Consider the following 112,157-nt stretch of genomic DNA (forward strand, 5'->3'; position numbering starts at 1 on the left):
TTCGAGAGGCTTTACCCCTTTTCCCCAGGCCCTACTACGACTGTTTTAGTTCTTGTTTTTTAAATCCATAAGAACCAAACAGCCGAACAGAGAATCCCGTTGTGCTGGCCATTGCGCTTCCCCTCAGCCTGTGAAACCGTGGGACACCTCAGCGCGCTCAGGTCGTCAGGACGATGAAGGTGGTCTGTTCACAGTCCGAACTGAATGGCGCCCTTCAGTTGGTGAGCCGTGCGGTCGCCACACGCCCCACCCATCCGGTGTTGGCCAATGTGTTGCTCACCGCCGATGCAGGGAGCAATCGCCTCAGCCTCACGGGGTTCGATCTGAGCCTCGGGATTCAGACCTCTCTCGCTGCGAGCGTGGAAACCAGCGGCGCCATCACGCTTCCGGCTCGGTTGCTCGGTGAGATTGTGTCCCGTTTGTCGAGCGATTCTCCAGTCACGCTTGCCGTTGAGGATTCCGGTGAGCAGGTTCAGCTCACCAGCCTGAGCGGCAGTTATCAGATGCGCGGTATGAGCGCTGATGACTACCCCGACCTCCCCATGGTGGAGAGCGGCATGACGCTCAAGCTGCAGCCTGAACGGTTGGTGCAGGCGCTCAAGGGCACCCTGTTCGCTAGCAGTGGTGATGAGGCGAAGCAACTGCTCACCGGTGTGCATCTGAAGTTCAACGAGCGGGCTCTGGAAGCTGCTGCCACCGATGGGCATCGCCTTGCTGTGCTGCACGTTGACGACGCTCTGCAGGACGCGGCCGTGGTCGACGCCGCAGTGGATGAGCAAGGTTTCGCGGTGACGCTCCCGGCACGTTCTCTGCGGGAGGTTGAGCGGCTGATGGCGTCGTGGCGATCTGATGAGCCTGTCAGTTTGTTCTGTGATCGCGGTCAGGTGGTGTTTCTCGCCGCAGACCAGATGGTGACAAGCCGCACGCTGGAGGGCACCTATCCCAATTACGGGCAACTGATTCCAGATGGTTTTACGCGAACGTTCGGGATGGATCGTCGTGCCCTAATCGCCGCCTTGGAACGCATTGCTGTTCTCGCTGATCAACACAACAACGTTGTGAAGTTCAGCAGTCAGCCTGAAGACGGTGTTGTGCAGATCAGCGCTGATGCGCAGGATGTGGGCAGTGGCTCCGAGTCGCTTCCCGCCAACCTTGAGGGTGACGCCATGCAGATTGCCTTCAACGTTCGATACCTGCTGGACGGCCTGAAGGCCATGGGGACGGATCGGATTGTTCTGCATTGCAATGCCCCCACTACACCGGCTGTGCTTCGTTCCGATGAAGCGCCTGAAGCCTTCACCTATCTGGTGATGCCTGTTCAGATTCGTTCCTGATGTGTCGCTTCCGGATCAGCTTCTCCTCAGCGATCTTCTGAGTCATACCGTCCGTTGTGATCTGGGCTTGGATCACGGGCCTGGGGTGATGGCCTGGATGCATCCCCCTGTGCATCGGCTGTTGGGTTGGGTCAGCCGACCGTCCGCGCTGCGCATGTCGCGTGATGTCTGGCGTTTGAACCAGTGTTGTGGTTTCACGGATCAGCAAGTGTTTGTGCGTGGCGAACCTGCGGTCACTGATCAGGCAACGCTGGAGCGCTTGCCAACGTTGCTGGATGCAGCATTGCTGGATCGCAACGCTGAACGGATCGGCAGCGTTGTGGATCTCGATTTCCGCCCAGCGGATGGAGTGATTCTTCACTACCTGATCGCGCGCAGCGACCCGCGACTGCCAGGGAGTTCCCGATGGCGTTTGGCTCCAGATCGCATCCTTGACCAGCAACCTGGCCAGATTCAAACGGGCCTGATGGGGTTGGATGATCTGCCCATGGCCCGCGCCAGCGTCCGCCAGGATTTGCTCCAACGCACCCAACGCTGGCGGGACCAGTTGCGCACCATGGGCGACCGTGCCGGCGATCGACTCGAGGGTTGGTTGGAGGACTCGCCCATGGATGACTTGCGCCCAGAGACCATTCGCTCCTCACCCGGGAACGCCGAACCAGAGGCTGCCTCTCAGGCTGAGGCTGAGGTCTGGGATGACGACAGCTGGGAGGAAACCCGGTCTCCCCGTCGCCGTCAGGACGAGGACCCCTGGGTCTGACGGTCGGTCGGCAACACTGGGGGCAGGTGCTCCGCGATTCGTGGTTTCCTCCCCTGCGTACGACATAGCTGCAGCCCTGAAGCAGGAAGGGCTCAAGCCCAGTGACTGGGATGAGATCTGTCGGCGGCTCGGTCGTGAGCCGAACCGAGCTGAGTTGGGCATGTTCGGTGTGATGTGGTCTGAACACTGCTGCTATCGCAATTCCAGGCCGTTGCTAAGTGGTTTCCCAACTGAGGGACCTCGCATTTTGGTGGGACCCGGAGAAAATGCCGGAGTGGTCGACCTCGGAGGGGGGCATCGGTTGGCCTTCAAGATCGAAAGCCATAACCATCCCTCTGCTGTCGAACCCTTTCAGGGAGCGGCAACAGGGGTGGGCGGGATCCTGCGTGACATCTTCACGATGGGTGCGCGTCCGATCGCGTTGCTGAATGCCCTGCGCTTTGGTCCTCTCGAGGACCCCGCCAACGTCGGCTTGATGGAGGGAGTGGTGGCTGGCATTGCCCACTACGGCAATTGCGTTGGTGTGCCGACGGTGGGTGGTGAGGTCGCCTTTGACCCGTCCTATTCCGGCAATCCGCTGGTGAATGCCATGGCCCTCGGTCTGATGGAGACCGAGGAGATCGTTAAATCCGGAGCGATCGGTGTTGGGAATCCCGTGGTGTATGTGGGCAGCACCACAGGCCGGGACGGCATGGGGGGAGCCAGCTTCGCCAGCGCTGAGCTCAGCGCTGACTCACTCGATGACCGACCCGCTGTTCAAGTGGGTGACCCTTTTCTTGAGAAAGGGCTGATCGAAGCCTGTCTTGAGGCATTCGCCAGTGGTGATGTGGTGGCAGCGCAGGACATGGGCGCCGCTGGTCTCACCTGCAGCTGTTCGGAAATGGCCGCCAAAGGGGGCCTGGGGGTGGAACTGGATCTGGATCGGGTTCCAGCTCGTGAAACCGGGATGACGGCCTACGAGTTCCTGTTGTCGGAATCCCAGGAACGCATGTTGTTTGTGGTGAAGGCCGGGCGGGAGGAGGCGTTGATGCAGCGGTTCCGTCGCTGGGGACTGCAGGCGGCGGTCGTGGGGAAGGTGTTGCAGGAACCGATTGTTCGGGTCTTGCATCACGGTTCCGTCGCCGCTGAGGTGCCGGCCACGGCTCTTGCCGATGACACCCCGATCGAAAAACATGCCCTGTTGCAGGAGCCTCCAGCGGACCTTCAGGTGCTCTGGACCTGGACCGAGCAGGAGCTTCCGGAGCTGAGCGATGCCGCTGCGGCACTGCTGCAGCTGCTGGATGATCCCACCATCGCGAGCAAGCATTGGGTTCACCGTCAGTACGACCAGCAAGTGCTGGCCAACACGGTGGCGTCGTCCGGTGCTGCCGATGCAGCTGTGGTGCGGCTGAGACCTCAGCAGGGGCAAGGATCCATGGCTGCATCCAACCGTGGTGTCGCCGCCACCGTGGACTGCCCCAACCGTTGGGTTGCGCTTGACCCCGAACGTGGTGCCCAGGCGGCCGTCGCCGAAGCGGCACGCAACTTGAGTTGTGTGGGGGCTGAACCCCTGGCGGTGACCGACAACCTCAATTTCCCGTCACCGGAAACGCCGAAGGGGTTCTGGCAGTTGGCCATGGCCTGTCGGGGGATTTCCGACGCCTGTCGTGCCCTGAACACCCCTGTCACTGGCGGCAACGTCTCGCTGTACAACGAGACCAAACAGGATGACGGCACGATGCAACCAATCCATCCCACGCCGGTGATCGGCATGGTTGGTTGTGTCGACGACATCAGTCGTGTGACCGGCTTGGCCTGGCGGCAGCCCGGTGACTTGATCTTTCTCATTGGCGTTCCGCCGGATGATGTTGCGGATCCCAGCCTTGGTTTGGCGGGCAGTGCCTATCAGCAGCAGAGCCTCGGGTCTTTGGCAGGACGCCCTCCCCAGACTGATCTCGCCGCCGAAGCCGCTGTGGGGCGTGTGGTTCGTGAGGCCATCGCTCAGGGTTTGCTGGCCTCTGCCCACGACTGCAGTGATGGCGGTCTCGCTGTGGCGTTGGCTGAATCCTGCATCGCTTCTGATCTCGGCATCAACGTGACCCTGTCGACAGGTTCGGCGCGTCTGGACCGGGCGTTGTTCGCGGAAGGCGGCAGTCGGGTCATTGTTTCTGTGAATGCAGCGGGCCTCCCTGCTTGGGAGCAGTTGATCGAGGCCAATTCAGTCTTGTCCGTCACCCCGCTTGGCAGTGTCACAGCGGAGCCTCGTGTGATCATCCAATCTCAATCTGCTGTTCAGCTTGATCTTGAGGTTGAACGTTGTGCAGCTGTCTTCCGTGATGCGTTGCCCCGACGGATTCATTCGGAGTGATTGAGTCAGGCGTTGCCTGACGGCCGATTCTCTTCCTTTTCTTTCTGGCTACGGATTCATCATGTGCGGCATTATCGGCATGTTCTGTGTTGACTCTGTCAACCAACAGATCTACGACAATCTGCTTCTTCTTCAGCACCGTGGGCAGGATTCGGCTGGGATTGTCACGATGGACAATCACACGTTCCATGTGCACAAACAAAAGGGACGTGTGCGTGAAGCATTTCGCACCCGAGACATGCGAAAGCTTTTGGGCAATGCTGGTATTGGTCATGTTCGTTATGCGACTCGTGGTGCCGCGGCATCAGAAGAGGAAGTTCAGCCCTTTTATGTGAATGCTCCCTATGGCATCACTTTTGTTCATAACGGCAATCTCACTAACACTCATCAGCTTGAGCAGGATCTGTTCAGGATTGATCGTCGTCACACCAATTCGACGAGCGATACGGAGATGTTGCTCAATGTATTGGCTACCGAGGTTCAATCTCAACTGACTGGACGAGATCTGACGCCGGATCAATTGTTTAATGCGGTGTCATCTCTGCATCATCGCGTTCAGGGGTCTTATGCGGCCATTGCTTTGATTGCGGGCCATGGAATGCTGGCCTTCCGTGATCCCTATGGAATTCGTCCCCTGATTCTCGGTAGGCGTTTGTCCGAGCAGGGTTGTGAGGAGTGGATTGTTGCCAGTGAGTCGCTGGTGATTGAAAACAGTGGCTACGAGATCGTTCGCGATGTGGATCCTGGTGAGGCTGTTTTTATCGACCTCGATGCCAATTTGTATCAGCGCCAGTGCGCCGATTCTCCTCGTTTGATTCCCTGTGCTTTTGAGTATGTCTATCTGGCACGTCCGGATTCTGTAATGAACGGTATTTCGGTTTATGAGTCGCGTTTAAGGATGGGCGATCGTCTCGCTCAAACCATTTCCGAAGCATTGCCGGCTGGTGATATTGATGTTGTGATGCCGATTCCTGATTCAGCCAGGCCGTCCGCAATGCAGGTCGCCAAGCAATTGGGTCTTGACTATCGCGAAGGTTTTTACAAGAACCGCTATGTCGGTCGAACCTTCATCATGCCGGGTCAGGCTGAACGAAAAAAATCAGTGCGGCAGAAACTCAATGCTCTTGGCACCGAATTTGCAGGGAAGAATGTTTTGATTGTCGATGATTCAATTGTTCGTGGTACCACCTCTCGCGAAATTGTTCAGATGGCCCGCAGCGCCGGTGCTAACAAGGTGACCTTTACATCGGCGGCTCCACCTGTCCGCTATCCCAATGTTTATGGGATCAACATGCCGACGCGGGCGGAACTTCTTGCCCATGGCCGAACTGTTGATGATATTTCAGATGTTCTTGGGGCTGATCATGTTGTCTATCAGACCGTTGAAAACTTGCTTGAAAGCATTGTGCAAAATACTGAAATCAAAGATCTTGAGATGTCTTGTTTTGATGGTCACTATGTGACCGGTGGTATTGATGAAGAGTATTTCAAATGGTTGGAGCAGAATTGCAGCTCTTGATCAGGGGGACGTTTGAATGGTGTTGATCACATCAACGATTGTTTCTCCATCTTGAAGAGGAGTTTGTTCAATCAGTTTTTCTCCAGGTTGTGAGATGTTCAGTTCTTCTGGATCCAGGCGCCCGTGACGGTCCTTGCTGGTGCGCAGTCCTGCAAGCCCGGTCCCATCGCTCATTCCCACAAGACGATCAGATTTGGCATCAACCTGAACGGCCATGCTGCCGAGATCACCCCGTTGGTTGTATCTCAGGCCTGAGCAATCGATTCGTCCGATCAACCCCCGTTGGCTGACGAGCATCACTGGTGTCTGTTCTGTGCAGGCGGCTCCAATGATTTGTTCCCCGGGGAGCAATCGCATCGTCATCGGTCCCTGTGCCAATCGACCCATCAACGGCAGCGAATCCTCGGTAATTCGCAGTCGCAGCAGGCGTCCGATATCGCTGATCAGCACGAGTGTTCCCTGGTCGCGGCAGATCACCGCACCGTTGAGCTCGACGCTTTCCTTCAGTTTGAGAACGCTGGTGGCTCGACCGGAGAGATCCACCACCTCGCTGAGGGGAAGTCGTTTGAAGCGACCATCGCTGCTCAGCAAGCCGAGACTGAGTTCATCGGTGGCCTGGCTGGGCAGTGACAGCAGGGAGACGATGCGGTCTCCGTCGAGGCCGGTGGGAAGGAAACGCTCGATTGGTCCGGGCTGTTGTCCGGCGAATTCCCAGCGAACTTGAGCAATGCGGCCGCCGGCACTCACCGCCAGCAATCGCGGTGGTGGTTCGATCGGCAGGATCACCTGAGCCGGGGAGGGTGCATCGCCAATGGGGCAAGGATCATTCAGATGCAGGCGACCGAGCACCTGAGGCGTGACGATTTTCACTTGTCCATCGGCCTGGATCAGCACGCGACCATCTCCAGGTAGTGCGGCCAGGGCCTGTTGACGCAGGAGTTCCGTGTTGGGGCGTTGGCTGGCTGCCCGTTCGGCCATCAGGGCGTCGCCTCCTTCCACCAGACGGGTTCGACGGGGGGTGTTGAAGCGTTTCTTCAATCCCTTGAGTTCCGTGACCATCGCGTCCAGCAGTTGATCCCGGTTGTCCAGGAGCAACTTCAGGCGTTGCCGTTCTGTCCGCAGTTCGTCCAGTTCCTGTCGCAGACTTTCCTGCTCGAGTCCGGTGAGGCGTCTCAGGGGCATCGCCAACACCGCATCGGCCTGCCGTTCGCTGAGGTCGAGTCGCACCATCAAGCTGGCGCGGGCGGAGGCGGCGTCATTGGCCTCCTGAATCATGGCGATCACAGCTTGAAGATTGTTCAGGGCTGTGATCAGTCCTTGCACCACCTCAAGCCGGTCTTCGGTCTTGCGCAGGGCATGACTGGTGCGTCGGATCAGGGTCAGTTCCCTGAAATCGAGAAAGGTCTGCAGCAGTTGGCGCAAAGACAGCTGCAGGGGTTGTCCATCCACCAGCGCCAGCAGGATGGCTCCGAAGTTGCTCTGCAGCGCCGTTCGACGTTGCAAATCCTTCAGCACCTTCTCCGGATCGGCGTCGCGGCGCAGCTCCACCACAACACGCATGCCTTCGCGGTCGCTTTCGTCTCGGATGTCGGCGATTCCGCCAATTTTTCCGTCGTTGACGGATTCCGCCAGCTTTTCAATCCAGCCGGCCTTGCTGAGCTGGTACGGCAGTTCCGTGACAACAACGGCATTGCGCTTGTGGCGTCCTTTGCCGGGTTGCACCTCTTCGGTGTGGGCGACGCCGCGCATGGGGATGCTGCCGCGGCCATGCAGGTAGGTGTCTCGCAGGCCTGAGCTGATCAGCACCTCGCCGCCGGTGGGGAAGTCGGGCCCCGGAATCAGTTCCAGCAGTTTCTCGTCACTCAGTTCCGGCTTCCGGATCAGAGCGATGAGACCATCCACCACTTCTCCCAGGTTGTGTGGAGGGATGCTGGTGGCCATGCCGACGGCGATGCCGGAGCAGCCGTTCAGCAGCAGGAAGGGAAGCTGGGCAGGAAGAACGGTGGGTTCCTGTTGGGATCCATCGAAGTTCGGCGCAAAATCAACGGTGTCTTCACCGATCTCCTCAAGCATCGCCTGATGGGAGATGGGGGCCAGGCGGGTTTCGGTGTACCGCATCGCCGCCGGCGGGTCGTCGTCTACCGAGCCGAAATTGCCGTGGCCGTCCAGCAGTGGGTGTCGGCTGGAGAAGGTCTGAACAAGGCGCACGAGGGCGTCATAGACCGCCTGATCACCGTGGGGGTGGTACTTGCCAAGCACATCACCAACGACCCTCGCGCATTTGCGATAAGGACGATCTGGGGTCAGCCCCAGTTCCTGCATCGCGTAAAGGATGCGTCGCTGCACGGGTTTGAGACCATCGCGTGCATCGGGCAACGCCCGACCCACGATCACGCTCATGGCGTATTCGAGGTAGGAGCGCTGCATCTCTTGATGCAGGGCGATCGGTTGAACGCGCTCCTCAGCCATTCGGTCCGTCGATCTCCGACCGCAAGGCGCTCAGCCTACAGATGATCACTGGCTTTTCTTCCACGTCGCGTTGGCTTGTGCCCGTTCCACACTGTTGGTTAGTTCCGGCTCACTGAGCAATTGTGCCGTCGCTTCACGGATGCGACGACCCCACAGCTGTTCTGCTTGGTGCAACGGCAAGACGTAGTTGGGATTCTTGGCCAGTGCTGTGGAAGCCAGCTGAATCGCTTCTGTGTGCTCGCCCAGTTGATGTAGGGCTGCAGCCAGGGCCAGCATGGGTTCTGGATTGGCCTCCAACTTCAACACCCGGCGCCAGCGACGCACCGCCTCTTGACGCTGGCCCAGCTCATAAAGAACGAGAGCTTGGTTGTTTAAAGCTTCCCAGAACTCCGGCTTCAGTGCGGTGGCTTTTTCGAACGATTCAAGGGCTCGGGGCAGTTCGTCCTGCATGATCCTGGCGTTGCCGAGGTCGAAATAGGCCGCAGCGTTGTTCGGATCCAACTGGAGTCCGCGGGCAATCAACGGAACGGCATCATCCGGTCGCTCTGCCCGCAGGGCAATCGCTGCTTCGGCAAACCAAAGGCCGGCTTTTTCGGGATTGAGCTGCTTGGCGCGGGCCAGAGACCGGCTTGCATCCTTGAGGTCGTTGTTGCGGAGTTGTGCCTCCGCCAGGATCGACCAGAACCGTTCGTCATTCGGGTTGAGCCGGACCGCTAGAGCTGCGAGTCGAGCGGCATCCTTGGCTTGCCCCAGCTGAAGTAATTGCGCAGCGGTTCGCCCAATGCCGATCGATGAACCTTTGAGTTCCTCCTCTGTGGGCAGATAGACGTAGGGGATTAGGGCGTTGGCTGCTGGTGCGCCGAACCAACCGCCCAGGATGAGCAGTGCAACCGCCAGTGTTCGACTGAAGCGAATTCGACGCAGCACTCGACCAACGTTGAAGTGGCTAAAGCGTAGGTGTGGGATCCGGTTGTGCCGCAGCGGCGTTGCGTCGCCACATCCAAGGTTTGATCCGTCGCAGTGCTGATCCCCGCAGGTTCTGATCCCAGACCTCGTCATCCCACTCCTGGACGTTCTCTTGGCTCAGATTCAGAAGCCAAGGGCGTGGCTGCACCTCCGGATCGTTGCTGTGGGGCAAGGTTCGATGGTTCCAAGGGCAGACGTCTTGGCAGATGTCACATCCCGCCACCCAAGGCCCAAGAGCCGCTTGAATGTTCTCTGGTAATTCGTCTGCACGGTTTTCGATCGTGTGAAAGGCCAGGCAGCGCCTTGCATCCACCACAAAAGGTTCACGGATCGCATCCGTCGGGCAGGCATCGATGCAGGCTGTGCAGCGTCCACAGAGGCTTCGCGCTGGCGGGTCGGCGTCCAAGGGCTCTGTGATCAGGAGATGGCCGATCACCATCCATGAGCCCCGTTGGGGGTGAATCAGGTTGCTGTGCTTACCGATCCAGCCCAGCCCGGCTTCCTCGGCCCAGGCTTTGTCCAGCAGCGGTGCAGCGTCCACACAGGCCCGCCACCCACAGTCGGGCCGCTGTTCCGAAAGCCAACGACCGATCCGTCGGAGCCGTTGATCCACAACTCGGTGATAGTCCCGACCCCAGCCATAGCGGGCCACCTTGAGGGACTCTGGGGATGGCTTGGTGTTGACGTAGTAGTTGAGGCCGACGGCGAGCACGCTGTTGACCCCCTCCAACAGAAGCGTGGGATCTCGACGTCGGGGGGCCGCCATCCAGGCCATGTCGGCTTGATGCCCATGGTCCAACCAGCGCTGCAGGGCTTCGGTGCGCAGCTGCAGCCGTGGACTTCCAGGGATCCTGGCAATCCCAACCGGATTGAAGCCTTCTTCGGCGGCGCGGCGCTTCAGAGCCTTACTCAACCTCGTTTGTTGTTCGGTGACATGCCCCTTCATCGACCTTATGGTTGGGCGCTGTTCAGCATCTTCTCCGTGACCGGAACCGAGACAGGACGACTCGCACCTTTGCTGCGGTGGCTTGGCTTGACCCTTGTGGTGATTCTGGTGCTGCAGATGGTGGCTGTGTTGGTTGGCGTTGACTGGAGTGCGGATGCTTCCCGCCCGCAGGTCGCCGGCCCTCTGGTGGCACTGGCTCCTCTGGGCTTGGCCGGCTTGTTGATCTGTCTGATTGGGTCACGGTTGGATCATCCTCAGCAGCAGCGCAGTCCTCTGCGCCTGCTCATCGCTGTTCTTTCAGCACTGTTGGCTCTCGGCATGGTGGTTGCTGTCCCCATGTCTCTCGATGGCGGTGCAGGTGACGTGGCTCGCCTGCGCAATCTTGAGCAGGGTCGTGAAGCTCTTAAGGATGCTCGGGCCTTCCGGGCTGATGAAGCACAGGTGACGTCCCTGGGCGAGCAGCTGGCTCAGGCCGGTCAACTTGCTGCGGATGCCACCGATGAGGACAAGCTGAGGGCGGCGGAAAAAATGGTGGACGATCAGATCGCCCAGATGGAAACACAACTCAAGACCGTTGAGGCCGGCCAGGCTCGCGAATCCAGGCAGCGGTTCATTGGTGGAACCATCACTGCTGTGGTCCTCGCCGTTGCATTTGTGCTTCTCGCTTTCACGGCAGTGCTCTGACCGCTGGTTAGGTTGGTCAAACCTCATTCAAAGCTGGGCGCAGAAGCTCCTTGGTCGAGTCCAATCCCAGACCTGATCTGCCGCTGTCCGCAAGACTTCGGCAGGATCTGAAAAACGACCTGATCGCAGGGTTGCTCGTGGTGATCCCACTGGCGACCACCATCTGGCTGTCAACAATCGTCAGTCGCTTTGTTCTGGCGTTTCTGACGTCGATTCCGAAGCAGTTCAACCCCTTCATCACCCTGAATCCACTGCTTCAGGATCTGATCAATCTGGCTCTCGGTCTCACGGTGCCTCTGATGGGCATCCTTCTGATTGGGTTGATGGCCCGAAACATTGTGGGCCGCTGGTTGCTGGAGTTCGGTGAAGGCACCCTGAGCCGTATTCCCCTGGCTGGATCGGTCTACAAAACCTTGAAGCAGTTGCTGGAGACCTTTCTTCGCGACAATTCCACCCGCTTCCGACGAGTTGTTCTCGTGGAATACCCCAGAGAGGGCTTGTTCAGCGTTGGTTTTGTGACCGGTGAGGTGGGTCCCTCACTTCAGTCCGATCTGAAGGAGCCCCTGTTGAGTGTGTTTATTCCCACTGCTCCAAATCCAACCACCGGGTGGTACACCCTTGTTCCTGCGGGGTCCGTCCGTGAGCTTGAGATCAGTGTTGAAGAGGCCTTCCGAACGATTATTTCGGCTGGCATCGTCAACCCCGATGACCGGGAAGCACCCGTGAATCGCAGTTTCTCCAGCCTCATGGCCCAGTTGCGGGCTTCTGCATCTCCTTCCAGCTGAGTCATGGCGACACGATCCCTTTCACGCGAGCTGGCTCTGCTGGTGCTCGGTCAGGTGCCAGAACAGAAGCCAGCCGCAGTGTCTGATCTGGCCCTTGATTCGATTCTGGATCAGGCCCTCGACACCCTCACCCAGCACTGGCGCGAATCACTTGATGCCAGTGCTGCGGAGCTGGAACAGGCGCAGCAGTTTCTGCTGGATAGTGAGTTGCAGCAGGGCGAAACCGGCACCCATGACGCCGTCCGCACCCATCTGCGCTCGTCATTGAGTTCTGCTGAACAAGTGTTGAATGGCTTGTCTGCAAGCCTCGAGCTGCCTCGGCTGTTGTTGCTTGGGGATCAGGAGCAGATTCGCCGCGGTGCCATGGAGCGGGTTCAGAAGGTGCTCACCCAGCGCGAGGGCATCGATACACGGCTGGATCAGGTGATGGAGGGCTGGAGATTGACGCGACTTCCGCGGATCGACCGCGACATTCTCCGGTTGGCTGTTGTTGATCTGGAAAGTTTGCGGACCCCAGCTCCGGTGGCGTTCAACGAGGCTGTTGAACTGGCGAACCGTTACAGCGATGAGCAGGGTCGCCGGATGATCAACGGCGTGTTGCGCCGCTTTCATAACGCTCAATCCAAAGCATCGGCCTGATGGTGTTCAACTGGTTCGAGCGACAGGCTGAGGAGTCTCCGAAACCGGAGCCGACGCCTACTCCCGCGCCGACACCGGAGCCCACTGCGGTTCCGGCTGAAGCGGCTGTCTCACCACCGGAGCCGACGCCGGTTCCTGCAGCAAACGAGGAGGAAGATGAGGCCTTGGTTTGGGCCCGTGAGGCCTACGCCCGCTTGAAGGCACAGCAGCAGACCGCGACGCCTTCTGTTGCCCCTGCCCCAACTCCTGAGCAGAGTCCAGAACCAACCCCCGCACCAACGCCAACGCCGTCACCAATCCCGGCATCGGCACCCCTACCGACTCCCTCCCCGCTACCAACTCAGCCACCAACCCCAACGCTGTCACCAGCACCAGCACCTGGGCTGTCGTTGCTCGAGCAAGCCGCTGCTCAACGCCAGCAGCGTCAGCAGGATCTGGACGACAGAGCCTTCGAGGCTCCCCCTGCACCCACTCCGGCTCCAGCGCCCGAGCCCACCGTCGATTCGGAAGAGCCACGGCTGGGTGACTTTGATCAGGATTTCACCTGGTCGGCTGAGGTGCTTGCGGCCCAGGGTCGACGTGTTGATCAGGTTTCCCTCGAAGAAATCGATTGGTTGGGCCGGTTACGCCGCGGCCTGGAAAAGACCCGTCAGGGTTTTGTGACCGGTCTTCTCGAGAACCTTGGTGACGACCCGCTGACGCCGGAGGTTCTCGATGATCTCGAAACCTTGTTGCTGAGGGCTGATGCTGGCGTTCAGGCCACCGACCAGGTGCTGGATGCACTGCGGCAACGGATGAATCAGGAGGTGGTTGACCCTCAAGAAGGGATTCGCTTCCTCAAGGAACAGCTGCGTGGCCTGTTGGATGCGCCCATTCAGGCCAGCGGTGTTCCCCTTCTGGCTCCGGAACGGGATCGGCTCAACATCTGGTTGATGGTGGGGGTGAATGGCGTAGGCAAGACAACGACCCTTGGGAAATTGGCCAACCTGGCTGTTCGCAGTGGTTATTCGGCTCTGATCGCGGCTGCGGATACCTTCCGGGCTGCCGCCGTCCAGCAGGTTGAGGTTTGGGGCGAGCGAAGTGATGTTCCTGTGGTGTCCAACCCCAGTAGCAATGCTGATCCAGCTGCCGTTGTTTTCGATGCCATCGGCGCAGCCCGCTCACGCGAGGCGGATTTGCTGTTGGTGGACACCGCCGGACGGTTGCAGACCAAACACAACCTGATGGAAGAACTCCAGAAAGTCAGGAAGATCATCGACCGTTTGGCGCCGGAGGCGAAAGTCGAATCCCTGCTGGTTCTTGATGCAAGTCAGGGTCAGAACGGGCTTCGTCAAGCGATGGCCTTCGCCAAGGCGGCTGGTCTGACCGGCGTTGTGATCACGAAATTGGACGGCACAGCCCGTGGCGGCGTCGCCCTAGCGGTGTCGTCCGAGGCTGGATTGCCGATTCGTTTCATCGGTGCTGGTGAAGGAATCCGCGATCTGCGCCCCTTTAACAGTTTTGAATTCGTTGAGGCTCTGCTGGCTGGACGCTGAAGCGTTGCTACCTTGCGGATCCTGGGGGTGCGAGGTTGAGCAGCAAGCCACCCGGACGCCATTCCAGCCCTCAGCAGAGTTTTGGGAATCCCTCGCCTCAGGCGATGGCATCGCTGCGTCAGCTGTTTGACAGCCTCAGCAGCGAACAGCGCCGCAACCAGGACCTGTTGGTTTCCTTGGGGTTTGCCCTCCGCAGCTTCACCAACCTTCAACGCTTTCTCGAGCTTGTGCCCGTCGTGGCTTCGCGTCTGGTGGGGGTTGAAGGCGCTCTGCTCGTTCCATTTCAGACGGATGGTCGCCTCTGGCGTGATCAGCTGCAGGGGAGACCGGTCGAGTCGTCTCAGGATCTGTTGCGGCGTTTGGCCGCTTTTGAACCCGGATCTGCAGCGGGTTTTGGCAGCGACGACCAGCAGCTGCTGGAGCTCGATCGTCTCGTTCAACGCTGCCTTCCCAAAGCGGGATTGTTCGCCACGTCTGTGACGGCCCGTGGTCGGTCGCGGGGCCGCCTTTACGTCTATGCCCGCAACGGTGCGTTGGTCTGGACCGAGGTGCATCGTCGGCATGTCCAGTTGGTGGCGGATCTCGCTGGTGTTGCGATCGAAAACGATCAAATGCTGCAGGACGCTCGCCGTCACGAGCGGGTCGACCGACAACTCAGCATCGGAGCGGAGATTCAGGCCCAGTTGTTACCGGATCGCTGCCCCGTGATCGAGGGCGTCGACCTGGCTGCGCGTTGCCGGCCCGCCTTTCAGGTGGGTGGTGATTACTACGACTTCATTCCCACCCGTCCGGAACTGATCGGCCGTCGTCGAGAGCGGGGTCGCTGGGCGCTGGTGATGGGAGATGTCATGGGCAAAGGCGTTCCTGCCGGGCTGCTGATGACGATGTTGCGGGGGATGCTGCGTGCTGAGGTTCTCAGCGGGTTGCCACCGGATCGGATCCTTCATGACCTCAACCAGCTGGCTCAGGAGGACCTCGCGCAATCCCACCGGTTTGTGACGCTGTTTTATTCCGATCTGGATCCGCGCACGTTGCGGTTGCGCTACGCCAACGCGGCCCATAACCCTCCCCTGCTCTGGCGTGCCGAACGACGGGTGATCATGCGGCTCGATGCCGCAGGGCTGCTGATCGGTCTTCAGCCTGAGGCTGAGTTTGCCCTTGGGGAGGTTCGCCTTGAACCGGGAGATGTGTTGCTCTATTACACCGATGGTGTGACGGAAGCACCGGGGATCACCGGAGATCGTTTCGATGAGGCGCGGCTGATTCGTGCCCTTGAAACGGCATGCCGCAGTGGTCAGGGGGCGCAGGGAATTCTCGAAAGCCTGTTTGAACGTTTGGATCGCTTTGTTGGTCCGGATCGTCAGCTGGAGGATGACGCGTCCCTTGTGGTGCTGAAAGTTCCGGAAGCGGTCACGTTGCCGAGTGTGCAGGGACGGTCAATCGCCTGACAAGCTGAGGAAATCGACGGATGAACTGATGTCTGGTGGGGTGACCGGTGGTGCTGCAGGCACCTGGAGTGATCGGTTTGAGCAGGGTCTGCATCCCTTCATTGAAGCGTTCAATGCCTCCATCGGTTTTGATCTCACCTTGCTTCAGGAGGATCTGGATGGGTCGATTGCCCATGCCCGGATGTTGGCAGGCGCAGGAGTGATCACGGAGGCGGACGCTGAGCAGCTGGTGGAGGGCTTAGAGACGGTTCGCACGGAGGCGGCGTCCGGCAGTTTTCAGCCCGGTTTGGCCGATGAGGATGTTCACTTCGCCGTGGAACGTCGGTTGATCGCTCTGCTGGGTCCAGTGGGCAAAAAACTGCACACCGGACGGAGTCGCAATGATCAGGTTGGTACCGATCTCCGTCTCTGGTTGCGGCGGCGGTTGGATGGTCTGGATCAGGATCTGCAGCGGTTGCAGATCTCGTTGCTGACCCAGGCGGATCGTCATCGCCGCACGATGATTCCCGGTTATACGCATCTTCAGCGGGCGCAACCGCTCTGTCTTGCTCATCACCTCCTCGCTTACGTCGAGATGCTGGAGCGTGACCGTGAGCGGCTCCAGGATGTGCGGAAACGCGTGAACATCTGCCCGCTTGGGGCGGCTGCCCTGGCGGGAACACCGGTGCCGATTGATCGCCAGCGCACGGCGAAGGAGTTGGGTTTTTCAGCGGTTTACGCCAATAGCCTCGATGCCGTTAGCGACCGTGATTTCTGCGTTGAGTTCTCCGCTGCTGCATCCCTGGTGATGGTGCATCTGAGCCGTCTGGCGGAGGAAGTGATCGCCTGGGCGTCGGAGGAATTCGGCTTTGTTCGTCTGAGTGATCGTTGCGCCACCGGCAGCAGCTTGATGCCTCAGAAAAAAAATCCAGATGTTCCCGAATTGGTGCGGGGAAAAACTGGTCGTGTCTTCGGGCACTTGCAGGGCTTGTTAACGATGATTAAAGGTCTTCCGCTGGCTTACAACAAGGACTTTCAAGAAGACAAGGAAGCTCTGTTTGATGCCTTCCGCACAACGCGTGATTGTGTTGAAGCGATGGCGATTTTGTTTGAGGAAGGGCTTGATTTCAGAGTCGAGCGCCTCAATGAAGCGGTGGAGCAGGACTTCTCCAATGCAACGGATGTGGCTGACTATCTGGTGGCTCGTGGTGTTCCATTTCGCGAGGCTTATCAACTGGTCGGTGCTGTCGTCCGGCGCTGTCTTGAGCAGGGTTGTTTGTTACGGGACCTTGATCTGAGTGCCTGGAAGGAACTCCATCCGGCCTTTGAGGCGGATCTTCATGACGCCCTGGCTCCCCGGGCCGTTGTGGCGGCCCGTCGCAGCGAAGGGGGAACGGGATTTGAGCGTGTTGATGAACAGCTTCAGCGTTGGTTACAGCGTTTCAACGGAAGTCAAGCTGTGGGATGACTCTCCCCCATAAACGGGTCTACGCTTGATTCGCCAGAGGTATGTCACTTCGTTCCGGAGTCATGGCCCGATGGCAATGTTCCAGGCCTCTTCGGTCCACTGTTTCGTACCCGGTCCACGCAAAACGTGAGCATTTTTGTCGGCAACCTTCCCTTCCGCGCTGAGCAGGAAGATGTGATTGAACTGTTTGCCCAGTTCGGTGAAGTGACCAACTGTGCGCTGCCCCTTGAGCGGGATACGGGCCGTAAGCGCGGTTTTGCTTTCATCGAGATGGCGGATGAGTCCACCGAGGACGCAGCGATTGAAGGCCTTCAGGGTGCAGAACTGATGGGCCGTCCTCTTCGGATCAACAAAGCTGAACCTCGCGGAAGCGCTCCCCGTCGCGGCGGTGGTGGCGGCTACGGCGGCGGTGGTGGTGGCGGCTACGGCGGCGGTGGTGGTGGCGGCTACGGCGGCGGCGGTGGTGGCGGCTACGGCGGCGGCGGTGGTGGCGGCTACGGCGGCGGCGGTGGCGGTGGTGGCGGTGACCGCCCATCCGGCGCACGCGGCTGGGAAGACCGCAGCTACGGAGCTCGCGACAACAGTGGAGAGGGCAATGCCTACGACGAAGGCCGCAGCCGTCGTCGTCGCGGATCCTCCAGTGGTGGTGGTGATGACTACTCCGGTTACGGCGGAGCCCAGGGCTGACGCCAGCCCTTGATCAAAGTCCTGCGTCTTTGAGCTGCTGCCCGGCATGGACCAGGACATTCAGGTCGGCTCCGGGTCGTTGGGCTTTTTCCCCCAGCTCCCGGCGCCAGTGGCGAGCACCACGCACGCCCTCCACAAGCTGCACCAGGTGACGGCATAGGTCCCACAGACGTCCCCCCCGCTCCAGATGAACGGCCGCATGGGGGAGCAACCCCTGCACGACGTCTGACGCCAGGATCTGGCGCGACTCCTCTCCGAAGATCAATTCATCGACGCTGGTCCAGCGCAACGGATGGCTGTAGGCCGCTCGTCCCACCATGGCGCCATCGCACCCTTCCAGCGCCAGAAGGCAGTCTTCAGGTGATTCCAGCCCTCCGTTGAGTTCAATCACCAGATCGGGCCGGCGTTGTTTGAGAGCCACCACCCGTTCATGCTGCAGGGGAGGAATCGTTCGGTTTTGCTTGGGATCCAGGCCCTCCAGCCAGGCCTTACGGGCATGAACTGCGAAGCGACTCGCCCCCGCCAGCGCCACCCGATCCACGAAGTTCGTCAGTAAGTCGTCACTGTCGAGATCGTCAATGCCGATCCGATGCTTCACGGTCACGGGGAGTCCCCCTGCGTCCACCATGGCTTCCACGCAGCGGGCGACCAGATCCGGTTCTGCCATCAGACAGGCGCCGAAGTTGCCGGCCTGCACCTTTTGACTGGGGCACCCCACATTGAGGTTGATCTCGTCGTAGCCCCAGTCCTGAGCCAGCCGTGCGGCTTCGGCCAGCAGGGCTGGATCGTCGCCGCCAATCTGCAGTGCGATCGGATGTTCAACAGGATCGAAATCCAGCAGCTTGTTGCGTCGCTTGCTGTGGTGCAGTGCCTGGGCTACCACCATTTCGCTGTAGAGCAGGGCCCTGCGGCTGATCTGCCGCATCAGCACCCGGAAGTGGCGGTCGGTGCAATCCAGCATCGGCGCCACACTGAAGCGGTAGGCAGCGGTGGATCCGGCGGCAGTCATCAATCCATTAGAACCGCCCATGATTCCTGCGTCAGCGTCGATGAGCTTGAGTGCCGCCGTTCTGTCCCGTCGTTCGCTGCTCTTGGCTGCAATGGCAGGGGTTTTTGGCAGTCTCTGGAGACCTCAGGCCGTGCTGGCAGCGTCCAAAGCGGGTGACTCCGCATGGGATCTCGATGCCGACCAGTGGCGTGAGCGTTTGTCTCCCCAGGCCTATGACGTGTTGCGCAACGAGGGGACTGAACGCCCGTTCACGAGTCCGCTCAATGGGGAGAAGCGTTCCGGCACCTATCACTGTGCAGGCTGTGATGCGGCGCTGTTTTCCTCGGAAGCCAAATTCGACAGCGGCACCGGTTGGCCCAGCTTCTGGCAGCCCCTGGATGGGGCCATCGCCACGAAAGTAGATTTCAAATTGATCCTTCCGCGCACGGAATACCACTGCAGCCGCTGCGGTGGGCACCAGGGCCACGTGTTCAATGATGGACCTCGACCCACTGGCAAGCGCTATTGCAACAACGGTGTCGCCCTCCGCTTCCAGCCCGCTTGATCTGATCGTCGTCGGCGGTGGTCCTGCCGGATACCTGGCAGCAATCACTGCAGCCGAGCAGGGGGTTCGGCATGTGCTGGTGCTGGAAGGCACCCCCGAGCCGCTCCAGAAGGTACGTATCAGCGGTGGGGGTCGTTGCAATGTGACCCATGCCTGCTGGGACCCCCGTGAACTGGCCACCCATTACCCCCGTGGCAGTCGCCCCTTGCGTGGCCCCTTCAGTCGCTTTGCCTGCGGGGATACGGTCGCCTGGTTTGACGAGCATGGGCTCACGCTGGTGGAGGAGCCCGATGGACGGATGTTCCCGCAGCAGAACCGCTCCGAGGCGGTGATCCATTGCCTGCAGAAGGCGGCCCGGGCCTCGGGTGTTCAGCTGCGTACCAAGGCCATGGTCCAGCAGGTGCGCGTTCACCCTGAGGGGGGGTTTGTGCTTGAGGGCCGCGGCCTTGAGCTGCCATTGCGTTCACGCTGCCTGATGCTCGCCACTGGCGGTCATCCCAGTGGTCGAAAACTGGCGGAGGCCCTGGGCCACCAGGTGGTGCCGCCGGTGCCATCGCTGTTCAGCCTCTCGCTGCAGTCGCCTGCCCTGGCCCCCTGCAGTGGCATCGCCATCGACGATGTGGGTCTGGATCTGAAGCTGGGTCAGCAGCGTTTCCAGCAGACCGGGCGGGTGCTGATCACCCACCGTGGTCTGAGCGGGCCGGCCACGCTCCGCCTCTCAGCCTTTGCGGCCAGGGCCCTGCACGCGAGCCATTACGCAGGTGAGCTCAAAGTGGATTGGAGTGCAGGTCTGGGCCGTCAAGGGGTGGAGCAGCGACTGCAGCAGTGGCGCCAAGAGCAGGCCAAGCGCACCCTTGCGGCCGCCAAGCCCTTCGAGCATCTGCCACGGCGGCTCTGGCAGGCTTTCCTGACCATGGCTGGGGTAAAGCCTGATCGGCGTTGGGCCGATTTGCCGATCAAGGCGGAGCGTCATTTGGTGGAACTGCTTTGCGCGCAGCGTTTGTCGATCAAGGGACGTGGGCCGTTTGGGGAGGAGTTCGTCACCGCCGGCGGTGTCGCCTTAGGGGACGTCAACCTGGCCACGATGGAGAGCCGGCGCTGTTCCGGTCTTTACCTGGCTGGTGAACTGTTGGATGTGGACGGGGTGACTGGCGGTTTCAACTTCCAGGCCTGTTGGAGCGGTGGCTGGCTGGCGGGTCAGGCGATTGCCGCCATCCTCACTTGATCTGATCAAACACGGTGAACATCGGCAGGTACATCGCCAGCAGGATGGATCCCACGATGCCGCCGACCACCACGATCATTGCGGGCTCGAGCATCGAGGTCAGCGCTTTAACCATCGCCCCGACTTCGTCTTCGTAGAAGTCCGCCACCTTGCTGAGCATCTTGTCCATCTCGCCGGTTTCTTCGCCAATGGCCAGCATGTTCAGGGCCATGTCTGGGAGCACCTTCTGACGGATCAGTGCATTGCTCAGCAGCACACCCTCCTGAACCATGCCCCGCGAGGCGAGGATCGCATCGGAAATGATCGAGTTGCCGGCGGTTTCGCTCGAGATCTCCATCGACATCAGGATCGGCACCCCCGCCCGGGTGAGTGAACTGAAGATTCGACAGAACTGAGCCGTTGCTGTCATCAGGATGAGTTCGCCGAACAGCGGCAGTTTCAACACCAGCCGGTCGATCGTCCGACGGCCGTTGTGGGTGGCGTAAAACCGGCCCAATAGCCACATCGCCAGCAGGATTACCCCCAGGGCATAGAGCGCGACGGAGGAGCGCAGCAGTGCGCTCAGATCAACGAGCAGTTGAGTGAAGGCTGGTAGTTCGGCCCCCAGGTCTTCGAAGATCCCCGCGAAGGTCGGGATCAGAAAGATGGTCATGCCGAGGAACACCAGGATGGCGATCACCAGCACTGCCACGGGATAGCCGAGTGCTCCCTTGATCTGGTTCTGAAGTTTGGCGTTGTCCTCGAGCAATTTGGCCAGTCGTTTGAGGGCTTCATCAAGCACACCGCCTGCTTCCCCGGCTTCCACCATGGCGATGCTGAGCTGGTCAAACACCTTCGGCCACTGGCGCAGAGATGTTGCCAGCGCGATGCCCTCATTGACGTCGAGGCTCACTTTCGTGAGCGCGCGTTTGAACATCGGCAGTTTCTGCTGCGTGGCCATCAGATCCAGGCTGCGAACGATCGGGACCCCGGCATCGACCAAAGCCGCCAGCTTGCTGGCGAAGACGGCCTTTTCTTTCACGCCCGGTGCTTTTTCAAACAAGCGGTTGAGGTCGAATGAACCGAGACCTCCTTCTGCGGCCGCATCTGCCTTGCCGTCCTGGGTGTTTCCAGGGGTGACCGGTCGCAGTTCATCGGCACGGATGCCTCGCCGGCGCAGCAGTTTTTTGGCTTCTCCCACGTCGGCTGCCTTGATGGTCACCGTCCGCGGTTGTCCTGTGGGACCGGAGTAAGAGGCAATGAAGGCGGCCATCGGTGCTTACCTCCTGGGTTCAGATGTCACCGATCAACCGCTGCAATTCGCCAGGTTTGCTGGCTTTGGCCATGGCTTCGGCACGGGACACATCCCCGTTGAGCACCAGATTGGCCAAGGCTTTTTCCAGTGTCTGCATGCCCTGTTCTCCGCCCGTCTGAATCTGCGAGTAGAGCTGCGCCGTTTTGCCCTCACGGATCAGGTTGGCGGTGGCGGGTGTGTTGATCAGGATTTCCTGCGCCATCACGCGGCCGAACTGTCCCTCTGCTGGGTTCTGACGGCGGCAGAGCGTCTGGGAAAACACAGCCACCAAGCTGCCCGAGAGCTGAACACGGATCTGCGTCTGTTGTTCCGGTGGGAAGACGTCAACCATGCGATCCACAGTCTGGGCCGCTGAACTGGTGTGCAGGGTGCCGAAGACGAGATGTCCTGTTTCGGCAGCACTCACCGCCAATTGAATGGTCTCTAGATCCCTCATTTCACCCACCAGGATCACGTCCGGGTCTTCCCGCAGTGCGGCCCGCAAGGCGTTGGCGAAGCTGCGGGTGTCTTCGTTGAGTTGGCGTTGGTGCACCAGGCTTTTGTCGCTCTGATACACGAATTCGATTGGGTCTTCGATCGTGAGGATGTGTTCGCTGCGGGTGTGGTTGATGTGATCGAGCAGTGCCGCAAGGGTGGTGGTCTTTCCTGATCCTGTGGGACCGGTCACCAGGACGAGCCCTCGGGGCCGCGCGCTCGTCTCCAGCACCACCGGCGGCAGGTCCAGTAGTTCAACGCTGGGAATCTTGTTGCCGAGGGCCCGCAGGCAGGCCGCATAGCTTCCTTTCTGGCGGTAGACGTTCACGCGGAAGCGGGCAACACCCTTCAAGCCGTAGGCGCAGTCCAGTTCCCATGTCTGTTCCAGCGTCTTGCGCTGGCTGTTGTTCAGCATCGAGAAGATCAGCTTGTTGCAGTCCTCCTCGGCAAGTGGCCGTTCCGTCATCGGACGCAGCTCACCGCTGAAGCGGCCATAGGGCGGCTGACCGGTGGCGAGGTGCAGGTCACTGCCACCGCCCTGCACCAGTTGTTCCATCAGGTCTTCGATCATCAGATCCATGACCGGCTCCTCAGTGGCGTGGTGTCAGGCAATAGGGACACTCGAGCCAGCCTTCCTGCAGACCGGCACCGCATCCATCACACGTCATTGTGCTGAGTGCGCGGGCTCTGCGCTCAGATTCCAGTCCGGAATCCGTCAGCACCATCCGACCCACCTCTTCCAGCGTGGTTTCGCCCTGTCGAACCAGTTCGAGGCTGTAGCCCAGCAGGGTCACCATTCCCGATTCCAGGGCCAGCTGTCGGATCACATCGGTGCTGGCGCCTCTGGAGATGGCTGTGGCCATATCGTCCTGGATCCGCAGCACCTCATAGATGCCGACACGGCCCTTGTAGCCACTGCCCTGGCAATGGGGACAGACCGGTTCGTTGGGATTGTGATGGTGGGCCCGGTAAAAGGTGACATCCGCCTCCCTGCTCGCCATGAGCCCGAAGCGGCCCAGTTCCCGTTCCTCTGGCCGGTAGGGCTCGCGGCAGTGGGAGCAGACCCTTCGCAGCAGCCGCTGGGAAATGATTCCGATCAGGGACGCTGACACCATGAAGGGCTCCACTCCCATTTCGTCCAGTCGGGCGATGGTGCTGGGGGCATCGTTGGCGTGAAGGGTGCTGAGCACCAGATGACCGGTGAGTGCGGCTTCGATCGCTGTTTTGGCCGTTTCGAGATCACGGGTTTCTCCCACCAGCAGAACGTCCGGGTCCTGGCGCATGAAGGCACGGAGTGCCGTGGCGAAGTCGAAGCCCTTTTCACGGTTCACCTGGCATTGGGTGATGCCTGGCAGGGTGTATTCGATCGGGTCCTCCACCGTGGAGATGTTGATGCCCGGATCGTTGCGCTCGGCCAGCAGCGAATAGAGCGTGGTGGACTTGCCGGAGCCGGTTGGTCCGGTGACCAGGATCATTCCGAAGGGTTTTGAGCCCAGGTCCCTGACCAGTGCCAACGCGTCGGGATCGCTGATCAGTTTGTCCAGTCCCAACTGGGTCGCTCCGCTGTCCAGCAGGCGCAGACAGACCTTTTCGCCGAAGCGACTGGGCAGGGTGTTAACGCGGAAATCAATCACCCGGTCGCGGTATTTGCGGCGAATGCGGCCGTCCTGGGCCTGGCGCCGTTCGGCGATGTCCAGATCCGCCAGGATCTTGAAACGGGATGTCACCGCGGGGACCAGGCGACTGGGGAGCGGCTCGATGTACTGCTGGAGAACACCGTCCTGGCGGAATCGCAGCCGCAGACCTTTCTGCTGCGGTTCCACATGGATGTCGCTGGCATTGACCGACATGGCCTGCAGCAGGATCCGGTCCACCAGCGTCACCACGGGCGAGGCTTCTGCATCCTTGAGGCTGGTCTCCAGGTCAATGGCGTCCTGGGCTACTTGGGTGTCCTCGTCGCTGTCCAACACCCCATCGGGGCTGAAGTCCTCCAGAAAGGACTCAGGATCCACATCGAGTCTGTTGTCGGGTTCGGCTGGAGCAGGCCTGCTGGCCTCTGCTGCTGCTGGCGGGATCGGATTCGTCTGTGGTTCGTCTGTTACCGAGCGCAGGGCACATTGCAGATCCGCTTCGATGGCTGGGTGCAGGCGAATCGTTCGGTGTTGTTCCGGCAGCTGATTGATCAGGTGTTGCCATTCCTGGTCTCGCCACTGGCTGGGAATCGCAATGTCGAGCTGGTCAGCATTGATTGCGATCGGCATGGCCTGGAGCGCGCGCCATTGATCCGCCTGCACATCCGGCAAGGCGTTATCCAGCAGGTTGCGGCTTTCCATCAGCCGCTCCGGTCCAGGAACAGGCTGTTGCAGCAGCAGTTCAAGGGCAAAACGCTGCCGCGCCGTGTCGCCGGCATCTGGGGTGGGCAGCGTCAGAGTCATGGGCTGATCCAGAGGTGCGGGCTTCCGCAGCTTGTGGGAGGTGAGCGTTGCCCTTCAACATGTCTAGGCAGCAATCCCTGAGTGGTCAGCATGAGCGGCGACGCCTCCACCCCAGAGCAGGATCAGACCGTTGCATCCGGTGCTGTTCCAGCCACGCCGGAGTCAGCTCCGGATGCGCCAGAGGCGACCTCTGATCAGGCTCCCGCAGCGGTGGACCCGGCGGAACGGATGCAGCAACTGGAGCAGGAGCTGAGCACCCTGAAGCAGGAGCACGAGACGCTCAACAGCCAATACATGCGCATTGCGGCGGATTTCGACAATTTCCGCAAGCGACAGAGTCGTGATCAAGACGACATGCGTCAGCAGCTGGTCTGTTCGACGCTTACCGAAATTCTTCCGGTCGTCGACAACTTTGAACGGGCCCGTCAGCAGCTGAATCCTGAAGGTGAGGAGGCCCAGGCGCTGCATCGCAGTTATCAGGGTCTCTACAAACAACTGGTGGATGTGCTGAAGCAGCAAGGGGTGGCACGGATGGAGGTGGTCGGCCAGGAGTTCGATCCGAACTTGCATGAGGCCGTGTTGCGGGAGGAAAGCACTGAGTTCGTCGAGGATGTGGTGTGTGAGGAGCTCCAGCGCGGTTATCACCGCGATGGCCGTGTGTTGCGCCACGCGATGGTGAAAGTGTCGATGGGTCCTGGACCGTCCGATGCAGCGCCTGTTGAGGCCGCATCGGATCAGACGACGGAGGAGGCCTGATGGCCGACTTCTATGACCTGCTCGGCGTCAGTCGGGATGTGGATCCCGACAGCCTTAAGCAGGCTTATCGACGCATGGCGCGTCAGTACCACCCCGACATCAACAAAGACCCCGGTGCTGAGGACCGTTTCAAGGAAATTGGTCGTGCTTATGAGGTGCTGAGTGATCCGCAGACCCGGGCCCGTTATGACCAGTTTGGTGAAGCCGGTCTCGGTGGTGCCGCCGGCGCCCCGGACATGGGTGACATGGGCGGGTTTGCTGATCTGTTTGAGACGTTTTTTCAGGGTTTCGGCGGACCCGGTGGTGGTGGTCGGCCGCGGCGTCAGGGACCCCAGCAAGGGGATGACCTGCGTTACGACCTGACGATCGATTTCGAGCAGGCGGTTTTTGGTCAGGAGCAGGAGATCAAGATTCCGCATCTGGAGACTTGCGACACCTGCGGAGGCAGTGGTGCCAAGGCGGGCAGTGGACCCACCACCTGCGGGACCTGTGGTGGTGCGGGGCAGGTACGCCGTGCCACCCGGACCCCCTTCGGCAGCTTCACTCAGGTCGCTGAATGTCCCACCTGTGGTGGGACGGGTCAGGTGATTGCGGATCCCTGTGGGTCTTGTGGTGGCCAGGGCGTCAAACAGGTGCGCAAGAAACTGCGGATCAACATTCCTGCCGGCGTGGATACCGGAACACGGCTTCGGGTCTCCGGTGAAGGCAATGCTGGACCGCGGGGAGGCCCGTCCGGGGACCTGTATGTCTTTCTCACTGTTCGCAATCACCCACGCCTCCAGCGGGACGGTCTGAACATCTTTGCGGAGGTCAAGGTGAGCTATCTCCAGGCGATTCTCGGCGACACCATCGAGGTGGAGACCGTGGATGGCAGCAAGGAGCTGGACATCCCCGCCGGCACCCAGCCCGGCACGGTGCTCACCCTGCCGAACCTGGGCATTCCCAAGCTCGGGAATCCTGTGGCGCGGGGTGATCAGCGCGTGACGGTGACCGTGGACCTTCCGAAGCGGCTCAGCGATACGGAGCGGGACCTTCTGGAACAGCTGGCGGGTCACCATTCCGCTCGCGGCAAGCAGCACCACCATCACAACAGTGGGTTATTCGCTCGCTTGTTTGGTCAGAAGGGATGAGCCGGCGTTCCCTGGATCTGCGGGGAACGCCCTGTCCTGTGAATTTCATTCGTTGCAAGCTCACCCTCGAGCAGATGAGTGCCGGTGACTGCCTGGAGGTCTGCCTCGACCGGGGTGAGCCGGAGGCCATGGTTCTCCCAGGCTTGAGGGATGCCGGTCACCGTGTTCAGTGTGTTGATCAAACGCCGGATGCGGTCACCATCGAGGTGATCTGTGGTGGCTGACATCAGCAGCTCTGAGGCTTCAGGAATCGTGGTGGCGCTTCAGGCCAACTACCTGGAGGTCGAGCTGGATGCCGCACCTGCCGGATGCCCAGGGCGACTGCTCTGTACGCGCCGCACCCGCCTGACCCATCGGGGAGCAGCGGTTCATGTGGGTGACCGGGTTCGCGTCGAGGCGATTGATCCAGGCCAGGCTCGAGCTGTCGTGGCAGACGTGGAGCCACGTCACAGCTTTCTGTCACGGCCACCGGTGGCCAATGTCTCCTTGGTCGCTGTGGTGTTGGCTGTAGAGCAGCCCACGTTTGACCCTGATCAGGCCAGTCGCTTCCTGTTGACGGCGGAACGGACGGGACTGGATGTGATCCTTTTGCTGACGAAGACAGACCTGATCTCTCCCGCAGCTCTCGAGCGGCTCATGACCCGGTTGAAGGGCTGGGGGTATGACCCGCTGGCGCTCTGCAGTCCCTCTGGATTGGGGATGGATGCCTTACGGCAACGCTTGGCTGCTGCGGAGCTGTCGGTGCTCTGCGGGCCCTCCGGAGTGGGCAAAAGCAGCCTGTTGAACCATCTGCGTCCCGATCTTCAACTTCGTACGGCTGCGGTGTCCGGACGCTTGCAGCGCGGTCGCCATACCACCCGCCACGTGGAGCTGTTTCCTCTGGGGCCCAGCGCGCGAGTGGCCGATACCCCCGGTTTCAATCGTCCTGATCTCCCAGACGATCCCCAGGAACTGGCGATCTTGTTTCCGGAGCTCAGGAAGCAACTCGATCCCTGGCCTTGCCGTTTCCGCGATTGCCTGCATCGCGGCGAGCCCGGCTGCGGCGTGTCCAGCGACTGGGAGCGCTATCCGCTCTACATGGCTGCGTTGACTGAACAGAGCAGCCTCAGCCGCCCATCCCGGGGAGGTTGAGGTTCAGGCCACCGGTGAGTTCTTCCATGCGGCCCTTCATCGTGGCGGTGGATTGCTCATAGGCCGCCTGCAGGGCTTCCAGGGTGGCTGCTTCGCTCGCCTGTTGACCCTCCTGCAGCAGGGCTGGGTCCAACCGAACCCGCAGCGGTTGCTGGTTGCCAGACAGCCACACGCTGGCGCGGCCATCGTTGCTCTGGCCTTCGATCTCCATCCCATCCAGTTCGTCCTGCAGAGCCTGAGCGTTCTGCTGAATCTCCTGGGCCTTCTTGAAGGCTTCGGTGAGCTGACCGAAATTGGGGAGTCCGAAGCCTGCCATGGCGATTCTGTAGGAGTCGGAAGGTTAAGTCGTGGAAGCGAATCCCAGGCGTTTCACTTCGGTGTGAAGACGGATTCCGTGCTCGGCTTCCACGCGGTCCTGCACCAGTTGAATCAGCCGGACGATGTCGTCCGCTTGGGCGTCACCGGTGTTGACGATGAAATTGGCATGCATGGTTGAGATTTCTGCCCCGCCGATGCGTGTTCCTTTCAGCCCCTGCTCTTCGATCAGCCGTCCGGCTTTGAGGGGTTCGGGATTGCGAAAGACGCTGCCGCAGCTGGGTTGCTGGTAGGGCTGCGTGGTGGTGCGATGGCTGAGATTTGCGCTGGTGACCCGCTTGAGTTCAGTCGGATCGTGACCGGGCTCAAGTCGGAACCGCGCTGACAACACCACAAGGTCGTTGTCCTGGAGACGGCTGTGGCGGTAAGCGAAGTCCAGTTGATCGCGTTGAAGTTCAAAGCACTCGCCCCCATCCAGGGGCATGACCCGCACCGATTCCAACCATTCCGCTGTGCAGCCTCCCTGGGCTCCTGCATTCATGACAGCGGCACCGCCTGCGGTCCCTGGGATGCCAACCGACCATTCGAGGCCGTGCAGTCCAGCGCGAGCAGCCCGTCGCGCCAGCGATGGGATCGGTTCACCGGCGAGGACTTCAACGGTCCCATCGGTTGGATCGAACTCCAGCCCCTGAAGTTTGCGGAGACAGAGCGAGAGTCCTGGCAAGCCGTCATCGTGAATCAGCAGATTCGACCCAGCACCGATGACGCGGCATGGCATCCCCTGTTGCGTGGCCCATTGGATCCAGGCCTGGGTCTCGTCGAGGCTGACGGGTTCCGCAAGCCATTCGGCGGCGCCTCCTACCCGCCACGTGGTGAACTCCGCAAGGCTTGCTCCGGCCTGGGGGAGGCGGGCATCGCATCGGGTCATGACGTCAGCCTGGACCACAGTCCATTCACATCGCCAGCACCCATCGCCAGAACGAGATCCTCTTTTCGGCTGTGCTTCATCACCAGGTCGGTGAGGTCGTCGAGGTTGTCAGCGACGGCGATCTGGAGATCAGGCTTCAGGCTGAGGACCCGTTCCGCCAGGGCCTTGCTGCAGATGCCGTTCAGGGGTTGCTCCCCTGCGGAATAGACGGGCGCCAGCAGCAGCAGATCACAGTTCTGCAATGCCTCAGCAAAGGCGTCGAGAAACTGCTGGGTGCGGCTGTAGCGATGGGGCTGGAACACTGCCAGCACCCGTTGTGGTGCTGTGGGTAGCGGACTGCGGCCACTGCTCACCATCAGGCGAGCCATCTCCAGAGTCGCTTTCACCTCACTGGGATGGTGGGCGTAATCGTCAACGATGTGACGGCCCTTCCAGGTACCCCGAAGATCAAATCGGCGTCCTGGTGCTTTCAGGCCAGCGAGTCCCTTCACCAATTGATCAAAGGGGAGTCCTTCCATCCGGCAGGCCGCCAGGGCACCGGTTGCATTGCTCAGGTTGTGCAGCCCGGCCATCGGCAGGGTGAAGTCGCCGATGGGACGGCCCAATTCGTAGAAACGCGCCACACAGCGATCGCCTTCAAGGCTCAAGGGCAGGGCGGCGAAGTCAACGGATTCAGCGCTCTGATTGGACCACCAGGCGGTCGGCTGGAAGTGTTCCTGCAGGATCGGACAATCGTGATTGGCCAGCACACGTTCACAACCGTTCGCGAAGCGCTGAAGGGTTGAGATCAGATCGTCGAGACTGGTGTAGTGATCGGTGTGATCCAGCTCCAAGTTGGTGATCACGCCCAGGCTGGGGCTGAACTTCACCAGGGATCCGTCGGATTCATCCGCCTCCGCCACAAGCAGTTTCCCCTGGCCGGCGTGGCCATTGCTGCCGAGGCGAGGAACGATGCCGCCAATGACAGCGGTCGGGTCTTGATCGGCCTCCAGCAGCAAGGTGGTGATCAAGGTGCTGGTGGTGGTTTTGCCGTGGCTGCCGGCCACAGCGATCGAGGGTTGCTGCTCGATCAGTGCCGCCAGAAGATCGGAACGATGCCAGATCTCTAGGCCTTGCTGCCGGGCACGTTGGAGCTCCCGATTGCTCTCGGGGATCGCAGTGCTGATCACCACCACGGGCGAAACAGCGTTTGACGATCCCGTGACGGCGTCAATACAGGTCTCGTCTTGCTGTCGGAAGACCTTCACCCCGAGGGTCTTCAGTTGTTGTGTTGTTGCGTTATCGCGCGGGTCCGAGCCGCTGACTGGATGACCGCGGTCGATCAGAATCCGAGCCAAGGCCGACATGCCAATTCCGCCGACACCGATGAAGTGGACTGGTGTCTGACGGTCGAGCAGGCGCGGCAACTGAGGGCTTCAATCTGGGGAAAGATAGGCCAGTTGCCGCCGCTTGTCTGCCGATCTGAGGGACGGATCGAGCCGATTCAATCGACGCAAAACAAGGTATTTCTGCCGATTTCTGTATGATCTGCGGCCAAAACCCCTGCGCGGCTTTGCCGCTTCTTCCATGACCCTGCGCGTTGCGATCAATGGATTCGGCCGGATCGGTCGCAATGTTCTGCGCGGTTGGATCAGCCGGGGCGCTGACACCGGCCTGGAGATCGTTGGGATGAACTCCACTTCCGACCCTGCCACCAGCGCTCACCTGCTGACCTACGACTCCATCCTTGGGCGTCTGGATCCTTCCGTGGACATCAAGACCACGGACAGCTCGATGTTCGTCAACGGCAAGGAGAACAAGTTCTTCGCTGACCGCAATCCCCTCAACTGCCCTTGGAAAGAGTGGGGCGTTGACCTGGTGATCGAGTCCACCGGTGTGTTCAACACCGATGAGAAGGCCAGCATGCACATCCAGGCTGGTGCCAAGAAGGTGATCCTCACCGCCCCTGGCAAGGGTGACGGCGTCGGCACCTTCGTGGTGGGCGTCAACGACGATCAGTACCGCCACGAAGACTGGGACATCCTCAGCAACGCCAGCTGCACCACCAACTGCCTGGCTCCGATCGTCAAAGTTCTCGATCAGAACTTCGGCATGGAGTGGGGTCTGATGACCACCATTCACAGCTACACCGGCGACCAGCGGATCCTGGACAACAGCCACCGTGACCTGCGCCGTGCTCGTGCCGCGGCTCTGAACATGGTTCCCACCACCACCGGTGCTGCCAAGGCTGTGGCCCTGGTTTATCCCGAAGTGAAGGGCAGGCTCACCGGCTTCGCCATGCGCGTCCCCACCCCGAACGTGTCGGCTGTTGACCTCACCTTTGGAACATCGAAGGGAGCTTCCGTTGAGCAGGTGAAAGCCGTGATGAAAGAGGCTTCTGAGAACGGGATGAAGGGGATCATCAAGTACAGCGACCTGCCCCTGGTCTCCACCGACTACGCAGGCACCAACGAATCCACCATTTTCGATGCGGACCTCACCTATGCCATGGGTGACAAGGCTGTGAAGATCCTGGCCTGGTACGACAACGAGTGGGGCTACAGCCAGCGTGTTGTTGATCTCGCCGAGGTGGTGGCCAAGAACTGGAAGTGATCGGCATCTGATCGCTTTTCAATCCCTCCCGCCATGGGGGGGATTTTTTTTGGTTCTGGATTGTTCGTTCAGGGCTGGCTGAAGTGATCAAATCCGCCTGCTTCCACGCGCTCATGGTTGTGGGCCCAGCGGATGATGTCCGCTTCATCATTGATTTGGCCGAAGCGTCGGCTGTTGGGGACGCATTGCTGCCAGACGTCGGCCCAGGCCTCGGGAAGGCTCAGCACCAGTTCAAAATCCTCCCCTCCGGAGAGGCACCAATCCGTCCATTGCGGCCCTTCAGGCCAGCCTTCGGCCATGGGCAGCCGATCGTTCCATAGGAGTGCCCCACAGCCGCTGCTGCTGCAGAGTCCTGCGACGGCTGACAGAAGTCCATCGCTGCTGTCGGTGCCCCCGGCCCGCCAGGGCAGATGCTCCGGTTTGCAGTCCAGTAGCTGGTGGACGTCGTCCAGCCGAGGTGTCGGTCGCCGGTGTCTTGCGATCGCAGTGTCCTTCAAGGTCGCGGTCAGAGCGCTGTCACGGACGCTGGGGTCGTTTTGCAGCAGGGCGAGGCCCAGCCGGCTGAGCCCATGGGGACCACTGCTGACGAGCACATCACCGGGGCGGGCGGCGTTGCGATGGAGACGTAGTGGTCCGAGCCGGCCGAGGGCTGTGATGGAGAGCAGCCTCTGCTCCCCCCTGGAGCAGTCACCGCCCAGAAGGATTCCGCCGTACTGCCCCAATGCGGCACTGATGCCCTCATACACCCCGTCCACCCAGTCCCAGCGGGTGCAACCTGGGGCGACCAGAGCCACGGTGATTCCCTCGATTTCGACGGCACCACTTGCTGCCAGGTCAGAAAGATTGGCGGCAACAGCACGCCAACCAACGTCCATTGCACTCGTGGTCGCATCGCTGAAATGGATGCCGTCCACGAGGACGTCGGTGTTGATCAGCAGAGGCCGGGCATCGGCGGCCAGGGCCGCCGTGTCGTCGCTGAGCTGATCGGGCGGAGCGAAGCGGGCCAGCCGCCTGAGCAGCTCAGCTTCAGTCAGCTCCGCCAGGGTTGGGCTCATGCGTGGGCTTTGAGCTGCTCCGCTCCCTCGATCACCTTCACGGAAGTGATCGTGTCATCGGTGCCCAATTCCTCGAGAACATCGAATCCATCCACCACATAGCCGAAGGCTGCATTGCGCCCATCCACGAGGTTCAGACCAGCAGGGGTGAGCTCCGCCTCGTAGAGAAACATGAAGAACTGCGAGGATCCGTCATCGAGGGCCTGGTCCGAATGGGCCCAGCCGAGGGTGCCAAGGGTCGCAAACGGGAGGGTCGGTGTCGCCTTGAACAGGCCCACGTCCTCAAAGGTTTCGTTGTAGATCGTGTCGTCTTCCCCGGGCACGCGGATCTCCAGGGGAACATGGCGCTCCTGCTTTGTCTTCGGATCGACGTAGCCGATCTCCGGACCTTCCGGATCACCGCTCTGCAGCACGTAAAAGTCCTCGGCCCGGATGAAGGGCAGCCCGTCGTAAAAGCCCTTGAGGGCGAGATCGACGAAGGCACCTGCGGTGAGGGGGGCGTTGTAGCCATCCACCACGGTGGTCAGCTCCCCTTGGGTGGTGCTCACGCTGAGGGTTGCCCTCCCCTGCAGCCTGGGTAGGGCATCGAATTCTGCGGGGATCTCCCGTTCAAAGTCGTCGGGCACCAGCAGGGCCTCCACATCACCAATGATGCGCAGTGTTCGGCGTCGATCAGCGATGAAGCCCGGCTTGTCAGTGGCTTTGACCTTGTCCTTCAGGTCTTCAAGACCCTGATTCACGCTTTGCAGCAGTGTTTCAGCCTGACTGCGCTTCGCGTCTGGGATCGCGCTCACGATGGTGTCGCGTCGGGTGTTGAGCAGCGCTTCACTGCGGGACACCGTCTTGCCAAGAGCCGTCCAGCGTTTGGCCCGTAGATCGTTGCTGGTGAGTTCCAGCCGATGCTGCAGTTCGCGGATGTCGTCCTGAACAAACGGCAGCGCGTCCCGGAGAATTGCGGCAGGGTCTTTCACAGCATTGCCTTGGGGCAAGTCGGCCCAGGCAGGGGCAGCCATTGTGACCAGAGCAAAGCTGATCAGGGCAGCAAGGATGGCGTTCAAACGCTGATGGGCCAAGGGGGAACCCCAGTGCTGACGGGACTTTGGCACAGCCGTATAGTCCGATGAACCGTTCGGTGGGAATGATCTCCAGTAACGACTTCCGCACCGGCACCACGATTGAGATCGATGGGGCCGTCTGGCGTGTGGTCGAGTTCTTGCACGTCAAGCCCGGCAAGGGATCTGCCTTCGTGCGCACCAAGCTGAAGGCGGTGAAGTCCGGCAACGTGGTGGAGAAAACCTTCCGCGCCGGGGAAATGCTGCCCCAGGCGATGTTGGAGAAATCGTCCCTCCAGCACACCTACATGGAAGGTGAGGACTATGTCTTCATGGACATGGCCACCTATGAGGAGACCCGCCTCAGTGCCAATCAGATTGGAGAGAGTCGCAAATACCTCAAAGAGGGCATGGAGGTGAACGTGGTGTCCTGGAACGACACCCCCCTTGAGGTTGAACTGCCCAACTCCGTTGTTCTTGAAATCAAAGAAACGGACCCTGGCGTTAAAGGCGACACCGCCACGGGCGGCACCAAGCCCGCCATTCTTGAGACCGGAGCGCAAGTGATGGTTCCGCTCTTTCTTTCTGTCGGAGAAAAGATCAAAGTGGACACCCGCAACGACAGTTACCTCGGCCGCGAAAACGGATGACCATGCAGCTGGATCACGAACAACTGCACCGCTTGCTGGAGGCGCTCGGAGAGAGCGACATTCAGGAATTCCGGTTGGAGGGGGATGACTTCCGTCTGGAAATCAGACGCAACCTGCCGGCCCAGGCCGTCATGGCGCCGGTGATGCCCGCTCCTGTCGCGGCAGCTGCGCCCGTTGCTGCCTCAGCAGAGCCTGCGTCCGCGCCCCCTGCGTCCACCGCAACTCGGAGTGACCTGCTCGAGGTGACGGCCCCCATGGTGGGCACCTTCTACCGCGCGCCTGCACCCGGAGAGCCTCCCTTCGTGGAGGTGGGAACTCGGATCAATGTGGGTCAGGCCGTTTGCATCCTTGAAGCCATGAAGCTGATGAACGAGCTGGAGTCGGAGGTCGGCGGTGAAGTGGTCGAGATCCTTGTGGATAACGGCACGCCTGTTGAATTCGGGCAGGTGCTGATGCGGGTCAAGCCGGTCTGAGTTCAGCTCAGATCCCAGGCGGCCTTGATCGCTGCAGTCGTGCTGTCGGGGCTCGCGATTCCTTGGGATGCAATGTCGAAGGCTGTGCCGTGGTCTGGAGAGGTGCGTAGGAAGGGCAGTTCCAAGGTGGTGTTCACCGCTGCATCGAAAGCCAGCAACTTCACAGGAATGAGCCCCTGGTCGTGATACAGGGCAAGGATCCCGTCAGGCCCCTGCTGATCCGGGGCCTGCCAGGCACGAGCGGCGCTGATCCAGCAGGTGTCAGGAGGAACGGGACCCTCCAGGTGCACCTGAGGATGTTCCTCCCGCCATTGATCCAGCAGCGGAAGAAGCCAAGTGGCTTCCTCGTCGCCCAGCTGCCCTGCTTCGCCGGCATGGGGATTGAGCCCGGCGACGCGCAGATGTGGTGTGGTCGTGAAGCGTCGACAGAAGTCATGCAGCACATTCAGTTTGTGGCGTATCAGCTCTGGTGTCAGCGCCTGAGGAATCTGGCTGAGGGGGATGTGGGTGGTGGCCAGCAAGGTGTTCAGGCGCCAGCCGCTGCTTGGAGAAACTGCGGTGAACAGCATTGAGGAACGTTGGCAGCCAGCCAGCTCCGCCAAGCGTTCGGTCTGTCCGGGATAGCGATGGCCGGCCGCGTGCCAAAGGTGCTTGGCGATGGGGGCGGTGACCAGGGCGCGTGACCCCCGCGCCTGAAGCAGTTCAACGGCACGGGTGAGCCAGTGAAAACCGGCGTCGGCTCCGCTGGTGGTGGGTTGTCCTGGATGAACGATGCCCTGCAGCGGTTGGTCGTCGACCCTGAGCGCTGCGAGGTCGGGGAGTGGGAGGTTTGATTGCTGGCGTAGTCGTGTGTGGGTTCGGATCAGACTGCGTTTGCAACCCACCAACAGGGGTTGGAGCCCGTGGGGAACCTCGGGCGAGGCCAGGGCTTTGAGCACCACCTCCATGCCAATTCCAGCGGGATCGCCGAGAGCGATCACCAGCTCATGCCTAGGGTTTGTGGAATCGTGGGGGCCCATCGCTGTGCTGCGTTTGCTGCTGCTCGGGTGTCTGTTGGTGGGATTGGCCTCGGGTCTGCGCAATGGCTGGATCCAACTGAATTGGTCCCGCTTCCTTGAGGATGTTGGGCTCCCCGTGCCTGAGGAGGGCAAGGGCTTCGATCTCAACCGTTGGTTGATCGAGGGGGGGAACGCAGGTCAGTCGGATTGAGTTTGTCCTGGTCCAGACAATCCTGCAGCCCGACGCGGTAGTTCGGATGCAATAACCCATAGCCGAGTTCTTGGCAGAGCCTGTGATTGCTGACCCTTCGGTTTTCGCTCCAGAACGTCTGGGCCATCGGGCTCATGCTCTCCACGATTTGGTCGAACTGCTCCAGCGGCGGTAGGGCACAGCCCAACAATGCGGCGGCATGGCGCAATAAATCGGTCGTGGGGGCTGGGAGGTCATCCACCACATTGACCACAGTCCAGTTGTCCATGGACGGGTCAGGTGCTTGCTCGGCGCGATGCATGAGATGCCAGCAGGCCCCAGCGATGTCTTCGACATGGATGCGGCAGAACACCTGGTCGGGTTTTTCGATCAAGCGGGCGCGTCCTTGCTGCAATCCATTGAGAACCGACCGTCCCGGGCCGTAGATGCCTGGTAAACGCAGAATCTGGATCGGCAAACCGGAGTGCAGCCAGGCTTGTTCGCAATTCAGGCGGCGGATGCTCCGGTCCAGCTTCGGCGCTGGGTCGTCCTGTTCCGACACCCAGCCGCCTTGACGATCGCCATAGATCCCGGTGGTGGAGAGATAGCCCGCCCAACGCAGGGGCAGGCTCCTCAGCGTGCCAAGCAGCTTGGACAACACCGGATCGTTTCCCTCACGATCGGGTGGGATGGTGCAGACCAGATGGGTGACGCCTCGTAAGGCATCAGGGTCGAGATGGTCCTCACCGGCGCTGTCGAAAAGCAGATCAGCCTCGTCGGAATCGAGGGAGCGGCGTGTGCAGAGCACCGGCGTCCCCATGGAGCGGGCCAGGCTGGCCAGACAACGTCCGCTGTATCCACCGCCCAGCACGAGCAGCTTGGCGTCAGATGCCAGCGGCTGAGACCGCTTGACAAGATCAGCAAGCATCAGTACACCTGTATTAGATCAAATGTACTGTTGTGACGTCGTCTTCTCTCCATCGCTCGCGCTCCGGGGCCATTGTCCTTCGAGCCATCTTGACGGCTGCCTTGCTCGCCGGTGCGGTGGTGCTGGCCCCCGAAGATCCTGGTGTTCAGGCCTCCATCTGCCAGAGGCACCACTCTTCTGATGTTTGCCGTGTCTGGTAGGCCTCAGGCTGCTTGGGCAGCGATCGGGAGGTCGTCTGGTTCGCTGATGGGGTGATCCGGTTGCGCCCATTGGAGTAGGCGCAGGGCCAGCCTGAGGTCGCCATCCATCCAGGCGCGGATCGCCATGGCGCGACGTGGGTCATAGAAGCGCTGTCGCCGATACCAGTCGAAGACATCGGCGTCAGATTTGCGGCCATTGCAGGACAAGCAGGCCGGTACACAGTTTTCGGTCACACTTAATCCACCCTTGGCTCGGGGATGAATGTGATCAATTGATTCCGAAGGTTTGCCGCAATAAATGCAACTTTTTCCTGTAAAAGTGTGAAGTGACTGTCGCCATCTTCGGACACGTAATTTGGGACAGAGTTCGTCGAGAAAAACCGCGTCCCTGTTATGCATCTGAATGCATCGGTTGTGGTAATTCTGCCGTGAACGAAAAGCCAGTCAATGTGTCGAGCGCTGCACTTTCGAAGGTTTCTCCGCCTCTGATGTGAATCTTGATCTCGAGGCTTGCATGCCGATCTGAGTTCACTAAAGTGATTGTTTGTGGGGGCCTGTTGGTGCCGCCAAAACCCACACCGACGTGTTATCTGGACCTCTCTCCAGCCGGATTGATCCGTGTGATCAGTCCGTTTGACGCAGTCACTCAGTCCCAGTTGCGTCGAATCAAGCCCCGGGGCCGATGGAACGGCCCAGGCCATGGCTGGGATTTCCCTTTGGCGGCAGCAGGCTCCCTTCAGCAGGCCCTTGGGCGACGTTTCCCCATCAGCTCCGCCCTGCAGGAGTGGCTGGACTGGTGCCAGCACCCCTTGCCACCTTTGCCACCCCATCGGACGCTTGTGGCCGCGGCGGATCTTGATCAAGCCCTGCAGGATGGCCGTCGCCCCTTGCGTCATCAACGGTCTGGGGCTCGTTGGCTCCTGGCCCGTCGCGGCGCCGTTCTGGCCGATGAAATGGGTCTGGGAAAAACCCTCACGGCCCTCTTGGCGGCCCGTGCCTTGATGCGCTGCGCCGAGGTGCGGTTGCTTGTGGTGGCTCCCGTCGGGCTGCATCCTCACTGGCGTCGTGAATCAGAAGCCCTCGGGATTGGTCTTGAGTTGGTGAGTTGGGCTCGTCTGCCCGACAAGCTGCCGCCGGCGGGAACGCTCCTGGTGGTGGATGAAGCGCATTACGCCCAGTCCCTTCAGGCGCAGCGCACGGCTGCGTTGTTGCGTCTGGCACGTCATCCCCGCCTGCGGGCGATCTGGATGCTCACGGGAACTCCCATGAAGAACGGCCGACCCTCCCAGTTGTATCCCTTGCTTGCTGCCATGGATCATCCGATTGCACGGGATCAGCGTCAGTTCGAGGAGCGTTATTGCCAGGGCCACTGGCGGGAGAGTCGATCCGGCAAGCGCTGGCAGGCGACTGGTTCCAGTCAACTGGAGGAGCTGCGGCGCCTGAGCCGCCCCTTGATCCTGCACCGCCGCAAACAGCAGGTGGTTGACCTTCCTCCCAAGCAGCGACGTTTGCAAGCTGTGGCTCTGTCGGAGGCTGAATGCACCGGCTTTGACCATCGCGTTGGGCTGGTGCTGGATGACTACCGGCGTCGGGCCCGTCTCGGAGAGGTTCGACGGGATGCTGAGCCCTTGGCTCTGCTGACGTCCATGCGCCAGATCGCGGCTGAATTCAAGTTGCCGGCGGCCCAGCAACTGGTGGAGTCACTGCGTCGGCAAGGGGAGGCAGTGGTGTTGTTCAGTGGTTTTGTGGCCCCGTTGCAGCTGTTGCAGCAAACCCTCGGGGGTGAGTTGTTGACCGGTCGCCAACGGCCTGCCGAACGTCAGAAGAGTGTGGATCGGTTTCAGCAGGGTCAGAACGATTGTCTGCTGGCCACCTATGGCACCGGAGCTCTCGGCTTCACCCTGCATCGTGCCCGTCATGTGGTGTTGCTGGAACGCCCTTGGACGCCAGGGGACCTCGAACAAGCAGAAGACCGATGTCATCGTCTGGGGATGGGGGCTGGCCTCACCTGCCATTGGCTGCAGCTTGGTGTGGCGGATCAGTTGGTGGATGGTTTGCTGGCCAGCAAGGCGGAACGGATCGAGGTTTTGCTTGGGCCCCGGCGGTTGACGTTGCAACGTCAATCACTGCCAGCCATGGTCCGGGATTGTTTGCAGGTGGTCTGACGCACCTCGAGTTCGTGCCGCAGCATCGGATCGACCGTCTGACTGGATTGCTCTAGCAGGGCCAGCGCCACCTTGACGTCATCGCAGGCTTTGGCTTGATCGCCAAGCAGGGTCAAGACAAGGGATCGGTCTCGATGCAGGTCGGCCTGATCCGGCGTCTGGTCGATGGCCTCATCACAGCGTTCGACCATCTGCTGGAGCTCATCCATTTGGAAGTTCCCGAGGCAACTGGTCACCAGTGGTGTTGCGGCTGCTCCAGGCTTAGAAGTTTGTTTCGCTTGGCAGCCACAAACCAGCACAGCAGCCAGGAGAGCCAGAGCCAGCACCCCTGAAGGATCAGTAGCTGTAGCGCGTGGTGTCTTCTGCGCTGTTGCTGACAGATGAGGAGTTTCCAAGGGTGGCGGCGGTGGCTGGTTGTGTCTTCCCGCCGAACAGATCACCAAGGAACTGGCCACAGTCGGGGAAATTGCCGGGGTCCTTGACGACGGCTTCCGTAATCATCACCGAGGCATGCTCCGGGGATGTCTTGAACATGCCGCTGCCCTGGCGTTTGATCACGGCGTAGGCAGCATTCCAGCTGACGGTGTGATCGTTGCCGCTGGAACGCATGAAGCAATAGATCTTGGCACCCTTTTCCTGGGTGGATTCGGCCGCTCGCACGGCGGGGCTGACACTCCACACAGCACCAATCAGGGCCGCGGCGGACAGAACCAGCGATGACCTGATGGGACCCATGACAACGGTTGTGAGTGGCCCCAAGGTATCGATCAGCTTCCTGCTGTCGAGGGGATGATCAGTCGCACCATCAATGGCAGCACCAGCAGCACTGTGATCAGCCGAACAGCATGAAGTGCGGCCACGGCCGCACCGACACCGAATTCCGCACCAACAAGGCTCATCCCACTGATGCCACCCGGCGCTGCTCCGAGCAAGGCCACGACAGGATCAATGCCGAGCAAGCGGCTGGTCCAGAGTCCCACCACCAGTCCTGTCAGCACCAACGCCAGGGTGATTAAAACTGCCGGTTTCCACAGGAGTTGCAATTGATCCAGGGATGTGCGCGTCAGGCCAGTACCGATCACTGTTCCGATGCCGATCTCAAGGGCCGTGCGCGTCCCCGCCGGCCATGTCGCTGTTTCCAGCTGGCCGCTCATGCTGACGATGCCAGCACCCAGTAGGGCCCCCGCCAGAGGTGCAGCGGGAATGCCGCTCAGTAGAGCTAGCAATCCGATGGCGGTTCCAGCCAGCAAATACAGCGCCAGCGTTGCCAATGGAGGCATCGGTCTCGATCGCGTCATGTCAGCTTGATCTTGAGGCAACGGCGCTCCTGTGTTGTCATCAGGACAACCACCAGGTTTTCGGTGATGACGTCCTCCGTGTCCTTTCGGATCACCCGCACAGCGGAAGATCTCGCTCAAACCATCACTGCCTTGTCGCAGCGTTTGGTGAAACTGGAACAGCGTCAGGAAGCGCTTGAGCTTCAACTGCGCCAGCAGCAGAAGGACCTGAATGCTGTCCCTGACGACGAGATCGCCACCTTGGAGGGTGTTGAAGCTCTGTTGCAGGAAACGCGTGAGTTGTTAGACAGCACGGCTCCCATGGCGGAGGGCCCCATGCCGGACGAGGTGCCGCAGAACGACGCCTGGGGTCACGAGGAGTCTTCAGAGATGACCCGCGACGTCGCATAGGGGTGGCACGCGGTGCCAAAATGAAAAGAAAGGCAACTATGGCGATCACCATCCCTGCCTCCAATGCTTGCGCTTCTCGCACATTGCACGGCATGACCATCTGGACCCGATCAGGTTTTGTTGAAGGTGGCCATCAGCTCGAAAAGCTGGAATTCGCCTTGGCCCTTGCTGAAGCCCGGGGCGATCAACACCGTTGCTGTCAGCTCCGTGATCGGATTGCCGATCTAGGGGGAAATGCGGAAGAACCTGGAACCTGATCGAGAGATCAGCAAAGGTCCAAATGCATGTCGGCAGCATCGCTGTTTAACGATGGGATGGCTTAAATATCAATCAGGGCTAATATTTTGTAGATAAGGGATATCGAACGTTGACCCTGACGCTCACGAAGACAAAACAATCAGAGACGGCTGCTCAACAACGTCAGGACCACGAATCCGCAGCGAGAGCTTTGTTGCATAGAGCTCGCGACTGCGCTGAGGCTGGTCGCATGAACGAGGCGGGTTCTTTGATCTTGCAGGCCTTGGGACACGAACGCCGAGCTGGATGCGCTGGCCCTCAAGTCCTTCAGCTCATCAAGCCGCGTTCTTAATTTTTCCTGAAATCTGTTCAAGCGGATGACCGGATTCGAACCGGCGACGTTCAGCTTGGGAAGCTGACATTCTACCACTGAATTACATCCGCAATGGGGCGAGATCTCTCTCGCCATCTGTGTTCTAGCCAAGCGCAGCTGATGCTGCAGCGACTCCGGCACCCATGCTGCCTTTGTGCAGGCCCAGGGATTGAAGGGTGGCTTCAATCGCTGCGACGGCAGTCAGAACATCCCGGTCGCAGACAAAACCGAGATGGCCGATTCGGAACACCTTGCCCTTCAGGTGGTCTTGCCCCCCAGCGAGAAGAATGTCGAATTTCTCCTTCACGGCTTTTCGCAACTGTTCGGCGTCAATGCCTTCGGGTGCCACCGCGGTGATCGCCGGGCTGCCGCAACCCTCGGCGGCAAAAAGGGGCAGGCCCATCGCTTTCATGCCTGCCTGGGCGGCGGCGCGATGGCGGGCGTGGCGCGCAAAGATCGCTTCCAGCCCCTCCTTCTGCATCATTTCCAGAGCTGCTTCCAGGCCGAAGTAGAGATTCACCGCGGGGGTGAAGGGGTTGCTGTCCTTCGCCGCTGTTTTTCGGTAAGGGCCCAGATTCAGATAGAACTTGGGCAGATCGGAGCGCTCGTAGGCCTCCCAGGCTCGTGCGCTCATGGCCACAAAGCTCAAGCCTGGTGGAAGCATGTAGCCCTTCTGTGCGCCTGAGGCCACCACATCCAGCCCCCAGTCGTCCATGGGGACGTTGGTGGCACCCAGGCTGGTGACACAGTCCGCCAGGGTCAGGGCAGTGCCATGGGCTTTCACATGACGGGCAATGCTCTCCAGATCGTTGATCACCCCCGTTGAGGTTTCCGAGTGGGTGAGGATCACCGCCTTGATCGTCTTGGCGCTGTCGGCTTCCAACGCTGAGCGGAAGGCCTCTGGATCGAGCGGCTGGCCCCATTCCGCTTGGATCACCTCCACGTCCAGTCCGTAGGCGCGGGCCACCTTGACCCAGCGTTCGCCGAACTTGCCGTTGTCGCCGCAGAGCACCTTGTCACCACGGCTGAGGGTGTTGATGATTCCCGCTTCCATGGCCGCCGTCCCGCTGCCGGTGATTACCATCACATCGCTGGTGGTCTGATGCAGCCACTTCAGCTGCTCGGTGGTGCGCCGCACGATGGCCTGGAATTCCCCGCTGCGGTGGCCAATGGGGTGACGCCCCATGGCCTTCAGCACCGTTTCCGGCACCGGCGTGGGGCCCGGAATCATCAGCGTGAGCTTGTCCTGCATGGCGCGGGGGATGCCAATCGGCGACTCTAGAAAACAGCTTGTCCTCTCCCATCGCCACCTCCAGCCCAGGATTGACCCTGCCGGTGTGGGTGGCAGCGGCAGCCAAGGCTGCTCTGCAGGTGTTGCTTGGCAAGCCGTTTAACGCTGAGCAGCAGTTGAACCAGGGGCCGGATCAACCGTCTCTGCAGGTGCCCGTCTGTTCAGCGGCTCCGTTGGCCGATGGCCAGGCCCTGGGGATCAGCCGCTGTGATCCTGGGCCAGGCCTCGATTTGACGCGGGACCTCGAGATCTGGGTGCGGGTGGCCTGGATCACCGCATCCAAGCCCGTGCTCGATCTGCAGGCCGGAGAAGGGGTGGGCCGCCTCGGCCCGGCAGGAGAGGCTTGCCTGTCTGGTTTCGCCCGTGAGCTGTTGGAGCGGAATCTTCTGCCCCTGCTGCCGCCTGGTCGGGGCCTGATGGTGCAACCGATCCTTCCGCTGGGCCGTGCCCTGGCCCAACGCACCAGCAATGCCGCGTTCGGTGTGGTGGATGGTCTGGCGTTGATCGGCACACAGGCAGAGGTGCAGCGCAGCGCTGCACCGGATCAGCTGCAGCAGGTGCTTGCTGATCTGGCGACGCTCGCTGCGGATCCGGCGTTTCAGGGTCGCCTCGTGCTGGTGATTGGTGAGAACGGCTTGGACCTGGCCCGTCAGCGGGGCCTTGGGCCTTTGCTCAAGGTGGGGAACTGGCTGGGGCCGGTGCTGGTGGCCGCGGCGGAGGCCGGTGTTCGCGATCTGCTGCTGCTCGGTTACCACGGCAAGTTGATCAAGCTGGCCGGCGGCATCTTTCACACCCATCACCACCTGGCCGACGGTCGTTTGGAGGTGTTGGTGGCGCTGGGGTTGGATGCCGGCCTGTCTGCAGACCAGTTGCGGCAATTGCGTGGTGCTGCCTCCGTGGAGGAGGCCTTCCAGAGGCTGGACGCGAATCAAGCCAGTGCGCTCGGGCGTCATCTTTCGGAGATGGTGGAGCGGCGCAGCCAGTCCTATGTCGCTCGCTACGGCGACTGGTCGATGCGAATCAGTGCTGCACTGTTCGACCGCAGCCGGACCTTGCGCTGGTGGGGACCGGAGGGGGAGAAGCGCTTCTTTACGCTGATGGATTGACGCTCATCTGAGAGCGATACCTCCCAGGATCGATGTCCCAGCCCTCGTCCGACGGTCAGCGTCAGCCGGCCATCGTCATCCTTGACTTTGGTTCCCAGTACTCAGAGCTGATTGCCCGGCGCGTGCGCGAGACCGAGGTGTTCTCGGTGGTGCTGGGCTACAGCACCTCGGCAGAGGAACTGCGACGGATGGCTCCGAAGGGAATCATCCTCAGCGGTGGCCCCAGTTCCGTCTATGCGGAGCATGCGCCGCTGTGTGATCCCGGCATCTGGGATCTGGGCATTCCCGTGATGGGGGTTTGCTATGGGATGCAGCTGATGGTGCAGCAGCTCGGTGGCGTTGTGGAGGCGGCTACGGGCAAGGCCGAATACGGCAAGGCGCCCCTTGAAGTGGATGACCCCACGGATCTGCTCACCAATGTCGACAACGGTTCGACGATGTGGATGAGCCATGGCGACTCCGTGAAAGCTCTACCGGAGGGTTTTGTGCGCTTGGCGCACACCGCCAACACGCCGGAGGCGGCGGTGGCGCATCTGCAGCGCAAGCTCTACGGCGTTCAGTTCCACCCCGAGGTGGTGCATTCCACCTGCGGAATGGCCCTGATCCGCAATTTTGTTTATCACGTTTGCGGCTGTGATCCGGACTGGACCACGGCGGCGTTCATTGATGAAGCCGTCAGCCTGGTGCGGGAGCAGGTGGGCGACAAACGCGTCCTGCTGGCCCTCTCTGGTGGGGTTGATTCCTCAACCCTCGCCTTTCTGCTCAAGAAGGCGATCGGTGATCAGCTCACCTGCATGTTCATCGATCAGGGGTTCATGCGCAAAGGCGAGCCTGAATTTCTGATGGACTTTTTCGACCGGAAGTTCAATATCCATGTGGAATACATCAAGGCCCGGCAGCGATTCATCGGCAAGCTGAACGGGATCACCGATCCGGAGGAGAAGCGCAAGATCATCGGCACCGAGTTCATCCGGGTGTTCGAAGAGGAGAGCAAGCGGCTCGGACCCTTTGATTACCTGGCCCAGGGCACGCTTTACCCCGATGTGATCGAAAGCGCTGGCACCAACGTCGATCCCAAGACCGGTGAGCGGGTGGCCGTGAAGATCAAGAGCCACCACAACGTGGGCGGTCTTCCCAAGGATCTTCAGTTCAAGTTGGTGGAGCCCCTGCGCAAACTCTTCAAGGACGAAGTGCGCAAGGTGGGGCGCAGCCTCGGCTTGCCCGAAGAGATCGTGCGACGCCATCCCTTCCCGGGGCCTGGGCTGGCCATCCGCATCCTTGGTGAAGTCACCGACGAGAAGCTCAACTGTTTGCGCGATGCGGATCTGATCGTGCGCGAGGAGATCAAGGAAGCTGGGCTCTATCACGACATCTGGCAGGCCTTCGCGGTGCTGCTGCCGGTGCGTTCCGTCGGGGTGATGGGCGACAAACGCACCTATGCCTGGCCGATTGTGCTGCGCTGTGTGTCGAGCGAAGACGGCATGACCGCCGATTGGTCTCGCCTTCCCTACGACCTGATGGAGACCATCTCCAACCGGATCGTGAATGAGGTGAAGGGGGTGAACCGGGTGGTGCTCGACATCACCAGCAAGCCCCCCGGCACGATCGAGTGGGAGTGATGGCGTGGGATTGGTTGCGGCCCAAACCGGGCCGCATCTTTTTGATCGGTCACAACAAGTGCGGCACGCGTTCGTTCCACAAGCTGTTGCGGAAGAACGGCTACAGCTCGATCCACTACGACAAGGGGCGCCTGGCCCGTCGGATTCAGGCCAACTTCACCTTTTCCAAGCCTTTGCTGGATGGTGTGGATGGCTATTGCGGCTACACGGACATGGAACTCTGTGGTGAGTTCTACGCCTACCGACTGTTCCCCCTGTTGGATCTGCAGTACCCAGGCTCCTGCTTCATCTACAACACGCGCGACGTGAGCCGCTGGGTGGACTCACGCATGAACCACCGCAAGGGCAAGTACGCCCGCGCTTACCTGGAACGGATGCGTGTGGCCTTTGACGATCCGTCCCTGACCCTGGAGGACCTGCGTCAGCACTGGGAGGAGGCCTGGCAACGCCATGATCTCGACCTGAAGCGTTACTTCGCTGGACGCAGCAACTTCTTTGCCTTCAACATCAGCATGCCGTCGGAGCAGGCAGCCCTTTGCCGTTTTCTGCGGCGCCGTGGTTATCGGATCCGCGGCAAGGTGTTGCCTCACGCTGGGGCGCGATCCTCTCCGGACGCACGCTGATCCACGGCTGGCGACGGCCCTGCATCGCCGATACCTTGGGCCACCGGCCTATGGGACATGACGGCGACACAACAGCAGGATGTTCAGTTGCAGCGTCGGTTGCAGCAGGACAGCATTCAGCTGAGTGGCCGCACGATTTATCTGAACCCCTTCCTTTACTGGCGGCGTTTCGACAGCAACACCGATCGTTGGCTGCGGGAGCCCGGTCAGCTGACGGAGGACCAGATCACGGCCAATCGCAGCCGTTTTTATCCCGAACTCGACTGGAGCCAGCTGGATGATCACGCCACTGCCGTCCACGAAGGCGCCGTGGAGATGTTCCTCAAGAGTCTGGAGCTGATCAGCACCTTCCATCCAGAGCTGGGCTCCGGGCAGATGCTCGAGGTGGAACGCAAGATGACAATCACCAAGAAGCGGTCCTTCGAGCGCTGGGTGGACAAGGCGATCCGGCGGCGTCAGCGGGATCAAACCCGTGAGCATCGACGCTTTGAGCGCAGCCGCTTCTGGCGTGCCTGGCGCGAGTGGATCCTGCTGGACACCACCCAGAAAGCACTGGTGCCTGTTGTGATGCTGATGGTGCTGAGTGGGGTGTTGGGCTGGTCTTTGGCGGCGAACCGTTCCGCTTGTCCGACATTGGCCCTTCCTTCGGGACAGACTGGGGTCCGTTGATCTGGCCCCATGGCCGCTGATTCCACCTCCGACAATCCGCTCGACCAGTTGCGTCTATCACTAATGCAGGACGTGCTTCCCGTGGGGTTGGCCGTGCTGGAACGGGCTCGGCAGGGGGGTCCCGGCAAGGTGGTTGAGGTGTTCACCGCGGGGTCGGAAGACCCCATCGCCGAGCTGCGCCAGGAGGGTGAACCCGTGGCGCGTGATGTTCGAGAACAGCTGGATGCTGTCAGCCCCGGGCTGGGGAACCCGGTGATGCCTGTCTCGGTTTCCGTGGATGAGCCGGAGATGGTGGATGAACGTCAGGATGATCCGGATGACTTGATGCCGACCCTGCGGCGGATTGAGCAGCGCCTGGAGGAGTTGCGCCGTCGCTTGCCAGCGCAGCAGGGATGAGTCGTTCCGCACAGCAGCGGCAAACCGGTCTGCGTCAGCAACCTCTTGTGTTGTTGCTGCTTGTGCTGCTGTTCTGCAGCGCCATGGTCAGTCGCTTGGTGTGGATGCAGCTGCTGGAGGGCTCACGCTTTCGTGAACTGGCGGATGAAAACCGCATCCGTCTTGTGCCGCGGTCGCCGATTCGCGGTCGTTTGCTTGATCGCAAAGGGCGGGTGCTGGCCACCAGCAAGCTCACCTATTCCCTATATCTCGAGCCGCGTCTGGTCAGCGATGCCGATTGGCCCGATCTGCGTGATCGCTTAGCGCGGCTGCTGAATCTGAAGCCTGATTTGTTGGATCAGCGCCTTCAGAAGGGTCTGGATCGGGATGGCTACCGCACCACCCTGGCCCTGGATCTCAAGCCGGAACAGGTGCTGCGGTTCCGGGAACAGGCCCTGGGATTGCGGGGCGCCCAGGTGGATGTCGACATCCTGCGCTCCTATCCCAATGGGACCCTGGCGGCCCATGCCCTCGGTTACACCCAGCCGATCACCGAAAACGAATATGAGATTCTTGTGGAAAAGGGCTACAAGATCCGCGACCGGATCGGTCGTACGGGTGTTGAAGCGGCCTACGAGAGCCATCTGCGTGGCAAGTGGGGCGGCCAGATGCTGGAGGTGAATGCCATGGGCGAGGTGCAGCGCAACCTCGGCGATCGGCCCTCCGAAGCAGGACAAGACCTGGTGCTAACCCTCGACCTGGATCTGCAGCGGGTGGCGGAGCAGGCTCTGGCGGACAAGCCCGGAGGAGCTGTGGTGGCGCTGGAGGCCTCCACGGGTGCTGTGCTGGCCCTGGCCAGTCGCCCCAGTTTTGATCCCAACTTTTTCTCCAAGCTGATCACGACCCAGAAGGAGTACGACGCCCTCTTCTCCAATCCGAAGAAACCGTTGCTGTCCAGGGCGATGAATCCCTATGACCCCGGCAGCACCTGGAAGCCGGTGACGGCGATGGCCGGCATGGAGTCCGGCAAGTTTCCGCCCGACATCAAGCTGCACACCACGGCCTGCATCACCTACGGCGGCCACTGCTTCCCGGATCACAATGGGGCTGGCTTTGGCCACATCGGGTATGCCGATGCCCTGCGCTTCTCCAGCAACACCTTCTTTTACCAAGTGGGGGTCGGTGTCGGCTCCCGGGCGCTGAAAAAAGCTGCTGATCAGCTCGGCTTTCAGCAGAAGACCGGCATTGAGATCGGCTGGGAAGAGAGTGTTGGTCTCGTGGGCGATGAAGACTGGGCCGCCCGCGGCCGCGGCTGGACGGATCCCGGCACCAGCCCCTGGATCCCTGAGGACATGGCCAGCGCCTCCATCGGTCAGTCGGTGGTGCAGATCACCCCTTTGCAGCTGGCCCGCGCCTACGCCGTGTTCGCCAATGGCGGCTGGCTGGTGACGCCGCATCTCGCCGCCGCCGACATCGACTGGATGAGCCCTGAGCACCGCACCAAGGTGACGATGCAGCCGTCCACGTTGCAGACCATCCGGGAGGGTTTGCGCAAAGTGGTGGAGTCGGGGACCGGTGCCGGCCTCAATGGTCCTGGCATTCCTCCAGCGGCAGGCAAAACCGGAACGGCTGAAGACAGCACTGGAGGTCCTGATCACGCCTGGTTCGGCTGCTATGCCCCTTATCCGGACGGCAAGATTGTGGTGGTGGCCTTCGCCCAGAACACTCCTGGAGGTGGATCCGTTCACGCTTTGCCGATGGCCAAGAAGGTGCTGGCGGAGTGGGAAAGGACCCGTCAGCGTTCGTCAGCGCTCTCTGGAATCGATTGAGGAGGGTGCAGATGGAAAGTAGTCAGGTCGCCCCCTTAAGGGTTATCGATCTGAGGGTGATGAATGTTTTGGCCGACTCTCCCAATATTTTTCATGTTTTTGCGTTAGAGGTAAACCGAGTTTTTCAGTTGATCGTTGAGGATATTGAAAGTGATTGGGCGGTTCTGATTCACTCGAGCCATCGTTTGATTTGGCGTGGCTTTGTTCTGTCCGGTCTTGTGCCTGTTTTTTGCAACGCATCTGAGATTGATCGTGATTATGTTTTTGTGCAACTGCCGCCGTTGGACTCTGGGTCTTGGCTGGTCGATCCCCATCAATTTCTTTGTTATCGGTCTTCCTCTATCTATAGGGCCATGGTTCGGCGGATTCTTATTCGCCATGGATGTTTATCGGCGCCCGATCAATTGATCGATGTGGTTTTTGTCAAGCGTTTGTTCAGTAGAATTTTGTTGGATTCAGCCTCAATGAAGCCTATTGAAGCTCTGCTAGATAAAGCTTGCAGAGATTTAGGCCTTTCCTTTCGTGTAGCGTCCTTTGAGGACATGGCCCCATTGGAGCAAGTTGCTTTAATGCGTCAGACGCGCTTGCTAGTTGGCGTTCATGGTGCTGGCTTGACCAATCTTGTTTTCTTGCAGGACTCTGCGACAGTGTTTGAGGTTGATTTCCGTAAATATTGGTCTTGTGATCCAGTTTGTAAGGATCATTTTTCTGGACGCATTTCGTTCCGCGAGAAGTGCAGTGATGCAAAGCCCTATCACAAGGCTGATTTCCATAACTTAGCAGGTTTGTTTGGTAAAAACTATGATTCCCTGAGTATTGATGGCGTGATGGGTCGTACAGATGTCAACCCCATCAGCGTTGCCCATGTATTGCTCAATGGAGATCTATTAATCAACAAATGCTTTCAACTTCTTGAGCTTGGATGAGTCTTTTGTTTTAAGCGCTGAGCGCAACGGGCTGATTCAGCACCGTCCGGTAGTAGGTCCGCAGTTGCTCGGTGGCACCAGCCCAGCCCCAGCGCTCCGCCTCCGCGCGGGCTGCACTGCGCAGGGCCTGGCGTTCCAGGTCATTGCCCAGCAGCCGGCGGGTGGCTTCGATCAGGCTTGCGGCCCCGCCATCCGCACCATCGGGTTCGTACAGGCAGCCGTTGACGCCGTCGCTGATGATGTCGGGGATTCCGCCGCGGTTGGCACCGACCACGGGACAACCAGCCGCCATCGCCTCGAGCAGCACCAGGCCCAGCGTTTCCGTGCTGGAGGGGAACAGGAACGCATCGCCGCTGGCGTAGGCCCCTGCCAGTTCTTCCCCGGCGAGGTAACCGACGAAGGTGGTGGCGGTTCCTTCGAAATGTTTTTCCAATTGCTGGCGGTGAGGACCATCCCCCACCAGGGCCAGGCGTGCATCGGGAAGGGCTTCCAACACCGGGCGGATCCGTTCGATCTGCTTCTCGGCTGACAGGCGGCCCACATAGAGCAGCAGGGCACCGCGGTCGTCATGGCCACCCAGAAGCCGCTGGCGCAACTCCGAACTGCGCAGCTCGGGACGGAACAGCTCCGTGTCCACGCCCCGTTGCCAGAGATCGGTGTGCTGAATGCCCTTGTCGCTGAGCTCTTTCACCATGGCGGTGGAGGTGCACAGATTCAGCAGGGCTTGGTTGTGGGCTGCCTTGAGCATTTCCCACAGGAGCGGCTCCAGCATCCCCAAGCCGTAATGCTCGAGGTATTTGGGCAGGTGAGTGTGGTAGCTAGCGACCAGGGGAATGTTCTTGTTCTTGGCCAGCCAGATGCCACCGAGTCCCAGCACTGCAGGATTCACCACGTGAATCAGGTCAGGCTGAAAGTCGTCAATGGCTTCCGACACGGCCGGCCGCGGCAGGGCCAGCTTGAGTTCGGGATACAGCGGGAGCGGCATCGCCGGAACGCCGATCAGCCGCGCTCCCATGTACTCATCCGGACAACCTTCCGGGCAGAAGACCACCACCTCATCGCCGGCTTCCACCAGATGCTTCACCGTCTTGGTGAGACGGGTGACGATGCCATCGACCTTCGGCAGGAAGGTTTCGGTGAAGAAGGCGACTTTCAAGGATGAAGCTCGATCAGGATGTGGTGCCGATGGCCTGGGCCTGAGTTTTGGTCCAGGCGGAGGTGCAGAGGATGCGGTTGCGGTCGCAACGGTCGGCATAGCGGGTGGCGATCTCCACCACCTCTTTCAGCAAGCCGTCATCGAGGGTGGTGGGGTTCAGGCCCAGCTCAATGAAGCAGCGGTTGTCCACGATCAGATCATTTTCAACTGCCTCGTTGCGCGGGTTGGGCAGGTTGTTCACCTGAGCACCGGTGAGAGCGGCCACCTTCTTGGCCAGTTCGCCCACCTGATGGCTCTCGGTCATCTGGTTGAAGATCTTTACCCGTTCCCCTTGTTCGGGGGGATTCTCCAGTGCCAGCTGCACGCATCGCACGGAATCGCGAATGTGGATGAAGGCACGGGTCTGGCCACCAGTGCCATGCACGGTGAGTGGGTAGCCGATCGCGGCCTGCATCAGGAAGCGGTTCAGCACCGTCCCGTAATCACCGTCGTAGTCAAAGCGGTTGGTGAGCCGTGGATCTCGATCGGTGGCGTCGGTGTTGGTTCCCCAGACGATGCCCTGGTGCAGGTCCGTAATCCGAACCTTGTCGTTCTTGTTGTAGTAGAGGAAGAGCAATTGATCCAGCGTTTTGGTCATGTGATAAACGCTGCCTGGGCTGGCGGGGTGGAGGATCTCCTCCTCAAAGCGACTGCCATCGGGCTGGGGCACTTCAACCTTCAGGTAGCCCTCAGGGATGGTGGCGCCGCGGTGGGAGCCATAGCCGTAGACCCCCATCGTGCCGAGGTGCACCACATGGATGTCCAGACCGCTTTCAACGATGGCGGCCAGCAGGTTGTGGGTGCCGTTGACGTTGTTATCGACGGTGTAGCGCTTGGTGGCGCTGCTCTTCATCGAGTAAGGAGCGGCCCGCTGTTCAGCGAAGTGGACCACGGAATCGGGGCGTTCCTCCAGCAGCAGATCCAGCAGCCGCTGGTACTCATGGGCGATGTCCATGTGGACAAACTGCATCGGCTTGCCACCGATCTGCTCCCAGACTTTGAGGCGCTCGCCGATGCTCTCGATCGGCGTCAGCGACTCCACTTCAAGATCGATATCGATCTTCCGACGGCTGAGGTTGTCCACGATCAGGACATCGTGCCCCTGATCCGCCAGGTTCACCGCACAGGGCCAGCCACAGAAGCCGTCACCGCCGAGAACGAGAACTTTCACCCCAAACTCCTTCTGGAACGAGCGTGATGCTCACTCCAGGCAAGCTACTACAGGGATTTTCAGCGCGGAACGTCTCAGCTGATGGCGACGGTCACCGCCACCATGACGGCCACAACCAATCCGCCAGTCACCAGCATCATCATTGAGCTGCGGTTGCGGCTCTGGCTGGTGGCAATGTCCATCACCTCCATGCGTGGCTCCTTGGCGAAGGCGTTGAGACGACCGCCGTCTTCCGTGGTGACCGACATGGGTCCAATGCGAGTGGTCGGACCTTATGAGTTCAATTGCTTACTGCCTGTCTTTGTGAAGCAGGCTTCATCTCACTTCACCTCTCTTCATCTCATAGAGATTGCACCAGGCCCGTGGTCGGTGAGCTGGCGGAGGCCTGGTCGCGCCTAGGCAAGCGCCCGGAGCGGTAGGCGGTCCGCCCAGCGATCACTGCCTGGCCCATAGCCTCTGCCATGGCTGGGGGGTCGCCGGCCATCGCGATGGCGCTGTTGACCAGGACGGCGTCGGCGCCCATTTCCAGGGCCTGGGCTGCCTCACTGGGCACACCAATGCCAGCGTCCACCACCACTGGAACACTGGCGTTTTCGATGATCAAACCGATGTTGGCGGCATTGTTGAGGCCCTGGCCTGAGCCGATCGGCGAGCCAAGGGGCATCACCGTTGCGCACCCGACCTCTTCCAGCCGTTTGGCCAGCAGGGGATCTGCATTGATGTAGGGCAGCACCGTGAAGCCCTCCTTCACCAGGCGTTCGGCGGCTTGCAAGGTGCCGATCGGATCGGGCAGAAGATGTCGGGTGTCAGGAATCACTTCCAGCTTGACGAAGCTGTTCTCCTCTTGCCCTGCCAGCTTTGCCAGCTCCCGTCCAAGCCTGGCGACACGCACCGCTTCCTCCGCATCGGTGCAGCCTGCGGTGTTGGGCAGCATCCAGATTCGGTTCCAGTCGATGGCTTCCATCAGGCCCTCATGGCCTGCTGCAACGGTCTGCACCCGTCGCACAGCCACCGTCACCATGTCGCAGCCGGATCTCTCGATGCTCTGCTGCATCAAGGCCATCGATGGATATTTGCCGGTGCCCGTGAACAGACGGCTGTTGAACTGACGCCCGCTAATGGTTAGGGGGTCGGATGTGAGGGAGGGCAAATCCATGACGCGCGTGAGCAAAAGGGCCTACCGTGCCTTCATCATCCATCGTCTTCCATGCCGTTCCTGCTTGCCATGAATCTCCCGGTTGGCAGTCAGGTGCCGTTTGAGTCCAATCCTCAGTTGCCTCTGGATCCGATTCAGTTGGCGGTTCCCCTGGAGATCGATGAAGGGGAAGTGGAGAGTTTCGATCCGGTTGCGCGTGCTGCAGAGCTGGCTGTTTCCCTGCCCCGTCAGTGGTGCGGCACCTTTGAGCCTTTTGATGGCAATCCCACTGTTGATGTCACCTTGGATCTCACCCAGCTGACGGCGATGGGCCAGATGGTGGACATTCGGGGAACGATGACTTTTGGCTCCGTCACAACACCGGTCCAGGGCAACTTTCATGCCAAGTCAGATCAGCTTGACCTCATCCCCCTGGCCGATCCCCTGATCGCTGGCCTGGAGCCCGGAGGTGTTTTCCTTGGCCTTCAAGGTTTCAGTCCAACCGGCTGGCAGGCCCCTCGCCTCGTGAATGTGGCCAATCCCAGCACCGGGGTGGGCGGACGTCTGGCAATGACCAGCAGCTGCCAAGAGGAAATCCCCGTTCAGCCGCTTTGGTGAAGACACCGCGGTGATTGCATCACCATTCAGCTCATCCGGCGCTGGAGTTTCTTCAGCCCCTTTTTCGCAGTTGCATTGTTCGGTTCAAGGCTCAATGTCTGCTCATAGAGCGAGATCGCTTCTGCGTCTTTCAATAGCTTTTCTTGGGCAAAGGCCAGGTTGTTGAGCGCGATGGGATAGTCCGCTTTGGCCTTCAGCGCCAACTTGTAGTGCTTGGTGGCACCGGAATAATCTTTTTGCGCAGCCAACGCAAAGCCCAGCGCATTTTCAATCAGTGCACGAGCCTCATCGGGTTCACCACTGAGCCGTTTCAATGCTTGCTTCAGTGTGGCGGCCGCTTGTGGGTAAAGCCGTTTGCGCAGTTGAACCGATCCGAGCTCATATAGATCGGAGGCCTGTCGCGACAAGGCCGTATCGGATTTTTCGAGTTCGATCAGCCGTGCTTCGTCACGTCGCACACGAAAAAATTGTCGGCCCACCACCACCGCAACGATGGCAAGCAGGCCGACCAGGCCCAGCAGATAGGTCTGGGGCAGCAGGTTCACGGTTGAAGGTCAGCTCTTGGCTGCGGCCACGACGTTGGTAAAGCTACCGGGATCGACAACAGCGAGTTGAGCCAGCATTTTGCGATTCAGGCGCACATCCGCCTTCTTGAGTCCGCCCATCAGACGGCTGTAGCTCACTCCGTTCAGGCGAGCAGCAGCATTGATGCGAGCAATCCAGAGGCGACGGAAATCGCGCTTGCGACGACGGCGATCGCGGTAGGCATTGCAGAGGGCTTTCATTACCCGCTGGTTTGCTGTGCGGAACAGAGTTCCGTTGCCACCACGGAAGCCACGGGCCAGCCGCAGAATCTTGTTGCGGCGTTTACGGGCGACGTTGCCTCTCTTAACGCGGGCCATGAGGTTGAAAGGGTTGGATCAGGTCTTGTCGAACGGTCTCGTCTGAGCAGCTGTGCTCAGGCGTAGGGCATCATCAGGGTCACACGCTCCTCATCGGTGCGATCCACCACAGCCTTGGTGGCCAGATGACGCTTCTGCTTGGGGGTTTTGTGGTCCAGCAGGTGGTTCCGGAAAGCGCGACGACGCAGAAATTTGCCAGTGCCGGTTGCTTTGAACCGCTTTGCGGCAGCTTTGCGGGTCTTCAGCTTGGGCATTGGTCTGCTCGTTCGTGCACAAACGACAACAATACGTCCCGACGTGCCCTCCGTTGAATGATTCGGTTGCTGACGCTCACATTGCTGCTTTGCATGGGTTTGGGCTGCAAGGCCCGTGAAGAGGTTGAAGCTCAGTCACCTGACGCGGTCGAGCCTGCTGCCGTTGAACTGATTCAGCGGGCCACCCACCGTTCCATCGCTGATCCTCCGCCGGTTGAGGGCCCTGAACCGGTGCTGTGGGTTGCTTTGGAAGACCACCTCGGCGCGGTTGCAACCGCCGCTCCGTTGAACCTGCGTGCCTTTGCTGGATCGCTCACCCTTCGTGATGCATCGGGGGAGCAACGCAGCGGGTCGGATTTTGTAATCAGCTGGCGAAGTGTGCCCTTGCCCACTCCGGTGCCGTTGGCCCGGCGGATTGCAGGGCCCTACGCCAGTTTTGAGTCGGCGGATCGTGTTGCTTCCCGTTGGCGTGCGTTGGGTGTTGCGGTCGAGGTGGCCCACCCCGAGGAATGGGAGGTGTGGGCGCCGGAAGGGGCGCCCGTGCCGGAGGGGCTCATCGTGCGTGACTGGCAAGGAACCCTGACCAGCACGGTCGAACCGGTGTTGCAGATGCCGGAGGGGGGACGCACTCTGCAGGCTCCTGTTCTGATTGAGGCGTCCGATGGGCTGCTCTGGGGTGGCGGACGCTTTGAGGGCCCTTTCCGCTTGCAACGGGATGCCTACGGCAGTTGGACGTTGGTGGAGCAAGTGCTGGTTGAGCGGTACCTGGAGGGGGTGGTTCCCCATGAAATCGGTGCCGGTTCGCCGATGCCTGCGTTGCAGGCCCAGACCGTTCTGGCGCGCACCTGGGCCTTGGCCAACAGCCATCGCTTCAGCATCGATGGTTATCACCTCTGCAGTGACACCCAGTGCCAGGTCTACAGCGACCCTCGCCATGCGGGAGGCGCGGTGCGAGAAGCGATTGCGGCCACGCGCGGCAACTTGCTCAGCATCAACAACGAACCGATCAGCGCGGTGTATCACGCCACCAACGGTGGGGTGATGGCGGCTGGCCCGGAAGCCTGGGCCATGCAACCCACCACTTATTTGCGTCCGAAACCGGATGGTGATGGGGGCTGGAGTCGCCGACACCCCTTGCCATTGCAGCAGCGCCAGGCGGTGCAGGCCTTGCTGGCGGATCGTTCCGGGGCCTATGGCCAGCAGCACCCCCGGTTCCGCTGGACACGCACCCTGACCGGTCCAGGCCTGCGTCAGGCCATTGGAGCGGCAGCAGGGCCCCTTGCTTCCCCCTTGCAACTGAAGGTTCTGGAGCGAGGTGCCAGCGGCCGTGTGCTGGCGCTGCAGATTTCTGGCAGCGGCGATGCTGCACCGGTCACCTTGAAGTTGGATGCCATCCGTCGCACCCTCCGGACACTTCCAAGCACCCTGTTTGTGTTGGAGCCTCAGGGAGCTGAGCGCTGGCTGGTGCTAGGCGGTGGCTTCGGCCATGGGGCCGGTTTGTCGCAGGCGGGAGCGATTGATCTGGCCTGGAGGGGCTGGTCCGTAGAGCGGATCCTTCGCCATTACTACCCAGGGACTGTCTACGGCCCGCTCTCAACAGCTGTGCAGTCCCCTTAAAGTCCTTGCCACCCGGGAAGCTGGATGAGCACGAACGCCACATCTGGTGATCACCGACGGGTGAAATCGGCAGCGTTCCTGTTCGCCTGTGGATGTGCTGGTGCCGCTCCCCATTGGCTGGACCCAGCCCGTTCGCTCTGGCCGGCCATCAGCCTTGCATTGATGCTTGGTGGGTATGGCCTGCGTTCTGTGATGCGTGGGCAGCTGACGCGAGGCGGTGCGAATCCCGCCCCTGCCATGGATTCTGAGCAGCTTCCAACCCTTGATGTGGTTGTGGCTGCCAGAGATGAAGAGGCTGTGGTGCCGCGTTTGGTGGAACGGTTGACGTCGCTGCGCTACCCATCCGGACAGCTCACCACTTGGGTGATTGACGACGGCAGTGAGGACCGCACGCCTGAGCTGCTGGACAGCCTCGCTGCGCAGCACTCCGAACTGAACGTCATCCATCGTCTTCGCAATGCTGGTGGTGGCAAGTCGGGGGCTCTCAACACCGCTCTCGCGCGCATGAGTGGTGAGTGGCTGCTGGTGCTTGATGCGGATGCCCAGTTGCAGGACGATCTGCTCGAGCGTCTTGTGCCCTACGCGTTGGATGGTGGTTGGTCGGCGGTGCAGCTGCGCAAGGCCGTGATTGATGCTGAGCGCAATTGGTTGACCCGATCCCAGGCGATGGAGATGGCCCTGGATGCTGTGATCCAGTCGGGGCGACTTGTTAATGGAGGTGTGGCGGAGCTGCGGGGCAACGGTCAGCTGATCAAACGCTCGGTGCTTGAGGCCAGCGGCGGTTTCAACGAAGACACCGTGACCGATGACCTTGATCTCAGTTTCCGCCTGCTGACCCACGGTGCTCTGGTGGGGCTGTTGTGGGATCCCCCGGTTCAGGAAGAGGCGGTCCCCGGTCTCCAGGGGTTGTGGAAACAACGGCAGCGTTGGGCGGAAGGTGGATTGCAGCGGTTCTTCGATTACTGGCCAGTGCTCACCTCGGCCCAGCTGAGTCTTCGCCAGCGCTGGGATCTAACGGCCTTTTTCCTCTTGCAGTACGCCCTACCTGTCGTGTCGTTCGCTGATCTCAGCACGAGTCTGGTCACCCGAAGCGTGCCGGTCTATTGGCCCTTGTCGGTGGTGGCCTTCAGCGTTTCGGGTCTGGCGTTCTGGCGTGGCTGTCGCAGTGGGAGCGAGGGGCCGGCAATTCCATCCGCGAGCCTGGTGAATCTCCTGGTGGCCATTGCCTACCTGGGGCACTGGTTTGTGGTGATTCCCTGGGTGACCTTGCGGATGTCACTGCTGCCCAAACGTCTGGTCTGGGCCAAAACCAGCCACGGTCAGGACCATCCGGTTCAGGCCTGATCGCGACCCTTTTCGTTTTTGGATTCCGTCGGAGGCTTGATGAGCCGCTCAGACGTCAGTTGATCTCATCAACGTCGAGCACTTGACCATTGAAGAAGTCAGCCAGGTTGCGGGCCTGTCGATCCAGGCCTGAGGGAGGGCTGGGTTGAGGTCTGGATTCCGAGGGGGCAGGTGCTTGTTTTGGTTCCACCGGCTCGGGTTGCGTGCGTGGCAGTTCCGGTGCCACTGCCGGGGCTGGCTCAGGAGTGGCTGTTGGCGGTGCTGCCGCTGCCGGGATTGGTGCTGATGTTGGTGCCGGAGTGGACGCTGGTGTGGCTGGTTGTGGTGACGCCGGCGTTGTGATCGCTGGCGTTGCGATCGCTGGTGTCGCGATTGGTGGTGGCATGGCGCCGCTGCTGGCTTCCAGGATCAGCTGCCTTGAACCTCCAAGAGCTGTGGCCACCGCCTGTTCCAACAGGGACGCCCGGCTCTGCACCATGCTCATCCAGTTGCCAGCCACCTGCACGACCGCTCGGTTGGCATCCAGTCGCACCAGTTGGGCCTGCTGCGACAGCAACATTCGGGTGGAGGGCAGTTCGAGACTGCCCAGGATCTGTTGCCAAAGCTCGGGCAGGTTGGTGCTTGGCGAAGGCGCAGGGTTGGAGACCGTCGGTAGTTCCGGTGATGCGGCAGGTGCAGGTTTCGGACTGGGGGCAGGTGCCTCGGTTGGGATTGGTGCGGTGGCGGCTGGGGGTGCTGGCGCAGGAGCTGTGACCGGTGTCGCTGCTACAGGTTGTGTCGCAACTGCTGTTGCAGTTGTGGCCTCAGCAGCCACCGGTTCCGCTAACAACCCAAGCAACAGCACTTCCAGCCAAAGGCGCGGTTGCACGCTTTGGCGAAGTTGTTGCTCGGTGCCGCGCAGCTGGGCCTGCCATTGCAGCAATCGGGTTCTGCCGATGGCCTTCGCGAGGGCGGGCAGTTGCTCGCGGAACTGGGGTGAAACGCTGGTGAGCTCTGGCCGGTCTGGAGCTGCAGCCATCAGCACTAGATCCCGCAGCATCCCTGCAAGCCCCTGCAGCACGGCACCGGGATCCCGGCCTCGGTCCAGCAGGTTGCGGGTGGCCTCCAGCAGGTGCACCGGTTCGGCGCTGCTCATGGCCCCCACCAGTTCCAGCAGCTCCTGTTCGGGCACCGCGCCCAGAAGATCCCACACCGCAGCGGCTTCGATCGGTGGCGGCAGCAGACTCAGTTGATCCAGCAGGCTTTCCGCATCCCGCAGCCCTCCCTGGGACCGTTGGGCCACCACGTGAATGGCTTCGGGTTGGATGTCGATCGCTTCTTGTTCGGCGATCCAGCTCAGATGATTGTTGAGGGCATCAAGCGGAATGCGCCTGAAATCAAAGCGTTGGCAGCGGCTGAGGATGGTCGGCAGCACTCGTTGCGGGTCGGTGGTGGCCAGCACGAACACCACCTGCGGGGGTGGTTCCTCCAGGGTTTTCAACAGAGCGTTGAAGGCTGCGGTGGAGAGCATGTGGCATTCGTCCACCACGTACACCTTCCAGCGGGCCTGCACCGGTGCGAAGCGGGAGCGCTCGATCAGTTCGCGGATGTTGTCGACGCCGGTGTTGGAGGCGGCATCGATTTCGATCACATCAAGGGCTGTGCCCGCAGCGATTGTGGTGCAGAGTTCGCAGGTGCCGCAGGGTTCGGGGGTTGGCCCGTCGCTGTTCAGGCAATTGAGCGAGCGCGCCAGGATGCGGGCGCTGGAGGTTTTGCCGGTGCCGCGGGGGCCACTGAACAGGTAGGCCGGGGCAATCCGATTGCTGGTGAGGGCGTGGCCCAGGGTGGCGGCGATCGCCTCCTGCCCCACCAACTGGTCAAAGCGCTGAGGCCGGTATTTGTGATGCAGCGGCTGGTAGGCCGAACTCATGCGCCGCGAGCGTTGAAAGGAGGTTACTCAGAGGATTCGGAGCCTGGCAGGCCGGGGTGCTGTTCCAGCAAGGCATCAATCCGTTGTTTGAGGTCTTCGACGGCCGCCAGCTCATCGGCAAGGTTCTGCCCCGTGAGCAGCAGCCGGTGATCCGTTCCGTCTCCTGCCCGTTCCAAGAGGCCCTCCAATTTGCCCAGCAGCGACAGGCGCAGGTGTTCCAGTTTCTCCACCCCTTGTCGCGCGATGGCGCGCGCGTCGTCATCGAGCAGGCCCCGTTGCACCAGGAGTTCCAGCCCACGCATCAGCGCGGAAGACATCAGACCGCTCCAGTGGCGTCCTCGCTCCAGCACCGAGTCCACCTGGCTGCTGCGATGGCGCCCGGTTTTGCACCAGGTAGCGAAGTGCTCGCAGTTGTTGAACAGCAGGTTGTAATCCGCTTCCCCTAGGCGCCCCATGGCTCGCCGCAGGGTCATGCCAACGGGAGAGGCCTCCGCATGGTCGATCACCCGCACTGGTTGCCCCTGACTGAATTCCTCCAACGGGCTGCGCAGGATTTCACGCCCCTCCAGGTAGTGGGCGACGGTTCCGTCGCCGAGGTCGATGCCGTGGTGGTTGAACAGGCCGTGCTGACGAGGCACCTCCAGGTGGTCAGCGGCAGCCAAGGGCTCAGGCGGTTTTCTGTTGTTCCGTGCCAGGCAGGGGGAGCACCTTGCCGCCGGTGTGTTCCTCCACCATCGCCCGGGTGATGGTGAATTCCTTCACCGATGTCTGCGAGGGGAGGTCGTACATCAAATCCAGCATCAGTTCTTCGACGATGCCGCGCAGGGCTCGAGCACCGGTCTTGCGGCGGTGGGCCTCCTGGGCGATCGCCTCGATGGCGTCATCGGCGAACTGGAGTTGCACGTTGTCCATGCTCAGCAGGGTGCGGAACTGCTTCACCAGGGCATCGCGGGGCTCGGTCAGGATCGATTGCAAGGCGCTTTCGTCCAGGGGTTCGAGCACGGCACTCACTGGCATCCGGCCGATGAATTCCGGGATCAAGCCGTAGCGCACCAGATCATCCGGCTCCAGGTGACGCAGCACATGGGCGGCTTGCAGGTCGCGATTGGCCCGACTGCGTCCACGGCCATCGCTGGGCATGAAGCCAATGGCATTGCGGCCCATCCGTTTCTGCACCACGTCCTCGAGGCCGACGAAGGCGCCGCCGCAGATGAACAGGATCTGGCTGGTGTCGATCTGGATGCAGTCCTGGTAGGGGTGCTTGCGGCCACCCTGGGGCGGCACATTGGCCACGGTGCCCTCCAGCATTTTCAACAGGGCCTGTTGAACACCTTCGCCGGAGACATCCCGAGTGATCGAGGGGTTTTCGCTCTTGCGGGCGATTTTGTCGATCTCATCGATGTAGATGATGCCCCGCTGGGCCTGCTCCACATCCATGTCGGCCTTCTGCAGCAGCCGCAGCAGGATGTTTTCCACGTCCTCACCCACATAGCCCGCTTCGGTAAGGGTGGTGGCATCGGCCACGGCGAAGGGCACATCCAGCATTTCGGCCAGGGTCTGGGCCAACAGCGTTTTGCCGCAGCCGGTGGGTCCGATCAGCAGGATGTTGCTCTTGTGCAGGCGGGTGGCGGTTTCCTCGGTTTCGCCGTTGCCATCGCCTTGCCAGGCCAGGCGTTTGTAGTGGTTGTATACGGCGACCGACATCACCTTTTTGGCTGCGTCTTGGCCGACCACCTGTTCATCCAGGAAGCTCTTGATGTCCTGAGGCCGGGGAATGGAGGCCAGCGTCGGGGCAGGTTTACTGCTCTTGCGCGCAGCCGGTGCGGCCTTGCGGTTTTGCTCGTGGCTGTGGCGTGGATTGCCTTGGCCATCCACCAGCTCCTCATCCAGGATCTCGTTGCAGAGATCGATGCATTCATCGCAGATGTAGACGCCGGGTCCGGCGATCAGCTTGCGCACCTGATCCTGGGATTTCCCACAGAACGAGCACTTCAGATGGGCGTCGAACTTGGCCATCGAACGCTGGGCACCACACAGGAGAAAAAGACAGGAATCAACCGATGGCGTCTTCCTGAACACACAGGATCGAGAACGGAAGCGCTTCTGTCAGCTCTCCGTAATGATTCCTCCGTCCCCGGAACTGTCCACCACGCGATCGATCAGGCCGTATTCAACCGCTTCTGCTGGAGAAAGGAAGTAGTCGCGGTCGGTGTCTTCTGAGATCTTGTCGAGGGGCTGGCCGGTGTGGTCGGCCATCAGTCCGTTCAAGGTCTCCTTCAGATACAGAATTTCCTTGGCCTGAATTTCAATGTCCACCGCCTGCCCCTGGGCGCCACCGAGGGGTTGGTGGATCATGATCCGGGCATTGGGCAAGGCGAGACGCTTGCCTTTGGTGCCCCCGGAAAGGAGAAACGCTCCCATGCTGGCGGCCAGGCCGTAGCAGATGGTCACCACGTCAGGGGCCACCTGCTGCATCGTGTCGTAGATCGCCAGTCCTGCTGTGACTGACCCGCCCGGCGAGTTGATGTAGATCTGAATGTCTTTCTCAGGGTCCTCGGCTTCGAGGAACAGCATCTGCGCCACCAGGGCGTCGGCAACGGCGTCATCCACACCCGTGCCGAGGAAGATGATCCGCTCCCGCAGCAGACGGGAGTAGATGTCGAAGGCACGGTCGCCGCGACCGGACTGTTCCACAACGGTGGGCAGAGGCCCCGGTGCTGAGACGGGCATAGCGGCCCGCCAGCGGTTCTGGATGGGGTGGTGACTGCGGGCGTCGATCACGCGATCGGTGTGCGGTGAAGTTGGCTCAATCTATGGGCGTTGCTCAGTCCTTGGCGTCCGCCTTGGACTTGCTTGTGGCCGGGGCCTTCTTGGCAGCAGCCTTTGTCTTGGGTTCAGCCTTGCTGTCGTCCGCTGCCGGAGCCTTTTCGGTGAGGGTGCTGTTCTCCTCGAGCCAGCCCATCAGACGGTCCTGCATCAGGTCATCCATCACGGCCTGACGCAGGCGCTCGGGGTCGATCTTGGCGTCGGCGGAGAGTTCTTTCTTCACCTCTTTGATCTTGGCGTCCACGTCTTTGTCGTCGAGCTTGATGTCCTCCGCTTCAGCCAGGGCAGTGAGGGCAAAACTGCGGCGCAGCCGTTCCTCGGCCTCGGGGCGAGAGTTCTGCATCAGGTTGCGCACCAGATCGGGTGTGAACAGCGACTTCACATCCATGCCCTGCTGAGCGAATTGGGCTGCGGTCTGCTCCAGCAGGTTGCGGCTTTCCTGCTGAATCAGGGCTTCGGGCAAGTCCACCTCGAGTTGCTCCACCAGAGCGGCAACGAGGGCATCGCGGCGGTTGCTGGTTTGACGCCGTTCGGCGTCGTCCTTGAGCCGTTGTTCCAGGTCCTTGCGCAGATCCGCCAGGCTCTCCTGTTCGCTGGCCTGCTTGGCGAAGGCGTCATCCAGCTCGGGCAGTTCGCGGGTCTTGAGGTCCTTGAGCTCGATCTCGAAGGCGGCCTTGCGTCCGCGTGCGTCCTCCTTTGGATAGTCCTCGGGGAACTGGCAATCCACGGTTTTGCTGTCGCCGACCTTCATGCCGATGACTCCCTCGATGAAGCCTGGGATCATGCGGCCGTTTTCCAGGTCCACATCCATGGAATCGGCACTGCCGCCCTCGATCTCGCTTCCGTCATCGCTGTAGGTGCCCTTGAACCCCAGCACTGCGATGTCGCCGTTCTGGGCGGCGCGTCCTTCCACGGGAACGACCGTGGCCATCTGCTTGCGGGAGTCCTCGATCATCGTGTCGACCCGTGAGGCGTCGTAGGCGACCGTTTCGAATTCCGCCTTCAGGCCCTTGGTGCTCTTCAGTTTCGGGGTCGGAGCGACGTCCGCTTCCAGGGTGAAAGTGAGCTCTTTACCGGGTTCAAAGCTCTCCAGCAGGCCATCGAAGCCACTGCTCAGATCGGGCTGGCTGATCGGTTCCAGCGATTCCTGCTTGATCGCGTCACGCCAAGCGTTGTCGATCAGCTTTTCCAGTGCCGTGGCCTTGATCCGGACCCCCCCCAGCTGCTGCACCAGCACCGTGCGGGGCACCTTGCCCTTGCGGAAGCCTGGCAGGTTGATGCTGCGGCTGAGACTGGTGATCGCGTCTTCGTAACTCGTCTTGCAGCGCTCCCCAGGAACGGTGACCGTCACCGCCAGACGGCTGCTTGGGCGAGCTTCGGTGGTCACCTTCAGGGCTGCAGCGCTCATGGGGGAAGGGAAAGGGCAGCCAAGCACTGTATGCAACGGTTGAACTGGGCTTGGATCGGTAAGGTGAGGGCGTCGCACCAACGGCATCACGTTCCCTACGCAGTGATGTCGGTTCTGAAAGTCGACGGGTTTTCGTTCAGATCGTTCACTCCACCGTTTGTCTTCGACCCTTCCCAACCGTCCTCTCAATGTTGCTGTTCTGGGTGCCAGCGGTGCTGTTGGCCAGGAACTGCTTTTGCTGCTTGAGGAACGCCGTTTCCCTGTTGGCGAGCTGAAGCTGCTGGCGTCGGCCCGCTCTGCTGGTCAAAGCCAATCCTGGAACGGCCGCACTCTCACTGTGGAAGAGGTGTCGGCCAAATCGTTTGAAGGAGTCGATTTGGTGCTCGCTTCGGCCGGTGGCTCTGTTTCGAAGCAGTGGCGCGATGCGATCACAGCGGCCGGTGCAGTGATGGTCGACAACTCCAGCGCCTTCCGCATGGAGCAGGGGGTTCCGCTGGTGGTGCCGGAGGTCAATCCCGATGCGGCCTTCGCCCACAAGGGGGTGATCGCCAATCCGAATTGCACCACGATCCTTCTCACCTTGGCCTTGGCTCCGTTGGCCGCGAAGCGAGCGCTGCGCCGCGTCGTGGTGAGCACGTATCAGTCGGCCAGTGGCGCCGGCGCCCGGGCGATGGAGGAGCTGAAAAATCTCTCGCAGACGGTGTTGGATGGCGGAATCCCGAAGGGTGAAGTTCTGCCTTATTCCTTGGCCTTCAATCTTTTTCTGCACAACTCACCGCTTCAGGCCAACAGCTACTGCGAGGAGGAGATGAAGATGGTGAATGAGACCCGCAAGATCATGGGCCTTCCGGATCTGCGCTTTACCGCCACCTGCGTGCGCGTACCTGTGCTGCGTGCCCATTCCGAAGCAGTGAATATCGAGTTCGAGGCCCCCTTCCCGGTGGAGGAAGCTCGTGAGCTCTTGGCCGCTGCTCCCGGTGTTGAGTTGATCGACGACCCAGTGGCGAATCGCTTTCCGATGCCGACGGATGTCACCGGGCGAGACCCTGTGGCCATCGGGCGGATCCGTCAGGACATCAGTGACGCGAATGCTCTGGAGCTTTGGCTGTGCGGTGATCAGATCCGTAAAGGAGCGGCACTCAACGCCGTTCAGATCGCTGAACTGTTGATCCAGAAGTGATGACCGATAGCGCCACCCTCTCTCCAACGCCCTTTGGCCGTGTGGTCACCGCGATGGTCACCCCCTTTGATGCCAGCGGTGCCGTGGATCTGACCTTGGCTGGTCAGTTGGCACGCCATCTCGTGGAGCAGGGTTCTGATGGTCTGCTCGTGTGTGGAACCACTGGAGAATCTCCCACCCTCAGTTGGCAGGAGCAGTTGCAATTGCTGCAGGCGGTCCGTGATGCGGTCGGCAGCGACGCCAAGGTGTTGGCGGGCACTGGCAGCAACTCCACAGCGGAGGCGGTGAAGGCCACCAAGGAAGCGGCGGCCGCTGGCGCCGATGGGGCTCTCGTGGTTGTGCCTTACTACAACAAGCCTCCCCAGGAAGGTCTGGAGGCCCATTTCCGTGCCATCGCTGAGGCGGCTCCTGAGTTGCCGTTGATGCTCTACAACATCCCCGGCCGCACCGGCTGCAGCATGGCTCCGGCCACGGTGGCTCGGCTGATGGACTGCCCCAATGTGGTGAGTTTCAAGGCCGCCAGCGGTACGACTGAGGAAGTCACGGCGCTGCGCCTGGCCTGCGGTCCGCAGTTGGCGATCTACAGCGGTGACGACGGCCTCACCCTGCCGATGCTCTCCGTCGGTGCCGTTGGTGTGGTGAGTGTGGGCAGCCATGTGGCGGGCCCTGAGATTCGCGCCATGATCGAGGCCTATCTGAATGGCGACGGTGCCTCCGCACTCGCCCTGCACGACGCTCTCATTCCTCTGTTTAAGGCCCTGTTCGCCACCACCAATCCGATTCCCGTCAAGGCTGCGCTCGAACTCAATGGCTGGTCTGTCGGTGCTCCTCGTCTCCCTCTATGCCCCCTCTCTGACGACATGAAACGTTCCCTCTCCATCGCCATGGCCGCCCTTCGTCAGACCTAGCCCGGTCCGGCTTATCGGCTTACGCAATCCGTTCTTTTCAACTCTTTCTATGGCCAACAACGCGCGATCCAGCAAGGGGCAGGAGCCCTGTCTTCGGGTGATCCCTCTGGGTGGACTGCATGAGATCGGCAAGAACACCTGTGTGTTCGAGTACGGCGATGACCTGATGCTGGTGGATGCCGGTCTGGCCTTCCCCAGCGATGGCATGCATGGGGTGAATGTGGTGCTGCCCGACACCAGCTTCTTGCGTGAGAACCAGAAGCGGATCCGCGGCATGATCGTCACCCACGGTCATGAAGATCACATCGGTGGCATTGCCCACCACCTCAAGCACTTCAACATTCCGGTGATCTACGGGCCGCGGCTGGCTCTCTCGATGCTGACCGGAAAGATGGACGAGGCCGGGGTGAGAGACCGCACCACCCTTCAGACCGTTGGTCCGCGCGACGTGGTGAAGGTGGGCCAGCACTTCTCGGTGGAGTTCATCCGCAACACCCACTCGATGGCCGACAGCTTCACGCTGGCCATTTCCACACCGGTGGGAACCGTGGTCTTCACGGGTGATTTCAAGTTCGACCACACCCCGGTCGATGGTGAAAACTTCGATATGGCACGGCTCGCCCACCACGGTGAGAAGGGGGTCTTGTGTCTTTTCAGTGATTCCACCAACTCAGAAGTTCCGGGCTTCTGCCCGCCGGAGCGCTCGGTGTTCCCCAACCTGGACCGCCACATCGCCAATGCCGAGGGTCGGGTCATCGTGACCACCTTCGCCAGCTCGATTCATCGGGTGTCGATGATTCTGGAGTTGGCCCTGAAGAACGGCCGCAAGGTGGGTCTTCTGGGCCGTTCCATGCTCAACGTGATCGCCAAAGCCCGGGAACTGGGCTACATGCGCGCACCGGACGAGCTGTTTGTGCCGATTAAGCAGATCAATGATGTGCCCGATCGTGAAACGCTGCTGCTGATGACCGGTAGCCAGGGCGAGCCGCTGGCAGCCCTGAGCCGCATTTCCCGCGGTGAACATCCCCAGGTGAGGGTGAAGACCACCGACACGATCATTTTCTCGGCTAGCCCAATCCCCGGGAACACGATTTCCGTGGTGAACACCATCGACAAGTTGATGATGCTGGGCGCCAAGGTCGTCTATGGCAAGGGCGAAGGCATTCATGTTTCCGGCCATGGCTTCCAGGAAGACCAGAAATTGATGCTGGCCCTCACCCGGCCCAAGTTCTTCGTGCCGGTGCACGGTGAGCACAGGATGCTTGTGCAGCACTCCAGAACCGGCCACTCCATGGGGGTTCCGGTCGACAACACCTTGATCATCGACAACGGTGATGTGGTGGAGCTCACTCCGGATTCACTTCGCAAGGGCAGTGCGGTGAAGGCAGGCATCGAGCTTCTGGATCAATCCCGCAACGGCATCGTTGACGCCCGTGTGCTGAAGGAGCGCCAACAGTTGGCGGAAGACGGCGTGGTGACGATCCTGGCGGCGATCAGCACCGATGGCGCCATGGTGGCTCCGCCGCGGGTGAATCTGCGGGGTGTGGTCACCACGGCGGATGCCCGCAAGATGTCGTTATGGACCGAGCGGGAAGTCACCTGGGTGCTCGAAAATCGCTGGAAGCAGCTCTGCCGCAACACCGGAGACAAGGCACCTGAAGTGGACTGGATGGGCGTACAGCGTGAAGTGGAGGTGGGCCTGGGCCGCAGGATGCGCCGTGAACTGCAGGTCGAGCCGCTGATTCTGTGTCTGGTGCAGCCGGCGCCCGGTGGCACGCCGGTTTACAAGGGTCGTGCTGACGCGGAGCCCGATGACCGGCCGGCACCGCGCGGTCGAGGTGGCAGGGGCGGTGGCTCTCCCTATGGTCGCCGCAATGGTGGTGGTGGCGGAACCCCCGCTCCTGTGCGCACCAACCCGAGCACTGGCAACGGTCGTTCCGGTACGTCCACGCCGGCTCCCGTCCGTGCGGCGGCGGCAACAGCGACAGCCGTGGTGGAGAAGGTGGCTCCTCAACCGGTTGCTGAAAACGCAGCCCCGGCTGCCCCGGAGTCGGAGATGCCAGCAGGCCGCACCCGTCGCCGTCGTTCAGCGGCGGGTTGATCGTTGCCTTGAGTTGTCTGTTAGATGACTTCTCTCTACCTTCATATTGGTACTGAGAAAACAGGTTCAACATCGATACAAAATCTACTCACAAGGCTTGTCAGTAATGCTGATGAGCCTTATTTTTTGTCACCCATCAATCATGTCAGGGTTGAACTGAGAGAGGGGAATTTTACGGGGCTTTACCATTCGATTCGTGGATTGCCACAGCCCGAATCAGCATCTGTTTCGCAGTTGCAATTGCATCGTCGGATCCATCGCTTCTTGTCGAGACTTGTTGAGGAGAGCAGGGAACATGGACATCTCCCCGTGTTTCTTTCAAATGAGCATATTTCAAAACTGGAGAAAGAAGAGGTGGACGAATTGATCAATCGGCTGGGCACATACTTTGATCAAATTCATGTTGTTTGCTTTCTTCGCTCACACGTTTCTTTTGGTCTCTCAATGCTATCTCAAGCATTGAAGGCGGGAGGGGCGGTCGACCTTGAAACACCTTTCAACACTTTTTACAGTCGTTCGCGAGCGATTCGAACATTCAAAGCTTGGGGCTCTGCATCTGTTTCCAGCATTCATTTCTCCGAATTCAATCCGCCTGGCTCCTCTGGTAACAGCATGATTCATCAACTTATTGATCCTGCGTTTGATTTGAACTTGCTCCCCGAGAGCAGCAAGCATGTTTTTGTGAGCATGTATGAATCCATGCCTCGCTCGAACCTGTCGATTCCCACTAATTTTTTTTGCGATTGCAGCGTCATTTAACCAATACCTGAACACCTGTCCAATGAGCTCAAGGCAACTTCGAAAGACAAGGTCCAAGGGATTGCAATATCTTGCGAATGCGGATTCTTCTCGTGGTGGAGGTCTTTTCACAGCCGATGCTTTGCAGCGCTGGATTGCCAAAGCTGATCACTGGGAGGCATGTCATCAAGAGGAACTGGGAAGCCTTGATTTTTCGGCAAGCTTTTATCAATGCCGAAATCGTCTGCAAAGACTCCATGCTCAGCACGTTCGTCAATCAGTGGTCTTGACAAGTTCAGAGGAGTCTCTATTCTCCGAGCTCCTTAGGCATCTTGAATTGGCCTGAATGTTCTGTTTCTTGATGTTAATCTGCGGGTATTAAAATATGCTTATTGGCCTCTAGGGTGTTCGATTCTTCGTTATCTTTCATTTCAAAGTGGATTGTTCTGTGATGGCTGATGTGAAATTGTCTTTTCTTTAATCTACTGGAATAGATGAGTTCAATTTTGGTTCTTATGCCACGTCTTTCGGTGCGTATTGATATGGGTCATTTGTGCAATGTCTCAGACATTCAGGAAGATAGATTGTGATTCTTGTTTGACTGACCAGTGATCATGGAGGTTCTTGCGCTTGTCAAAGGCTGGCTGAAAGTATTTTTTAAAGTCTTCAGGAAAGACAATGTAATCAATCAGTGTGTCCTGTTCATTGAAGTCATTTAGCACATCAATCCATGCGCCAGGCCCGGTGACAACCCAGACATTGTTGGACACTCTGTGCTCAATATTGTGCATAATTTTTTCCAACACGGCTTGAAAGTACGTTGAAATATCACTTTTAGCACTGTTAAAAGCAAATCCATTCCAAAGGCGTTGTTCGCCTCCACGGAATCTTGTGGCCAGGAGGCTCTTGCCTTTTTGGATGTGGCTTTCGGCGAGTAAGCCTCCTGGATGGATGGGGCGATGTGGCCAGTCGATGTAGAGCGCGTTGGTCTGTTGCGCTAGAAAAGCGACTCTTAGAAAGTCAGCCTGCATCGCTGGTAGAGCGCAACAGTTGAAGAGAGTTCTGGCATCATTGCCAAACCATTTTTTAATATTTGCTGCTGCTTCTTCTCTGCCGATGAGCTGATAAGTTCCGTGTCCTTGTAATGAACTTTGCCACTGGAGTTTAATTTTTTCATTTATGATCTTGTGGTGATTGGCTTTATCGTTCTGTCCGTCCCTTAGATTCATGCTGTGGAAATATTGCATCACCTGAATTGCTGGTTCGCATCGGTTGACATCTTTTGGTTGATCTTGATTCCATGCATATGATTTTGCGCACAGCTTCTGTGCACGTTTGTTTTTTCCGTTTTCCAGTAACAGTGTAATCAGTTGATCGTAAAAGGCCCAGTTATTTTTTGATATCCTGATCAGTTTATTGTAAGTGCTGATGGCCTCTTGGATATCGTTGATGGCTTTAAAGGACTTCGCTGCACACTCCAGAATAATCTCGTCTTCAGGAAATTCTTTGAGTAGAACTCTTGCTGTTTGTGCGGCTTGCTTGAATTTGCCTAACGCTATTAATGCAAAGACTTCTTTGACCAGATGCTTTGGATCGCGTTTATTGGATCGTGCGTATTCTTTCCCAATCGTTAGGGCCATGTAAAATTTGTCATGGCGCATGAATGTTTCAAATGCATGGGCCAGAAAGAGATGTCGTCCGTCATGCACCGAGCAAGTGCCGAGTGCTGCGAAATGGATTTCCTGGTCTGCTTTCTTAAGTCGTCTGCAGCAGGTGATCGCAAGAGTATGACCTTGGTGCCAATCTGGGTAATGTCTAATGAGGCGTTCTGCTTGATTCAGAGCCTCTACAAAATCGCCACGGCGCGCGGGACTTTGAACAATCTCAATGGACTTGGGGCACAGATTTGAGTTTGTGTCCATCAGGACATTTTTCTAAATCTTAGCATCCATGATTCTTGTTTGGCTCCGCGTTTTGCTTTAGTTCTGTATCTTTAGTGTGTTAAATTGTAGCAGCAGCATGAGTCTTGGAGAAAAAATATGTTTTTCGGCCTCTCGGATGCTGATGCGTGGATTAACTCTGATTTGAGATCCCTCAGGACATATCAGAAATTTTTGGTTGAAGGAAAGTCGTTTGGTCTGTTGATCGATGGAATAAGGTACGCGTTCAGAAGCAGCGTTGCTTTGGGCGGATGCAATTGCATGTTGCTTGTTGACACAGAATCGTTGCAGGAGTTTGTTTTAAAGTCGTCTGGTGCTGGTCAAGGTTATTGCTTGTCTGGCCAACCTCTTCTCTCTTTGGAGGATGGGCCCAATGCTTGGCCTGCGTATCCTCAAGGCCCTGCAATTGTTCGGACGGGTTGCCGTAATTTTGCCCATTTCATTTGGAATGAATTCGATCCGCTGTTGCAGTTGATTGAACAAAAACAGTCCTTTGAGTGTTATCAAGATGTCAATAGTATTTTCGACCTGACTTCGCTGCCCGACTTAAACCTGGTTGGGCTAGATCAGTTGTCCAAGCGATCAAGTGTCCGTCTTGGATCCATGCTGGTTACACATCGGGTTCGAGTACATTTGCATGATGCGTATGGTGTCTTGGACCGACCTTCGGACCGTTCAAGGCCGCAAAATTTGTTATTGGGTCTTCGTGGGCCTGGGAAGCGATCGATTCAAAACGAGCTGGAGTTTTTCTCCAAATTGCTTGTTCAGCTTCAACCGTTGTCTGATCAAATCAGGATTTTATTTGACGGAATCACGTTGCAGAATGATAGGGGTGGTCCTCTGGCTCGTGAGATTCAATCGAGGATCGCTGCCTGCGATTCCATGATTCAACAGCTTGGTGCTCAGGCTGGATCGATCCCATTTGTCAATCTAAATGGGCTTGAGTTCTCTGAGTGGTTGTCATTGGCATCTTCTGTTGATTTTTACATCACCCATGAGGGCACGATGCAGCACAAATTGGCTTGGATTTTTCCCAACAAAGTCGGCCTCTGCCTGATTGGCCGACAGAATGCTGCTTCGATTGCGAAGTGGCATCAGAACCAATCGCAAGACTCTTCTGTTGTTTATTTTTTGCCGCCAGAGTTGGTTGAGCTTGGCGATATGCCTGAACATTGTAGAAACGACCGTGATCGCATGTTCAGGATCGTTGATGTTGACCAATCAGTGCACTATGCTCTCGACCTTATTCAAAAGGAGTGTGGCTTGGTTCAGGCCTAGTCCTTTGTGTTTGTTGCACAGATGGTTGCTTAAAAATGAGCTCGCTTAGGCAATTCCTGAGTTATGACTTTCTGAAAGCACTGAACTCTGCGCCGGTTGATTTAAGTTTTGAGCTGTGATCCCAAATGGATGGTGGCTTCTGATCCTTGACCTTGCGGTTGTTCGAGTTCATTAACCTTCGGGCCTTGATGTCCCTTGATTGGCTCTTGCAGCGCGATCAGTCTTCGAGGCTTGGCTCCCTCCAGAAGGACGGAACTTTGACGGATTGGAGTCGATGGGCCCTGTGATCTCAGGTTGAAGCTGGATTCGGATCCATGAGTTTTCCAAGAGATCTTTTGCGTTGTGCTCTTCGGCAGTGGCTTCTGAGATGACCGATGGTTCTTGGATTGGGACTGGGGTCGGTGTGGAAGGTCGATCCTGAGCCTTCGTGGATTGGGGTTTCGGGTCACAGGCCAACCAGGGCATTGCTGTGACCGCATCAATTGGTGTTGGTTTGTCTTGATTGGGATTCTTGTTGAGGAAGGGATCCTTCAGCAGGTCTGGGGTCGCCACTTCGGTTGCAGGTGTGATGCGTTCTTCGTTGACGGGTTCTTCTAACCGGCAGCGCTTTAGTCCTTGTTCTGCAAGGGCTGCAATGGTTGCGTCCGGTTGATTCTTCAGCACCTGTTGATACGAGACGCTGGCTTGGTGCGGTTGTTGGAGTCCATGCAGCTGGATGTGACCCAGCAATAACGACACCACAGCCCGCCAGCCCAAGACCAGGCTTGGGTCGTGCGCTTCCGATGCTTTTTGCAGTTTGTCCCATAACTCCAAAGCGAGAGCATGGGCCTCGGCGTACTCCCCGAGGCCATAGGCCCGTTCCGCGGCTTGGTAGGGCTGCTCGAAATCGGCGTCCACGCGTTGGGGGGCCAGTCCCCCCGTTGTAGTCCGTCAGTCGGGGTCGTGCGGTGATGGGGTGCCCTGGGCGGTGTGACGCTCTTTTCCTCCCAGCCCGAAGCCGGCGTGCACCACCTGGAGTGCCTGGACGCCGGCGTCTTCCGCCACCACACAGCTGGTTCTGATTTCGCTGGTGGCGATCAGGCCGATGTTGATGCCTGCATCCGCCAGCGCACGGAACATGCGTCCTGCTGTCCCTGGTGTTGCAGGCATCCCAGCGCCCACAGCACTCACCCGGGCGATGGCCTCACCATCTTCCAGGGCGGCACCGGGCCACTGAGCCAGCAGGGGGGCCAGGGCCACATCGGCGCGTGCGCGGTCCTCTTTGCGCAGGATGAACGTGATGTCGCGCGACCCGTCGCTGTGCTGCCGCTCCGATTGAACGATTGCATCGAGGCTGATGCTGTTGTCCGCCAGGGCCGAACACAGTGCCGCTGCGGTGCCGGGTCGGTCGGGCACGTGGCGAACACTCAGTTGCACCTGGTCGCGGTCGAGGGCGACGCCGCGCACTTCCGGTTCTCCACTGCCGTTGTCGGTGGGATTGATGCGGATTTGTGACTCCTCCAGGTCAAAGGCCTCTTGAACGGCTTGCCGTGCTTTTGCATCACTGGCGGAATCGATCACACAGCTCACTTTCACTTCGCTGGTGGCGATCAGCCGGAGGTTGATTCCCTGGTGCGACAGGCAGTTGAACAGGCTTGCGGCAATCCCGGGCCGGCCCATGATCCCAGCTCCACCGATGCTGAGCTTTGTCAGTCCTGCTTCGGCAGCGAGCTTCCCTCCGAGGTTGTCGAGCACGCTCTGGCTGACGCGACGGGCCGCTTCCAGATCCGGTTCAGCAACCGTGAAGGTGATGTCGTTGCTGTTGCCCTCGTGGGTCGCCTGAATGATCAGATCCACATTGATGTCCGCTTCTGAGAGGCTTTCGAACAGGCGAGCAGCGATCCCGGGTTGATCGGGGATGTGGGACAGGGCGATCACGGCCTGGCCATTCAGCTCTTCGGCACCGTCCACCGGGCTTCCCAGCTCCAGGCCGCTCTGGCTGATCGCTCTGGCGGTGCTGCTGGTGAGCCGGGTTCCTGGCGCATCACTCCAGCTGGAGCGCACCACGAGGTTCACGCCGTAATTGCGAGCGATCTCCACGGCACGAGGGTGCAGAACGGAGGCCCCAAGGCTGGCCAGTTCCAGCATTTCGTCGCAGCTGATCGTGCTCATTAACTGGGCATCCGGCACCTTGCGCGGATCGGTGCTCAGCACGCCTGGAACGTCGGTGTAGATCTCACAGGCATCGGCAGCGAGGGCTGCAGCCAAGGCCACTGCCGATGTGTCTGACCCGCCCCGGCCGAGGGTGGTGATCTCGTTGATCCCGTCGCTGCTGGTGGTGCTTCCCTGGAAGCCGGCCACCACCACCACCAAGCCTTCGTTCAGACGGTTGCGGATGCGATCGGTGCGGATGCTGAGAATGCGGGCCCGGCCGTGGGTGGATTCGGTGCTGATACCCACCTGAGGACCCGTCATCGACACAGCTGCCACACCTCGGGCATGGAGTGCCATTGCCAACAGGGAGATGGAGATCTGTTCACCGCTGGCCAGGAGCATGTCCATTTCCCGCTGCACCGGGTTGGGTGTGATGGCATCCGCCAGCCTGGTGAGCTCGTCCGTCGTGTGGCCCATGGCGGAGACAACGACGACCACGTCGTGGCCTCCGTCGCGGCAACGCTCGATCCGTTGGGCCACGGCCTGGATGCGTTCGACGCTGCCTACGGAGGTGCCGCCGAACTTTTGCACCAGCAGGGCCATGAGCCAGAACGAAACAATGTGGATTTTCTCATGTCACCGTCAACGTTTTGGCTTCTGTGATTTTTGCCGCTGATTGTCGGTCTGTTGCAGAAGTGAAGTGTTGGTTGGGGTATCCTCGCGGCGAAATTTATGTCGTCCCATGGTTGTCCATCGCTTGGAGAATGGCCTTCCTTGGCTGCCCGTTGAGTCACTGACGATGCTTGCCAAGCAACGCACCGCGTTGTGGCAGAGCGTGTCCAGGGATTATTGGAGCAACTGTGATGATGAGGCGAATCACCTGAACGATCAATATTCCAAATATCTAGAGATCGGCTCTGCAACAAATCAGCCTCTGCATGTGCTCGATATCGGGGCCGGGTTCTGCGGGTACGACATTCTTCTTGCCAAAAAACTTCTCGGCATGAAGCTCACTGTTCTCGATGCCAGCAACGAGGATAAGGAGTTTCGTTTGGGTTATCAAGACAAGGGGGAGCAATACAACGATTTTGGAATGCTCCGGACGCTCTTTGAGCAGTCGGATATTGCGCATGATCGTTATGAGCTCGTCGACTTCCGAACCATCGATGTATCTCAGTGGGCTGAGGGCAAGCCGGCTCAATACGATGTGATTCAGTCGTTGTATTCATGGTGTTTTCATTATCCCTACGAGACCTATCGGCATGCCGTTCAAACATTGCTCAAGCCGACCGGCATCATGATTGTTGATTGCAGGAAAGTTCCAGAGCAGATGGATCTGCTCCTCCACGACTTTGACCTTGTCTCCGATGTCACTCCCTATGGCAATCCCTCCAGTGCACGGTTGGTTCTCCGGGCGAAAGGCTGAGGCGTTTGGTTCCAGTTCAGCTGAGCAGTCCATCGCGAAAGGCATCCCCAGGCAGAGCCCCTCGTTTGAGCCGGGCCTCCACCTCCAAGAGTCGCCCCAGGAGTGAGAGAAAGCGTTTGGCCGGGCGACCCTGCAGCTGCTTCCGCATGACATAAATACGTTTGGGGTTGCCGATCCCTGCGGCCTTCGCAATCACCGCCACATCACGCTCTCCCTGCTGTTCCAGCAGGCTCACCCAGAGCCAGCCTCGGATTTGGCCTGTGAGGGTGGCGATGATCCGCAGGGCCGGCTCGCCGGCATCAATCAAGGCATCCCAGCGGGCAATCGCCTCCCCGGGATTGCCCTCCAGCAGAGCATCGCCCACCGCCAGGGCATTGGTGCTGCGTCCGCCCACGAGCTCCCGCACCAGATCGCCGTTGATCGTTGTGGTTCGCAGCGACAGCTTGCGCAGCTCTGATTCGAGCCGGGCGCTGTCGGTGCCGATGGCCTCCACAAGGGCATCGATGGCATTGGCGTCCACGCTCAAGCCCAGGGCTTCGGCGGTGCGTTGCACCAGCTGCCGCTGACCATTGCCATCCCAAGCGGCCGGCAGGGGGAAGCTCTGTTCGTGATCTTGCCCCGCTTTGATCCGCTTTTGCAGGGCCTTGGTGGTGCGCAGGCGCCCATCGGGCTTGGCGGGGTTCACCAGCACCAGATGGCTGCTGTCAGGAACCAGGGCCATCGCGGCTTCGAACCGGTCGGCCAGCTCCGCTGGACAGCCGTTGCAGAACGGACTGCGTTGCAACAGCACAAGACGCTCGCCCGCCGCGAAGGGGGGTGTGCGAGCTTCCTCGAGGGCCTGGAGGGCCTGGCCGGTTTCGGCTCCATCAAGGCGGCTGAGGTTGAGGCTGCTCCAGCTCGGCTCCACCACCCGTTGGATCAGGGCATCGATGGCCCGATCGCGGGCGGCGGCGTCATCGCCCCAGATCAGATGGATCGGCATGGGCTGATGATGGCGTGGATGACCCAAGACCATCCGATCTTTACCGAAAGCATCCGGCGCATTCGGATCGCTCTTGGGGACACAGGCTTGCCACCGCTGGAGCAGCAGGTGCTGGAACGCTTGGTGCACAGCAGTGGTGACCTCTCCCTGGGGCCGCTGCTGCATTGCAGCGAAGCCGCCTGCACGAGGGGGATGACGGCGCTGCAGCAGGGAGCATCCATCCTCACCGACACCGCCATGGCAGCAGCAGCGGTGGTGCCGATGGCTCGGCGCACCCTTGGGTCTGCGGTGCACACCGTGCTGGAGTGGGCCCCCGACGTTGCCCCCGAGGGGTCGACGCGAACGGCGGCTGGGATGGAGAAGGCTTGGAGGGATCTATCGACGCAAGACCCCCCACCTGTTGTGTTGATTGGCAGCGCGCCAACCGCCTTGGACGTCTTGCTCAGGCTGGTGGAGAAGGGCGCTCGTGCGCCATCCTTGGTGATTGGGATGCCGGTTGGATTTGTCGGGGTCGCCGAATCAAAGCGCGCTTTGCAAGAGAGTCGATTACAGCAAATTCGTCTGGAGGGCAGTCGAGGAGGGGCGGGACTGGCAGCAGCGACCGTCAATGCTTTGCTCCGGGCGTCAACAGATGCTTGCGTTTCAACAACCCGTAAAGCGCGTGGCCTAAAAAATGTTCCGTAGTTTGAATGGAAGTGATTTGAATTTTGGCAATATTCGTGTCAGTCAGATGGCTTGTTGTATGATCAACATATGCATGATGCGTTAGGCATGATTAATTTAAAGTCATCGGGCGTATCTATTTATTTCCAGAATCAAGGCCAGAAGGGTCTTGCCGGACCTAAGTCTGAGGATGTCAATAGCTTTAAGACGTTTATCGTTTTTGGGGTTCCGCGTGGTGGAACCACAATGGTTGCTCGTGTTGTGGAGAGCCTAGGTGTCAATCTTGGTTCTGATTTGCCGGCAAATTACGAAGATACTGATTTCAATTTCGACTTTCTTTCGAAAGATCTCAAGAAAAGTCGTCCAGCCTTGATTGAGCAGCTATCAAAGGTTATTGACCAACGCAATCAAGACCTCGACGTTTGGGGGTGGAAGTATCCCAGAGCTGCGATCTATCTCATTCCATTGCTCAAAAAATTGCGCAATCCTCATTTAATTTGCGTCATGCGCGACCCTATTTCTTCCGGGATTCGCAACATGAAGCGTGCGCAGAAGATTCATAAAAAATCACTTTCCAAGGCAGATTTTGTGCCTGAAAGTAATTGCGCTGACATCCCTTCGAGAATCATTACACAACATCTTGAGATTCAGCTCAAGAATATGCGAACAATTCAGCAGGCTAGCTGCCCATCGTTTCTCTGTAGTTATGAGAAAGCCATTATGAACACGGATGATTTTGTTCGAGAAATGGCTGAATTTTTAGATGTTTCAAGCACAGAGCAGCAGATTCAGGATGCAATCCATCAGGTCAAGCCCGGTGGGTACATGCAGGTGTGATCATAAAGATTGATATCTGGTTTTCTTTTGTTTTGTTGAAGGCGATTGTGCAGCCAGATTTGGCTACTTTCTGAACATTATTTGTCTTTTTTTGGCGTTTAATTTTTCTTGCGAAGAAGAGCAAAGGTCTCGCGCTCAATTTGGATGATCCAGCCCTCAGCTAGTTGCAGGCTGGTCTGTGGGTGTGCATGGATCAGGTTGTGTCCGAGTTTGTTGAGTTGTTCGGCTTTCATCGCTGGAGCTCCGTTCTCTTGCATCCATTGGTGCAGCAGCAGCTCACGTGTCGTGACTTCGAGTTGCTTCCAGGCAGTTCTGTCCAATCCTTTTGCTTTGCTTAGGTGGTGGAGTGCAAGCCGGCTCAGTTCTGTCTGCGTGTCGTGGATTTGTGAGATTCGTTCTCCAAGGTTGGCCATGCGCAGGCTGCAGCCTGGATACAACTGCTCCAATATCGGCATGATGCGATGCCGAATGCGATTCCTGGCGTAACGCATGTCTTGATTGCTTGGATCGTTCCAAACAGGGAGATTCAATTCAGTGCAAATCTGTGCTGTCTCGCTGCGGGTAAAGCCCAGCAGAGGCCTACGTAATTTGGCCTCTTGTTTGTCATCCTCCCGCAGCAACCTGATCGAACGCAGGCTTCCAAGGCCAGAAAGATCTGTGCCGCGTGCCAACTGAAGCAATTGCGTTTCGGCTCGATCGCTTGCGGTGTGGGCCGTGACCACATCGCAGTTCTGCTCGTGTGCATGTCGTGCCAGTTGTTCATACCTCCATTGCCGTGCAGCGGCTTCCGTGGTGATGGCGTTGGGTCTTGCTTGATCGCAATGCCATGGCAAGCCCGTCGTGAGGCACCAGCTCTGGAGCTCCTTGGCGAAGCGACTTGAGTCTTGATGCCAGCCGTGATCCCCATGCCAGATCTCCAGAGACCAGCCATGCAGACGTTGAAGCTCCATTAGCAGGCCAAGCATGGCCATAGAGTCCTGGCCGCCCGAGACGGCAAGCATCAGTCGGCTCCCGCGGGGGAGCAGCTCGGGATCGCGCAGGATCCGTTGATGCATGCGGTGGTGCCAGGTGCTCCAGTTCACAGCGCGTCGTGAATCCGCCCCCACGGTGTGAGAATCAGGGGATTGCTGTCTAGTCCCCCATGACCCGTCTTCAGCAGCTGCCCGCTTCTCTGCAGCGCAGCCTCGAGCAGCGCTCTGCACTCAAGGTGATCGCTGGCTTGATGAACTTCGATGCCGCCAGTGTCGAGCGGGTCGCCCGTGCAGCGGGGCGTGGGGGTGCCGATCTGATCGATGTGGCCTGCGATCCCGCCCTGGTGCGCCTGGCGATCGAGGCTTCTGGCGGCGTGCCGGTGTGCGTGTCGTCGGTGGAGCCTGATCAGTTTCCGGCCGCTGTGGCAGCCGGCGCGTTGATGGTGGAGATCGGCAACTACGACGCCTTTTATCCCCAAGGCCGAATTTTTGATGCCGCCGAAGTGTTGGAGCTCACCCGTCGCACCCGCCAATTGCTGCCTGAGGTGGCGTTGAGCGTCACGGTGCCCCACGTGCTGCCGATGGATCAGCAGGAGCAGTTGGCCATCGATCTGGTGGCGGCCGGGGCTGATCTGATCCAGACTGAGGGAGGCACCAGTGCCAAGCCCTTCAGTGCTGGCCACCTGGGCTTGATCGAGAAGGCTGCCCCCACGTTGGCGGCGGCCCACAGCATCAGCCGTGCTGTTGATGTGCCCGTGCTCTGCGCCTCCGGTCTCTCGGCGGTGACGCTGCCGATGGCCGTTGCCGCCGGTGCGGCCGGTGTGGGTGTCGGTTCAGTGGTGAACCGTCTGCAGGATGAGCTGGCCATGGTGGCCGTGGTGCGGGGTCTGCGCGATGCCTTGGGTGCTGCTGTCACCTCCCGCGTCTGATCTCAGCAGGGCTAAGCAGAGCACTCTTCCCCTTCATGGTGTGAAGAGTGCTCTGCTTGCTCTCGGGAGCCTGGGCTCCCATGTGACAATCGACCCCTGACGTCCAGATTCATGCAGTTCATCAACACACTGACCGTTCTGGCCCTGGTGGTGGCGTCCTTCGCTTTGATCGTGGCGGTGCCGGTGCTCTATGCCTCAAGCGAGGACAGCGGCCGTTCCAACCGCCTCATCTTGTTGGGTAGCGCCGTTTGGGTGGCCCTGGTGCTGCTCAACTGGGGTGTGAGCTTCTTCGTGGTCTGATTTCGGCGCTCAGCTGAAACCGGAGGGTGCCACGATGGCTGAGATTCAGTCGGCACCTTTGCCATGGCCACGTTCGAAGGACGTTTTTCTGACGCAGCTGGGCTGCGCGTCGGTGTCATCGTGGCTCGCTTCAATGATCTGGTCACCGCCAAGCTGCTGAGTGGTTGTCTCGACTGCCTCAAGAGGCACGGCGTGGATGTATCGGAGACCAGCCCGCAGCTCGATGTGGCCTGGGTGCCGGGGTCGTTTGAATTGCCGCTCGTGGCCCAGCAGATGGCCCGTTCCGGCCAGTATCAGGTGTTGATCACCCTTGGGGCGGTGATCCGTGGGGACACCCCCCACTTCGATGTGGTGGTGGCGGAGGCCAGCAAGGGCATTGCCGCTGTGGCCCGCGACACAGCCGTACCGGTGATCTTCGGTGTGTTGACCACCGACACGATGCAGCAGGCGTTGGAGCGGGCTGGCATCAAGAGCAATCTGGGCTGGAGCTATGGGCTTGAAGCGCTGGAGATGGGCAGCTTGATGAAGGCGCTGCCTTAAGCGTCGTTTTCAAGGCTGCTCTTGCGACTGCGCTTCTCGAGCAGTTTCAGGAACCGTGTTCCCCGAAAGGTGCGTGACCAGATGCTGCGGTTTCTGCTGATTTCATCGGGGTGCATCGCCTTGATCCGCGTGTTGATCGGCTCTTCACCGATCTCGGCCCTCGCGGCTGCAATCAGCTCGCGAATGCTGCAGCGATCAATGAAGGCTTCGAGGGAATCGCGGTAAGCCTGCGGCGGTTGATGGCTTGGGCCGAGCAGGTTGCTCGCCAACTGGCGTGATTCCACGCTTTCCTTCGGCAGCAGATAACCCTTGCGGTTGGGTTTGAACTGCTTTTGCTTGTTCGCATAGGGGTACAGCACTTTCCCGGCATACTCCAGTTCCGATCGGGTGTGGCGGTGGATCACCCAGCCTGTGTTTTCTTTCTGAATGGAGGCCTGTAGGCCCCCCTTGCTCAACCGCCGCAGCCCGTTCACCGGCTTGCTTTTGACCATTTGCCGGTCGCTGGTTGTGTGGCGGACCTCGGGTTCCGCCTGAACGCTAGGCACATGACATCCCAGGTCGGTCACCGCGACGCCGTAGCGAAAAACACTTTTGAACTGGTCGGTGAGCCTGAGACGGGTGTTCGAGAGATCCAGCGGGTTGTCAAACAGGTTGGCGCCATGGCAGTGGAGCCAGTTGGAGGAGATCACATCCGCTTTGGGATGGGCCGCCAGGAATGTGTTGATCTTGGTGCTGAAGGGGTAACCGACCCAGGATTCATCCACATCAACCACCATGCAATGGGAGGCCTTGGTGATGGTGGAAGCGGTGTCGTAGAGCTTGCAGTAGGAGGCGCGTTGCCGTCCGAGTTGGTGCTCTAGATCGGTGTTGATCAGGTGCACCTGGGGGTAGTGCTGGGCAATGGCCGCAATGATCGGGCCGGTGTGGCCTGAGCTGTCGTTGTTCAGTCCGATGAACAGATTGCTGAATCCTTGATAGAGGTAATGGTGGATGAATTCCGCGATGTAGGGCCCTTCGTTGGCAGCAATGGCGATCACATCACAGCTGTTGGCGTCGACATCGGTGCGCTCCAAGAGCCGCTTCTGTGCTTCCAGATTGATCGGTTGGCGCCTGGCAATCTCCGCGGCTTCGTTGTTGTAGTTCTGCAGAAGCTCATCCAGGGCGCTGCATTCTTCGGCATCCAGGTTGCTGCGCACCTTGGTGAGGATTTTGTCCAGCAGCTTGGGATCACCCTGTGAACGCTGATGAGCGCGATCCAGTGCGGTGCGGAGTTGTGTTCTGGCTCCTCCGCCGGCATAGCAGAAGATCAGCGAGGCGATGGCCTCAATCGAATCAGGCTCGTGCTTGAGCAGCTGCTTGGCGCACTTCCGGCAAGGTTTGCGCGTCTCTGGATGGCGCAATTGACGGGTGAGGCGTCGCAATCGCCTCGGGTTGCGGCTGTAGCTCGCAACGGCGGCATCGATTTGTGCGGTGAGGTCCTGTTCTGCCTTCACGCAGCACCCGAAAAGAGAGTCAATTAAAGCCCCGCTGTGATGGAAAGGCCAAGCCAGGGCTCAGGTCGTGTTTTGACATTGCTCCGACTTCGGGACATCGCCTGAGATCCGTCAGGATTCCAAGCACTGCAACGACTCCGATGGGCTGGAAAGGTTGTCTGCTGCCGTTGGCGTTCCCGCTGAGTGTTCTGGTGATCGGCAGCTGGCGCCTGGCGGTGTCGGACCGTTCTGCTTCGCCGCCGCCAGCGTCATTGAACACAGCTCAAGATGCTGGCCCTGACTACACCCAGGCGCCTCCGGGGACCTATCCCACCTGTCAGCAGGATCCTGCTCTCGGGGATGCGCTCTTGAAGGAAGGGCGGCGCTTGGGCATCGCGGTGCGCAGGGGGGAACCGGAACTGCCGGGGAAAGACGCCAGCTATCGCGCCGAACCCGGGCGGTTGGGCACGATCATGATCAAGCAGCGGCCGATGAGCCCCGTTGTGCGTTGCCTGCTGATCAGCCATGAATTCATTCACGTGCTGCAGCATCTGCAGGGCAATCTGCGTGGGGTGCCGACCCTGGGGTGGAGCAACGCACATCCTGATCCGATCCCGCAGGAGGCAGAGGCCTATGGGCATCAGCAGCGGGCGGGCTATGTGTTGACGTTGCTGCAGCAAACGGAGCGGCCTTAGTGATGGCGGCTGCTCTCTTTCAGGCCTTTGAACTGCCAGCACAGGTGATTTCCCTGCGCCGCTCTACGGAACGCCGTGATGCCTTTGTCCGGCGCAATGCGGACACGGGTCTTGAGTACGCGTTTGTCGATGGGGTTGATGGCGTTGAGCAGTGGGGCGTGATCTCCAAAAGCCGGCGTGCGGCCTTGGCCCGGCAGAGCGGCTGGAGCAAGGGTGCAATCGGTTCTGGTCTGAGTCATTGCCTGATGTGGCGCCGCTGTCTTGAACTCAATCGCCCGATCTGCGTGCTGGAAGAAGACGTCTTGGTGGCATCGGATTGGCAACAGCGGTGTTCTCAAGCCCTTGATCAGGCACCAGCAGGCACTGATTTCCTGTTGTTGGGTTGGAACTTTGATTCTGTGCTTCGCGCAGAAATCTTTTCAGGTGTCGGGTGCATCAGTTTGTTTGAACCAGCGTTTCCCTCGCTGCCGCAGATCAGGTCGGTTTTGGATCAACACCTTCCCCGGCAGGTTGTTCGTTTGCATAAAGCCCTGGGTTTGCCGGGTTATGTGGTGACCCCCCGCGGTGCGCAGAAATTGCTCCATGGTTTGCCATCTTTTGAGGCTGAACCGTTGGTGGTGGGACGAGGCATCCCCGAGGTTCCATCGATGACCTTGGACGCTCAGATGAATCGCCTCTATTGCGATCTGCAGGCTTTTGTGGTTGTTTCGCCTTTGGTTTTGGCGGAGAACAACCAGCAGACGTCGCTGACGGCACCTGGTTCTTTCGGGGCCGAAAACTGAACCGATGCAGCCCTAGGCCGCCAGCTGATCCAGCACCTGTCGGGCCCGTTGCACGACAGGCTTGGGAACGCCGGCCAGGCGTGCCGCTTCGATGCCGTAGCTGCGGCTGGCGCCGCCGGCCTGCACCTGGTGGAGGAAGACCAGATCCTCACCGGTTTCCTCCACCAGCACCTGGAAGTTGGCCACGTTGTTGCGTTCCGAGGCCAGGTTGTTGAGCTCGTGATAGTGGGTGGCGAACACGGTGCGGCTGCCCAGGTCGCCTGCCAGGTGCTCGCTCACGGCCCAGGCGATCGAGAGGCCATCGAAGGTCGCTGTACCGCGTCCGATTTCATCCAGCAGCACAAGGGAACTATCGCTGGCGTGGTGCAGGATGTTGGCGGTTTCGGCCATCTCCACCATGAAGGTGGACTGGCCGGCGGCCAGATCATCCACGGCACCCACTCGGGTGAAGATTCGATCGGCGATGCCGACGCTGGCGGAGCGGGCCGGCACCCAGCTGCCGATCTGGGCCATCAATTGGATCAGGCCGATCTGGCGCAGATAGCAGCTCTTGCCACTGGCGTTGGGGCCCGTGAGCACCACCAGGTCGGTGCCATCGCCCAGTTGCACATCATTGGGAGTGAAGGCGGTCTCCACCAGCCGTTGCTCCACTACTGGATGGCGGCTGGCCTCCAGCTGCAACTCCCGGCCGTCGGTGATGGTCGGGGCGCAGTAGCCACCGCTGGCGGCCACATCGGCCAGGCCAGTGAGGGCATCGAGGGCAGCAACGGCGCGGGCCGCCTGGCGGATCGGGGCGGCCATGGCTCCCACCTGTTCGCGCAATTGGCAGAACAGCTCGTACTCCCTCTGACAGGTTCGGGCCCGCAGCTGGAAGATCCGGCCTTCTCGCTCCTTGAGGTCCGGGGTAATGAAGCGTTCCTCGTTGGCCAGGGTCTGGCGCCGGATCCAGTGCTCCGGAACCGAGGTGGCCTTGGCTTTGCTCACCGCCAGGAAGTACCCGAAGGTGCGGTGGTGCTGCAACTTCAGGGTGCTGATGCCACTGCGTTGGCGCTCCTGCTGCTCCTGGTGGCTGAGCCAGGCATCCTGGTCGTCGAGCTGGTTGCGCAGCCCATCCAGCAGCGGGTCGACGCCGTCATGGATCAGATCGCCCTCGGAGAGGGAGAGCGGTGGGGCTTCCACCAGGTTGTGGCGAATGGTCTGGGCCAGTTCGGCCAGGGCCGGATCGGGGGTCAGCAGCTGCTGCAACCACTCCGGTCCTGTGCTGAGAGCAGACTCCAGCCGAGCCGTGAGCTGGGGCAACCGTTCCAGGCCATCGGCGATGGCCACCAGATCGCGGGCGCCGGCGTGGCCCGCTCCGGCCCGGCCGGCCAGCCGTTCCAGGTCTCCCATGGGGCGCAGCAGCTGACGGATCGCCAGCCGCAGGCTGCGTTCACCCACCAGGCTGCTCACCAGATCCTGGCGCTGCTGAATGGCCTGGCGGTCCATCAAGGGCGCTTCCAGCCAGCGGCGCAGGCAACGGCCGCCCATGGCGGTGAGGGTGCGATCGATGGCCCAGAGCAACGACCCCTGCAGCTGGTTGTCGCGTTGGGTGGCGGTGAGTTCGAGGTTGCGGCGGGTCTGGGCATCCAGCACCAGGGCATCGCCGCGGTGCACGATCGCCGGCACCTCCAGGGGAATGCGGCTGTCGTCCTCCAGGGGCTGGGTCTCCTGCAGGTAGCGCAGCAGGCCGCCGAGGGCCTGCAGGGCCAGGGGATGCTCCGGCAGGCCCAGGCCATCGAGGCTGCTGAGGCGGTAGTGCTGCTGCAGGGTGCGCTCCGCTTCCGCCGGGCTGAAGGGGGTGCTGGCCATTGGCGTGAGCCGCAGCCGTTCCGGGCACCAGGCCGGCCGCTCGGCGTCGTGGCCGGCGGCCCAGAGCAGTTCGGAAGCCTCCTGCTGGGCCAATTGCTGGTGCAGGGCGCTGCTCTCCTCCCGCTGCATCACCTGCACCTCGCCGGTGCTCACATCAGCGCTGGCCAGGCCCCAGCGCAGCGGTTGCTTGCCCTGGGCCGGCTCCACCACCACCGCCGCCAGCCAGTTGTTACGGCGGGCGCTGAGCATGCCCTCCTCCAGCACGGTGCCGGGGGTCAGCACCCGGGTGATGTCCCGCTTGAGCAGGGCGCCCTTGGTGGGGGTGGTTTCGAGTTGGTCGCAGAGGGCCACGCTGTAGCCCTGCTTGACCAGTTCGGCGCAGTAGCGCTCGGCGGCGTGGTGGGGGATGCCCGCCATCGGCACCCGGCCAATCGCTTTGCCGCCCTCCTTGCCGGTGAGGGTGAGTTCCAGCACCCGGGAGAGTTCGATGGCGTCTTCGAAGAAGCACTCAAAGAAGTCGCCCAGGCGGTAGAGCAGCACCCGCTCGGGATGGGCCGCTTTGAGCTCCACGTAGTGGCGCAGCATCGGCGTCAGCTGCAGCGGATCCAGTTGGCTGTGGTGGGCCCAGGCCGGCTCATCGCTGCTGGGCTCGGAATCGGTTGTGGCTGGGGATTTGCCGCTGCTCTCGCTTGACGCGGCCTGGCGCTGGCGGGGCCGGGCCGCGGCATCGGCCCCAAGTTCGTCGTCACTGAGATCGTGACTGGCCGCGGCGGGTTCGTTGGCGGGTGCAGCCGGCGTCGCTGGCTCGGGTGCGCCGAACAGATTTCCCTGCAGGGCGTCGTCAGGGGGCTGGGACGCGGACCGGGGCATCGGCTGATCTGACGGATCCGGATCGTACCGGGCCTAACAGGATTGAGATGCCTCAGCGCCGCAGCACCATCAGTTGTTGCGGGTTCGCATCCTGGAAGCCCAGTTGCCGGTAAAAGCCGGCACTTTTTGTAGTCATCAGATATACCCGCTCTACGCCCACCACCGGCGGGGTGTGGAGGAGTTCTTCAATCACTCGTCGGCCCAGGCCATGGCCCTGCAGATCGCCGGCCACCACGATGTCCCACAGCACGGCGCGGCTGAAGCCATCGGAGGTGGCCCGCCCGAAGCCCACCAGCCGCTTGCCACGCCAGAGGCTCACCACGGCATCGCTACCGGCCAATAAACGCCGCAGCTGGCAAAAGCTGCGGCCGCGGGCCCAGAAGGCATGGCGATCGAACAGCCGTTGCAGCTTGATCAGCGCCCGGCTGGGGCGCAGATCAGGCCCGAGGCCAAGCCAGCGCAGGCCAGGGGCACCGGGGGCATGGTGAACCAGCCGGATCGGGGTCACAGGTCGGGGAGCCGCAGCACTTCATCTTGCTCACCGGTTGCAGTGAAGCCGCGGATCAAGGAACAAGGGCTGCTTTCAGAAGTGCTTTGAGATCCCAGTAGGGCGGAGGTGCCACGGGAATGCTTTTCAGCTTGCTGGGGTCAGCGAACAGCCTTTGCACCAGTGTCTCGAGTTTGTCGATGGAGCTGGCCCAAAACAGATCGGGGCGGTTGGCCAGTGGGCTGTTGTCTCCCAGCAGGCTGCGATCACCAAAGATCATCTGGGGGACTCCGGCCGCCATCACCTCGAACAGGCGATGGTTGAGGTCCTGGTTTAAGGGCACATTCAGCACCAAGGCGTGTTGGGCGTAGAGCCTGGCCGCTTCGTCAGCGCTTGAGGTGGTGGCGTGACGGAACGGGATCTGTTTTCGCCTGACTAAGGCTTCCACGAGCTCACGCCGGCTGGGGTGATGTGGGCCAAGGCTGCCCACGTGCAGCAATTCCAGGTGTGGAGCGGGGCTGGGTGCGGCGGCTGGGTAGCGAAAGAAGGTGGGGGCAAAGCAGCGCACGGGCATTGGCAGCCGCCGTTGCACGTCCTGCAGCAGTGCGGGATTAAAGGTCAGCAGCACGGCATCGTGCGGCTCTGCGGTGCAGTACTGCTGCAGGGTGCCTATTGGATCGGGTCCGTGATGGAGGTCGCCGCAGGCGAGGAGGCGCGGTCCGGGCCATTGGCGAATGCCCTGCATGGGGGCAGCGCGTATCAGAAACGGATCGGTGTACTGGAGCAGCACCCCTTTTGAAGCCCAGCCCCTCTGCCGCAGAGCGTTGCGCAGCCCAGCCACTGACAGTTCCGTCAGGCTCAAGCTGTCTGGTCCATCGGCAATCTGCGGCCCCACCTGGATTAAACCGGGCTGCTGCCAGAGCGGTTGATAGGTCCCGTAATGGATCAGCAGGGTTGGCGGTCGCATGGCATTGGTCGTCCCAGCGATAATTGCGCTTCGTCGTTTGGCCTTGCAACCCATGCCCGCCTACGACCTCACGGCGCCCTACAGCCCCAAGGGCGATCAGCCCACGGCGATCAAGCAGTTAGTACACGGGGTGAACAGCGGCGAGCGCTATCAGACCCTGCTGGGGGCCACGGGAACGGGCAAGACGTTCACGATGGCCAACGTGATCGCCCAGACCGGCCGGCCGGCGCTGGTGCTGGCCCACAACAAGACCCTGGCAGCGCAGCTCTGCAACGAGCTGAGGGAGTTCTTCCCCGAGAACGCCGTCGAATACTTCATCTCCTATTACGACTACTACCAACCGGAGGCCTACGTTCCCGTCAGCGACACCTACATCGCCAAGACGGCATCGATCAACGAAGAAATCGACATGCTGCGCCACTCAGCAACGCGTTCGCTGTTTGAGCGGCGCGATGTGATCGTGGTGGCCTCGATCAGCTGCATCTACGGCTTGGGTATTCCGAGTGAATACCTCAAGGCGGCGGTGAAGTTTGAGGTGGGGGAGACCCTCAACATCCGCAGCCAGCTGCGGGAACTAGTGAACAACCAGTACAGCCGCAACGACACCGAAATCGCCCGCGGCCGGTTTCGGATGAAGGGGGATGTGCTCGAGATCGGCCCCGCCTATGAAGACCGGCTGGTGCGGATCGAGCTGTTCGGCGATGAGGTGGAGGCGATCCGCTACGTCGATCCCACCACCGGCGAGATCCTGCAGAGCCTGGATGCGGTGAACATCTACCCGGCCAAGCACTTCGTGACGCCCAAAGATCGGCTGGACACAGCCATCAGTGCCATCCGCTCGGAGCTTCGCGAGAGGTTGGATGTGCTCAATGGCGAAGGCAAGTTGCTGGAGGCCCAGCGGCTGGAGCAGCGCACCAAGTACGACCTGGAGATGCTGGGGCAGGTGGGCTACTGCAACGGCGTTGAGAATTACGCACGCCATTTGGCCGGTCGCGAAGAGGGCACCCCGCCGGAGTGCCTGATCGATTATTTCCCAGACGACTGGCTGCTGATCGTGGACGAGAGCCACGTCACCTGCTCACAGCTGCAGGCGATGTACAACGGCGACCAGGCCCGCAAGAAGGTGCTGATTGAGCATGGTTTCCGTCTGCCCAGCGCGGCGGACAACCGCCCGCTGAAGGGGGAAGAGTTCTGGGAGAAAGCGCGTCAGACGGTGTTTGTTTCAGCCACCCCGGGCAACTGGGAGATGGAGGTGAGCGGTGGTGAGGTGGCCGAGCAGGTGATCCGCCCTACGGGAGTGCTCGATCCTGTGGTGGAGGTGCGACCCACCACGGGTCAGGTGGACGACCTACTCGGCGAGATCCGCGATCGGGCGGCTAAGAACCAGCGGGTGCTGGTCACGACCTTGACCAAACGGATGGCAGAAGACCTCACCGACTACCTGGCGGAGAACGAGGTGCGGGTGCGCTATCTGCACTCGGAGATCCATTCGATTGAGCGGATCGAGATCATCCAGGACCTGCGCCTCGGGGAATACGACGTGCTGGTGGGGGTAAACCTCCTGCGGGAGGGCCTGGACCTGCCGGAGGTGAGCCTGGTGGCGATCCTCGATGCCGATAAAGAGGGTTTTCTACGGGCTGAGCGCTCCTTAATCCAGACCATCGGCCGCGCGGCTCGGCACGTGGAGGGGGTGGCGTTGCTCTATGCCGACAACATGACCGAGTCGATGGCGAAAGCCATCTCTGAAACCGAACGACGCCGGGCGATCCAGCAGTCCCACAACGAGAAACACGGCGTGGTGCCCACCGCTGCGGGCAAAAAGGCCAGCAATTCAATCCTCAGCTTCCTGGAGCTGAGCCGAAAGTTGAAGCAGGACGGGCCCGGTGCCGATCTGGTGGAGGTGGTGGGCAAAGCAGCCCAAGCCCTGGAAAACGATTCAGATGCCGGCTTGGCGCTTGAGGCTCTGCCAGAATTGATCGATCAGCTGGAGGTCAAGATGAAGGAAGCGGCCAAGAAGCTTGACTTCGAGGAAGCTGCTAATTTAAGAGACCGAATAAAAAAATTCAGACAAAAACTTTTGCATTAGAAATTATGGTAAAGCCTATTAGAGCCCTCCTTCTCGCTGCCGGTTACGGCACAAGATTAAGGCCAATAACATACTCATTACCGAAATGCCTTGTCCCAATTGCTGGCAAGCCACTTTTATGGCATTGGTTAAATAAATTAGAATCATTGGGCTGTGAATCAGTATTAATAAATACACATTATCTCTCAAGTCAGGTTGAAGACTTTCTCAAAAGCTGTAGTTTTCGCATGAATATTTTGACTGCTTACGAGGATAATTTGCTGGGAACAGCAGGAACACTTCTAGAAAATAAAACTTTTTTTGAAGGTTCAACTGGTTTATTAATTCATAGCGATAATGTAATGATGCTACCTTTAAATCCATTGCTAAATACGCACGAATCTGCTGATCCTAATGTTCTGATGTCTATGCTCATTTTTGAAACAAGTAATCCAAATAATTGTGGCATCGTAGAACTTGATAAAGATAACATCATGATAGGTTTTCATGAAAAAATAGAAAATCCTCCTGGAAACTTGGCCAATGCTGCTATCTATGTTTTTAATTATTCTTTACTAGAATTGATAGAGAGCATGGATCCACGTCCTAAAGATTTCAGCACTGAGGTAATTCCTATATTAAAAGGTAGAGTAAAGACATATTTGTATCCTCCAAATCATGTTTATGTCGATATAGGTACAGTAGAATCGTTGAAGTTTGCTCAAAAACTCTGGGGATCTTGATGCTATGAATGATTTCCGTAATTTCTCCTCTGAATATTTAAATGCACTGAATAATTCTTTTAATGAGCAAATTCTCGATAGCATTTATTTCTTATGTTCTTCGTTAGCAGGTGCATGGTCCAATAATCAAAATGTGTTCCTTTGCGGGAATGGTGGAAGTGCTGCTAATGCTATTCACATAGCCAATGATTTATTATATGGTGTCGCTAACTATGGTTCAATTGAAAAAAAATTTGGATTAAAAGTTGAATCGTTAACTGCTAATTCTGGAATTTTGACCTGCTTAGCAAATGATACAGGTTATGAAAATATATTTTCGAAGCAACTCGAGGTAAAAGGCTCGAAAAACGACGTATTAATTGCACTGTCCGGCAGTGGTAATTCAAAAAATATTATTACTGCAATTCATACAGCGAACAAGATTGGAATCAAAACATTTGCTATTCTTGGCTATGATGGAGGCATATGTAAATCCATTGCAAACCATACTATTCATTTTGCTGTTGACGATATGCAAATTGCCGAAGATGTACAATTAATTGTTGGGCATTTATGCATGAAGTACCTTAATAAAATTTAATCGTCTGATTCATGCTCAATTCTTTGACACAATATAAATAACATTTGAAAGCATAAAGTAAATTTATTGGATAGGGAGATATTGCTCTGTGCTATTTTAGAGCATTAAAATTCAATTACTTTTAGTCCAATGGATAATATACTTCTCACTAGTAAAAGCAAAAGTTTAGTAGCCTTACATGGCTGTATCTTAGTTTATGGACACTTCAGCACGATTCATCCAGGTCATATACGTTATTTAAAACATGCAAAACAAATTTCGATCCCTCTTGTAGTTGCTCTTGCTGGTGATGGGAAACCAGGTGATGAACAAAGATATCCGTTTACTCAGGCTGAGCGTGCAGAGTCTTTGAAACTGCTGGGTATAGCTGATGGAATTTTTTTGTTAGACAAGGAGAACCTAGAGGAAGCAATTCTAAGTTTGCGGCCAAGAGAGTTAATTTTAGGGACTGAATTTCAGAAAGCCAGTTGGTTGAAAAATCCACTAAGAACTCTACAAAAACAAGGCGGAAAGGTTCAGTTTCATGCAGGAGAGGTTTCTTATGCAACAGTGGAACTACTAGATTCTTCAGAAAGTGATCTCAAAAGTAAACGAAAAGCTGAGTTTATTGCTACTTGTAAAAGGCAAAATCTTTCAAAGAAAGATATCATTAATTCTATTGATTCTTGGAAAAATACAAGGCTTGTAGTACTTGGAGATACCGTAGTTGATCAATATGCTGCATGTGAAGCACTTGGTATGAGTGCCGAAGCTCCAGTGATTGTGGTCAAGGAGCTTGCCCAAAAGACTTTTATTGGCGCTGCCGCCATTGTGGCGGCACATGTGAGAGCACTTGGAGCGCAATGTCATTTGGTATCTGTCTTAGGTCAAGATGATGAAGCCAACTTAGTTTCAAACCAATTACAAAAGCAAGATATTCAAAGTTCACTGATTATCGATCCAGACAGGCCTACAACCTTCAAGAAAAGGTATATGGTGGAAAATCAGAAGCTCTTTAGGGTAAGTCGCCTTGAGGATCATGCATTATCACTTGAAATGGAAAACATAGTTATTGATAAACTAACTCGTCTGGCTCCCAATACCGATGGAATTATTATAAGCGATTTTGTCTATGGTGTCATTACACCAAAAATATTGAGGGCAGTTACTAAACTTTCAGAGGCCTACAATATTCCATTATTTGGAGATGTTCAATGTAGTAGCCAGGTAGGATCAATAAGAAGGTTTAAAGACTTTGCATTGTTATCTCCGAATGAACGAGAACTTCGGTTGTCTTACCAAGACAAAGAAAGTGGTATAGAGGTTTTAAGCCAACGTTTGATTAAAGAATCGATGTGTCATTATCTATTGGTTAAAATGTCTTCTAGTGGATTTATCGCATATGAACGAAAACAAGATGGTTCAGTGTATAGCCAACCGTTTCCTGCCCTCTCTGTAAATCCACTTGATGTAACTGGTGCAGGAGATTCTGTTTTATCTTGTATGTCAATTGGATTATCGTCCGGTCAGGGTTTAATGGCTACAGCAGCTCTTTCGTCTTGCATTGCGGCTATTGCTGTTGAATCTGTCGGCAATACTGCAATTGATGCTCGTCAGCTAATTCAAAAATTTGATGAGTACTTTGACTGGTAAGATCAATTGATGGCAATGTTTAAAATAAATTATAATCATGTATAATAGCCTTGAATTATTTTGTTATTTTTATGAAAGCTGTCGTCACCGGTGGTGCAGGTTTTATAGGTAGTCATTTGGTTGATTTGCTCCTTGAGAATAATTACTCTGTAACAGTGATTGATAATTTGTCTACCGGTAGGCTAAAAAATATAGAGCATGCATTGAATTTGATAAATTTTATTGAAGCAGACTTATCTATAATGAATTCTACCTGGATTGAGCATATTCGTACTGCTGACTATATTTTTCATTTAGCGAGTCTTGCCGACATAGTTCCCAGTATAGAAAATCCAATTTCTTATTTTCAGTCAAATGTTACAGCCACTGCGAATATCCTTGGCACAATAAATGCTAGGAACATTAAAAAATTTGTATATGCTGCTTCATCTTCCTGCTATGGCATCGCTAAATATTTCCCTACTAATGAAAGTCATCCGATATCACCTGAATACCCTTATGCAATGACGAAGTGGTTAGGAGAAGAATTAGTGCTGCATTGGACTAAGGTCTATGGACTATCTGCTGTGAGTACACGATTTTTCAATGTTTACGGGACACGCTCAAGAACTTCTGGTACATATGGTGCTGTCTTTGGAGTATTTCTGGCTCAAAAGTTAGCAAGCAAACCATTTACTGTAGTTGGGGATGGTACACAAATGCGTGATTTCACTTATGTTTCTGACGTGTGTCGAGGGATGCTACTTGCAGCTGAATCTAATATTAGTGGTGAAATATTTAATATCGGCAGTGGCAAACCACACTCAATTAATAAGCTCGTACAGTTGCTAGGTGGTGATGTTGTAAATATATCTAAGAGGCCTGGCGAGCCGGAGAAAACCCATGCTGATATAACAAAAGCTAGAGAGATTTTGGGCTATAAACCAGTCGTCAATTTTGAGACAGGCGTTGATAAAGTTTTAGCTAATATAGAGTATTGGGCAGAAGCACCAGTGTGGACTCCTGAATCTATCAATAAAGCAACGCAAGAGTGGTTCGATAGACTTTCATAATGAACACTATTTTGACTAATAGTATTTATTGGAGATTGTTTGGATTTAGCATTACTGCAGATGAATCAAGACCTGTTATCTCCAAGAAATAATTCACAGATATATGCTTATCATTTTTTTTCTGATGACCTAGTAAGACCGTATCAACAAAATATTTTATGGCATTGTGAATTACTTCAGACCTATTACATCTTGTGTGACTACAAGTATATAAGTCAGTGGGTAAATCTCTTGTATTGAGATTTGCGTTACGTTTAGTCCACCACAATAAACCTGTTTCTTGCAAGTCAGTTAAATTATTAAATAAAGAACCAATTGAATTGTCCGGTAAAATCTTCGGTAAGATATAGCAATTTGAGCTAACATGTACACTAAGCAAGGTAAGAGGAACTGACATATCTAGTATTAAGGCCGGTTTCTTAAGGTACTCTGCCCAACAAGATGGTCCTGAAGAAGAGCCAATATAAGCTAGGCAATTTTTCATAATAGATGCATCATATAAAGAAGAAAATGCGTCGTTTACTATTAAGTTTGAACCAGTCAGTTTATTGTCTGACTTTCCTATCTGAATAACATTAATACCTAGTTTGTTTAAATAATCAATAGCAGGTTGAACAACAGATTCATCGCCAAAATTCCTATTATGATTATCTTGCCTTGCTTTTCTTAAGTGTAGTACAACATAATTTTTTCCGTATTTCGCATGAAGCTCCTTGCAGTAAGGCATAGGATCCTCATTGATCTTATATTTATATTGATTGTTAATATAATTGTGCACATAGCCGTTTGGCGGGCAATACATTTGACTTTGACGTTTATAAAAGTGATTTAATACGTTCTCATCGATATGGTTTAAAACATCCGGAGATGACCTGTGTAATGAAGTTTGGCAAGCATTCTCTCTTATATGTAGCTCGATATTTAATGGCAACACATCATGAATATAATTTTTGCAGAAATTATATTCTTCTTGTGTTAATATTAATTCGTGCTGATTTTTTTCTTTAAGCCTGGCGTAATTCAAGAGAAATGCAATATGACCAAAGTGACGAAAATTTCCATTAAATGTATACTGATCACAGTTGCTTATTTTTTTAAGTGGGAAGCCCCCTTGACTACAAAGAATCGATTTTGAAAAAACTTTGCTTATAAATCTTTCGCTAAAACCATTCTTCAGTAATGAATCTTTGTACTTACTGACCACTAATCTAATCATTTGATAAAATAGTGAGTCTAGACAATATATTATCAATCAATCATGACAATAAACCTCTTGTAAAGCCATATCTTGCAAATGTTAATGTCTATTCATCTATAGTATTTGCAGGGAGTCAACTGTAGTCTTTTGCTTGAGTAAGATGATCATCATCCGAGTTTCACTGTAATCGTGTATAATAACCTAAATCTACTAGCATTAGGGCATGGAATTAAATGAGCTAAGTGCTACTCTGAGTTTATATCAAAGACTAACCAGACAAGAGGATCCTCGGACTATTTCATTAGCTATACGTACATTTAGGCGGGCAAGCATAAACAAAATTGATCTCTCTAAACATTTTAGTAGTGATTCTTGGGCTAAAATGGAGCCAATAGTTGATGAATTGATCCAGATATCTAAAAACAAGTCTTTTGACAAAAGTCTTTTTTTGCAAAAGGTTGATTCACTTTCTTCACTTCTCAAATAGTCATGTCAACTAAGGATTATCAAAGCTCTACAACAAAAGCTCTCTTGGCTTTTACAGAAAAATTTGGAACTGACTTCCTAGGTAGGTCCAGAGAACAAGTAAATACTATTATTCACAGTCAGTTAGCTTATTTAAAGGACTCCCAATTTAATACTCACTATATCAATCCAAGGTCAAGCATTAATCTAGATACCACAAAAGTTCTTTTACACGAAGATCGCCTAAAAGCCTTCCTTGATGGTGAAAAAATTGCACCCATCACTATAGATATGGCTTTAACTCAAAAGTGTAGTTATGCCTGCACATTCTGTTACGCAGGTTTGCAGCAAAATCCATCTTCGCCAGCAGATTGGAATGTTTATAAGTCATTCCTTAATGACTGCGTCAAGATTGGCCATAAGCCTGGTCAAGGTGTTAAGGCAATCTCGCTAGTCTCAGATGGTGAAAGTACTGAATCACCACATTTCGAGAAGTTTATAGATCACGCCTTTAATAATGGAATTAATATTGCATCCGGGACAAATGGATTGAAGCTTCGAGATTGTAATTTAAGAACAATTGCCGAAAAGCTAACTTATCTGCGGATTAATTTCAATGCCGCTCATGAAGAGGCTTACTGTCAAATAATGGGGGCCTCATCTAGGTCTCTTGAATCAGTTTTACAAACTACTATTGAATTAGTTTCTCTTAAAAAGCAATTAAATTTGCCAATAACTATCGGATATCAGATGGTTCTTATGCCTGAGTATGCCGATCAGGTTCTTCCATTAGCTTCAATGGCTCGAGACCTTGGCATTGACTATCTTGTAATTAAGCATTGCAGTGATGATGAACAAGGTAGGTTAGGAGTTGATTACAATTGGTATCAATCTGAGGCGGCAACCGAGTTGTTATCAGTCGCTGAGCAATTCTCAACCGACCAATATTCTTCTCAAGCTAAGTGGTCAAAAATTAAAACTGGAAGAGATCGTATTTACTCTAGATGTTATGGAACACCTTTGTTGCTTCAGATGTCAGGTACAGGAATTGTGGCTCCATGCGGTTCCTTTTTTCATAAGGACTATGATAACTATCATATTGGGGATATAAAAGATACTTCCTTTTTTGATATTTGGAGCTCTGATAAGTATGATGAAGTCATTGCTTTTTTGCGATCTGAGCAGTTTGATGCAAAAAAGATGTGCGCGACTCTTTGTTTGCAAGACAAGGTGAATGAGGTTTTGTATAATATTATTGAGAAGGATGCAGTTTACACAAAGCCTAAATCGACAAATTTACCACATCTGAATTTCATATAATGGAAAATCGTCCACCCCTTTCTGATGCATGCCGTCATCTTGAAGGGCAACAGATGTTCCAGATTCTTTCTAAATGCAAAGATATTGAATTGTCTGGTGAAAAGATTTTGCATTTTGAAATTGGTGACCCTGATTACGATACACCTGATGAAATCGTAAATGCCGCAATTAGTTCATTGAGATCAGGGCGAACACACTACGAGTCATCATCAGGTAATTATAACCTTATTAATCGTGCGAGAGAAGTTACCCTTAAATCTCGTGGTTTTCAGCCAGACCCAGACCAATTACTAGTTACTCCCGGTGCTAACTATCAAATCTTTTTATCCTTGGCCTGTATTTGTAACCCAGGAGATGAAGTTCTTATCCCTGATCCTGGTTTTGTATCCTATAAGTCTGTTTGTCAGTTCTTAAATCTGAAACCAGTCTACTATCCCCTTCGTCAAGTCAATAACTTTGAAATAAATCACACAGATATTGAACCTCTTGTGACAACTAAAACAAAGGCGATTATACTTAATTCGCCTTCTAATCCTACTGGTTCTGTCTCTTCAGAAGATCAGGTTGTATATCTATATAATCTTTGCAAGGATTTTAACATATGGCTTGTTAGTGATGAGATATATGCTCGTTTAATTTTTTCTAATTCAAAGGCCCATTTCTCCGCTTCAACTATTGATCAATGTAAGGAGCGCGTTATTTTGATTAATGGATTTAGCAAGGCCTTCGCAATGACTGGATGGAGAATAGGAGTAGTAACTGCACCTACCTTTGTAATTGAGAAAATGCGTTTACTTTTGGAGACTTCTTTATCTTGTGTGCCTCCCTTTATTCAAGATGCTGCCTGTGAAGCATTATCTGTGCAAAGTCATGTATGGAAACTAATGCTCACTTCTTATGAACAGAGACGTGATCTCCTTTGGTCTGGTCTTTCAAATTTAAACAGTTTCAAAGTCTACAAACCCCAGGGTGCGTTCTATATTTTCCCTGATATCACAGCTACTGGATATAGTGATATAGATCTAGCAAATATCCTATTGGATGAATGTCGAATAGCAGTGACACCTGGCAGCTTCTTTGGCCCTTCTGGAAAAAATCATATTCGTTTTTCATTTTGCTGCCCCACAGAAGATATAAAAGTTGCTTTAGAGCTTTTATATGCTAAATTTGGATGATGCTTTTTTCTGAATGAAAGGTTCTGATTTTATTGCGCAATATTTTTCAAAAATTGGAGTTAATCAAGCTTTTGTATTGACTGGTGGTTGTATTATCCATTTTATCGACTCACTATCAAAAGCTGAAGGAATTGATTATCTTCCTATGTTGCACGAGCAGAGCTGTGCGATGGCTGCTGATGCTTACGCGAGAGTGACAGGAAATCTGGGCGTCGCGGCAACGACAAGTGGTCCGGGTGCTACTAACTTGTTGACTGGTCTTTGTTGTTCTTATTATGACTCTATACCAGTGGTACATATTACAGGTCAAGTACATTCTAGTAAATTAAAAAGAGATCTAAAGACACGCCAGTATGGATTTCAAGAGACAGATGTTGTCTCCATTTTTAAATCAGTCACAAAATACTGTACACAAGTTAATAAACCTGAAATGCTTGAATATGAACTACTTAAGGCTGTTGACATAGCTACAACTGGCCGCAAAGGCCCTGTATTACTCGATATCACAGAAGATGTTTTGTATTCCGAGTTTGTTCCTATGCCTACCAAATTTAAGTGCTCTGAACCAGCAAAATCTGCTGGATCTATCGATTCAAATAAAGTCGCTCAAGCACACAATCTTATATCCAATTCTGCTCGTCCCGTTCTTGTTTTGGGTGCCGGTGCACTAAATGTGGATAAAACCAAGCTTAAAGACTTTGTTTCCAATCTTGGTATTCCTGTATTGTTAACCTGGGGAGCATTTGATCTTCTAAGCGTTGTTGATGACTTTTTTGTTGGAGGCTTTGGTGTTACCTCTAGGCGCGGTGGTAATTTCGTTATCCAAAAAAGTGACTTAATACTCGCTATGGGCACAAGATTTGACACTCATGAGATAGGCAATAATCCAGCAGACTTCTCACCATTATCTCGTCGTATCGTTGTTGATATTGACTCTGGAGAAATAGCTAAATATTCAAAAATAGGCTTTAGAACAGACATCACTTTTGTTGCTGATTGTGAATATTTTATCGATCATTTTATCGCACTTCAACCAAACAAATCTAGTGCTTCAATTCTTTCTTGGCGAAATTGGTTTAAACAATGCCAAGACTGGGATAGCAGATACCCTGTATTTAACTCCAAACAAAAGCAACAATCTGAGTTAGTCAATCCTTATGAGTTTTTTGATCTCCTGCTAGAAGAACTCACACCACAAGATATCATCATAACCGATTGCGGTAGTAATCTTATTTGGACTATGCAATCACTTCAATTGCCCCATAAGTTTAAGAATCTCATTTCAGCGTTTAATCATTCTCCCATGGGGTATTCTCTTCCTGCGTCAATTGGAGCAGCTCTTGCCTCTCCCAATTCACGTGTTATATGTATCAGTGGAGATGGTGGACTCCAAATAAATATTCAAGAGCTTGCTACAGTTAGCAAAAATCAATTGAATATAAAGATTTTTGTTCTTAATAATCATTCTCATGGCATCATCCAGGGCACTCAAGATAGTTGGCTAGATGGTAGGCATCATGCTTCATGTCCGCTTCTTGGTAAATTACCAGATCCAGATCCTGCCTTTCTTGCAAATTCATATAGCATTTCTAACATAAATGTGTTTAGCAGATTAGATTTAACTTCTGCTTTTAGTGAAATTTTCAAAGATGTTCAACCTGGCCTTGTAAATGTACATATGCAATCAGGTCCTCAAATAGAGCCAAAACTATTGTATGGAAATAAACTAGAAAATATGCATCCATTGCTATCAAATGATGAACTTTATGAGCAATTTATTTCTAAATAAGCCTTCTAGATAAAATTAATATGAGGAACATTCTCATTGTATACTTGGTCTAAATAACGATTGACTTGATCCATTCTACAATTTACTCTACATTCATTTATGTCAAGCTTGTTAAAAATGAACTCTTTATGCTTCATTCTTTTTTCAGACGCCCAAATTTTAAAAAAGCTTTCTTCATTTATATTCCCTAGCTTAAATCGTTCGTCCAGTAAATACGCACTACAAGTATAAATATCACCATCTGCCATTATATATGCCCATACCGAAGGAGTAGAGATGCACTTACAGTAACGCTCATTATTCTGAGAAAGCCAATTATTAATTGTGTTAATTCTAAATATGACTTTAAATTCATCAGTATTAAATGCCTCTAATTTCTCTTGTAAATGAAGATAGTCACGATAGTCAATATCTGAGTATTTTTGAGTGTTAGAAAATTTGTGTTGAGAGTAAGGTTTGATTACTAAATAGTCCGCCCCTAACGACCGGGAATGTCGACAAAGCTCCTCCATGCTTTCCTTATTGTCAGGCAAAAGTAATGTTTGAAGCCCTATTGAGCAGCTCAGATTATTGTCATTTCTAAATTTAACCGCCTTTTCTATATTGTTGCTTACAACATGGAAGTCTTTTTTATTTGTTCTATGAATAGATGAATATGTATCCTCATCCCCACCGTTAAATGAAATTTTAATCCATGAGATGTTGTGGAGTGACCTCTTTATAAACTCATCATTCAATTTATATGCATTTGTTGTAAATGATACGTCTATGTTTGATTTTTCTTTTGTAAAATTTACTATTTCAGAGATATCCGGGTGTAGTAGTGGTTCGCCCTCGCCTGCATACATAATGCTTTTTACTCCTTGGCTTCTCATGCTTCTCAAGCTTTCTTTCAGTTTATTTGTATTCATGAAAGTTGACTTATATCCAATATAATCAACTGCACAAAATGTACATCGATGGTTACAAGCACCAACAGGTGAAATTTCTATATATAAAGGAAGTTGCGATTTGAATTTCTCTCTGAATAACTTATTTTCAGGATCTTTATAATGATTTAGAACATTACTTGAGTGATCCGGATGAAATAAGTATTTATGAGAATCTATCCTGAACTTGTCCATGGAAATTTTTTTTTATTATAGCATGAATGGTCGAATGGACTTAGATGTCAATTTAGCTTCGAGTACCATATTTTATGTCCATTTTCACCATTAATAAAGTCTATTTTCAGATCATGCTCTGATGCGAATATATCGACAGCCTTTGCCACATCTTGCCAGTCATAGTCGTCACCAGCGAGTACTCCATTTTTCTTGACTAAAGCAAGTGAATTATTTAAGTCTTTTTTTACTGCTTCATATCGGTGGTCACCATCTATAAATATAAAGTCAAAAAATTCTTTTGGAAAAAGATTGCTGCATTCGCTAAGAGTCGCTCTCGTAATACATGAACGAATTGGATAGTTTTGATTAATACTTTTAGTTACATCTTTGTATAGATTGTCCATTGATATTTGCTCATTGATATCCTTATATGCCATGTGTACATCTCTGACGAAGCCATCATTAGGATCATAGCCGGCCTTAAATGGATCAATTCCATAATAAATCAGTGCTGGAAACCTTTCTAATAGGTGTTCAGCATGCAATCCATATGCAACACCGATTTCAAGTACTACTTGTGCATTAGTAAGTTTAATTAGACGATCAACGCAATCGTAGTAGATTGACGGCCACGAGCAGGATTTGCGCAGCTGACTTAGAGCTTCCATGGATGCATATATCTATTACTATCTTACCATTCCTTACTCAATAACCAATAATCTAATTGGTATTTCCTGTTTTGACTATAGCTGTCTGATTCTTCGTTTGACATCTAAAATCTTGTTTGCCCAATAGTCTAACCTCAGACATAATATTCTATTATCGTGTTCCCACCTATAATGTTCAACTTTTCTTATAAATTCTGGTTTATTAATATCTTCCCACTCGTTGACACAGTAATAACTTATTCCAGGCAAACCCTTGTACAGAGTCTCATTATTAATGACTGGTAGCGCACCAAACAAATAAGCTAGCCAAAAGCGATGTGTATCTATCCCGTTACCCACAGGACAAAGGCAATGAGTGTATCTGCATAGATTTTCATAAAATTGAATTTGATCTTCAAGTACTCCTTTTCGAGGAGGATTATATATACAGTATTGATTTTTAATAGCCGCTTTCATGGCGCGAACTCTCTCTTTTTTATTTGTATGCAAACTAAATGCAACTATTATTCTTCTAACCCTTTCGTACTCATTTACTTGTTTTTGCATCAATATCCTTTTAATTATCTCTGGATGGTTTCTAGGATTTGTTGATCCCATGAAACCATTGTTTTCTATACCAAGTGGTATATTTGTGACTGAATGCATTCGATAGACACAATTTTGTGCGAAAATATGAGCCACTTTTCCGGTACTTAATAGTAATTGAATACACTTCTCGTTAATATCTCTGTCACTTCTTCCTATTATAATAATAAGGCTTTTTTTATTACTTTCTCTTTTTGCAATATAATATGCCAATTCCTCAATCCTTTCTCCGACTACGAATATGCTGTCGCCATCTTCCCATTTACTACTCTGCATTCCCGTACCTTTCATATTTATAATATTTCTTAAACTATCGGGCTCAATGTTATATTGCTCTTTATTAAAATAGCCATGCTCGCATGTTGCCGCATACAATCCATAGGAAGTCATTATATTTTCGCTTAAAAGTTGAGTTCTATACTTAACGCACACTTTTTCTTTCTCTATAGTTCGAATCAAATTAATTATTGCCTCATTTGAAAATAGACTTAATAGTGCTTGCTTCAATTTTACTCTAATTTTTTTTATTATACTCCTTGCTTCGCTTGCCTCTGGCCCGACAGACAATCTCTGTTTTGAATTCAATGATTTTACTGGTGCTATAATATAAAGAAAAGCCATGCAGATAAATAACTTATTAAATTTTGTTGATTTTCGCTTTAATGTCCTCTCTTTCGAGACTCAGGTGTCACAAGATGTGCTTACTTCTCATCAACAATATAACATATGGCATCAAGTAGGTAATATTTTTTTTGTAGCAGAACCTATAAAAAATAAGTCTGATTTTATTTCTTGCACTAATGTAGAAGTCATTTTTAATTGTCATTCAGTTTTCTCAAATAATTCTTGTAACGAGTTGAATAATATTAGTCCTTCCCCTGTAATCACCGTTATTTCTCGCAAGTTATGGCCAGAACAGCATATTTTCCCGAAACTAACTTCTTCAGCTGTTGCTTTATCTGGTTCTTTTTATCTAGTTTCGTGGAGTTCAGATTCTGAAAACTACTATCATTTCATGATGGATATTTGCCCAAAAATCATGTATATATTTGCTCACAATTCATTTGATAGCTCTAAGAAAATTTTACTTATTGGACGAAAGACTGCACTTATTCAAAAAATAATTTCATGCTTTTTTCCAGACATGTTAGAATCTTTTCTCTTTATGCCGCCTGCTAGTTATTCTATCGAAGATGTAGTATTTATCAATAGACCGCAGCCCTCTTATCTTTCTTCATCTACTATCCATTTATTGAATTCAAAAATAACCTCGTTTCTTGTCTCTCAGAATAAAAGTTCTAAATCCAATCACATTGTCTATTTGCGCCGCGGTAATGGAAAAAATGGAAGAAATATTTCAAATGAACCATTACTCGAACAACTCTTGGTTAAAATCTATGATGTTAAAATCATTGATTGTGCATCTCTCAGTACCGCTGAGCAATGGTCCACATTATCTAATGCTTGCGTTGTAATTTCTCCTCATGGCGCTGCTATGACAAATATATTAGCCTGTCAACCTGGCACATTGATTTTGGAGTTACTTCCCTCAAACTATCATCCTTCAACGTTTTGGTTTATAGCCAATTACCTCAGTTTAAAATTAAAACGTGTCATTTATGAGTCTAATTCAAGCAATAGTATAGACCCGTATATGGTATGCAGAGAGTTATCATCTTTTCTCGCACTCAACGACAAACTGATATGATCCCAGTTTAATTGCATCAAGTTCTGATTCTATCTCCCAACTCAACTTTCCCTCCTTCCAGGTATATCTACCATCCTTTTTTATTCTCTCCACTATTTTCTGTCCTTCAGGGTCAAATACTGGGATAATTTTATCTTTTTTAACTTCCCAACCACACTCCTCGAACATTTCGACTATATTTTCTAATCCGAAAAATCTCATGTGTGTAAGATCCAATACTCCCCATTCCTCATAGTCGAATCTATATTTTGACAATAGTCTTTGTGCGGAATGATGAAAGTAATTTGGAACTGAAGCAACAATTTTTGTATTCTCTCTACAGCTTAAATTAATTTTCTTTAGGTGAGTCCACGGATCACTTAGATGTTCCAAAACATCTGCATAAATAATTATATCAGCTTTCTGTAAAATCTTGTTCCCTGTATTGCTTTTCAATAAAGTTTCACATTTATCTTTAAATAGTGGTTGGTATGTAACTGATGGCGGTTCTGGCTCAATTCCTATATACCTTATTTGTTTGTAGTGTTGCATTAGAATATTACCTAGTATCCCAGCTCTTGCACCAAATTCTATTATACATAATCTCTTTGTATGATTTTTTTTGTCTTTTACAATATTTTCTACCATTTTAAGTACATATGGATTGATATTATTCTCCGAGTATTGTGAATATTCTAATCCTTTATCCTCGAGATGATCCTTGATTAAATCTCTTCCATTAAGTCTTCTTTTTTCCATTTCGTCAATGCTGCTCTAACGTCCTTCTCATTATATATGCATCTGTCCGAAAATGGATTATCGTACGCCTCTACCGGCTGACCCCAAATTACAGCTTTTATTCTTTTCATCCAAGGCACATGATATCTCCATCCTGAATACATGTAGTGACGTGGACATTCTGTTATACACCTTTTAGATAACAAATGTATAAATTGTGCTCTTCCTCCTCCAGCTATATAACCAATTAACGGCGTTGTACCTGGTTCTGAAATAATTAACTTTGCAGAACTTGCTCGTTGCATTAAATCTTTTAATTCTATTTCATGTGGTTTTATTATATCTGCTCCCATCTCTTCCATCATTTGTAGGATTGCAGGTGTATTCACTACTCTTTGTAATTTCTGACTATCAAATCCTTCTCTTGATAAGTAGATTATTTCGTATTTTGATTGTTTTTTTGCTTTTTCTTTTTTATATCTGCTAGATGCATACTGTTCAAGCGTTTTGAGGTAACTGGGTATGGTAAATAAACCCCCACTAATTGTAATATTTAGATTGCATTGAGGTAACTTTAAAACTTGTATTGTTGGTATAAGATCAAACATATCTTGGCATATTGCCTCTAGTGTCTTTAGTTGCCAATCCTGCGACATCAGTAAATATATTTCTTTTGGCGCTGTTTCTTTCCAACCATAGAAGTTTGTTAGCGCTGGTATTACTTCATCAAATATAAAGTGACCATACTGACCCCTCGGAAATATTATAAGACTTTCATCCTTTAAATTAATCTCAAGTTTTTGATTGCTACTATTATTTAACCTCCGGTAAAAATAATCATATGCCAGACTATCTTGATAGCCAACTCCTGCTTCATTCATAATGAAATATTTATCATCTTTATTATTGAAAAAGTAATATGCTATTTTTTGATTTCGAGCTTTGAGAATTATTCCTGTAGCTGACCAATGCTCCTCGCTGTATTTTCGTTCTAGTAACCATTCGAGGCTGTTTTTGGACAACCCCTTATTAAATTCATCTTTTTTTGTAAGTTCGATATAAATAGACCCTTCTATTTCATTACAACTTTTGTTGGCACTCTTATTTATACTTAATCCAACTATTTCGCTATGACAAGCACTCAGCCAGGTCTTTATGTCGTTTGTTACTTTCATCTCAAATCTTCAAAATATTATCTTTGATGTATTTTATAGTTTTCTCCGATTGCCCGTCATTATTCAGATCGACTTCGGCTTTTATTATATTTCTTGTATATATATCATGAGGTGGTCTTGAATGCACATTTTTAATCAATGATAGTTCAATCTCACCATTTCTTACTATATCTGCCAGCATTGAAAAGCTCGATTGACCCGCTATCAATAAATCACAATCTAACATTGTTCTGAAATCTCTGACCTCAAAATCGTTTGTCCATTGACTACTTGTTGAGCTAACCTTTAAAAAGCCATTACGCCTCATTCCTTTGAATTCATCTCTACTTTCCCAGATATTATCACCTTGCGTTAATATCGTTATCTCAATCTGGTCACTACACTCTTTGTATAGATCTCTCACAAGATTTTTATAATATCGATCATCTATATACCAATTTGGATGATTTACCTCTTGTACATCACCTCTTCTTATATGCAAGCAAACTTTTTTCTGTTTATATCTTGTCTTTTCATGCACTCCAAATATGTTTCTTATGTCGTCTTTCATTGCATTATTCATACGCCATATAAGAGAACCTGGTGTTTGGTCAAATGGTAGTTTGACTAGACTCTTTCCCTGTTTACGACTTATCTTCTCTATCTCTGTCTCGAATTTACTGATATCGGATATATCACTCAAGTTATATTTCGTGTTTCCATTCTCGTCATGATTCTTTCCTTTTAATTCCTCATATCTTTCTATATCATTGCTACTTTGACCGAATGCTTTTATCGATCTGCTAAAATCAACATGATCATTATGTCTATACGCAAAATATGAGTACTTCGTCGGTAAAAATTCGCAATTGTATCTGTGTGCTAAAGCCCAAGCTGATAATAGTGAGAAGCTCTGATGACCAAAGCGTCCATAACGATCTGGTTCTGCTAAAAACACCAGATTGTTTCTTTGCCGCAATAGTTTCTTATTCATATCATATGAGTAAGTTCGATACATTTGTTATTTTCTCGAATAAAACCTTCCTAAATTTATCCAATTTGCTCTCATGTACTTGTCCTGTTACCTTTAATAATGGATGAAACCCTTTAGAGGTCATCAATATCGTTTTTATATAATTTGAACCTATATCTACATCGTCTTTTTTAAGCGCTTCTTTAAAAAGCTCCTGTTCACATTTATAAGCACTCTCTTTTATCAAGATATCCATCCATGCTTTATTTCTTTGGTAAAAGTCGCTTTTTAAAAATAGATAGCTTTCGGTCTTATCCATTGGTATAGCTACAGGCTCATACCCCAGATTTAGCAAAAGGTAAATCAATCTTTTATGTTGTCCTTCTTCTATGTTGTACTGGTAAGGATCGGTCATTATTTCTATATCTACCATCGCAAACTTTTCTCTAAATTTCTCCTTGTTGACATCTTTCATTATCGTGTATTCGTAACCCTGCGTATCAATGCAGATGTAGTCGTTTGCGTACGAGCTACAGTTTGTATCCATAATCTTATTTATGGTTGTAGTCTCGACTTCATATTCTTCGAATTCGTCCCCTACCCAGCTTTTCGTTCTTGGACCGATATCTAAAATTGATGATTGACCTTTTCCATTCGCTTTAAGTACTATCTTCTCTCCTATCCTGTCAGAGCACGCTTTGTTCAACACATGGATAACCATTCCTGCATTGATTGCTTGTTGATATTTTGCTATGTTCTCTTTTAACTTTTTTAATGCATGAATATCAGGCTCTACATAGACAAGTGTTTCAGCACCACAATAATCGTAAAAATTAATTTCTTCGCCATCTGAGGCTCCAATGTGCAGTATGTTCATAACTCGTTGTATACGCTCCTATTATGCCATGCTTTCGTGTATGGATTCTCTTCAAATCCTTTAGCACCCAGACTTCCAAGCCCCGCTGCACCCAATGTTGGCTTGTACCTTAATGCTATTGGGTACTCTTGATTTTCGTTCTTGCTGTAAAATAATTGAAGAGGTATATCTTTCAGACATAATTTTGTATTGCCGAACTCTTTAATCTTTCTTCTTTTCAGGTGTTTAGATATCATCTCCGGTCCTGTCGGATCTAGTTCTGTTTCTCCGTAATATTCGCTCTCAACATTTTCTACAACTTTCAGTATTAATTCCCCTATTATTTCTGCCTTTCTTTTGGTTAGGATTATTGCGTTATGTACCGAGCCTGGATTCCAGTCTAAACGAAACATGAAGGTTTTGGTTTCACCTTTTAATAGGTGATCCATTGTGTTGATATATAAAATACTCAAGTCCGAATATATTCCCCCGAACTCGTACAATATGCATAACCTTGCGAGGTCAGCCTTATATGCACTAGGTATAAGCTTTTCGTAAGCTCTTATTACTCTATTTTCGAACCTTTCTGTAATTAATCGCCTTGCCATCTCGTTATCCCACAAGATGTGTTTGCATGTTGGATGAAACGCTTTGAATATTTCTATATGATGTCTAATTATTGGTCCTAATTCAAAGGCTTTTTCATTTGTAATCGCTATGCTATGTAAAAAGTTGGTTTGATGCATCAGATCTTTATTTTCCTGCTCTATCTTACTGTACCAATTCCTTTGTCTTGCGACAATTACATTCTATGGCAGTCTCCCTTCACCATCTTTGCTCTGTACTGCATGTCTCCTCCCTTGCGGTTGACTTCGGGGCCCTCTGTGGTGCATGATAGTTCTCAAGCGGGGTTTTCCTGGCTTTTGCGGATGTAGCTCAGTGGTAGAGCATCTCCTTGCCAAGGAGAGGGTCGAGAGTTCGAATCTCTTCATCCGCTTAATACTTTTTCCCTCTTTCCTGTTTGTGGAACTGGGCATTCTCAGCATTTTAAGAGATGAAGAGCATAACCTTGCTTCCTTCTTCAAATTCCTTGAGTCCATAGAGTCATCATTTGTTTTTGATAGCATTGTCTACTCTTTTTATGAGAATGATTCATCAGATAAAACTCGCGACGTATTGTCTGGCTGGTTAAAGACTCGTCATGCTTACTTGTCTGTAGACGACTTCAATGAATCTCCCTTTGCTTCTTTTTCGCAGGACAAACTAAGAACTCAACGCCTTGCTCGCTGCCGGAATATTGCATTGGAACCACTGCTAAACTCTACTTTGCCTTGGCTCTTGATTGTTGATGCGGATATATCTCTTTCTTTGAATAATGTCCTTGAGCTCTTTCGCTGGAAGTTTAAATATCGTTTCTCTTCGATGATGTGTGCTTCGTCTGTTCAAAATGTTCCTGATATATTCGGTCATTTCCCTTATAGTTATTATGACTCATGGGCTTTGCGCGATTTGTACGGATATGGAGGTATCTCTTTTGCTGAAAATCCGTTTACTCATCCGTTAGATCGCTGGCGCTGGCAGGCGCGCCTGCCAGTTTCTGTCTCTTCAGCCTTCGGAGGACTAGCTCTTGTTGACTTAGGCATAGTCCGCAAATTTAATCAATATTGGAATGGTGATTGTGGTTGTGAACACTGGAGCTTCTGTGAATCAGCTCGGCAGTTTGCACCGGTTTACGCTTGCCCAACGGTAATGCCTCGGGTAGTCCATCCATCTCCAATTCCCACTTGGTGTCAAGACTACCCCCAGTCTATTTATAATCTGCTTTCAATTCGTCATCAAGAATTTTGCGCCTCTTTGAATATCTCTTCCCATTGTTTGGGTGTATTTTCGTAATGATCGTGTTTATTTGAAAGGAATTGCATTTTTTTGCATTCTTCCTCGAGTTTTCCTGCACTGAGAAGCTCCTTTAAGTGTTCGATCCATTCTTCAGGCTTTTTGCATAATCTACCTTCTATATCCCATCGGTTGCATAATTCTCGGTATGCAGGTGTATCGCTTGCTATCCATGTCATTTTGGCGCCACTGTATTCTAATAGCTTGATGTCACTTTTGTATGTATTGAAGGCATTGCTTGAGACTGGGGCAAGACCAATGTTTCCTCTGATGTTTTTCAAGTATTTTTTGTAGCTGTTTAGCTTGACAATGTCGATATCAATATCCCTTAGTCCTAAGCAGCTCGCAAAAGTTGCTCTGTTATCTGCATGGCCTACATGAAGCCACCTTAAATTTGTATTTCCTTTTGCCCAGTTCGCTAAAGGTCTCAGTATTTCTAGATCTTTTGTTCGTGTCCAAGGTGCCCCGCTCCAGCAAAGTATAGTCTCATTGGCATCGTACTTTTTTTTATTGTTTGAGCTGTATGATTCGCGTTTTGGAGTAGAGTTTTTAATTATTAAAATCTTTGTGTTTGGTACGATTATACTAAGTAACATATAGAGTTCTATTGTGCTGCATGTCACTACATTGCATTCCTTTATTGCTAATGTAAGATTTTTTTTTCTAACTTTGCTCCACCCCATTGGCGCCTCCCAAATGCAGTCGTCAATGTCTGTTGTTATGAAGACTCCCTTTTTTCTTAATTCCCTCAGCTTGTAGGCCAGGTTCCCCCAGCTCTCGGAGTATCTGTAAAAGAAAAGCATGTCACCTCTTTTCAGTCTTTCAGTTTCACCCACGTCCTGGTGTACTTCTATCCTGTATGGCATATCCTCTATGTATTGACCGAAGCGTATCCAAAAGCTATGCCAGGGAGCAATTGAATCAGTTAGCGCGATCACTTTCATTAGCTTTTTAACTCTTTAATCATTTGATCGAATACATTTGTCCATTCTCCATTGTTCGTCTGCCTAAAGAGTCGAACGCTTTCATACCAGTTGCTCGTTTCTCCGCTCAACCCCCATCTCCATTCAGGAATCCAGCGGAGAGCTACCCAGCATGGTATGCCCATCGCGCCTGCTAGATGTACAACGCCACTGTCACTACTGATCAACAGATCGCAATTAGCTAGTACAGCTGCTGTGTCCTCGAATTCCATCGTTTTACAGAATTCTTCATGTCCTTCAACGAAGTGCATTCCCTCCTCAAGGTTTAATTGTTTTAGTCCTTCTCCTTTCTGAATAGCGATGAATTCTGTGTCTTTCAACGTATTTAGTTTTCTCAATGTCTGGAACGGGAATGACCGCCCTATCGAATAGATCTTTTGTTCGTGCTCTGCGTTGCCCTGCCAGTGAAGGCCAATTAGGCGATGGCCTGGCTTTCGTTTCAACCGCTGCCGCCACAACGATTGTCGTTTCGCATCAACTTCGATGTATCCGCTTTTGTAAGGGATGCTGTGTTGGTTTATGCCTAGGCGGTGCGGAAGGCTCATTAAAGGACACCAGCGGCTGCCGGCTTGGAAGATTGAGATTGGACAGTTGTCAATGACGTTCTGGAGATCGGTTTGTTTCTGTAGCAGTGGTATTAAGGCCGATTGGCAGAACAGGCTGGTGGTGATTCCCTGTCTCTGCAGCAGTAGGGCCAGCCTCATGAATTGCAGCGTGTCGCCAAACCCTTGCTCTGCAATCAGTATCAGATGCTCACAGGGTCTTGTGTCGCCTGGGCCGTCCCAGGCTGGCCCCAAGTGCGATTTGAAAAAGCTGTGATCGTATTTTGGGTCTGTGAGCCGGTGTTCATAGGCCTCCCACCCCTCGTTGAAACAACCGACCAACAGCAGGTCTTGACTGAGGTTGCTCAATACGTTGCTTACTGGTGCGTTGGGCAGGCTCAGTGCTTGCCGATAGGCCCTGATTGCTGCAGGAATGCGTCGCTGTTGATGTAAAGCGAGGCCGAGATTGAACCAGGCTACCGAGGTCTCCGGCTTCAGCTGCACGCTTTGGTTCAACATGCGGCGAGCAAGGGGCAGATCTGATCGCATTAGCGCCGCCCCTCCGTTGCACCATTGTTCGGCCGTCCAATTGGTTAAAGCCATCGCTCTGAGTAGATCTCCACGGCACGCTCCATTTCGTTTTGGAGGTCGTTCACCACCTGCTCAGCCACTTGCTGTCCG

General features: G+C 55.7%; 109 protein-coding genes and 2 tRNA genes (1 of these 111 running past the window's edge). 58 read left to right on the forward strand and 53 right to left on the reverse strand.

Features of this window, described 5'->3' with window-relative positions; genetic code table 11:
* Positions 1-173 precede the first annotated feature (173 nt).
* From dnaN to purF, 4 genes are all read left to right on the forward strand, one after another.
* Positions 174-1,334 (forward strand): DNA polymerase III subunit beta, encoded by a 1,161-nt coding sequence (dnaN, locus tag SynPROSU1_RS00005; protein ID WP_186570991.1) that lies wholly within the window; start codon positions 174-176, stop codon positions 1,332-1,334.
* A gap of 1 nt (position 1,335) precedes the next feature.
* Positions 1,336-2,094, forward strand: a complete 759-nt coding sequence (locus SynPROSU1_RS00010) for an RNA methyltransferase (RefSeq protein ID WP_186570992.1) — start codon at positions 1,336-1,338, stop codon at positions 2,092-2,094.
* A gap of 40 nt (positions 2,095-2,134) precedes the next feature.
* Positions 2,135-4,441, forward strand: coding sequence for a phosphoribosylformylglycinamidine synthase subunit PurL (gene purL, locus SynPROSU1_RS00015; RefSeq protein WP_186570993.1), 2,307 nt, complete (start codon positions 2,135-2,137; stop codon positions 4,439-4,441).
* A gap of 61 nt (positions 4,442-4,502) precedes the next feature.
* Positions 4,503-5,960, forward strand: a complete 1,458-nt coding sequence (gene purF, locus SynPROSU1_RS00020) for an amidophosphoribosyltransferase (protein WP_186570994.1) — start codon at positions 4,503-4,505, stop codon at positions 5,958-5,960.
* Here the strand turns inward: purF and SynPROSU1_RS00025 are convergent, their stop codons facing one another.
* Genes SynPROSU1_RS00025 through queG form a run of 3 tightly spaced genes read right to left on the reverse strand, consistent with a single transcriptional unit; the run spans position 5,961 to position 10,341 of the window.
* Complete coding sequence (locus tag SynPROSU1_RS00025; RefSeq protein ID WP_186570995.1) at positions 5,961-8,429, reverse strand: DNA topoisomerase (ATP-hydrolyzing) subunit A; 2,469 nt, start codon at positions 8,427-8,429, stop codon at positions 5,961-5,963.
* A gap of 45 nt (positions 8,430-8,474) precedes the next feature.
* Positions 8,475-9,356: a tetratricopeptide repeat protein gene (locus SynPROSU1_RS00030; protein WP_186570996.1), complete on the reverse strand. Its 882-nt coding sequence runs from the start codon at positions 9,354-9,356 to the stop codon at positions 8,475-8,477.
* A 19-nt stretch (positions 9,357-9,375) separates the two neighbouring features.
* Positions 9,376-10,341: a tRNA epoxyqueuosine(34) reductase QueG gene (gene queG, locus SynPROSU1_RS00035; RefSeq protein WP_186570997.1), complete on the reverse strand. Its 966-nt coding sequence runs from the start codon at positions 10,339-10,341 to the stop codon at positions 9,376-9,378.
* A gap of 36 nt (positions 10,342-10,377) precedes the next feature.
* Here queG and SynPROSU1_RS00040 point away from each other — a divergent pair, with 36 nt between their 5' ends.
* From SynPROSU1_RS00040 to SynPROSU1_RS00070, 7 genes are all read left to right on the forward strand, one after another.
* A complete protein-coding gene (locus tag SynPROSU1_RS00040) occupies positions 10,378-11,025 on the forward strand; it encodes an HpsJ family protein (RefSeq protein ID WP_186570998.1) in 648 nt (215 codons plus the stop codon).
* 50 nt (positions 11,026-11,075) lie between these two features.
* The gene (locus tag SynPROSU1_RS00045; protein WP_186570999.1) at positions 11,076-11,810 is read left to right on the forward strand and encodes a DUF502 domain-containing protein; all 735 of its coding nucleotides are present in this window, start codon (positions 11,076-11,078) and stop codon (positions 11,808-11,810) included.
* Between the two features lie 3 nt (positions 11,811-11,813).
* A complete protein-coding gene (gene nusB / locus SynPROSU1_RS00050; protein ID WP_186571000.1) occupies positions 11,814-12,449 on the forward strand; it encodes a transcription antitermination factor NusB in 636 nt (211 codons plus the stop codon).
* Entirely contained in the window at positions 12,449-13,984 is a 1,536-nt protein-coding gene (gene ftsY / locus SynPROSU1_RS00055; protein ID WP_186571001.1) for a signal recognition particle-docking protein FtsY, read from the forward strand. Before nusB ends, ftsY begins: the two co-directional genes overlap by 1 nt.
* A gap of 35 nt (positions 13,985-14,019) precedes the next feature.
* Positions 14,020-15,432: a PP2C family protein-serine/threonine phosphatase gene (locus SynPROSU1_RS00060; RefSeq protein WP_186571002.1), complete on the forward strand. Its 1,413-nt coding sequence runs from the start codon at positions 14,020-14,022 to the stop codon at positions 15,430-15,432.
* A gap of 28 nt (positions 15,433-15,460) precedes the next feature.
* Entirely contained in the window at positions 15,461-16,879 is a 1,419-nt protein-coding gene (gene argH, locus SynPROSU1_RS00065) for an argininosuccinate lyase (RefSeq protein ID WP_186571003.1), read from the forward strand.
* A 126-nt stretch (positions 16,880-17,005) separates the two neighbouring features.
* A complete protein-coding gene (locus tag SynPROSU1_RS00070) occupies positions 17,006-17,566 on the forward strand; it encodes an RNA-binding protein (RefSeq protein WP_186571004.1) in 561 nt (186 codons plus the stop codon).
* A gap of 13 nt (positions 17,567-17,579) precedes the next feature.
* On the opposite strand, the gene dusA is transcribed toward SynPROSU1_RS00070, so the two are convergent.
* Complete coding sequence (gene dusA, locus SynPROSU1_RS00075; RefSeq protein ID WP_186571005.1) at positions 17,580-18,575, reverse strand: tRNA dihydrouridine(20/20a) synthase DusA; 996 nt, start codon at positions 18,573-18,575, stop codon at positions 17,580-17,582.
* A gap of 40 nt (positions 18,576-18,615) precedes the next feature.
* On the opposite strand from dusA, the gene msrB reads away from it, so the two are divergent.
* Together msrB and SynPROSU1_RS00085 are read left to right on the forward strand one after the other, a co-directional pair.
* Positions 18,616-19,119, forward strand: a complete 504-nt coding sequence (gene msrB / locus SynPROSU1_RS00080; protein ID WP_186571006.1) for a peptide-methionine (R)-S-oxide reductase MsrB — start codon at positions 18,616-18,618, stop codon at positions 19,117-19,119.
* A complete protein-coding gene (locus tag SynPROSU1_RS00085) occupies positions 19,091-20,344 on the forward strand; it encodes an NAD(P)/FAD-dependent oxidoreductase (protein WP_186571007.1) in 1,254 nt (417 codons plus the stop codon). Before msrB ends, SynPROSU1_RS00085 begins: the two co-directional genes overlap by 29 nt.
* Here the strand turns inward: SynPROSU1_RS00085 and SynPROSU1_RS00090 are convergent.
* From SynPROSU1_RS00090 to SynPROSU1_RS00100, 3 genes are read right to left on the reverse strand one after another with little or no spacing between them, the layout of a single operon-like run.
* Positions 20,337-21,596, reverse strand: a complete 1,260-nt coding sequence (locus SynPROSU1_RS00090) for a type II secretion system F family protein (RefSeq protein ID WP_186571008.1) — start codon at positions 21,594-21,596, stop codon at positions 20,337-20,339. The two genes, SynPROSU1_RS00085 and SynPROSU1_RS00090, sit on opposite strands and share 8 nt — an antisense overlap.
* 19 nt (positions 21,597-21,615) lie before the next feature.
* Positions 21,616-22,692, reverse strand: a complete 1,077-nt coding sequence (locus SynPROSU1_RS00095; RefSeq protein ID WP_186571009.1) for a type IV pilus twitching motility protein PilT — start codon at positions 22,690-22,692, stop codon at positions 21,616-21,618.
* A 10-nt stretch (positions 22,693-22,702) separates the two neighbouring features.
* Positions 22,703-24,547: a GspE/PulE family protein gene (locus tag SynPROSU1_RS00100; protein ID WP_186571010.1), complete on the reverse strand. Its 1,845-nt coding sequence runs from the start codon at positions 24,545-24,547 to the stop codon at positions 22,703-22,705.
* A gap of 90 nt (positions 24,548-24,637) precedes the next feature.
* Here SynPROSU1_RS00100 and grpE point away from each other — a divergent pair, with 90 nt between their 5' ends.
* Genes grpE through rsgA form a run of 4 tightly spaced genes read left to right on the forward strand, consistent with a single transcriptional unit; the run spans position 24,638 to position 27,564 of the window.
* Positions 24,638-25,303 carry a nucleotide exchange factor GrpE gene (grpE, locus tag SynPROSU1_RS00105; protein ID WP_186571011.1) on the forward strand — a complete coding sequence of 222 codons (666 nt, stop codon included), beginning with the start codon at positions 24,638-24,640 and terminating at the stop codon, positions 25,301-25,303.
* Entirely contained in the window at positions 25,303-26,433 is a 1,131-nt protein-coding gene (gene dnaJ / locus SynPROSU1_RS00110) for a molecular chaperone DnaJ (RefSeq protein ID WP_186571012.1), read from the forward strand. Before grpE ends, dnaJ begins: the two co-directional genes overlap by 1 nt.
* A complete protein-coding gene (locus SynPROSU1_RS00115; RefSeq protein ID WP_186571013.1) occupies positions 26,430-26,657 on the forward strand; it encodes a sulfurtransferase TusA family protein in 228 nt (75 codons plus the stop codon). Before dnaJ ends, SynPROSU1_RS00115 begins: the two co-directional genes overlap by 4 nt.
* Positions 26,650-27,564, forward strand: coding sequence for a ribosome small subunit-dependent GTPase A (rsgA, locus tag SynPROSU1_RS00120; RefSeq protein WP_186571014.1), 915 nt, complete (start codon positions 26,650-26,652; stop codon positions 27,562-27,564). Before SynPROSU1_RS00115 ends, rsgA begins: the two co-directional genes overlap by 8 nt.
* Here the strand turns inward: rsgA and SynPROSU1_RS00125 are convergent.
* The 3 genes from SynPROSU1_RS00125 to murC are packed head-to-tail and all read right to left on the reverse strand — an operon-like array spanning position 27,539 to position 30,213.
* Entirely contained in the window at positions 27,539-27,880 is a 342-nt protein-coding gene (locus SynPROSU1_RS00125) for a YbaB/EbfC family nucleoid-associated protein (RefSeq protein WP_115024729.1), read from the reverse strand. The two genes, rsgA and SynPROSU1_RS00125, sit on opposite strands and share 26 nt — an antisense overlap.
* 24 nt (positions 27,881-27,904) lie before the next feature.
* Entirely contained in the window at positions 27,905-28,807 is a 903-nt protein-coding gene (gene murB / locus SynPROSU1_RS00130) for a UDP-N-acetylmuramate dehydrogenase (protein ID WP_186571015.1), read from the reverse strand.
* Positions 28,804-30,213 (reverse strand): UDP-N-acetylmuramate--L-alanine ligase, encoded by a 1,410-nt coding sequence (murC, locus tag SynPROSU1_RS00135; protein WP_186571016.1) that lies wholly within the window; start codon positions 30,211-30,213, stop codon positions 28,804-28,806. The genes murB and murC overlap by 4 nt, the downstream gene beginning before the upstream one ends.
* Before the next feature lie 160 nt (positions 30,214-30,373).
* On the opposite strand from murC, the gene gap reads away from it, so the two are divergent.
* Positions 30,374-31,399, forward strand: coding sequence for a type I glyceraldehyde-3-phosphate dehydrogenase (gap, locus tag SynPROSU1_RS00140; protein ID WP_186571017.1), 1,026 nt, complete (start codon positions 30,374-30,376; stop codon positions 31,397-31,399).
* A gap of 68 nt (positions 31,400-31,467) precedes the next feature.
* Here the strand turns inward: gap and thiL are convergent, their stop codons facing one another.
* Positions 31,468-32,454 carry a thiamine-phosphate kinase gene (gene thiL, locus SynPROSU1_RS00145; RefSeq protein WP_186571018.1) on the reverse strand — a complete coding sequence of 329 codons (987 nt, stop codon included), beginning with the start codon at positions 32,452-32,454 and terminating at the stop codon, positions 31,468-31,470.
* A complete protein-coding gene (locus tag SynPROSU1_RS00150) occupies positions 32,451-33,527 on the reverse strand; it encodes a peptidylprolyl isomerase (protein WP_186572149.1) in 1,077 nt (358 codons plus the stop codon). Before SynPROSU1_RS00150 ends, thiL begins: the two co-directional genes overlap by 4 nt.
* Positions 33,528-33,592: 65 nt before the next feature.
* Between SynPROSU1_RS00150 and efp the strand changes: the two genes are divergently transcribed.
* Together efp and accB are read left to right on the forward strand one after the other, a co-directional pair.
* Positions 33,593-34,156, forward strand: coding sequence for an elongation factor P (efp, locus tag SynPROSU1_RS00155; RefSeq protein ID WP_115024733.1), 564 nt, complete (start codon positions 33,593-33,595; stop codon positions 34,154-34,156).
* Positions 34,153-34,629, forward strand: coding sequence for an acetyl-CoA carboxylase biotin carboxyl carrier protein (gene accB / locus SynPROSU1_RS00160; RefSeq protein WP_186571019.1), 477 nt, complete (start codon positions 34,153-34,155; stop codon positions 34,627-34,629). Before efp ends, accB begins: the two co-directional genes overlap by 4 nt.
* A 2-nt stretch (positions 34,630-34,631) precedes the next feature.
* Here accB and pdxA read toward each other — a convergent pair whose 3' ends face one another.
* Entirely contained in the window at positions 34,632-35,648 is a 1,017-nt protein-coding gene (pdxA, locus tag SynPROSU1_RS00165; RefSeq protein ID WP_186571020.1) for a 4-hydroxythreonine-4-phosphate dehydrogenase PdxA, read from the reverse strand.
* On the opposite strand from pdxA, the gene SynPROSU1_RS00170 reads away from it, so the two are divergent.
* A complete protein-coding gene (locus tag SynPROSU1_RS00170) occupies positions 35,629-35,838 on the forward strand; it encodes a hypothetical protein (protein ID WP_255444710.1) in 210 nt (69 codons plus the stop codon). The two genes, pdxA and SynPROSU1_RS00170, sit on opposite strands and share 20 nt — an antisense overlap.
* On the opposite strand, the gene SynPROSU1_RS00175 is transcribed toward SynPROSU1_RS00170, so the two are convergent.
* Positions 35,792-36,745, reverse strand: a complete 954-nt coding sequence (locus tag SynPROSU1_RS00175) for an SDR family oxidoreductase (protein ID WP_186571022.1) — start codon at positions 36,743-36,745, stop codon at positions 35,792-35,794. The two genes, SynPROSU1_RS00170 and SynPROSU1_RS00175, sit on opposite strands and share 47 nt — an antisense overlap.
* A 203-nt stretch (positions 36,746-36,948) precedes the next feature.
* Complete coding sequence (locus SynPROSU1_RS00180; RefSeq protein WP_186571023.1) at positions 36,949-37,344, reverse strand: HNH endonuclease; 396 nt, start codon at positions 37,342-37,344, stop codon at positions 36,949-36,951.
* A 161-nt stretch (positions 37,345-37,505) separates the two neighbouring features.
* Here SynPROSU1_RS00180 and SynPROSU1_RS00185 point away from each other — a divergent pair, with 161 nt between their 5' ends.
* Entirely contained in the window at positions 37,506-39,110 is a 1,605-nt protein-coding gene (locus tag SynPROSU1_RS00185; RefSeq protein ID WP_186572150.1) for a DEAD/DEAH box helicase, read from the forward strand.
* On the opposite strand, the gene SynPROSU1_RS00190 is transcribed toward SynPROSU1_RS00185, so the two are convergent.
* From SynPROSU1_RS00190 to SynPROSU1_RS00200, 3 genes are read right to left on the reverse strand one after another with little or no spacing between them, the layout of a single operon-like run.
* Positions 39,065-39,436 (reverse strand): hypothetical protein, encoded by a 372-nt coding sequence (locus SynPROSU1_RS00190; RefSeq protein WP_255444711.1) that lies wholly within the window; start codon positions 39,434-39,436, stop codon positions 39,065-39,067. The two genes, SynPROSU1_RS00185 and SynPROSU1_RS00190, sit on opposite strands and share 46 nt — an antisense overlap.
* 10 nt (positions 39,437-39,446) lie before the next feature.
* A complete protein-coding gene (locus tag SynPROSU1_RS00195; protein WP_186571024.1) occupies positions 39,447-39,845 on the reverse strand; it encodes a DUF6554 family protein in 399 nt (132 codons plus the stop codon).
* 32 nt (positions 39,846-39,877) lie between these two features.
* Positions 39,878-40,390 carry an AbrB family transcriptional regulator gene (locus SynPROSU1_RS00200; protein WP_186572152.1) on the reverse strand — a complete coding sequence of 171 codons (513 nt, stop codon included), beginning with the start codon at positions 40,388-40,390 and terminating at the stop codon, positions 39,878-39,880.
* Between the two features lie 84 nt (positions 40,391-40,474).
* On the opposite strand from SynPROSU1_RS00200, the gene SynPROSU1_RS00205 reads away from it, so the two are divergent.
* Both SynPROSU1_RS00205 and SynPROSU1_RS00210 read left to right on the forward strand, forming a co-directional pair.
* Positions 40,475-40,798 carry a chemotaxis protein gene (locus SynPROSU1_RS00205; protein WP_186571025.1) on the forward strand — a complete coding sequence of 108 codons (324 nt, stop codon included), beginning with the start codon at positions 40,475-40,477 and terminating at the stop codon, positions 40,796-40,798.
* A 38-nt stretch (positions 40,799-40,836) separates the two neighbouring features.
* Complete coding sequence (locus tag SynPROSU1_RS00210; protein WP_186571026.1) at positions 40,837-41,055, forward strand: hypothetical protein; 219 nt, start codon at positions 40,837-40,839, stop codon at positions 41,053-41,055.
* A gap of 352 nt (positions 41,056-41,407) precedes the next feature.
* Here the strand turns inward: SynPROSU1_RS00210 and SynPROSU1_RS00215 are convergent.
* Positions 41,408-41,479, reverse strand: a tRNA-Gly gene (locus SynPROSU1_RS00215).
* Between the two features lie 32 nt (positions 41,480-41,511).
* Positions 41,512-42,660: an alanine--glyoxylate aminotransferase family protein gene (locus SynPROSU1_RS00220; protein ID WP_186571027.1), complete on the reverse strand. Its 1,149-nt coding sequence runs from the start codon at positions 42,658-42,660 to the stop codon at positions 41,512-41,514.
* Between the two features lie 38 nt (positions 42,661-42,698).
* On the opposite strand from SynPROSU1_RS00220, the gene cbiD reads away from it, so the two are divergent.
* Genes cbiD through SynPROSU1_RS00255 form a run of 7 tightly spaced genes read left to right on the forward strand, consistent with a single transcriptional unit; the run spans position 42,699 to position 49,846 of the window.
* Positions 42,699-43,805, forward strand: a complete 1,107-nt coding sequence (gene cbiD, locus SynPROSU1_RS00225) for a cobalt-precorrin-5B (C(1))-methyltransferase CbiD (RefSeq protein ID WP_186571028.1) — start codon at positions 42,699-42,701, stop codon at positions 43,803-43,805.
* Between the two features lie 32 nt (positions 43,806-43,837).
* Positions 43,838-45,424 (forward strand): glutamine-hydrolyzing GMP synthase, encoded by a 1,587-nt coding sequence (guaA, locus tag SynPROSU1_RS00230; protein WP_186571029.1) that lies wholly within the window; start codon positions 43,838-43,840, stop codon positions 45,422-45,424.
* Positions 45,424-46,047 (forward strand): sulfotransferase, encoded by a 624-nt coding sequence (locus SynPROSU1_RS00235; RefSeq protein ID WP_186571030.1) that lies wholly within the window; start codon positions 45,424-45,426, stop codon positions 46,045-46,047. Before guaA ends, SynPROSU1_RS00235 begins: the two co-directional genes overlap by 1 nt.
* Positions 46,048-46,104: 57 nt before the next feature.
* Positions 46,105-46,716, forward strand: coding sequence for a hypothetical protein (locus SynPROSU1_RS00240; RefSeq protein ID WP_186571031.1), 612 nt, complete (start codon positions 46,105-46,107; stop codon positions 46,714-46,716).
* A gap of 9 nt (positions 46,717-46,725) precedes the next feature.
* Positions 46,726-47,112 carry a hypothetical protein gene (locus tag SynPROSU1_RS00245; RefSeq protein WP_186571032.1) on the forward strand — a complete coding sequence of 129 codons (387 nt, stop codon included), beginning with the start codon at positions 46,726-46,728 and terminating at the stop codon, positions 47,110-47,112.
* Positions 47,109-48,920 (forward strand): penicillin-binding protein 2, encoded by a 1,812-nt coding sequence (mrdA, locus tag SynPROSU1_RS00250; protein ID WP_186571033.1) that lies wholly within the window; start codon positions 47,109-47,111, stop codon positions 48,918-48,920. Before SynPROSU1_RS00245 ends, mrdA begins: the two co-directional genes overlap by 4 nt.
* Positions 48,921-48,931: 11 nt before the next feature.
* Positions 48,932-49,846 (forward strand): glycosyltransferase family 61 protein, encoded by a 915-nt coding sequence (locus tag SynPROSU1_RS00255; RefSeq protein WP_186571034.1) that lies wholly within the window; start codon positions 48,932-48,934, stop codon positions 49,844-49,846.
* A gap of 10 nt (positions 49,847-49,856) precedes the next feature.
* Here SynPROSU1_RS00255 and SynPROSU1_RS00260 read toward each other — a convergent pair whose 3' ends face one another.
* The 4 genes from SynPROSU1_RS00260 to SynPROSU1_RS00275 all read right to left on the reverse strand — a co-directional run bounded on the left by SynPROSU1_RS00260 (position 49,857) and on the right by SynPROSU1_RS00275 (position 53,368).
* A complete protein-coding gene (locus tag SynPROSU1_RS00260; protein WP_186571035.1) occupies positions 49,857-51,002 on the reverse strand; it encodes a glycosyltransferase family 1 protein in 1,146 nt (381 codons plus the stop codon).
* A gap of 13 nt (positions 51,003-51,015) precedes the next feature.
* Positions 51,016-52,212, reverse strand: coding sequence for an NAD-dependent epimerase/dehydratase family protein (locus SynPROSU1_RS00265; protein WP_186571036.1), 1,197 nt, complete (start codon positions 52,210-52,212; stop codon positions 51,016-51,018).
* A 74-nt stretch (positions 52,213-52,286) separates the two neighbouring features.
* Entirely contained in the window at positions 52,287-52,460 is a 174-nt protein-coding gene (psb34, locus tag SynPROSU1_RS00270) for a photosystem II assembly protein Psb34 (protein ID WP_186571037.1), read from the reverse strand.
* A 92-nt stretch (positions 52,461-52,552) separates the two neighbouring features.
* Positions 52,553-53,368 carry a thiazole synthase gene (locus tag SynPROSU1_RS00275; RefSeq protein ID WP_186571038.1) on the reverse strand — a complete coding sequence of 272 codons (816 nt, stop codon included), beginning with the start codon at positions 53,366-53,368 and terminating at the stop codon, positions 52,553-52,555.
* A gap of 51 nt (positions 53,369-53,419) precedes the next feature.
* On the opposite strand from SynPROSU1_RS00275, the gene SynPROSU1_RS00280 reads away from it, so the two are divergent.
* On the forward strand, positions 53,420-53,965 hold the full coding sequence (locus SynPROSU1_RS00280) for a hypothetical protein (RefSeq protein WP_186571039.1): 546 nt from the start codon (positions 53,420-53,422) through the stop codon (positions 53,963-53,965).
* Positions 53,966-53,991: 26 nt separating this feature from the next.
* Here SynPROSU1_RS00280 and SynPROSU1_RS00285 read toward each other — a convergent pair whose 3' ends face one another.
* From SynPROSU1_RS00285 to rpmI, 3 genes are read right to left on the reverse strand one after another with little or no spacing between them, the layout of a single operon-like run.
* Entirely contained in the window at positions 53,992-54,510 is a 519-nt protein-coding gene (locus SynPROSU1_RS00285) for a hypothetical protein (protein WP_186571040.1), read from the reverse strand.
* A gap of 9 nt (positions 54,511-54,519) precedes the next feature.
* Positions 54,520-54,867 carry a 50S ribosomal protein L20 gene (rplT, locus tag SynPROSU1_RS00290; RefSeq protein WP_011363098.1) on the reverse strand — a complete coding sequence of 116 codons (348 nt, stop codon included), beginning with the start codon at positions 54,865-54,867 and terminating at the stop codon, positions 54,520-54,522.
* Between the two features lie 56 nt (positions 54,868-54,923).
* Positions 54,924-55,121 carry a 50S ribosomal protein L35 gene (gene rpmI, locus SynPROSU1_RS00295; RefSeq protein ID WP_006852081.1) on the reverse strand — a complete coding sequence of 66 codons (198 nt, stop codon included), beginning with the start codon at positions 55,119-55,121 and terminating at the stop codon, positions 54,924-54,926.
* A gap of 57 nt (positions 55,122-55,178) precedes the next feature.
* On the opposite strand from rpmI, the gene SynPROSU1_RS00300 reads away from it, so the two are divergent.
* Together SynPROSU1_RS00300 and SynPROSU1_RS00305 are read left to right on the forward strand one after the other, a co-directional pair.
* Positions 55,179-56,738, forward strand: coding sequence for a SpoIID/LytB domain-containing protein (locus SynPROSU1_RS00300; protein WP_186571041.1), 1,560 nt, complete (start codon positions 55,179-55,181; stop codon positions 56,736-56,738).
* Between the two features lie 24 nt (positions 56,739-56,762).
* Positions 56,763-58,082 (forward strand): glycosyltransferase family 2 protein, encoded by a 1,320-nt coding sequence (locus SynPROSU1_RS00305; protein ID WP_186571042.1) that lies wholly within the window; start codon positions 56,763-56,765, stop codon positions 58,080-58,082.
* A gap of 55 nt (positions 58,083-58,137) precedes the next feature.
* On the opposite strand, the gene SynPROSU1_RS00310 is transcribed toward SynPROSU1_RS00305, so the two are convergent.
* From SynPROSU1_RS00310 to tig, 5 genes are all read right to left on the reverse strand, one after another.
* Complete coding sequence (locus SynPROSU1_RS00310) at positions 58,138-59,991, reverse strand: DNA polymerase III subunit gamma/tau (protein ID WP_186571043.1); 1,854 nt, start codon at positions 59,989-59,991, stop codon at positions 58,138-58,140.
* Between the two features lie 23 nt (positions 59,992-60,014).
* Positions 60,015-60,653: a lecithin retinol acyltransferase family protein gene (locus tag SynPROSU1_RS00315; RefSeq protein WP_186571044.1), complete on the reverse strand. Its 639-nt coding sequence runs from the start codon at positions 60,651-60,653 to the stop codon at positions 60,015-60,017.
* Between the two features lie 4 nt (positions 60,654-60,657).
* On the reverse strand, positions 60,658-62,007 hold the full coding sequence (gene clpX / locus SynPROSU1_RS00320; RefSeq protein WP_186571045.1) for an ATP-dependent protease ATP-binding subunit ClpX: 1,350 nt from the start codon (positions 62,005-62,007) through the stop codon (positions 60,658-60,660).
* A 90-nt stretch (positions 62,008-62,097) separates the two neighbouring features.
* The gene (gene clpP, locus SynPROSU1_RS00325; RefSeq protein WP_115024764.1) at positions 62,098-62,772 is read right to left on the reverse strand and encodes an ATP-dependent Clp endopeptidase proteolytic subunit ClpP; all 675 of its coding nucleotides are present in this window, start codon (positions 62,770-62,772) and stop codon (positions 62,098-62,100) included.
* Between the two features lie 43 nt (positions 62,773-62,815).
* Positions 62,816-64,225 carry a trigger factor gene (gene tig, locus SynPROSU1_RS00330; RefSeq protein WP_186571046.1) on the reverse strand — a complete coding sequence of 470 codons (1,410 nt, stop codon included), beginning with the start codon at positions 64,223-64,225 and terminating at the stop codon, positions 62,816-62,818.
* 157 nt (positions 64,226-64,382) lie between these two features.
* Here tig and SynPROSU1_RS00335 point away from each other — a divergent pair, with 157 nt between their 5' ends.
* From SynPROSU1_RS00335 to SynPROSU1_RS00350, 4 genes are read left to right on the forward strand one after another with little or no spacing between them, the layout of a single operon-like run.
* Positions 64,383-65,405: an aspartate-semialdehyde dehydrogenase gene (locus tag SynPROSU1_RS00335; RefSeq protein ID WP_186571047.1), complete on the forward strand. Its 1,023-nt coding sequence runs from the start codon at positions 64,383-64,385 to the stop codon at positions 65,403-65,405.
* Positions 65,405-66,313, forward strand: coding sequence for a 4-hydroxy-tetrahydrodipicolinate synthase (gene dapA / locus SynPROSU1_RS00340; protein WP_186571048.1), 909 nt, complete (start codon positions 65,405-65,407; stop codon positions 66,311-66,313). The genes SynPROSU1_RS00335 and dapA overlap by 1 nt, the downstream gene beginning before the upstream one ends.
* Before the next feature lie 49 nt (positions 66,314-66,362).
* Positions 66,363-68,414, forward strand: a complete 2,052-nt coding sequence (locus SynPROSU1_RS00345) for a ribonuclease J (protein ID WP_186571049.1) — start codon at positions 66,363-66,365, stop codon at positions 68,412-68,414.
* A gap of 24 nt (positions 68,415-68,438) precedes the next feature.
* Positions 68,439-69,173: a hypothetical protein gene (locus tag SynPROSU1_RS00350; protein WP_186571050.1), complete on the forward strand. Its 735-nt coding sequence runs from the start codon at positions 68,439-68,441 to the stop codon at positions 69,171-69,173.
* A 542-nt stretch (positions 69,174-69,715) separates the two neighbouring features.
* On the opposite strand, the gene SynPROSU1_RS00355 is transcribed toward SynPROSU1_RS00350, so the two are convergent.
* Positions 69,716-71,074: a M48 family metallopeptidase gene (locus SynPROSU1_RS00355; protein ID WP_186571051.1), complete on the reverse strand. Its 1,359-nt coding sequence runs from the start codon at positions 71,072-71,074 to the stop codon at positions 69,716-69,718.
* A gap of 117 nt (positions 71,075-71,191) precedes the next feature.
* Here SynPROSU1_RS00355 and SynPROSU1_RS00360 point away from each other — a divergent pair, with 117 nt between their 5' ends.
* A complete protein-coding gene (locus SynPROSU1_RS00360) occupies positions 71,192-72,370 on the forward strand; it encodes a hypothetical protein (RefSeq protein ID WP_186571052.1) in 1,179 nt (392 codons plus the stop codon).
* A 171-nt stretch (positions 72,371-72,541) separates the two neighbouring features.
* Here SynPROSU1_RS00360 and SynPROSU1_RS00365 read toward each other — a convergent pair whose 3' ends face one another.
* Both SynPROSU1_RS00365 and SynPROSU1_RS00370 read right to left on the reverse strand, forming a co-directional pair.
* On the reverse strand, positions 72,542-73,267 hold the full coding sequence (locus SynPROSU1_RS00365; protein WP_186571053.1) for a tol-pal system YbgF family protein: 726 nt from the start codon (positions 73,265-73,267) through the stop codon (positions 72,542-72,544).
* A 33-nt stretch (positions 73,268-73,300) separates the two neighbouring features.
* Entirely contained in the window at positions 73,301-75,106 is a 1,806-nt protein-coding gene (locus SynPROSU1_RS00370; protein ID WP_186571054.1) for an aspartate kinase, read from the reverse strand.
* A 196-nt stretch (positions 75,107-75,302) separates the two neighbouring features.
* Between SynPROSU1_RS00370 and SynPROSU1_RS00375 the strand changes: the two genes are divergently transcribed.
* Positions 75,303-75,929: a class I SAM-dependent methyltransferase gene (locus SynPROSU1_RS00375; RefSeq protein WP_186571055.1), complete on the forward strand. Its 627-nt coding sequence runs from the start codon at positions 75,303-75,305 to the stop codon at positions 75,927-75,929.
* Between the two features lie 16 nt (positions 75,930-75,945).
* Here SynPROSU1_RS00375 and holA read toward each other — a convergent pair whose 3' ends face one another.
* Entirely contained in the window at positions 75,946-76,911 is a 966-nt protein-coding gene (gene holA, locus SynPROSU1_RS00380; protein WP_186571056.1) for a DNA polymerase III subunit delta, read from the reverse strand.
* A 9-nt stretch (positions 76,912-76,920) separates the two neighbouring features.
* Between holA and SynPROSU1_RS00385 the strand changes: the two genes are divergently transcribed.
* Both SynPROSU1_RS00385 and SynPROSU1_RS00390 read left to right on the forward strand, forming a co-directional pair.
* Entirely contained in the window at positions 76,921-77,595 is a 675-nt protein-coding gene (locus SynPROSU1_RS00385; protein WP_186572153.1) for a precorrin-8X methylmutase, read from the forward strand.
* 54 nt (positions 77,596-77,649) lie between these two features.
* Entirely contained in the window at positions 77,650-78,411 is a 762-nt protein-coding gene (locus SynPROSU1_RS00390; protein WP_186571057.1) for a sulfotransferase domain-containing protein, read from the forward strand.
* Between the two features lie 98 nt (positions 78,412-78,509).
* Here SynPROSU1_RS00390 and tilS read toward each other — a convergent pair whose 3' ends face one another.
* A complete protein-coding gene (gene tilS / locus SynPROSU1_RS00395; protein ID WP_255444713.1) occupies positions 78,510-79,517 on the reverse strand; it encodes a tRNA lysidine(34) synthetase TilS in 1,008 nt (335 codons plus the stop codon).
* A 35-nt stretch (positions 79,518-79,552) separates the two neighbouring features.
* On the opposite strand from tilS, the gene SynPROSU1_RS00400 reads away from it, so the two are divergent.
* The 3 genes from SynPROSU1_RS00400 to ribH all read left to right on the forward strand — a co-directional run bounded on the left by SynPROSU1_RS00400 (position 79,553) and on the right by ribH (position 81,151).
* Positions 79,553-80,311 carry a DUF561 domain-containing protein gene (locus tag SynPROSU1_RS00400; RefSeq protein ID WP_186571058.1) on the forward strand — a complete coding sequence of 253 codons (759 nt, stop codon included), beginning with the start codon at positions 79,553-79,555 and terminating at the stop codon, positions 80,309-80,311.
* A gap of 111 nt (positions 80,312-80,422) precedes the next feature.
* On the forward strand, positions 80,423-80,611 hold the full coding sequence (gene psbZ, locus SynPROSU1_RS00405) for a photosystem II reaction center protein PsbZ (RefSeq protein ID WP_006850156.1): 189 nt from the start codon (positions 80,423-80,425) through the stop codon (positions 80,609-80,611).
* Positions 80,612-80,674: 63 nt separating this feature from the next.
* Positions 80,675-81,151 carry a 6,7-dimethyl-8-ribityllumazine synthase gene (gene ribH / locus SynPROSU1_RS00410; RefSeq protein ID WP_186571059.1) on the forward strand — a complete coding sequence of 159 codons (477 nt, stop codon included), beginning with the start codon at positions 80,675-80,677 and terminating at the stop codon, positions 81,149-81,151.
* Here the strand turns inward: ribH and SynPROSU1_RS00415 are convergent.
* Positions 81,148-82,644: a glycosyltransferase family 2 protein gene (locus SynPROSU1_RS00415; protein WP_186571060.1), complete on the reverse strand. Its 1,497-nt coding sequence runs from the start codon at positions 82,642-82,644 to the stop codon at positions 81,148-81,150. The genes ribH and SynPROSU1_RS00415 overlap by 4 nt on opposite strands.
* Before the next feature lie 140 nt (positions 82,645-82,784).
* On the opposite strand from SynPROSU1_RS00415, the gene SynPROSU1_RS00420 reads away from it, so the two are divergent.
* Together SynPROSU1_RS00420 and SynPROSU1_RS00425 are read left to right on the forward strand one after the other, a co-directional pair.
* A complete protein-coding gene (locus tag SynPROSU1_RS00420) occupies positions 82,785-83,318 on the forward strand; it encodes a hypothetical protein (protein WP_186571061.1) in 534 nt (177 codons plus the stop codon).
* Between the two features lie 2 nt (positions 83,319-83,320).
* On the forward strand, positions 83,321-84,100 hold the full coding sequence (locus SynPROSU1_RS00425) for a glycosyltransferase family 25 protein (RefSeq protein ID WP_186571062.1): 780 nt from the start codon (positions 83,321-83,323) through the stop codon (positions 84,098-84,100).
* A 12-nt stretch (positions 84,101-84,112) separates the two neighbouring features.
* Here SynPROSU1_RS00425 and mutS read toward each other — a convergent pair whose 3' ends face one another.
* Genes mutS through SynPROSU1_RS00440 form a run of 3 tightly spaced genes read right to left on the reverse strand, consistent with a single transcriptional unit; the run spans position 84,113 to position 88,272 of the window.
* On the reverse strand, positions 84,113-86,818 hold the full coding sequence (mutS, locus tag SynPROSU1_RS00430) for a DNA mismatch repair protein MutS (protein WP_186571063.1): 2,706 nt from the start codon (positions 86,816-86,818) through the stop codon (positions 84,113-84,115).
* A 52-nt stretch (positions 86,819-86,870) separates the two neighbouring features.
* The gene (locus SynPROSU1_RS00435; RefSeq protein WP_186571064.1) at positions 86,871-87,326 is read right to left on the reverse strand and encodes a GNAT family N-acetyltransferase; all 456 of its coding nucleotides are present in this window, start codon (positions 87,324-87,326) and stop codon (positions 86,871-86,873) included.
* Positions 87,327-87,381: 55 nt separating this feature from the next.
* On the reverse strand, positions 87,382-88,272 hold the full coding sequence (locus SynPROSU1_RS00440) for a glycosyltransferase (protein WP_186571065.1): 891 nt from the start codon (positions 88,270-88,272) through the stop codon (positions 87,382-87,384).
* 52 nt (positions 88,273-88,324) lie between these two features.
* Here SynPROSU1_RS00440 and uvrB point away from each other — a divergent pair, with 52 nt between their 5' ends.
* From uvrB to SynPROSU1_RS00465, 5 genes are all read left to right on the forward strand, one after another.
* The gene (gene uvrB / locus SynPROSU1_RS00445; protein WP_186572155.1) at positions 88,325-90,358 is read left to right on the forward strand and encodes an excinuclease ABC subunit UvrB; all 2,034 of its coding nucleotides are present in this window, start codon (positions 88,325-88,327) and stop codon (positions 90,356-90,358) included.
* 5 nt (positions 90,359-90,363) lie between these two features.
* Positions 90,364-91,080: a nucleotidyltransferase family protein gene (locus SynPROSU1_RS00450; protein ID WP_186571066.1), complete on the forward strand. Its 717-nt coding sequence runs from the start codon at positions 90,364-90,366 to the stop codon at positions 91,078-91,080.
* A 4-nt stretch (positions 91,081-91,084) separates the two neighbouring features.
* Entirely contained in the window at positions 91,085-91,660 is a 576-nt protein-coding gene (locus SynPROSU1_RS00455) for an SIS domain-containing protein (protein ID WP_186571067.1), read from the forward strand.
* Between the two features lie 129 nt (positions 91,661-91,789).
* Complete coding sequence (locus SynPROSU1_RS00460; protein WP_186571068.1) at positions 91,790-93,292, forward strand: PfkB family carbohydrate kinase; 1,503 nt, start codon at positions 91,790-91,792, stop codon at positions 93,290-93,292.
* A gap of 50 nt (positions 93,293-93,342) precedes the next feature.
* The gene (locus SynPROSU1_RS00465) at positions 93,343-94,344 is read left to right on the forward strand and encodes an NAD-dependent epimerase/dehydratase family protein (RefSeq protein ID WP_255444714.1); all 1,002 of its coding nucleotides are present in this window, start codon (positions 93,343-93,345) and stop codon (positions 94,342-94,344) included.
* Between the two features lie 25 nt (positions 94,345-94,369).
* On the opposite strand, the gene SynPROSU1_RS00470 is transcribed toward SynPROSU1_RS00465, so the two are convergent.
* On the reverse strand, positions 94,370-95,560 hold the full coding sequence (locus SynPROSU1_RS00470) for a hypothetical protein (RefSeq protein WP_222929888.1): 1,191 nt from the start codon (positions 95,558-95,560) through the stop codon (positions 94,370-94,372).
* A gap of 471 nt (positions 95,561-96,031) precedes the next feature.
* On the opposite strand from SynPROSU1_RS00470, the gene SynPROSU1_RS00475 reads away from it, so the two are divergent.
* The 3 genes from SynPROSU1_RS00475 to SynPROSU1_RS00485 are packed head-to-tail and all read left to right on the forward strand — an operon-like array spanning position 96,032 to position 100,291.
* On the forward strand, positions 96,032-97,327 hold the full coding sequence (locus tag SynPROSU1_RS00475; protein ID WP_186571070.1) for a radical SAM protein: 1,296 nt from the start codon (positions 96,032-96,034) through the stop codon (positions 97,325-97,327).
* Entirely contained in the window at positions 97,327-98,502 is a 1,176-nt protein-coding gene (locus SynPROSU1_RS00480) for a pyridoxal phosphate-dependent aminotransferase (RefSeq protein ID WP_186571071.1), read from the forward strand. The genes SynPROSU1_RS00475 and SynPROSU1_RS00480 overlap by 1 nt, the downstream gene beginning before the upstream one ends.
* Before the next feature lie 13 nt (positions 98,503-98,515).
* Entirely contained in the window at positions 98,516-100,291 is a 1,776-nt protein-coding gene (locus tag SynPROSU1_RS00485) for a thiamine pyrophosphate-binding protein (RefSeq protein ID WP_186571072.1), read from the forward strand.
* A gap of 5 nt (positions 100,292-100,296) precedes the next feature.
* Here SynPROSU1_RS00485 and SynPROSU1_RS00490 read toward each other — a convergent pair whose 3' ends face one another.
* The 3 genes from SynPROSU1_RS00490 to SynPROSU1_RS00500 all read right to left on the reverse strand — a co-directional run bounded on the left by SynPROSU1_RS00490 (position 100,297) and on the right by SynPROSU1_RS00500 (position 103,271).
* Positions 100,297-101,415: a radical SAM protein gene (locus tag SynPROSU1_RS00490; RefSeq protein ID WP_186571073.1), complete on the reverse strand. Its 1,119-nt coding sequence runs from the start codon at positions 101,413-101,415 to the stop codon at positions 100,297-100,299.
* 47 nt (positions 101,416-101,462) lie between these two features.
* Positions 101,463-102,065, reverse strand: coding sequence for a class I SAM-dependent methyltransferase (locus SynPROSU1_RS00495; RefSeq protein WP_186571074.1), 603 nt, complete (start codon positions 102,063-102,065; stop codon positions 101,463-101,465).
* Positions 102,066-102,140: 75 nt separating this feature from the next.
* Positions 102,141-103,271 carry a hypothetical protein gene (locus SynPROSU1_RS00500; RefSeq protein WP_186571075.1) on the reverse strand — a complete coding sequence of 377 codons (1,131 nt, stop codon included), beginning with the start codon at positions 103,269-103,271 and terminating at the stop codon, positions 102,141-102,143.
* Here SynPROSU1_RS00500 and SynPROSU1_RS00505 point away from each other — a divergent pair.
* A complete protein-coding gene (locus SynPROSU1_RS00505) occupies positions 103,270-104,358 on the forward strand; it encodes a DUF563 domain-containing protein (RefSeq protein ID WP_222929889.1) in 1,089 nt (362 codons plus the stop codon). The two genes, SynPROSU1_RS00500 and SynPROSU1_RS00505, sit on opposite strands and share 2 nt — an antisense overlap.
* Here the strand turns inward: SynPROSU1_RS00505 and SynPROSU1_RS00510 are convergent.
* From SynPROSU1_RS00510 to SynPROSU1_RS00530, 5 genes are read right to left on the reverse strand one after another with little or no spacing between them, the layout of a single operon-like run.
* The gene (locus tag SynPROSU1_RS00510) at positions 104,323-105,096 is read right to left on the reverse strand and encodes a methyltransferase domain-containing protein (RefSeq protein WP_186571077.1); all 774 of its coding nucleotides are present in this window, start codon (positions 105,094-105,096) and stop codon (positions 104,323-104,325) included. The genes SynPROSU1_RS00505 and SynPROSU1_RS00510 overlap by 36 nt on opposite strands.
* A complete protein-coding gene (locus tag SynPROSU1_RS00515) occupies positions 105,063-106,250 on the reverse strand; it encodes a glycosyltransferase 61 family protein (RefSeq protein ID WP_186571078.1) in 1,188 nt (395 codons plus the stop codon). The genes SynPROSU1_RS00510 and SynPROSU1_RS00515 overlap by 34 nt, the downstream gene beginning before the upstream one ends.
* A 1-nt stretch (position 106,251) precedes the next feature.
* Positions 106,252-107,187 carry a hypothetical protein gene (locus tag SynPROSU1_RS00520; RefSeq protein ID WP_186571079.1) on the reverse strand — a complete coding sequence of 312 codons (936 nt, stop codon included), beginning with the start codon at positions 107,185-107,187 and terminating at the stop codon, positions 106,252-106,254.
* Positions 107,188-107,224: 37 nt separating this feature from the next.
* Positions 107,225-108,079 (reverse strand): FkbM family methyltransferase, encoded by an 855-nt coding sequence (locus SynPROSU1_RS00525; protein WP_186571080.1) that lies wholly within the window; start codon positions 108,077-108,079, stop codon positions 107,225-107,227.
* Positions 108,076-108,804 carry a glycosyltransferase family 32 protein gene (locus SynPROSU1_RS00530; protein ID WP_186571081.1) on the reverse strand — a complete coding sequence of 243 codons (729 nt, stop codon included), beginning with the start codon at positions 108,802-108,804 and terminating at the stop codon, positions 108,076-108,078. The genes SynPROSU1_RS00525 and SynPROSU1_RS00530 overlap by 4 nt, the downstream gene beginning before the upstream one ends.
* A 179-nt stretch (positions 108,805-108,983) precedes the next feature.
* Here SynPROSU1_RS00530 and SynPROSU1_RS00535 point away from each other — a divergent pair.
* Together SynPROSU1_RS00535 and SynPROSU1_RS00540 are read left to right on the forward strand one after the other, a co-directional pair.
* A tRNA-Gly gene (locus SynPROSU1_RS00535) sits at positions 108,984-109,055 on the forward strand.
* Between the two features lie 26 nt (positions 109,056-109,081).
* Positions 109,082-109,951 carry a hypothetical protein gene (locus SynPROSU1_RS00540; protein ID WP_186571082.1) on the forward strand — a complete coding sequence of 290 codons (870 nt, stop codon included), beginning with the start codon at positions 109,082-109,084 and terminating at the stop codon, positions 109,949-109,951.
* Here the strand turns inward: SynPROSU1_RS00540 and SynPROSU1_RS00545 are convergent.
* The 3 genes in view from SynPROSU1_RS00545 to SynPROSU1_RS00555 are tightly spaced (each overlapping or abutting the next) and all read right to left on the reverse strand, a layout consistent with a single transcriptional unit that may run on beyond the window.
* Entirely contained in the window at positions 109,894-110,895 is a 1,002-nt protein-coding gene (locus SynPROSU1_RS00545) for a hypothetical protein (protein ID WP_186571083.1), read from the reverse strand. The genes SynPROSU1_RS00540 and SynPROSU1_RS00545 overlap by 58 nt on opposite strands.
* Positions 110,895-112,079: a glycosyltransferase family 9 protein gene (locus tag SynPROSU1_RS00550; RefSeq protein ID WP_222929890.1), complete on the reverse strand. Its 1,185-nt coding sequence runs from the start codon at positions 112,077-112,079 to the stop codon at positions 110,895-110,897. Before SynPROSU1_RS00550 ends, SynPROSU1_RS00545 begins: the two co-directional genes overlap by 1 nt.
* Positions 112,070-112,157, reverse strand: the 3' portion of a protein-coding gene (locus tag SynPROSU1_RS00555; RefSeq protein WP_186571085.1) for a glycosyl transferase family 90. It continues 656 nt past the right edge of the window; 88 of the gene's 744 nt are visible here — the last part of the coding sequence; its start codon lies off the right edge, out of view — the gene reads right to left on this strand; its stop codon occupies positions 112,070-112,072. Before SynPROSU1_RS00555 ends, SynPROSU1_RS00550 begins: the two co-directional genes overlap by 10 nt.

This window comes from Synechococcus sp. PROS-U-1, from assembly GCF_014279755.1.
Lineage (GTDB): Bacteria > Cyanobacteriota > Cyanobacteriia > PCC-6307 > Cyanobiaceae > Parasynechococcus.

What these genes read in the sequence shown, in the direction of transcription:
- tig (WP_186571046.1), bottom strand. Translation starts at nt 64,225, where the DNA reads ATGAGCGCTGCAGCCCTGAAGGTGACCACCGAAGCTCGCCCAAGCAGC.
- gap (WP_186571017.1), top strand. Translation starts at nt 30,374, where the DNA reads ATGACCCTGCGCGTTGCGATCAATGGATTCGGCCGGATCGGTCGCAAT.
- ribH (WP_186571059.1), top strand. Translation starts at nt 80,675, where the DNA reads ATGGCCACGTTCGAAGGACGTTTTTCTGACGCAGCTGGGCTGCGCGTC.
- SynPROSU1_RS00255 (WP_186571034.1), top strand. Translation starts at nt 48,932, where the DNA reads ATGGAAAGTAGTCAGGTCGCCCCCTTAAGGGTTATCGATCTGAGGGTG.
- dnaJ (WP_186571012.1), top strand. Translation starts at nt 25,303, where the DNA reads ATGGCCGACTTCTATGACCTGCTCGGCGTCAGTCGGGATGTGGATCCC.
- rpmI (WP_006852081.1), bottom strand. Translation starts at nt 55,121, where the DNA reads ATGCCCAAGCTGAAGACCCGCAAAGCTGCCGCAAAGCGGTTCAAAGCA.
- guaA (WP_186571029.1), top strand. Translation starts at nt 43,838, where the DNA reads ATGTCCCAGCCCTCGTCCGACGGTCAGCGTCAGCCGGCCATCGTCATC.
- pdxA (WP_186571020.1), bottom strand. Translation starts at nt 35,648, where the DNA reads ATGGGCCCCCACGATTCCACAAACCCTAGGCATGAGCTGGTGATCGCT.
- SynPROSU1_RS00240 (WP_186571031.1), top strand. Translation starts at nt 46,105, where the DNA reads ATGACGGCGACACAACAGCAGGATGTTCAGTTGCAGCGTCGGTTGCAG.
- SynPROSU1_RS00505 (WP_222929889.1), top strand. Translation starts at nt 103,270, where the DNA reads ATGCAGATAAATAACTTATTAAATTTTGTTGATTTTCGCTTTAATGTC.
- SynPROSU1_RS00360 (WP_186571052.1), top strand. Translation starts at nt 71,192, where the DNA reads ATGTTTTTCGGCCTCTCGGATGCTGATGCGTGGATTAACTCTGATTTG.
- SynPROSU1_RS00420 (WP_186571061.1), top strand. Translation starts at nt 82,785, where the DNA reads ATGGGCTGGAAAGGTTGTCTGCTGCCGTTGGCGTTCCCGCTGAGTGTT.
- SynPROSU1_RS00480 (WP_186571071.1), top strand. Translation starts at nt 97,327, where the DNA reads ATGGAAAATCGTCCACCCCTTTCTGATGCATGCCGTCATCTTGAAGGG.
- mutS (WP_186571063.1), bottom strand. Translation starts at nt 86,818, where the DNA reads ATGCCCCGGTCCGCGTCCCAGCCCCCTGACGACGCCCTGCAGGGAAAT.
- SynPROSU1_RS00095 (WP_186571009.1), bottom strand. Translation starts at nt 22,692, where the DNA reads ATGGATCTGATGATCGAAGACCTGATGGAACAACTGGTGCAGGGCGGT.
- queG (WP_186570997.1), bottom strand. Translation starts at nt 10,341, where the DNA reads ATGAAGGGGCATGTCACCGAACAACAAACGAGGTTGAGTAAGGCTCTG.
- SynPROSU1_RS00370 (WP_186571054.1), bottom strand. Translation starts at nt 75,106, where the DNA reads ATGGCCCTGCTGGTGCAAAAGTTCGGCGGCACCTCCGTAGGCAGCGTC.
- SynPROSU1_RS00310 (WP_186571043.1), bottom strand. Translation starts at nt 59,991, where the DNA reads ATGAGTTCGGCCTACCAGCCGCTGCATCACAAATACCGGCCTCAGCGC.
- SynPROSU1_RS00300 (WP_186571041.1), top strand. Translation starts at nt 55,179, where the DNA reads ATGATTCGGTTGCTGACGCTCACATTGCTGCTTTGCATGGGTTTGGGC.
- psbZ (WP_006850156.1), top strand. Translation starts at nt 80,423, where the DNA reads ATGCAGTTCATCAACACACTGACCGTTCTGGCCCTGGTGGTGGCGTCC.
- SynPROSU1_RS00485 (WP_186571072.1), top strand. Translation starts at nt 98,516, where the DNA reads ATGAAAGGTTCTGATTTTATTGCGCAATATTTTTCAAAAATTGGAGTT.
- ftsY (WP_186571001.1), top strand. Translation starts at nt 12,449, where the DNA reads ATGGTGTTCAACTGGTTCGAGCGACAGGCTGAGGAGTCTCCGAAACCG.
- efp (WP_115024733.1), top strand. Translation starts at nt 33,593, where the DNA reads ATGATCTCCAGTAACGACTTCCGCACCGGCACCACGATTGAGATCGAT.
- SynPROSU1_RS00545 (WP_186571083.1), bottom strand. Translation starts at nt 110,895, where the DNA reads ATGAAAGTGATCGCGCTAACTGATTCAATTGCTCCCTGGCATAGCTTT.
- SynPROSU1_RS00205 (WP_186571025.1), top strand. Translation starts at nt 40,475, where the DNA reads ATGACGTCCTCCGTGTCCTTTCGGATCACCCGCACAGCGGAAGATCTC.
- SynPROSU1_RS00455 (WP_186571067.1), top strand. Translation starts at nt 91,085, where the DNA reads ATGAATGATTTCCGTAATTTCTCCTCTGAATATTTAAATGCACTGAAT.
- murB (WP_186571015.1), bottom strand. Translation starts at nt 28,807, where the DNA reads ATGACCCGATGCGATGCCCGCCTCCCCCAGGCCGGAGCAAGCCTTGCG.
- SynPROSU1_RS00470 (WP_222929888.1), bottom strand. Translation starts at nt 95,560, where the DNA reads ATGATTAGATTAGTGGTCAGTAAGTACAAAGATTCATTACTGAAGAAT.
- SynPROSU1_RS00550 (WP_222929890.1), bottom strand. Translation starts at nt 112,079, where the DNA reads ATGGCTTTAACCAATTGGACGGCCGAACAATGGTGCAACGGAGGGGCG.
- SynPROSU1_RS00425 (WP_186571062.1), top strand. Translation starts at nt 83,321, where the DNA reads ATGGCGGCTGCTCTCTTTCAGGCCTTTGAACTGCCAGCACAGGTGATT.
- SynPROSU1_RS00500 (WP_186571075.1), bottom strand. Translation starts at nt 103,271, where the DNA reads ATGGCTTTTCTTTATATTATAGCACCAGTAAAATCATTGAATTCAAAA.
- SynPROSU1_RS00180 (WP_186571023.1), bottom strand. Translation starts at nt 37,344, where the DNA reads ATGCATAACAGGGACGCGGTTTTTCTCGACGAACTCTGTCCCAAATTA.
- psb34 (WP_186571037.1), bottom strand. Translation starts at nt 52,460, where the DNA reads ATGTCGGTCACCACGGAAGACGGCGGTCGTCTCAACGCCTTCGCCAAG.
- SynPROSU1_RS00375 (WP_186571055.1), top strand. Translation starts at nt 75,303, where the DNA reads ATGCTTGCCAAGCAACGCACCGCGTTGTGGCAGAGCGTGTCCAGGGAT.
- SynPROSU1_RS00195 (WP_186571024.1), bottom strand. Translation starts at nt 39,845, where the DNA reads ATGGGTCCCATCAGGTCATCGCTGGTTCTGTCCGCCGCGGCCCTGATT.
- SynPROSU1_RS00510 (WP_186571077.1), bottom strand. Translation starts at nt 105,096, where the DNA reads ATGGAAAAAAGAAGACTTAATGGAAGAGATTTAATCAAGGATCATCTC.
- SynPROSU1_RS00530 (WP_186571081.1), bottom strand. Translation starts at nt 108,804, where the DNA reads ATGCATCAAACCAACTTTTTACATAGCATAGCGATTACAAATGAAAAA.
- thiL (WP_186571018.1), bottom strand. Translation starts at nt 32,454, where the DNA reads ATGAGCCCAACCCTGGCGGAGCTGACTGAAGCTGAGCTGCTCAGGCGG.
- SynPROSU1_RS00490 (WP_186571073.1), bottom strand. Translation starts at nt 101,415, where the DNA reads ATGGACAAGTTCAGGATAGATTCTCATAAATACTTATTTCATCCGGAT.
- SynPROSU1_RS00025 (WP_186570995.1), bottom strand. Translation starts at nt 8,429, where the DNA reads ATGGCTGAGGAGCGCGTTCAACCGATCGCCCTGCATCAAGAGATGCAG.
- SynPROSU1_RS00355 (WP_186571051.1), bottom strand. Translation starts at nt 71,074, where the DNA reads ATGGACACAAACTCAAATCTGTGCCCCAAGTCCATTGAGATTGTTCAA.
- SynPROSU1_RS00115 (WP_186571013.1), top strand. Translation starts at nt 26,430, where the DNA reads ATGAGCCGGCGTTCCCTGGATCTGCGGGGAACGCCCTGTCCTGTGAAT.
- SynPROSU1_RS00515 (WP_186571078.1), bottom strand. Translation starts at nt 106,250, where the DNA reads ATGAAAGTAACAAACGACATAAAGACCTGGCTGAGTGCTTGTCATAGC.
- dapA (WP_186571048.1), top strand. Translation starts at nt 65,405, where the DNA reads ATGACCGATAGCGCCACCCTCTCTCCAACGCCCTTTGGCCGTGTGGTC.
- SynPROSU1_RS00460 (WP_186571068.1), top strand. Translation starts at nt 91,790, where the DNA reads ATGGATAATATACTTCTCACTAGTAAAAGCAAAAGTTTAGTAGCCTTA.
- uvrB (WP_186572155.1), top strand. Translation starts at nt 88,325, where the DNA reads ATGCCCGCCTACGACCTCACGGCGCCCTACAGCCCCAAGGGCGATCAG.
- SynPROSU1_RS00385 (WP_186572153.1), top strand. Translation starts at nt 76,921, where the DNA reads ATGGCGTGGATGACCCAAGACCATCCGATCTTTACCGAAAGCATCCGG.
- SynPROSU1_RS00125 (WP_115024729.1), bottom strand. Translation starts at nt 27,880, where the DNA reads ATGGCAGGCTTCGGACTCCCCAATTTCGGTCAGCTCACCGAAGCCTTC.
- msrB (WP_186571006.1), top strand. Translation starts at nt 18,616, where the DNA reads ATGAGCTTGAGTGCCGCCGTTCTGTCCCGTCGTTCGCTGCTCTTGGCT.
- SynPROSU1_RS00210 (WP_186571026.1), top strand. Translation starts at nt 40,837, where the DNA reads ATGGCGATCACCATCCCTGCCTCCAATGCTTGCGCTTCTCGCACATTG.
- SynPROSU1_RS00090 (WP_186571008.1), bottom strand. Translation starts at nt 21,596, where the DNA reads ATGGCCGCCTTCATTGCCTCTTACTCCGGTCCCACAGGACAACCGCGG.
- mrdA (WP_186571033.1), top strand. Translation starts at nt 47,109, where the DNA reads ATGAGTCGTTCCGCACAGCAGCGGCAAACCGGTCTGCGTCAGCAACCT.
- SynPROSU1_RS00220 (WP_186571027.1), bottom strand. Translation starts at nt 42,660, where the DNA reads ATGCAGGACAAGCTCACGCTGATGATTCCGGGCCCCACGCCGGTGCCG.
- SynPROSU1_RS00400 (WP_186571058.1), top strand. Translation starts at nt 79,553, where the DNA reads ATGACCCGTCTTCAGCAGCTGCCCGCTTCTCTGCAGCGCAGCCTCGAG.
- SynPROSU1_RS00275 (WP_186571038.1), bottom strand. Translation starts at nt 53,368, where the DNA reads ATGGATTTGCCCTCCCTCACATCCGACCCCCTAACCATTAGCGGGCGT.
- SynPROSU1_RS00200 (WP_186572152.1), bottom strand. Translation starts at nt 40,390, where the DNA reads ATGCCTCCATTGGCAACGCTGGCGCTGTATTTGCTGGCTGGAACCGCC.
- grpE (WP_186571011.1), top strand. Translation starts at nt 24,638, where the DNA reads ATGAGCGGCGACGCCTCCACCCCAGAGCAGGATCAGACCGTTGCATCC.
- holA (WP_186571056.1), bottom strand. Translation starts at nt 76,911, where the DNA reads ATGCCGATCCATCTGATCTGGGGCGATGACGCCGCCGCCCGCGATCGG.
- clpX (WP_186571045.1), bottom strand. Translation starts at nt 62,007, where the DNA reads ATGGCCAAGTTCGACGCCCATCTGAAGTGCTCGTTCTGTGGGAAATCC.
- accB (WP_186571019.1), top strand. Translation starts at nt 34,153, where the DNA reads ATGACCATGCAGCTGGATCACGAACAACTGCACCGCTTGCTGGAGGCG.
- SynPROSU1_RS00245 (WP_186571032.1), top strand. Translation starts at nt 46,726, where the DNA reads ATGGCCGCTGATTCCACCTCCGACAATCCGCTCGACCAGTTGCGTCTA.
- nusB (WP_186571000.1), top strand. Translation starts at nt 11,814, where the DNA reads ATGGCGACACGATCCCTTTCACGCGAGCTGGCTCTGCTGGTGCTCGGT.
- SynPROSU1_RS00495 (WP_186571074.1), bottom strand. Translation starts at nt 102,065, where the DNA reads ATGGAAGCTCTAAGTCAGCTGCGCAAATCCTGCTCGTGGCCGTCAATC.
- dusA (WP_186571005.1), bottom strand. Translation starts at nt 18,575, where the DNA reads ATGACTGCCGCCGGATCCACCGCTGCCTACCGCTTCAGTGTGGCGCCG.
- SynPROSU1_RS00525 (WP_186571080.1), bottom strand. Translation starts at nt 108,079, where the DNA reads ATGAACATACTGCACATTGGAGCCTCAGATGGCGAAGAAATTAATTTT.
- argH (WP_186571003.1), top strand. Translation starts at nt 15,461, where the DNA reads ATGTCTGGTGGGGTGACCGGTGGTGCTGCAGGCACCTGGAGTGATCGG.
- SynPROSU1_RS00450 (WP_186571066.1), top strand. Translation starts at nt 90,364, where the DNA reads ATGGTAAAGCCTATTAGAGCCCTCCTTCTCGCTGCCGGTTACGGCACA.
- SynPROSU1_RS00440 (WP_186571065.1), bottom strand. Translation starts at nt 88,272, where the DNA reads ATGCGACCGCCAACCCTGCTGATCCATTACGGGACCTATCAACCGCTC.
- SynPROSU1_RS00350 (WP_186571050.1), top strand. Translation starts at nt 68,439, where the DNA reads ATGACTTCTCTCTACCTTCATATTGGTACTGAGAAAACAGGTTCAACA.
- SynPROSU1_RS00235 (WP_186571030.1), top strand. Translation starts at nt 45,424, where the DNA reads ATGGCGTGGGATTGGTTGCGGCCCAAACCGGGCCGCATCTTTTTGATC.
- SynPROSU1_RS00475 (WP_186571070.1), top strand. Translation starts at nt 96,032, where the DNA reads ATGTCAACTAAGGATTATCAAAGCTCTACAACAAAAGCTCTCTTGGCT.
- SynPROSU1_RS00305 (WP_186571042.1), top strand. Translation starts at nt 56,763, where the DNA reads ATGAGCACGAACGCCACATCTGGTGATCACCGACGGGTGAAATCGGCA.
- SynPROSU1_RS00175 (WP_186571022.1), bottom strand. Translation starts at nt 36,745, where the DNA reads ATGCTTGCTGATCTTGTCAAGCGGTCTCAGCCGCTGGCATCTGACGCC.
- purF (WP_186570994.1), top strand. Translation starts at nt 4,503, where the DNA reads ATGTGCGGCATTATCGGCATGTTCTGTGTTGACTCTGTCAACCAACAG.
- rplT (WP_011363098.1), bottom strand. Translation starts at nt 54,867, where the DNA reads ATGGCCCGCGTTAAGAGAGGCAACGTCGCCCGTAAACGCCGCAACAAG.
- dnaN (WP_186570991.1), top strand. Translation starts at nt 174, where the DNA reads ATGAAGGTGGTCTGTTCACAGTCCGAACTGAATGGCGCCCTTCAGTTG.
- SynPROSU1_RS00280 (WP_186571039.1), top strand. Translation starts at nt 53,420, where the DNA reads ATGCCGTTCCTGCTTGCCATGAATCTCCCGGTTGGCAGTCAGGTGCCG.
- SynPROSU1_RS00345 (WP_186571049.1), top strand. Translation starts at nt 66,363, where the DNA reads ATGGCCAACAACGCGCGATCCAGCAAGGGGCAGGAGCCCTGTCTTCGG.
- SynPROSU1_RS00100 (WP_186571010.1), bottom strand. Translation starts at nt 24,547, where the DNA reads ATGACTCTGACGCTGCCCACCCCAGATGCCGGCGACACGGCGCGGCAG.